This is a genomic window from Arthrobacter sp. B0427-1-12 (assembly GCF_059092905.1).
The window spans coordinates 219081-330055 of the sequence record NZ_JBNHIC010000001.1 but is presented as its reverse complement, the minus strand read 5'-3'; the positions used below and the strand labels follow the sequence as shown (position 1 = coordinate 330055).

At 67.6% G+C, this 110975-nt stretch carries 112 protein-coding genes, 1 tRNA gene, 2 pseudogenes and 1 riboswitch (2 of these 116 cut by a window edge); of the genes and pseudogenes, 49 read left to right on the top strand and 66 right to left on the bottom strand.

The window, feature by feature from the left end:
* Positions 1–196 carry the 5' end (the start) of a phenylacetic acid degradation bifunctional protein PaaZ gene (gene paaZ / locus AC5RWU_RS01705; protein ID WP_494029140.1) on the bottom strand. 1895 nt of this gene lie to the left of the window's left edge, so only the first 196 of its 2091 coding nucleotides appear in the window; the start codon lies at positions 194–196; the stop codon falls past the left edge of the window.
* A 148-nt stretch (positions 197–344) separates the two neighbouring features.
* Here paaZ and AC5RWU_RS01700 point away from each other — a divergent pair, with 148 nt between their 5' ends.
* Positions 345–1289, top strand: coding sequence for an SGNH/GDSL hydrolase family protein (locus tag AC5RWU_RS01700; RefSeq protein WP_494029139.1), 945 nt, complete (start codon positions 345–347; stop codon positions 1287–1289).
* A gap of 9 nt (positions 1290–1298) precedes the next feature.
* Here AC5RWU_RS01700 and AC5RWU_RS01695 read toward each other — a convergent pair whose 3' ends face one another.
* The 6 genes from AC5RWU_RS01695 to AC5RWU_RS01670 all read right to left on the bottom strand — a co-directional run bounded on the left by AC5RWU_RS01695 (position 1299) and on the right by AC5RWU_RS01670 (position 7799).
* On the bottom strand, positions 1299–2024 hold the full coding sequence (locus tag AC5RWU_RS01695; protein WP_494029138.1) for a tyrosine-protein phosphatase: 726 nt from the start codon (positions 2022–2024) through the stop codon (positions 1299–1301).
* A gap of 108 nt (positions 2025–2132) precedes the next feature.
* Positions 2133–3020, bottom strand: a complete 888-nt coding sequence (locus tag AC5RWU_RS01690) for a 3-hydroxyacyl-CoA dehydrogenase family protein (RefSeq protein WP_494029137.1) — start codon at positions 3018–3020, stop codon at positions 2133–2135.
* Complete coding sequence (locus AC5RWU_RS01685) at positions 3017–3763, bottom strand: enoyl-CoA hydratase/isomerase family protein (protein WP_494029136.1); 747 nt, start codon at positions 3761–3763, stop codon at positions 3017–3019. The genes AC5RWU_RS01690 and AC5RWU_RS01685 overlap by 4 nt, the downstream gene beginning before the upstream one ends.
* Positions 3763–4989 carry a thiolase family protein gene (locus AC5RWU_RS01680; protein ID WP_494029135.1) on the bottom strand — a complete coding sequence of 409 codons (1227 nt, stop codon included), beginning with the start codon at positions 4987–4989 and terminating at the stop codon, positions 3763–3765. The genes AC5RWU_RS01685 and AC5RWU_RS01680 overlap by 1 nt, the downstream gene beginning before the upstream one ends.
* Positions 4990–5137: 148 nt before the next feature.
* Complete coding sequence (locus tag AC5RWU_RS01675; RefSeq protein ID WP_494029134.1) at positions 5138–6097, bottom strand: SRPBCC family protein; 960 nt, start codon at positions 6095–6097, stop codon at positions 5138–5140.
* 55 nt (positions 6098–6152) lie between these two features.
* Positions 6153–7799 carry an ABC-F family ATP-binding cassette domain-containing protein gene (locus tag AC5RWU_RS01670; protein ID WP_494029133.1) on the bottom strand — a complete coding sequence of 549 codons (1647 nt, stop codon included), beginning with the start codon at positions 7797–7799 and terminating at the stop codon, positions 6153–6155.
* A 227-nt stretch (positions 7800–8026) separates the two neighbouring features.
* Between AC5RWU_RS01670 and AC5RWU_RS01665 the strand changes: the two genes are divergently transcribed.
* Positions 8027–8464 carry a VOC family protein gene (locus AC5RWU_RS01665; RefSeq protein WP_494029132.1) on the top strand — a complete coding sequence of 146 codons (438 nt, stop codon included), beginning with the start codon at positions 8027–8029 and terminating at the stop codon, positions 8462–8464.
* A 23-nt stretch (positions 8465–8487) separates the two neighbouring features.
* Here the strand turns inward: AC5RWU_RS01665 and AC5RWU_RS01660 are convergent, their stop codons facing one another.
* Complete coding sequence (locus AC5RWU_RS01660; protein ID WP_494029131.1) at positions 8488–8844, bottom strand: DUF952 domain-containing protein; 357 nt, start codon at positions 8842–8844, stop codon at positions 8488–8490.
* An 81-nt stretch (positions 8845–8925) separates the two neighbouring features.
* Between AC5RWU_RS01660 and AC5RWU_RS01655 the strand changes: the two genes are divergently transcribed.
* The 3 genes from AC5RWU_RS01655 to AC5RWU_RS01645 all read left to right on the top strand — a co-directional run bounded on the left by AC5RWU_RS01655 (position 8926) and on the right by AC5RWU_RS01645 (position 12062).
* Complete coding sequence (locus tag AC5RWU_RS01655; RefSeq protein WP_494029130.1) at positions 8926–9879, top strand: 1,4-dihydroxy-2-naphthoyl-CoA synthase; 954 nt, start codon at positions 8926–8928, stop codon at positions 9877–9879.
* A gap of 17 nt (positions 9880–9896) precedes the next feature.
* On the top strand, positions 9897–11081 hold the full coding sequence (locus AC5RWU_RS01650; RefSeq protein WP_494029129.1) for an AMP-binding protein: 1185 nt from the start codon (positions 9897–9899) through the stop codon (positions 11079–11081).
* A gap of 96 nt (positions 11082–11177) precedes the next feature.
* Positions 11178–12062: a 1,4-dihydroxy-2-naphthoate polyprenyltransferase gene (locus tag AC5RWU_RS01645; protein WP_494029128.1), complete on the top strand. Its 885-nt coding sequence runs from the start codon at positions 11178–11180 to the stop codon at positions 12060–12062.
* Here AC5RWU_RS01645 and AC5RWU_RS01640 read toward each other — a convergent pair.
* Entirely contained in the window at positions 12059–12370 is a 312-nt protein-coding gene (locus tag AC5RWU_RS01640; protein WP_494029127.1) for a DUF4229 domain-containing protein, read from the bottom strand. The two genes, AC5RWU_RS01645 and AC5RWU_RS01640, sit on opposite strands and share 4 nt — an antisense overlap.
* 89 nt (positions 12371–12459) lie before the next feature.
* Here AC5RWU_RS01640 and AC5RWU_RS01635 point away from each other — a divergent pair, with 89 nt between their 5' ends.
* Positions 12460–12855 (top strand): PLD nuclease N-terminal domain-containing protein, encoded by a 396-nt coding sequence (locus tag AC5RWU_RS01635; protein ID WP_494029126.1) that lies wholly within the window; start codon positions 12460–12462, stop codon positions 12853–12855.
* A 221-nt stretch (positions 12856–13076) separates the two neighbouring features.
* Here AC5RWU_RS01635 and AC5RWU_RS01630 read toward each other — a convergent pair whose 3' ends face one another.
* Positions 13077–14246 carry an MFS transporter gene (locus AC5RWU_RS01630; RefSeq protein WP_494036878.1) on the bottom strand — a complete coding sequence of 390 codons (1170 nt, stop codon included), beginning with the start codon at positions 14244–14246 and terminating at the stop codon, positions 13077–13079.
* Between the two features lie 137 nt (positions 14247–14383).
* Between AC5RWU_RS01630 and AC5RWU_RS01625 the strand changes: the two genes are divergently transcribed.
* Both AC5RWU_RS01625 and AC5RWU_RS01620 read left to right on the top strand, forming a co-directional pair.
* On the top strand, positions 14384–15178 hold the full coding sequence (locus AC5RWU_RS01625; RefSeq protein ID WP_494029124.1) for an IclR family transcriptional regulator: 795 nt from the start codon (positions 14384–14386) through the stop codon (positions 15176–15178).
* Positions 15179–15219: 41 nt separating this feature from the next.
* The gene (locus tag AC5RWU_RS01620) at positions 15220–15390 is read left to right on the top strand and encodes a hypothetical protein (protein WP_494029123.1); all 171 of its coding nucleotides are present in this window, start codon (positions 15220–15222) and stop codon (positions 15388–15390) included.
* A 96-nt stretch (positions 15391–15486) separates the two neighbouring features.
* Here AC5RWU_RS01620 and ccsB read toward each other — a convergent pair whose 3' ends face one another.
* The 5 genes from ccsB to AC5RWU_RS01595 all read right to left on the bottom strand — a co-directional run bounded on the left by ccsB (position 15487) and on the right by AC5RWU_RS01595 (position 20488).
* Positions 15487–16581 carry a c-type cytochrome biogenesis protein CcsB gene (gene ccsB / locus AC5RWU_RS01615; protein ID WP_494029122.1) on the bottom strand — a complete coding sequence of 365 codons (1095 nt, stop codon included), beginning with the start codon at positions 16579–16581 and terminating at the stop codon, positions 15487–15489.
* Positions 16581–18218, bottom strand: a complete 1638-nt coding sequence (gene resB / locus AC5RWU_RS01610) for a cytochrome c biogenesis protein ResB (protein ID WP_494029155.1) — start codon at positions 18216–18218, stop codon at positions 16581–16583. Before resB ends, ccsB begins: the two co-directional genes overlap by 1 nt.
* Positions 18219–18319: 101 nt before the next feature.
* Positions 18320–19114: a cytochrome c biogenesis CcdA family protein gene (locus tag AC5RWU_RS01605; RefSeq protein ID WP_494029121.1), complete on the bottom strand. Its 795-nt coding sequence runs from the start codon at positions 19112–19114 to the stop codon at positions 18320–18322.
* A gap of 2 nt (positions 19115–19116) precedes the next feature.
* Positions 19117–19743 (bottom strand): TlpA family protein disulfide reductase, encoded by a 627-nt coding sequence (locus tag AC5RWU_RS01600; RefSeq protein ID WP_494029120.1) that lies wholly within the window; start codon positions 19741–19743, stop codon positions 19117–19119.
* An 82-nt stretch (positions 19744–19825) separates the two neighbouring features.
* Positions 19826–20488: a histidine phosphatase family protein gene (locus tag AC5RWU_RS01595; RefSeq protein WP_494029119.1), complete on the bottom strand. Its 663-nt coding sequence runs from the start codon at positions 20486–20488 to the stop codon at positions 19826–19828.
* 170 nt (positions 20489–20658) lie between these two features.
* On the opposite strand from AC5RWU_RS01595, the gene AC5RWU_RS01590 reads away from it, so the two are divergent.
* The 3 genes from AC5RWU_RS01590 (at position 20659) to AC5RWU_RS01580 (ending at position 22697) form a co-directional block, all read left to right on the top strand.
* Positions 20659–21201, top strand: a complete 543-nt coding sequence (locus tag AC5RWU_RS01590; protein ID WP_494029118.1) for a YceI family protein — start codon at positions 20659–20661, stop codon at positions 21199–21201.
* 135 nt (positions 21202–21336) lie between these two features.
* Positions 21337–21840, top strand: coding sequence for a hypothetical protein (locus tag AC5RWU_RS01585; protein WP_494029117.1), 504 nt, complete (start codon positions 21337–21339; stop codon positions 21838–21840).
* A gap of 176 nt (positions 21841–22016) precedes the next feature.
* The gene (locus tag AC5RWU_RS01580; protein WP_494029116.1) at positions 22017–22697 is read left to right on the top strand and encodes a hypothetical protein; all 681 of its coding nucleotides are present in this window, start codon (positions 22017–22019) and stop codon (positions 22695–22697) included.
* 10 nt (positions 22698–22707) lie between these two features.
* On the opposite strand, the gene AC5RWU_RS01575 is transcribed toward AC5RWU_RS01580, so the two are convergent.
* Both AC5RWU_RS01575 and AC5RWU_RS01570 read right to left on the bottom strand, forming a co-directional pair.
* Complete coding sequence (locus tag AC5RWU_RS01575) at positions 22708–23421, bottom strand: redox-sensing transcriptional repressor Rex (protein WP_494029115.1); 714 nt, start codon at positions 23419–23421, stop codon at positions 22708–22710.
* A gap of 157 nt (positions 23422–23578) precedes the next feature.
* A complete protein-coding gene (locus tag AC5RWU_RS01570; RefSeq protein ID WP_494029114.1) occupies positions 23579–23842 on the bottom strand; it encodes a glutaredoxin family protein in 264 nt (87 codons plus the stop codon).
* A 67-nt stretch (positions 23843–23909) separates the two neighbouring features.
* Here AC5RWU_RS01570 and AC5RWU_RS01565 point away from each other — a divergent pair, with 67 nt between their 5' ends.
* On the top strand, positions 23910–24722 hold the full coding sequence (locus tag AC5RWU_RS01565) for an HAD family hydrolase (protein ID WP_494029113.1): 813 nt from the start codon (positions 23910–23912) through the stop codon (positions 24720–24722).
* An 81-nt stretch (positions 24723–24803) separates the two neighbouring features.
* Here AC5RWU_RS01565 and AC5RWU_RS01560 read toward each other — a convergent pair whose 3' ends face one another.
* The 3 genes from AC5RWU_RS01560 to AC5RWU_RS01550 form a co-directional block, all read right to left on the bottom strand.
* Positions 24804–24902, bottom strand: a complete 99-nt coding sequence (locus AC5RWU_RS01560) for a 30S ribosomal protein bS22 (RefSeq protein ID WP_003792170.1) — start codon at positions 24900–24902, stop codon at positions 24804–24806.
* Between the two features lie 209 nt (positions 24903–25111).
* The gene (locus AC5RWU_RS01555) at positions 25112–25321 is read right to left on the bottom strand and encodes a helix-turn-helix domain-containing protein (protein WP_494029112.1); all 210 of its coding nucleotides are present in this window, start codon (positions 25319–25321) and stop codon (positions 25112–25114) included.
* 159 nt (positions 25322–25480) lie between these two features.
* A complete protein-coding gene (locus AC5RWU_RS01550; RefSeq protein ID WP_494029111.1) occupies positions 25481–26632 on the bottom strand; it encodes a 3-deoxy-7-phosphoheptulonate synthase in 1152 nt (383 codons plus the stop codon).
* 238 nt (positions 26633–26870) lie between these two features.
* Here AC5RWU_RS01550 and AC5RWU_RS01545 point away from each other — a divergent pair, with 238 nt between their 5' ends.
* Positions 26871–28106: an alpha-hydroxy acid oxidase gene (locus AC5RWU_RS01545; protein ID WP_494029110.1), complete on the top strand. Its 1236-nt coding sequence runs from the start codon at positions 26871–26873 to the stop codon at positions 28104–28106.
* 76 nt (positions 28107–28182) lie between these two features.
* Here AC5RWU_RS01545 and gdhA read toward each other — a convergent pair whose 3' ends face one another.
* The 3 genes from gdhA to AC5RWU_RS01530 form a co-directional block, all read right to left on the bottom strand.
* Positions 28183–29523 carry an NADP-specific glutamate dehydrogenase gene (gene gdhA / locus AC5RWU_RS01540; RefSeq protein WP_494029109.1) on the bottom strand — a complete coding sequence of 447 codons (1341 nt, stop codon included), beginning with the start codon at positions 29521–29523 and terminating at the stop codon, positions 28183–28185.
* 152 nt (positions 29524–29675) lie between these two features.
* Positions 29676–30242, bottom strand: coding sequence for an ArsR/SmtB family transcription factor (locus tag AC5RWU_RS01535; RefSeq protein WP_494029108.1), 567 nt, complete (start codon positions 30240–30242; stop codon positions 29676–29678).
* Positions 30243–30325: 83 nt separating this feature from the next.
* Positions 30326–31534, bottom strand: coding sequence for an acetoin utilization protein AcuC (locus AC5RWU_RS01530; protein ID WP_494029107.1), 1209 nt, complete (start codon positions 31532–31534; stop codon positions 30326–30328).
* A gap of 146 nt (positions 31535–31680) precedes the next feature.
* On the opposite strand from AC5RWU_RS01530, the gene AC5RWU_RS01525 reads away from it, so the two are divergent.
* Both AC5RWU_RS01525 and AC5RWU_RS01520 read left to right on the top strand, forming a co-directional pair.
* Positions 31681–33093, top strand: coding sequence for a TrkH family potassium uptake protein (locus AC5RWU_RS01525; protein ID WP_494029106.1), 1413 nt, complete (start codon positions 31681–31683; stop codon positions 33091–33093).
* Entirely contained in the window at positions 33086–33769 is a 684-nt protein-coding gene (locus tag AC5RWU_RS01520) for a potassium channel family protein (protein ID WP_494029105.1), read from the top strand. The genes AC5RWU_RS01525 and AC5RWU_RS01520 overlap by 8 nt, the downstream gene beginning before the upstream one ends.
* A 14-nt stretch (positions 33770–33783) precedes the next feature.
* On the opposite strand, the gene proC is transcribed toward AC5RWU_RS01520, so the two are convergent.
* From proC to trhO, 6 genes are all read right to left on the bottom strand, one after another.
* Complete coding sequence (proC, locus tag AC5RWU_RS01515; protein WP_494029104.1) at positions 33784–34635, bottom strand: pyrroline-5-carboxylate reductase; 852 nt, start codon at positions 34633–34635, stop codon at positions 33784–33786.
* A gap of 358 nt (positions 34636–34993) precedes the next feature.
* The gene (locus tag AC5RWU_RS01510) at positions 34994–35812 is read right to left on the bottom strand and encodes a sugar phosphate isomerase/epimerase family protein (RefSeq protein ID WP_494029103.1); all 819 of its coding nucleotides are present in this window, start codon (positions 35810–35812) and stop codon (positions 34994–34996) included.
* Positions 35813–36835, bottom strand: coding sequence for a Ppx/GppA family phosphatase (locus AC5RWU_RS01505; RefSeq protein WP_494029102.1), 1023 nt, complete (start codon positions 36833–36835; stop codon positions 35813–35815).
* Between the two features lie 52 nt (positions 36836–36887).
* A complete protein-coding gene (gene topA / locus AC5RWU_RS01500) occupies positions 36888–39647 on the bottom strand; it encodes a type I DNA topoisomerase (RefSeq protein WP_494029101.1) in 2760 nt (919 codons plus the stop codon).
* A 142-nt stretch (positions 39648–39789) separates the two neighbouring features.
* Positions 39790–41397: a DUF7059 domain-containing protein gene (locus tag AC5RWU_RS01495; protein WP_494029100.1), complete on the bottom strand. Its 1608-nt coding sequence runs from the start codon at positions 41395–41397 to the stop codon at positions 39790–39792.
* 21 nt (positions 41398–41418) lie between these two features.
* Positions 41419–42303, bottom strand: a complete 885-nt coding sequence (gene trhO / locus AC5RWU_RS01490) for an oxygen-dependent tRNA uridine(34) hydroxylase TrhO (RefSeq protein ID WP_494029099.1) — start codon at positions 42301–42303, stop codon at positions 41419–41421.
* 51 nt (positions 42304–42354) lie between these two features.
* Between trhO and AC5RWU_RS01485 the strand changes: the two genes are divergently transcribed.
* Both AC5RWU_RS01485 and AC5RWU_RS01480 read left to right on the top strand, forming a co-directional pair.
* On the top strand, positions 42355–43011 hold the full coding sequence (locus AC5RWU_RS01485) for a GNAT family N-acetyltransferase (RefSeq protein ID WP_494036877.1): 657 nt from the start codon (positions 42355–42357) through the stop codon (positions 43009–43011).
* 47 nt (positions 43012–43058) lie between these two features.
* Positions 43059–45434: a DEAD/DEAH box helicase gene (locus AC5RWU_RS01480; protein WP_494029097.1), complete on the top strand. Its 2376-nt coding sequence runs from the start codon at positions 43059–43061 to the stop codon at positions 45432–45434.
* Here the strand turns inward: AC5RWU_RS01480 and AC5RWU_RS01475 are convergent.
* From AC5RWU_RS01475 to AC5RWU_RS01440, 8 genes and pseudogenes are all read right to left on the bottom strand, one after another.
* Positions 45340–45810 (bottom strand): Rv3654c family TadE-like protein, encoded by a 471-nt coding sequence (locus AC5RWU_RS01475; RefSeq protein WP_494029096.1) that lies wholly within the window; start codon positions 45808–45810, stop codon positions 45340–45342. The genes AC5RWU_RS01480 and AC5RWU_RS01475 overlap by 95 nt on opposite strands.
* Positions 45810–46226: a TadE family type IV pilus minor pilin gene (locus AC5RWU_RS01470; protein ID WP_494029095.1), complete on the bottom strand. Its 417-nt coding sequence runs from the start codon at positions 46224–46226 to the stop codon at positions 45810–45812. Before AC5RWU_RS01470 ends, AC5RWU_RS01475 begins: the two co-directional genes overlap by 1 nt.
* A 9-nt stretch (positions 46227–46235) precedes the next feature.
* Positions 46236–46613 (bottom strand): DUF4244 domain-containing protein, encoded by a 378-nt coding sequence (locus AC5RWU_RS01465; protein ID WP_494029094.1) that lies wholly within the window; start codon positions 46611–46613, stop codon positions 46236–46238.
* Between the two features lie 281 nt (positions 46614–46894).
* On the bottom strand, positions 46895–47530 hold the full coding sequence (locus tag AC5RWU_RS01460) for a type II secretion system F family protein (RefSeq protein ID WP_494029093.1): 636 nt from the start codon (positions 47528–47530) through the stop codon (positions 46895–46897).
* A gap of 131 nt (positions 47531–47661) precedes the next feature.
* A complete protein-coding gene (locus tag AC5RWU_RS01455; protein ID WP_494029092.1) occupies positions 47662–48345 on the bottom strand; it encodes a type II secretion system F family protein in 684 nt (227 codons plus the stop codon).
* Positions 48346–48473: 128 nt separating this feature from the next.
* A pseudogene (locus AC5RWU_RS01450) lies at positions 48474–49606 on the bottom strand (TadA family conjugal transfer-associated ATPase).
* A 149-nt stretch (positions 49607–49755) separates the two neighbouring features.
* Entirely contained in the window at positions 49756–50262 is a 507-nt protein-coding gene (locus AC5RWU_RS01445) for a CpaE-like family protein (RefSeq protein WP_494036883.1), read from the bottom strand.
* Entirely contained in the window at positions 50151–50804 is a 654-nt protein-coding gene (locus AC5RWU_RS01440; protein ID WP_494029090.1) for a hypothetical protein, read from the bottom strand. Before AC5RWU_RS01440 ends, AC5RWU_RS01445 begins: the two co-directional genes overlap by 112 nt.
* Positions 50805–50963: 159 nt before the next feature.
* On the opposite strand from AC5RWU_RS01440, the gene AC5RWU_RS01435 reads away from it, so the two are divergent.
* From AC5RWU_RS01435 to AC5RWU_RS01420, 4 genes and pseudogenes are all read left to right on the top strand, one after another.
* A complete protein-coding gene (locus AC5RWU_RS01435) occupies positions 50964–52736 on the top strand; it encodes a bifunctional 3'-5' exonuclease/DNA polymerase (RefSeq protein WP_494029089.1) in 1773 nt (590 codons plus the stop codon).
* Between the two features lie 94 nt (positions 52737–52830).
* Positions 52831–53256, top strand: coding sequence for a hypothetical protein (locus AC5RWU_RS01430; RefSeq protein ID WP_494029088.1), 426 nt, complete (start codon positions 52831–52833; stop codon positions 53254–53256).
* Positions 53223–53561 (top strand): annotated as a pseudogene (locus AC5RWU_RS01425) (WXG100-like domain-containing protein); the annotation flags it as partial. The gene AC5RWU_RS01430 and the pseudogene AC5RWU_RS01425, both read left to right, overlap by 34 nt.
* Before the next feature lie 298 nt (positions 53562–53859).
* Complete coding sequence (locus AC5RWU_RS01420) at positions 53860–54360, top strand: hypothetical protein (RefSeq protein ID WP_494036876.1); 501 nt, start codon at positions 53860–53862, stop codon at positions 54358–54360.
* Positions 54361–54390: 30 nt separating this feature from the next.
* Here the strand turns inward: AC5RWU_RS01420 and AC5RWU_RS01415 are convergent, their stop codons facing one another.
* The 3 genes from AC5RWU_RS01415 to AC5RWU_RS01405 are packed head-to-tail and all read right to left on the bottom strand — an operon-like array spanning position 54391 to position 57542.
* The gene (locus tag AC5RWU_RS01415) at positions 54391–55074 is read right to left on the bottom strand and encodes an NUDIX hydrolase (RefSeq protein ID WP_494029086.1); all 684 of its coding nucleotides are present in this window, start codon (positions 55072–55074) and stop codon (positions 54391–54393) included.
* Positions 55071–55889, bottom strand: a complete 819-nt coding sequence (nth, locus tag AC5RWU_RS01410) for an endonuclease III (protein WP_494029085.1) — start codon at positions 55887–55889, stop codon at positions 55071–55073. The genes AC5RWU_RS01415 and nth overlap by 4 nt, the downstream gene beginning before the upstream one ends.
* Positions 55890–55916: 27 nt before the next feature.
* Positions 55917–57542 carry a hypothetical protein gene (locus tag AC5RWU_RS01405; RefSeq protein WP_494029084.1) on the bottom strand — a complete coding sequence of 542 codons (1626 nt, stop codon included), beginning with the start codon at positions 57540–57542 and terminating at the stop codon, positions 55917–55919.
* Positions 57543–57890: 348 nt separating this feature from the next.
* On the opposite strand from AC5RWU_RS01405, the gene acs reads away from it, so the two are divergent.
* Positions 57891–59885, top strand: a complete 1995-nt coding sequence (acs, locus tag AC5RWU_RS01400) for an acetate--CoA ligase (RefSeq protein ID WP_494029083.1) — start codon at positions 57891–57893, stop codon at positions 59883–59885.
* 127 nt (positions 59886–60012) lie between these two features.
* Here the strand turns inward: acs and AC5RWU_RS01395 are convergent, their stop codons facing one another.
* On the bottom strand, positions 60013–61197 hold the full coding sequence (locus AC5RWU_RS01395) for a MarP family serine protease (RefSeq protein ID WP_494029082.1): 1185 nt from the start codon (positions 61195–61197) through the stop codon (positions 60013–60015).
* Positions 61198–61469: 272 nt separating this feature from the next.
* On the opposite strand from AC5RWU_RS01395, the gene AC5RWU_RS01390 reads away from it, so the two are divergent.
* Positions 61470–62147, top strand: coding sequence for a Crp/Fnr family transcriptional regulator (locus tag AC5RWU_RS01390; protein WP_494029081.1), 678 nt, complete (start codon positions 61470–61472; stop codon positions 62145–62147).
* 88 nt (positions 62148–62235) lie between these two features.
* Here AC5RWU_RS01390 and AC5RWU_RS01385 read toward each other — a convergent pair whose 3' ends face one another.
* Genes AC5RWU_RS01385 through sp36 form a run of 3 tightly spaced genes read right to left on the bottom strand, consistent with a single transcriptional unit; the run spans position 62236 to position 63777 of the window.
* On the bottom strand, positions 62236–63162 hold the full coding sequence (locus AC5RWU_RS01385) for an NUDIX hydrolase (RefSeq protein WP_494036875.1): 927 nt from the start codon (positions 63160–63162) through the stop codon (positions 62236–62238).
* On the bottom strand, positions 63146–63619 hold the full coding sequence (locus AC5RWU_RS01380; RefSeq protein WP_494029079.1) for a RidA family protein: 474 nt from the start codon (positions 63617–63619) through the stop codon (positions 63146–63148). The genes AC5RWU_RS01385 and AC5RWU_RS01380 overlap by 17 nt, the downstream gene beginning before the upstream one ends.
* Before the next feature lie 2 nt (positions 63620–63621).
* Complete coding sequence (gene sp36 / locus AC5RWU_RS01375; protein WP_494029078.1) at positions 63622–63777, bottom strand: Sp36 family protein; 156 nt, start codon at positions 63775–63777, stop codon at positions 63622–63624.
* 37 nt (positions 63778–63814) lie between these two features.
* On the opposite strand from sp36, the gene AC5RWU_RS01370 reads away from it, so the two are divergent.
* The 5 genes from AC5RWU_RS01370 (at position 63815) to AC5RWU_RS01350 (ending at position 70989) form a co-directional block, all read left to right on the top strand.
* Complete coding sequence (locus tag AC5RWU_RS01370; RefSeq protein ID WP_494029077.1) at positions 63815–66058, top strand: transglycosylase domain-containing protein; 2244 nt, start codon at positions 63815–63817, stop codon at positions 66056–66058.
* A gap of 14 nt (positions 66059–66072) precedes the next feature.
* The gene (locus AC5RWU_RS01365) at positions 66073–67011 is read left to right on the top strand and encodes a metallophosphoesterase (RefSeq protein ID WP_494036874.1); all 939 of its coding nucleotides are present in this window, start codon (positions 66073–66075) and stop codon (positions 67009–67011) included.
* A 75-nt stretch (positions 67012–67086) separates the two neighbouring features.
* On the top strand, positions 67087–68922 hold the full coding sequence (locus AC5RWU_RS01360) for an ABC transporter ATP-binding protein (RefSeq protein ID WP_494029075.1): 1836 nt from the start codon (positions 67087–67089) through the stop codon (positions 68920–68922).
* Positions 68919–70769, top strand: coding sequence for an ABC transporter ATP-binding protein (locus tag AC5RWU_RS01355; protein ID WP_494029074.1), 1851 nt, complete (start codon positions 68919–68921; stop codon positions 70767–70769). The genes AC5RWU_RS01360 and AC5RWU_RS01355 overlap by 4 nt, the downstream gene beginning before the upstream one ends.
* A gap of 143 nt (positions 70770–70912) precedes the next feature.
* Positions 70913–70989: transfer RNA gene (locus AC5RWU_RS01350), tRNA-Pro, on the top strand.
* 88 nt (positions 70990–71077) lie between these two features.
* Here AC5RWU_RS01350 and AC5RWU_RS01345 read toward each other — a convergent pair.
* The 4 genes from AC5RWU_RS01345 to purD all read right to left on the bottom strand — a co-directional run bounded on the left by AC5RWU_RS01345 (position 71078) and on the right by purD (position 74282).
* Complete coding sequence (locus AC5RWU_RS01345; protein WP_494029073.1) at positions 71078–71299, bottom strand: dodecin; 222 nt, start codon at positions 71297–71299, stop codon at positions 71078–71080.
* A 174-nt stretch (positions 71300–71473) separates the two neighbouring features.
* The gene (locus tag AC5RWU_RS01340) at positions 71474–71908 is read right to left on the bottom strand and encodes a DoxX family protein (RefSeq protein WP_494029072.1); all 435 of its coding nucleotides are present in this window, start codon (positions 71906–71908) and stop codon (positions 71474–71476) included.
* A gap of 155 nt (positions 71909–72063) precedes the next feature.
* Positions 72064–72978, bottom strand: coding sequence for a phosphoribosylaminoimidazolesuccinocarboxamide synthase (locus AC5RWU_RS01335; RefSeq protein WP_494029071.1), 915 nt, complete (start codon positions 72976–72978; stop codon positions 72064–72066).
* A 2-nt stretch (positions 72979–72980) separates the two neighbouring features.
* Positions 72981–74282: a phosphoribosylamine--glycine ligase gene (gene purD / locus AC5RWU_RS01330; RefSeq protein ID WP_494029070.1), complete on the bottom strand. Its 1302-nt coding sequence runs from the start codon at positions 74280–74282 to the stop codon at positions 72981–72983.
* Positions 74283–74356: 74 nt separating this feature from the next.
* Here purD and AC5RWU_RS01325 point away from each other — a divergent pair, with 74 nt between their 5' ends.
* The 5 genes from AC5RWU_RS01325 to purM all read left to right on the top strand — a co-directional run bounded on the left by AC5RWU_RS01325 (position 74357) and on the right by purM (position 78877).
* Positions 74357–75361, top strand: a complete 1005-nt coding sequence (locus tag AC5RWU_RS01325; RefSeq protein ID WP_494029069.1) for an asparaginase — start codon at positions 74357–74359, stop codon at positions 75359–75361.
* Positions 75362–75363: 2 nt separating this feature from the next.
* On the top strand, positions 75364–75729 hold the full coding sequence (locus AC5RWU_RS01320; RefSeq protein ID WP_494029068.1) for a sterol carrier family protein: 366 nt from the start codon (positions 75364–75366) through the stop codon (positions 75727–75729).
* Between the two features lie 36 nt (positions 75730–75765).
* Positions 75766–76107, top strand: coding sequence for a hypothetical protein (locus tag AC5RWU_RS01315; protein ID WP_494029067.1), 342 nt, complete (start codon positions 75766–75768; stop codon positions 76105–76107).
* A 77-nt stretch (positions 76108–76184) separates the two neighbouring features.
* Positions 76185–77729, top strand: a complete 1545-nt coding sequence (purF, locus tag AC5RWU_RS01310; protein WP_494029066.1) for an amidophosphoribosyltransferase — start codon at positions 76185–76187, stop codon at positions 77727–77729.
* On the top strand, positions 77726–78877 hold the full coding sequence (gene purM, locus AC5RWU_RS01305; RefSeq protein ID WP_494029065.1) for a phosphoribosylformylglycinamidine cyclo-ligase: 1152 nt from the start codon (positions 77726–77728) through the stop codon (positions 78875–78877). Before purF ends, purM begins: the two co-directional genes overlap by 4 nt.
* Positions 78878–79088: 211 nt before the next feature.
* Here the strand turns inward: purM and AC5RWU_RS01300 are convergent, their stop codons facing one another.
* Complete coding sequence (locus AC5RWU_RS01300) at positions 79089–79322, bottom strand: DUF3073 domain-containing protein (protein WP_494029064.1); 234 nt, start codon at positions 79320–79322, stop codon at positions 79089–79091.
* 278 nt (positions 79323–79600) lie between these two features.
* Between AC5RWU_RS01300 and AC5RWU_RS01295 the strand changes: the two genes are divergently transcribed.
* Positions 79601–80731 (top strand): septum formation family protein, encoded by a 1131-nt coding sequence (locus AC5RWU_RS01295; protein WP_494029063.1) that lies wholly within the window; start codon positions 79601–79603, stop codon positions 80729–80731.
* Between the two features lie 47 nt (positions 80732–80778).
* Here AC5RWU_RS01295 and clpB read toward each other — a convergent pair whose 3' ends face one another.
* Entirely contained in the window at positions 80779–83385 is a 2607-nt protein-coding gene (gene clpB / locus AC5RWU_RS01290) for an ATP-dependent chaperone ClpB (protein WP_494029062.1), read from the bottom strand.
* A 227-nt stretch (positions 83386–83612) separates the two neighbouring features.
* Between clpB and AC5RWU_RS01285 the strand changes: the two genes are divergently transcribed.
* Positions 83613–83735 (top strand): hypothetical protein, encoded by a 123-nt coding sequence (locus tag AC5RWU_RS01285; RefSeq protein ID WP_494036873.1) that lies wholly within the window; start codon positions 83613–83615, stop codon positions 83733–83735.
* A 112-nt stretch (positions 83736–83847) separates the two neighbouring features.
* Here AC5RWU_RS01285 and AC5RWU_RS01280 read toward each other — a convergent pair whose 3' ends face one another.
* Entirely contained in the window at positions 83848–84339 is a 492-nt protein-coding gene (locus tag AC5RWU_RS01280; RefSeq protein WP_494036872.1) for a 2'-5' RNA ligase family protein, read from the bottom strand.
* A 112-nt stretch (positions 84340–84451) separates the two neighbouring features.
* On the opposite strand from AC5RWU_RS01280, the gene AC5RWU_RS01275 reads away from it, so the two are divergent.
* Positions 84452–85255, top strand: a complete 804-nt coding sequence (locus AC5RWU_RS01275) for an SRPBCC family protein (protein ID WP_494029060.1) — start codon at positions 84452–84454, stop codon at positions 85253–85255.
* A gap of 4 nt (positions 85256–85259) precedes the next feature.
* Here the strand turns inward: AC5RWU_RS01275 and AC5RWU_RS01270 are convergent, their stop codons facing one another.
* Positions 85260–85661 carry a YccF domain-containing protein gene (locus tag AC5RWU_RS01270; RefSeq protein ID WP_494029059.1) on the bottom strand — a complete coding sequence of 134 codons (402 nt, stop codon included), beginning with the start codon at positions 85659–85661 and terminating at the stop codon, positions 85260–85262.
* Between the two features lie 120 nt (positions 85662–85781).
* Here AC5RWU_RS01270 and AC5RWU_RS01265 point away from each other — a divergent pair, with 120 nt between their 5' ends.
* Both AC5RWU_RS01265 and AC5RWU_RS01260 read left to right on the top strand, forming a co-directional pair.
* The gene (locus tag AC5RWU_RS01265) at positions 85782–86981 is read left to right on the top strand and encodes a pyridoxal-phosphate dependent enzyme (protein ID WP_494029058.1); all 1200 of its coding nucleotides are present in this window, start codon (positions 85782–85784) and stop codon (positions 86979–86981) included.
* A gap of 48 nt (positions 86982–87029) precedes the next feature.
* Positions 87030–87488, top strand: a complete 459-nt coding sequence (locus AC5RWU_RS01260) for a pyridoxamine 5'-phosphate oxidase family protein (RefSeq protein ID WP_494029057.1) — start codon at positions 87030–87032, stop codon at positions 87486–87488.
* A gap of 28 nt (positions 87489–87516) precedes the next feature.
* On the opposite strand, the gene AC5RWU_RS01255 is transcribed toward AC5RWU_RS01260, so the two are convergent.
* On the bottom strand, positions 87517–89142 hold the full coding sequence (locus AC5RWU_RS01255; protein ID WP_494029056.1) for a DEAD/DEAH box helicase: 1626 nt from the start codon (positions 89140–89142) through the stop codon (positions 87517–87519).
* A 222-nt stretch (positions 89143–89364) separates the two neighbouring features.
* Entirely contained in the window at positions 89365–89853 is a 489-nt protein-coding gene (locus tag AC5RWU_RS01250; protein WP_494029055.1) for a MarR family winged helix-turn-helix transcriptional regulator, read from the bottom strand.
* Between the two features lie 280 nt (positions 89854–90133).
* Between AC5RWU_RS01250 and trmB the strand changes: the two genes are divergently transcribed.
* Together trmB and AC5RWU_RS01240 are read left to right on the top strand one after the other, a co-directional pair.
* Positions 90134–90991, top strand: coding sequence for a tRNA (guanosine(46)-N7)-methyltransferase TrmB (trmB, locus tag AC5RWU_RS01245; protein ID WP_494029054.1), 858 nt, complete (start codon positions 90134–90136; stop codon positions 90989–90991).
* 160 nt (positions 90992–91151) lie between these two features.
* A complete protein-coding gene (locus tag AC5RWU_RS01240) occupies positions 91152–92060 on the top strand; it encodes a hypothetical protein (RefSeq protein WP_494029053.1) in 909 nt (302 codons plus the stop codon).
* 97 nt (positions 92061–92157) lie between these two features.
* On the opposite strand, the gene AC5RWU_RS01235 is transcribed toward AC5RWU_RS01240, so the two are convergent.
* The gene (locus AC5RWU_RS01235; RefSeq protein WP_494029052.1) at positions 92158–93153 is read right to left on the bottom strand and encodes a DMP19 family protein; all 996 of its coding nucleotides are present in this window, start codon (positions 93151–93153) and stop codon (positions 92158–92160) included.
* Positions 93154–93352: 199 nt separating this feature from the next.
* On the opposite strand from AC5RWU_RS01235, the gene AC5RWU_RS01230 reads away from it, so the two are divergent.
* Positions 93353–93643 (top strand): UPF0758 domain-containing protein, encoded by a 291-nt coding sequence (locus tag AC5RWU_RS01230; protein WP_494029154.1) that lies wholly within the window; start codon positions 93353–93355, stop codon positions 93641–93643.
* Here AC5RWU_RS01230 and AC5RWU_RS01225 read toward each other — a convergent pair.
* From AC5RWU_RS01225 to dnaK, 4 genes are all read right to left on the bottom strand, one after another.
* A complete protein-coding gene (locus AC5RWU_RS01225) occupies positions 93570–93998 on the bottom strand; it encodes a heat shock protein transcriptional repressor HspR (RefSeq protein ID WP_494029051.1) in 429 nt (142 codons plus the stop codon). The two genes, AC5RWU_RS01230 and AC5RWU_RS01225, sit on opposite strands and share 74 nt — an antisense overlap.
* Before the next feature lie 120 nt (positions 93999–94118).
* Positions 94119–95096: a DnaJ C-terminal domain-containing protein gene (locus tag AC5RWU_RS01220; RefSeq protein ID WP_494029050.1), complete on the bottom strand. Its 978-nt coding sequence runs from the start codon at positions 95094–95096 to the stop codon at positions 94119–94121.
* A 95-nt stretch (positions 95097–95191) separates the two neighbouring features.
* A complete protein-coding gene (locus tag AC5RWU_RS01215) occupies positions 95192–95794 on the bottom strand; it encodes a nucleotide exchange factor GrpE (RefSeq protein ID WP_494029049.1) in 603 nt (200 codons plus the stop codon).
* Between the two features lie 2 nt (positions 95795–95796).
* A complete protein-coding gene (gene dnaK, locus AC5RWU_RS01210) occupies positions 95797–97656 on the bottom strand; it encodes a molecular chaperone DnaK (RefSeq protein ID WP_494029048.1) in 1860 nt (619 codons plus the stop codon).
* A 335-nt stretch (positions 97657–97991) separates the two neighbouring features.
* On the opposite strand from dnaK, the gene AC5RWU_RS01205 reads away from it, so the two are divergent.
* From AC5RWU_RS01205 to AC5RWU_RS01175, 7 genes are read left to right on the top strand one after another with little or no spacing between them, the layout of a single operon-like run.
* The gene (locus AC5RWU_RS01205; protein WP_494029047.1) at positions 97992–99218 is read left to right on the top strand and encodes a benzoate/H(+) symporter BenE family transporter; all 1227 of its coding nucleotides are present in this window, start codon (positions 97992–97994) and stop codon (positions 99216–99218) included.
* Between the two features lie 54 nt (positions 99219–99272).
* Positions 99273–100088, top strand: coding sequence for a class I SAM-dependent methyltransferase (locus AC5RWU_RS01200; RefSeq protein ID WP_494029046.1), 816 nt, complete (start codon positions 99273–99275; stop codon positions 100086–100088).
* Positions 100089–100132: 44 nt separating this feature from the next.
* A complete protein-coding gene (locus AC5RWU_RS01195) occupies positions 100133–100753 on the top strand; it encodes a LysE family transporter (protein ID WP_494029045.1) in 621 nt (206 codons plus the stop codon).
* Positions 100754–100802: 49 nt separating this feature from the next.
* A complete protein-coding gene (locus AC5RWU_RS01190) occupies positions 100803–101366 on the top strand; it encodes a low molecular weight protein-tyrosine-phosphatase (RefSeq protein ID WP_494029044.1) in 564 nt (187 codons plus the stop codon).
* Complete coding sequence (locus AC5RWU_RS01185) at positions 101356–103542, top strand: chorismate-binding protein (RefSeq protein WP_494029043.1); 2187 nt, start codon at positions 101356–101358, stop codon at positions 103540–103542. The genes AC5RWU_RS01190 and AC5RWU_RS01185 overlap by 11 nt, the downstream gene beginning before the upstream one ends.
* A gap of 37 nt (positions 103543–103579) precedes the next feature.
* The gene (locus AC5RWU_RS01180) at positions 103580–104800 is read left to right on the top strand and encodes an FAD-dependent monooxygenase (protein WP_494029042.1); all 1221 of its coding nucleotides are present in this window, start codon (positions 103580–103582) and stop codon (positions 104798–104800) included.
* 26 nt (positions 104801–104826) lie between these two features.
* Positions 104827–105729, top strand: a complete 903-nt coding sequence (locus tag AC5RWU_RS01175; RefSeq protein ID WP_494029041.1) for an aminodeoxychorismate lyase — start codon at positions 104827–104829, stop codon at positions 105727–105729.
* A gap of 105 nt (positions 105730–105834) precedes the next feature.
* On the opposite strand, the gene AC5RWU_RS01170 is transcribed toward AC5RWU_RS01175, so the two are convergent.
* From AC5RWU_RS01170 to AC5RWU_RS01160, 3 genes are read right to left on the bottom strand one after another with little or no spacing between them, the layout of a single operon-like run.
* Positions 105835–106644: an energy-coupling factor transporter transmembrane component T family protein gene (locus AC5RWU_RS01170; RefSeq protein ID WP_494029040.1), complete on the bottom strand. Its 810-nt coding sequence runs from the start codon at positions 106642–106644 to the stop codon at positions 105835–105837.
* Positions 106641–108254 (bottom strand): ABC transporter ATP-binding protein, encoded by a 1614-nt coding sequence (locus AC5RWU_RS01165; protein ID WP_494029039.1) that lies wholly within the window; start codon positions 108252–108254, stop codon positions 106641–106643. The genes AC5RWU_RS01170 and AC5RWU_RS01165 overlap by 4 nt, the downstream gene beginning before the upstream one ends.
* A gap of 12 nt (positions 108255–108266) precedes the next feature.
* Positions 108267–108878: an ECF transporter S component gene (locus AC5RWU_RS01160; RefSeq protein ID WP_494029038.1), complete on the bottom strand. Its 612-nt coding sequence runs from the start codon at positions 108876–108878 to the stop codon at positions 108267–108269.
* A 51-nt stretch (positions 108879–108929) separates the two neighbouring features.
* Positions 108930–109058: riboswitch (TPP riboswitch) on the bottom strand.
* A 198-nt stretch (positions 109059–109256) separates the two neighbouring features.
* Between AC5RWU_RS01160 and AC5RWU_RS01155 the strand changes: the two genes are divergently transcribed.
* On the top strand, positions 109257–109517 hold the full coding sequence (locus AC5RWU_RS01155) for a DUF4235 domain-containing protein (protein WP_494029037.1): 261 nt from the start codon (positions 109257–109259) through the stop codon (positions 109515–109517).
* A 16-nt stretch (positions 109518–109533) separates the two neighbouring features.
* On the opposite strand, the gene mnhG is transcribed toward AC5RWU_RS01155, so the two are convergent.
* The 4 genes in view from mnhG to AC5RWU_RS01135 are tightly spaced (each overlapping or abutting the next) and all read right to left on the bottom strand, a layout consistent with a single transcriptional unit that may run on beyond the window.
* Positions 109534–109935 carry a monovalent cation/H(+) antiporter subunit G gene (gene mnhG / locus AC5RWU_RS01150; protein WP_494029036.1) on the bottom strand — a complete coding sequence of 134 codons (402 nt, stop codon included), beginning with the start codon at positions 109933–109935 and terminating at the stop codon, positions 109534–109536.
* Positions 109925–110197, bottom strand: a complete 273-nt coding sequence (locus tag AC5RWU_RS01145; RefSeq protein WP_494029035.1) for an MrpF/PhaF family protein — start codon at positions 110195–110197, stop codon at positions 109925–109927. Before AC5RWU_RS01145 ends, mnhG begins: the two co-directional genes overlap by 11 nt.
* Complete coding sequence (locus tag AC5RWU_RS01140) at positions 110194–110805, bottom strand: Na+/H+ antiporter subunit E (protein ID WP_494029034.1); 612 nt, start codon at positions 110803–110805, stop codon at positions 110194–110196. Before AC5RWU_RS01140 ends, AC5RWU_RS01145 begins: the two co-directional genes overlap by 4 nt.
* Positions 110802–110975 carry the end of a Na+/H+ antiporter subunit D gene (locus AC5RWU_RS01135; RefSeq protein ID WP_494029033.1) on the bottom strand. The gene runs 1506 nt beyond the window's last position, so the window shows 174 of its 1680 coding nt (coding positions 1507–1680); its start codon lies beyond the right edge, outside the window; it ends in the stop codon at positions 110802–110804. Before AC5RWU_RS01135 ends, AC5RWU_RS01140 begins: the two co-directional genes overlap by 4 nt.

The window sequence follows — 110975 nt, the reverse complement described above, 5'->3', positions numbered from 1 at the left end:
CGGTCCGGCCGTGATTGACGACGGCGGCCAGGTCCAGGCCCTCGGTGCTGACGATGGCGAGGACTTCGCCGGTACTGGCGTCGCGGACTTCGGCGCCTTGGGCACGTGCGGCGGAATCTTCCGGCGTCCACCATTCGTCGAGGACGAAACTGGGGACGAGCTGTGCAGTTTGTTCGGGGGCAACAGTGGACGTCATCGTCGGTGCAATCCTTTCAACGGGCGAACCGGCAGCGGTTGCTTACCTGACCGATCGTTCGGTAATAAAGATAGCGTACCTGATTGTGCGCCCCTGTACACCCATCTGGGTGGTTACAAGCTGCGGGATCGGGGCGTAGCGTGGATGCATGGGTACGCACACCAGCTCCCGGCAGAGTCTTGCGGCACGCTTCTGCGCGCTGCTCATTGCGATCACGGGGCTTGTGGCCGGCGTCATCGCCGCCCCCGCCTCGGCGGCTCCGCCCATCACACCAGCCCCCGCCATCCAGGCACCCGGCATCCCCGTGTCCAACTACGTAGCACTGGGCGATTCCATTGCCGCCGGCGTCGGTGCGCCCGCGCCACAAAGTCCGCAGTGCGGCACCAGCGCCCAAGGTTACCCGTCGGTCCTGGCCGGGCAGGCAAACATCCGCCTGCTGGGTAACTTCGCCTGCCGCGGGTTCACCACCGCCCACGTCGCCGCCCAGCTGGCGGATCCGACGGTGACTGCGGCCCTGGGCCAGGCCCAGCTGGTCACCCTCACCATCGGCGGCAATGATCTCGGCGTGGAACAGATCGCCCGTTCCTGCGCCAGCGGAACCACTCCCGCCCAATGCCAGGCCGCCATCGCCAACGCCGGCAATGCGGACACGATCCTGAAGATGGCGACCAACTACACTGCCCTGCTCCAAGCCATCCGGGCCAAGGCCCCGAACGCCCGCATCCTCGTGGTCGGCTACCCGATGTACTTCGCCGAGAACTCTGTGAATCCGCTCATCCGGGAAATCAACACGGGCACCATCCGGCTGAACAGCCTGCTGGCCGGCAACCTGCTCGGCTACGCCACCCGCTCCGGCGACGGCAACATCCAGTTTGTCGATGTCGCCCCCGCTTTCACCGGCCACGGTATTGATTCCTTGGCATCCTGGATTAACGGCGCCAACGGCCAGCCCGGCGCGTTCCATCCCAACCCCGCCGGTTACCGCAACGGTTATGCGGCCGTCCTGGCCGGCGTTCTGGCGATGTGGCCGCTTCCGGCAGCCGCTCCGGCTCCGAATGCGCCGCCCGCCGCGGTCCCGGTACCGGTCCACTGAACCCGCTGCTCACTCCAGCAGCCGCGCCCGCACTGCCGCCAGTTCCCCGGCCGCCGCCCCTGCCTCCAGCAGATACCGCTCGACGTCGAATCCGTCCATGGCCTGCAGCAGTTCGGCTCGTGTGTGGTCCACCCACCGCTGCAGCTCTTCCTCGCTGCGCGGCTGTTCCCGCGGCACCGGCTGGGTGCGGTGGTAGTCGTTCATGGCGCGCACGGCCAGTTCATAGTCGTCGGCAACATCCGCAGGCTCCGCGCCCACCAGGCGCAGCAGCAGCATGGCGATGATTCCGGAGCGGTCCCTGCCGGCGGAACAGTGTACGACGACGGCTCCCTCGCCTGCGTGCGCGATGGCACCGATCACCGCGGCAAACTTTTCGGGCCACCGCTGCAGGTTGTACCGGTAGTACTCCGGCGTATTGAGGTACGGGCCGCACAGCGCCATGAATTCCGGATCGCCCTGGTCCTCCGTGGGACGGCATAGTACCGCCATCCTGTCCCGGATGGCCCCGTCAACCACCGGATCCGTTGCACGGCGGGACCGCTCATTAGGGTTCCGCAGGTCCACGAGGGTGCGCACGCCGGCGTCGTACATCTGCTGCCATCCCAGGTCCGTGAGCCTCTCCACGCGCCCGGTGCGGAAGATGCGCCCGAAAGCGGTGCGGCGCCCGCCCGGCAGCGGGATGCCGCCAAGGTCGCGCGCATTGAAGATCCCTTCCCAGGTGACTGCCCGCTCCATACCGACCAGTCAACCACACCGCGAAGCCTCAGTTGTGGCGGGTTTCTGGCGGCAAAACCTGTAACAACTGAGGTTTCGGGGGAGGGGGTGAGGATGGAAGGAACCGGGTCAGTCGTTCCAGGTGTAGAAGCCCTGGCCGGACTTTCGGCCGAGGTCGCCGCGGGCCACCATGTCCCGCATGAGCTGCGGCGGGGCGAACCGCTCCCCCAGCGTCGAGTGCAGGTATTCGGCGATGCCCAGCCGGACATCCAGGCCCACGATGTCCGTCAGTTTCAGCGGCCCCACCGGGAACTTGTACCCGAGTACCATCGCGGCATCGATGTCCTCGGCCGAGGCAACGCCCTCCTCCACCATCCGGATGGCCTCCAGCGCGATCGCCACGCCCAGCCGGGACGAGGCGAAACCGGGGGCGTCATTGACGACGACGGGCGTCTTGCCCAGCGCCTCCACCCAGGTCCGGGACAGTCCGGTCAGTTCCGCCGACGTGGACTTCGCCAGCACCACCTCGACCAGCAGGGAGGCCGGAACCGGGTTGAAGAAGTGCAGCCCGCAGAACCGGTTAGGACGCCGGAGTTTCTCCGCCAGCCCCGTGACGGACAGCGAGGACGTGTTCGTGGCCAACCACGCATCCTTCGCCAACTGCTCCTCCACAGCGGTCAGGGCCGAAACTTTGAGGTCCCAGTCCTCCGGAACGGCCTCGACCACCAGCCCACAGGCGGCGAAGGCGGCATAGTCGGTGGAGACGGAGAAACGCGAGACCAGATCCGCCACGGATTCGGCGGAGGTTCCACGTTCCACGCTCTTGACCAGGGCGCCGGTGACCCGGCCGTAGGCCGCTTCCGCCGCGGCCTCGTCACGCTCGACGACCACCACGGTGGCCCCGGCGGTGCAGAAGGCGTGGGCGATTCCGGCGCCCATCCGGCCGCCGCCCAGGACGCCGACGACGGCGGGAACGGCCCGGGCGGCTGCGGTTGCTTCGGTCTGTGGAACAGTCACTTCTTTCTCCTGTCGAGGAAAGCCTGCATGCGGTCGAACTTGGCCTGGGATTCAAAAAGGATTCCCTGCGCCAGCTGGTCGATCATCGGGTGCGCTTCGGCTGGAGCATGGAACACCGACTTGGTGATGCGCACCGCCAGCGGGTCCTGCTTGCCGATCCGGTCCGCCAGCGCGTGGGCGGCATCCAGCAGCTCTCCGGCCGGGTGGATCTCCGTGATCAGGTGCACGGCCAGGGCCTCGTCGGCGTTCAAAATGCGGCCGGCCAGCAGGATCTCCTTGGCCACGGGCTCCCCGACGAGTTCGCGCAGCCGCCAGGAGGCCCCGGCCGCAGCCAGGATGCCCAGGCCGGTTTCCGGATTGCCGATCTTGAGGGACGGGGTGGCAATGCGGAAGTCGGCCGCGTAGGCCAGCTCCGCTCCGCCGCCCAGGGCGTAGCCGTCGAGCGCGGCGATGACCGGCAGCGGCAGCTTGGCGATGCGCGCGAAGATGCCGGAGTTGATTCCGGCCAGGGCGTCATCACGGCGGCGTTCGCGCAGCTGGGCGATATCGGCGCCGGAGGCGAAGACACCGTCCACGCCGGAGATGATCAGCACCTTCGGCCCGCGTTCCAGCCGGGCGCAGACCTCGTGCAGTTCGTCCACCATGGCCTGGTCGATCGCGTTGCGGACCTCGGGCCGGTTCATCTGGACGTGGACGCGGTCTTCCTGCTCCTTGACCAGGAGCGTGGTGAAGTTCTCCGCCATCAGACGCCTTCCACCAGCAGCGCCGTGCCCTGGCCGACGCCCACGCACATCGTGGCCAGGCCCAGCCTGCGGCCGTTTCCGGACAGTTCGCGCTCCATCCGGCCCAGCAGAGTGATGGCGATGCGGGCGCCGGAGGATCCCAGCGGATGGCCGAGGGCGATAGCGCCGCCGTCCTTGTTCACGATCTCCGGATCCAGGCCGAGCCGGCGCACGCAGGCCAGCGACTGGGTGGCGAAGGCTTCGTTGAGTTCGACCGCGCCCAGGTCGCCGACGCCCAGGCCGCTGCGCTCCAGGATCTTCTGCGTCGCCGGCACCGGGCCGATGCCCATGATCTCCGGCGGCACGCCGGCCGAACCGCCGTCGATGATCCGGGCCCGGGGCTCGAGGCCGAATTTCGCGATCGCCGCCTCGGAGGCGACGACGATCGCAGAGGCGCCGTCATTGAGCGACGAGGCGTTGCCGGCGGTGACAATGCCGTCCTTCTTCACCACCGGGCGCAGGCCGGCGAGCACCTCCATCGTGGTGCCGGGGCGCGGACCCTCGTCCGTGTCCACCATGGTCGTCTGTCCCTTGCGGCCGTGGACCGGGACCGCCACGATTTCCTCCTTGAACCGGCCGCCCTCAATGGCGGCGAGCGCGCGCTCGTGGGAGCGGACGGCGAACGCGTCCGCATCCTCACGGGAGATGTGGTCGACGGCGGCCACCTCCTCCGCGGTTTCCGGCATGGAGTAGGTCATTTTGCCGCCTCGGGCCTGGTCCCCGTGCGTGAAGTGATGATTCACGAAGCGCCAGCCGATGGACGTATCGAAGATTTCGCCCGGCTTCGCGAACGCCTTGGCCGGCTTCTCCTGGACCCACGGGGCCCGGCTCATGGACTCCACGCCGCCGGCGACGACGATGTCCGCGGCGCCGGCCTTGATCATGTGCGAGGCCATGATGATCGCGGACAGCCCGGAGGCGCAGAGCCGGTTGACGGTGATGCCGGGAATGGCGTCAGGCAGTCCCGCCAGCAGCGTGGCCATGCGGGCGACGTTGCGGTTTTCCTCGCCGGCCCCATTGGCGTTGCCGAGGATGACTTCGTCGATGGCGGCGGGATCGACGCCGGCGCGGGCGACGGCTTCCTTGACCGTCAGGGCAGCCAGGTCATCGGGCCTCACGCTCGAGAGGGCTCCGCCATAGCGTCCTACCGGGGTCCGGGCCCCGCCTACCAGAAACGCCTCAGCCATGCTTTTTCCTCAGCTTCCATTCTCGACGCCGGCACACATCTCCCCTGGCCTCGGCACCGGGAAAAGATGATTGGGACGGCTATTACTGACCGACCGTTCTATAAAGAATGTCACCCGGTCCGCGGCGGGTCAACCCGGAGTGCGCGGATTACGCCAGCGACTCGGCCTTGGCTGCAATGTCCGCCAGGTCCTTGGCCAGCGCCTTGCGGGTGATGCTCAGGCCGATCTTCCCGAAGAGGCCCATCATGATCCTGCCGGCTGTCGTCGAATCGACGATCTGCGCGCCGAACGTCATGGTGAGCAGGGTGCCCGGACCGACGGGCGCCAGCGCGAAGACAGTGGTGTAGTCGGCGCCGCCCTGAAGGGCCTTGATTGTCGTGCTGCGCAGCGGGACAACCTCGGATACCCACATTTCCACCGTCTCGGCCTTGCCCATCATGGTGCGGGTTTGACGCCACCGGGTGCCGACCCCGTATGGCCCCTCCGTCAGCATTTCGATCCTGGTCACGCCGGACAGTGTTTCCTGGGAGCCGGGGATGTCGGTCACGACGGCCCAAACGGATTCCACCGGCGCATCGATCTTCCGGACCACCACCGTGCTGTGGCCCGGTTCGGTGCTACGGGCTGCGGGCAGCGGGCGGCCTTCGGCCTTGGCGGCCAATCGGGCCAGGTCCCCGCCGAGGGATCTGCGGACCTGGCGCATGCCGGCCGTTCCGAAGACCGCCACCACGGCCTTGCTGATGGGCGCACCCTTGACCACCTCGGCGGTGAAGGCCGCGGTGAGCAGGGTGCCGTCGGCGTTTTCCGCCAGCGTGAACTCCAAGGCAGTCTCCGCCCCGGCCATGATCGATGCGAAGGTGGTGCTCTTGAACGGGACAGCCTCGGCGACCCAAGCCTCCGTGGTCACCGGAAAGCCCAGGATGGTCCGCGTTTCGCGCCACCGGGTACCGGCTCCGTACGTGCCTTCCGTGAGCGGCTTGACCTCGGCGTCTCCGGCCAGCAGGTCCTCGTACCCGGCGATGTCCGTGAGGACCTTCCAGACCGACTCGGCCGGGGCGTTGATCTGTTTGGCCAAAACCGTGCTGCGGCGTACCGTCCTGTAACCCATAAGCTCCGTCTCCGTGTCTGAAGGCTGCGTGCCTGAAAAGGATTCCCTCCTCGAACTATAGGGCCGCTGGCTCGGCGGGCGACAGCCTGCCCTCAGCCACGGACAGCTCGCGCCCCTCCAGCGTCGAGAACCACTGCCGCAGCGCGCGGTCATGGCTGACCATCACCAGCGTTCCTTGGTACGCCGCGAACAGCTCTTCCAGCTCCCCGACCAGCAGCGGGGCCAGGTGGTTGGTGGGCTCGTCGAAGACCAGGACATCGTAGTTGCCGGTCAGCAGCCGGGCCAGCGCCAGCCGCCGGTACTGTCCCGCCGACAGCGAACCCACCGGCACCTGGAAGTCCGCGGCCCGGAACAGGCCCAGAGCGAGCAGCCGCTCGGCATGCCGTTCCAGGTCGCCGGCGGGACCCGCGTCGCCGAGTCCCGCAGCGAACGCGGGGAGCAGCCGCCGCGCGGGCCTGGCCGGAACGGGCAGCTCCTGCGGCAGGTACCCCAGGCGTCCCCGCCGGATGACGGTTCCGCGCTGGGGCTGGCGGATCCCGGTCAGCACGTCCAGCAGCGTCGTCTTTCCGGCGCCGTTCGGACCCGTGATCAGCAGCTTCTGCCCCGCCGCCACCTCCAAAGCCGGCAGTTCCAGCCTGCCCGGCACCACGACGTCGTACGCTGACAGCACCGTTCCCTGGAGCCGGCGCCCACCCAGCCGCGCACTCAGTGCCAGCGGCTCCGGCGGCCGGTCCACCGGATTCTCCTGGAGCCGGCACAGCCGCTCCTGGGCGTTCCGGACCCGGCTGGCAACGGCGTCCTGGAGCGTACCGCCCTTGTAGTCGAAGGCCATCTTGTCCCCGTCCCTGCGCCGCCCATAGCCCAGGTTCCGGGCCGTCGTCTCCGCCTTGGTCCGCTCGGCCGCCATTGCATCCTGCCACTGTTCATACTGTTGCACCCAGCGGCGCCGCTCCGCCGCCTTCTGGGCCAGGTAGCCGTCGTAGCCGTTGCCGTAGCGCTGCACCGTCCGCCGCTCCGCGTCGACCTCCAGCACCGTGGTGGCGACGCGGCGCAGGAAGGTCCGGTCATGGGACACCGCGACGGCGGCTCCCGGGTGCGCAGCCAGCCTGCGTTCCAGCCACTCGGCGCCATCGGCGTCAAGATGGTTGGTCGGCTCGTCGAGCAGCAGGATCGACGCCGGATCGGCCAGGACGCAGGCCAGGGCCAGCCGCTCCTGCTCGCCACCCGAGAGCGAGCCCAGGGTACGGCCGCGGTTGATCGCGCGCAGCCCCAGGTGGTCCATGGCGGCATCGACGCGGGCGTCCACCTCGTAGCCGCCGCGCAGCTGGAACTCGGTCAGCAGGCGGCCGTATTCGTCGAAGGCGGTTTCGTCGCCGGCCGCCATGGCCGCCTCCAGCTCGTGCAGCCGCGCCTCCATGTCCCGGAATCCGGCCAGGGCTGTATCGATCACGTCACCGACGGCCGCCTCCGGCGGCGCGTCCAGCACCTGGGCCAGGTGCGCCACGCGGCCGTGGACGGAGACAGTGCCCGAGTCCGGCTGCTCGGCACCGGCGATCAGTCGCAGCAGGGTGGACTTGCCGGCGCCGTTCTCCCCGATGATGGCGACGTGCTCTCCTCCGGAGACGACCAGATCGATGCCCTCCAGAAGCAGTCGGTCGCCATAGCCGTGGAACACGCCGGAAAGATGGATGTGGTTGGTCAAAGGAACCTCGCAGGGCGTTGTGGGGGCCGGCGGACCGTCCTGGAAGGGATACCAGGCCTGGAATGCACATCAGGATCCGGTCAACGCGGGCTTTGGACGCGAAAGCGGGTTACAACCTCATGGGTTCAAGGGTGGACGAGGGCACGGACCATGTCAACCGGCGGACGCGGACAGAAGCTGTCCTCGATTCGGTACCGGGCAACGCAACGCCGTCCTAGGCTCAAGCCATGGCTTACAACATCCAGATTTCCATTGACTGCGCCAATGCCCACGACCAGGCGGACTGGTGGGCCCAAACCCTCGGCTGGGTCGTCGAGCCGACGGACCAGGACTTCATTACCTCGATGGTGGAAAAGGGCTTCGCCTCGGAGGAGGACACCATCGTCCATAACGGCGAGCGCGTCTGGAAGGCCGGCGCGGCGATCTGCCCGGCGGAGGAGGTGGAGAGCAAATCCCGGCGCCGCATCCTGTTCCAGCCCGTACCGGAGCCGAAGACCGTCAAGGACCGCATCCACCTGGACGTCCGGCTGGACGGCGATGACAAGGACGAGGTCCGGTCTGCGCTCGAAGCACGCGGCGCAAAGTTCCTCTACGCGGGCCGCCTGGGCCCGGAAACCTGGTACACCATGGCCGATCCCGAAGGCAACGAATTCTGCATCAGCTGACGCGTCCCCCGCACCGGGCGGGGTCAGCGCTCGATCGTGAACCGGCCTTCGGCGTCAAAGCCGGCCGGCAGCGTGGACACCACGTACTGGGGCTTGATCGGCCCGTAGATGTGCGGGTACTGCTGGCCGTTGTCTGCCTCCTCGAACTTCACCTCGACGCCGTCGGCTTCGATCAGGTCTGTCTCCAGTTCCAGCAGAATGAGCGGCTCCGGATCGCCGCCGTAGACCCGCTCAGCAACCTCGGGCAGTTGCTCCGGGGTGGCGGCATGGATGAAGCCGATGGAGTCCAACGTGGCGCCCTTGGTGGACATGTTGTAGTTCCCGGTGGTTTCCAGCGCCGCTTCCCAGGTGCCGGCGTGGGCCAGATGAAGAATCCTCATGAGCCCACCGTACGGCCGCGCATGCGCCTGCGCCAGCGGTGCCGGGCCACTGCCCGCGCCACCCCGCGTAAACTCGGTCAGGTGAGCAACGAACTTCCAGCACAGGTTTCCGATATCTTCGACCCCATGCAATGGCGGGCGGTTTCCGGTTTCGACGACTTCCAGGACATGACGTACCACCGCCAGGTCGAGCGGGACGCCGCCGGCGCCGTAGTCCGGGACCTGCCCACCGTCCGCATCGCCTTCAACCGCCCGGAGGTCCGCAATGCTTTCCGGCCCGGCACCGTCGATGAGCTCTACCGCGCCCTGGACCACGCCCGCATGACGCCCGATGTGGCGACCGTGCTGCTCACCGGCAACGGCCCCTCCCCCAAGGACGGCGGCCATTCCTTCTGCTCGGGCGGCGACCAGCGGATCCGCGGCCGCGAAGGCTACCGCTACGCCTCCGGCGAGACCCAGGAAACCATTGATCCCGCCCGCGCCGGCAGACTGCACATCCTAGAGGTCCAGCGGCTGATGCGGACCATGCCCAAGGTGGTCATCGCCGTCGTCAACGGCTGGGCGGCCGGCGGCGGGCACAGCCTGCACGTGGTGGCGGACCTGACCATCGCCTCCCGCCAGCACGGCAGGTTCAAGCAGACCGACGCCACGGTGGGAAGCTTCGACGCCGGCTACGGCTCGGCGCTGCTGGCCCGCCAGATCGGCCAGAAGTCTGCCCGCGAGATTTTCTTCCTGGCCCGCGAATACTCGGCCGAGGACATGGTCCGCATGGGTGCGGTCAACGAGGCCGTGGACCACGCGGACCTGGAGAAGACGGCCCTGGAGTACGCCGCGGACATCGCCCGCCAGTCCCCGCAGGCCATCCGCATGCTCAAGTTCGCCTTCAATCTGGCTGACGACGGCCTGGCCGGCCAGCAGGTCTTCGCCGGTGAAGCCACCCGCCTGGCCTACATGACGGACGAGGCGGTGGAGGGCAAGGAGGCGTTCCTGCAGAAGCGGGACCCGGACTGGTCCTCCTTCCCGTACTACTTCTAGCCGCCGGAGGGATTCCTGTGGACCTGCTGCCGGTACACACTCCGGAGGGCTTCGCACCGAACCGGCTGCTCCAACCCCTCGCCAACGCACTGGCCGGCGAGGGCCCAGCGGTCATGCCCTACGCGGACCCGGCCCTGGATGTTGCTGCCCTCAGGGGGCTCGCCGCCGCCGAACCGGCCGAAGGCATCGCAGCGGTCATCAGCACCTCCGGTTCCACCGGACTGCCCAAGCAGACCATGCTCTCCGCCGGTGCCCTGGCTGCCTCCGCGGAGGGGACCACGGCGGCGCTGCGCGGCGAGGGCCAGTGGCTGCTGGCCCTGCCCGTGCACTATGTGGCCGGGCTGCAGGTGCTGGCCCGCTCGCTGTTCGCCGGCACCCGGCCGGTGGCGATGGACCCGGCGCAGCGCTTCACCGCGGAAGCCTTCACCGCCGCCGCCGCCCAACTGACCGATCCGTTCCGCATCACTTCCCTGGTGCCGACGCAGCTGCACCGGCTGCTGGCCAATCCCGCGCCGGAAACCATCAAGGTGCTGCGGCGCTTCGACGCCATCCTGGTCGGCGGCGCCCGCACCAGCGACCGGCTGCGCGAGGAGTCCCGCAAGTACGGCCTGAAGGTGGTGCGCACTTACGGGATGAGCGAAACCTGCGGCGGCTGCGTATACGACGGCGTTCCGCTGCCGGGCGCCCAGGTGCGGCTGGAGGACGGCCGGGTCTGGATCGGCGGCAAGGTGCTCGCCTCCGGTTATCTTGGCCGGCCGGACCTGACGGCGGAGCACTTCCCGGAACGGGAGAGCCGCCGCTGGTACCGCACCGGCGATGTGGGTGCAATGGACGACGCCGGCACCCTCACCGTCCTGGGCCGCGCGGACGATGTGATCAATACCGGCGGCGTGAAGATCTCAGCGAACCTCGTCGCCCAGGCGATCGAGGCGGTCCCGGGGGTCGAGGCGGCGGTGGTTGCCGGCGTCGAGCATCCGGAGTGGGGCACCCAGGTGGCGGCCGCCGTCGTCGGACCGGCCGATGCCGGGGCGATCCGCCGCACGGTGCGGGAGCGGCTGGGAGCCGCCGCGGTGCCGAAGATCGTGCTGCCGCTGGCCGAACTGCCGGCCCTGCCCACGGGCAAGCCGGACCGGCTGCGCATCCAGGCGCTGCTGGCCGGGCGGGCCGAGCGGGACCAGCACAGCGAAGGGCATGCCGTCTAGCCGCGTGCGTTTCGCGGACGGGCAGGCGCATGCGGAAGAATGGATAGCTGCCGTCATCCGGCGGAAAGAATCCGACGACAAGATAGGACTGAACCTGTGGCCACAGCCGCTCAATGGTTAGAAGGCGCTCGCCCCCGGACCCTGCCGATGGCGGTTGCGCCGGTAATCGTCGGCAGCGCGGCGGCATTCGAACTGGGCGGCTTCAAGGTCCTTAACGCGGTGCTGGCAGCACTGGTGGCCATCTTCCTGCAGGTCGGCGTCAACTACGCCAATGACTACTCAGACGGCATCCGCGGCACCGACGACGCCCGGGTGGGCCCGCTGCGGCTGACCGGTTCCGGCGCGGCATCCCCCCGGCAGGTGAAGTACGCGGCGTTCGCGTCCTTCCTGCTGGCCATGGTGGCGGGGCTGGTCCTGGTCATCCTGACCCAGACCTGGTTCCTGCTGCTGGTCGGCGTTGGCTGCGTCATCGCAGCCTGGGGCTACACCGGCGGCAGGAACCCGTACGGCTACCTGGGCCTGGGCGACCTGTTCGTCTTTGTATTCTTCGGCCTCGTCGCGACACTGGGCACCACGTACACGCAGGCCTTTGCGCTGAGCTGGCCCGCGGTGCTGGGGGCGGTGAGCACCGGAGTCATCGCCATGGCCCTGCTGATGGCCAACAATGTCCGCGATATCCCCACGGACCGGGAGGCCGGCAAGCGCACCCTCGCCGTCCGGCTGGGCGACGAGCTGGCGCGCGTCAGCTACGTCATGATGCTGGCGGTGGCCCTGCTGCTGCCGCTGGTGCTGGTCAACGGTTATCCGTGGGTGCTGCTGGTGCTGGTGCTGGTGCCGATGTGCCTGATGCCGTCCTGGACCATGCTCAAGGGCAGGAGGCGTGAAAGCCTGATCCCGGTGCTGAAGCAGACCGGCATGCTCAACCTGGCATTCAGCGTGGTCTACGGGCTGGCACTGGTGCTGACCCGCGTCCTGGCCTAGTGGGCCTGGCGGCGCTTCCGGTCCGCGTCAACCGCCACGTCCGGGTGGTTGTCCACCAAGGTGTCCTCCGCGGCGGCGTCTTCCACTTCCGTGGCGGTCCGGATCGGCTTGATCCGGCCGGGGAACCGGTTCTGCATGGCAGCCGAAGCCTCATCGCGCCACCTGCGCAGGAGCAGGTAGCTCAGGCACCAGGAGATAATGACGGCGAAGATGCCGGAGAACACCAGGCCGAGGCCCAGGTACAGGCAGATGACAAAAACAACGGCCAGCAAGCCAAGCCGTGCCAAGGTGTAACGAAAGAAAGCCACCGCTCAAGTTTACCCGCGCTTCCTGGCAGCCGCCTCCAAGGAAGTTGCAGCAGGGGTATGCCCATGGCCATCTCGACTACAATTGATGCATGTCCCGCGTGTACCTTTTTCTGGCAGTAGTGGCAGTAGCGGTCATCATTTACGCGCTGATCGACTGCATCCGCACAGGCCGCCACGAGGTGCGCAGCATTTCCAAACCGTCCTGGATCCTGGCCATCGTGCTGCTGCCGATCATCGGCGCCACCCTCTGGTTCTTCTTCGGCCGCCCCAGCTACGGCCCGCCGTCCGCGGGACCGCAGCGCCAGGCGCCCAAGCACCCGACTGCTCCAGACGATGACCCCGAATTCCTGCGCAATCTCGAGACCCGCCGGCGGCAGCAGGCCAAAGAGACCGAACTGAAGAAGCGTGAAGCCGAACTCAAGGCCCGCGAAGCGCAGCAGAAGGAGCAGCGCAAGGACAAGGACGGGCAGAAAAAGGACGGCTAGCGGGAAGAACAGCCCCAGCCGGAGGAACAGCCCAAGAACCCGGACGCGCGCAGGCCCGGCCCGGCGGCTCGTTTTCAGTACCCGTTGTCCGCGTACAGCCAGTCGGTGTAGTGCGTATCCGCGCCGTTTCGGTTCAGCCGACGGCGGTGGCCAGTCCGCCGATTCCGCCGCCGACAACAAGGGCATCCCGGATGCTGGTTTCTTCAGGCATGCTTCTTCCCCTATTTGGGGACATGGTGTTTTGTCGCGCGGCTGACCCAAGTCAGCATCACTGCTGCCACGGCGGCGCCTCCGGCGAATGCCAGGAAGTTCGAATTGACTCCCAGCCCTGCAGCAAGCAGCAGGCCGCCGGCCTGGGGGGCTGCCACGGCGCCGATGCGGCCGACGCCGAGACCCCAGCCCAGCGCGGTGCCGCGCAGGTAGGACGGATAGTGGTTGGCAATGGCGGCGATGATGAGGATCTGGGTTCCGTGGGTTCCGACGCCGGCCAGCACCAGCATCAGGTAGACCACCGCCACCGGGGGGCCGGTGATGATGACGGCCAGCGCGGCCGCAGCCACCGCTGCGGCAGTGATTCCCGTGCGGGCCGGGCCGAAACGGTCCCCCGCCCAGGCGGTGATCACGGAACCGGCGATGGCCCCTAGATTCAGCGCCAGGGCGAAAGTCAGAGCCGAGCCTAGGTTGTAGCCCGCCAGCTCCATGAGGTTGGGCAACCAGGTTCCCAGCCCGTACCAGGCGAATAGCGTGGCGATCGTGGCCAGCGCGAACAGGATCGTCGGGGTCCGGTAAGGGGCCCGCAGCAGTGTGCCGAAGCCGCCCTTGTCTGCCTGCCGGTGGCTACTGACCAGGGTTTCGGGCAGGTACTTCAGTCCAAGCGGAACGAGGATGATCAGAGCCAAAATGGCCACCAGGAACATCGCCTGCCAGCCGAACGCAGGAATCACCGGAATACCGACCAGCGCCGCAATGCTCCCACCGAGCGGGACGCCGGACATCAGCAGCGTGGCCACGGTGGCGCGCCACCGGGCCGGCACCAGCTCGGCGGCCATGGCATTGGCCGAGGGAACGAGTCCCCCCAGGCCAATGCCGGCCAGCAGGCGGAGGCCGCCGAAGACAAACGCGTTCGGCGCGAAAGCCAGCAACACGGTAAAGACGGAAAAGACGATGGTGCAGGCAAGAATCGTCCGGCGCCGCCCCCAATGGTCCGCCATGCGGCCGGCGAAGAGGGCGCCGATCATCATTCCAAGGAAAGCCAGCGATCCGATGGTCCCCGCCGTCGCCTTGTCGAGTCCCCAGTCCGTGGTATTGATGAGGGTGGACTGGACGGTCCCGTAGACAATCAGGTCGTAACCGTCGAAGACGACGAGCAGCCAGCAAACGATCACGGCCATAAGGGAAGCCCGATTGAACTTCGCCGGCGCGGCGGATCCATCCGGACCGGGAGCGCGAGAGTCACCATCGACTTTGTCAACGTGGGCCATTCCACAAGGATGTCGGTGCGACCCAGCTCGCTCAATATAATTCTGGCATGCGGAAAATCGAGTTGCACAAGAAGCCTCCCTATCCCCTCGCTTCGGTGGACAACGCCCTCCACCTGCTGCAGCTGCTGCGGGATACGGGAAGCCTGCGGTTGAAGGATGCCGCGGTAGAACTGGCGGTGGCGCCATCCACCGCCCATCGGCTGCTGGCCATGCTCATCTACCGCGGCTTCGCCATCCAGGATGAGAATCACCGTTACCTGCCCGGTCCGGCCATAGGCGAAGGCCCTGCCGGCATGGGCAGTACACGGCAGCTGAAGGAGCTGGCGCAGCCCCATCTGGAGCTGCTGGCCAGCCGTATGGGCGAGACCGTCAATCTGATGATCCGCGTGGGAACGAAGGTGCGCTTCCTGACGTCCGTGGAGGGCTCGGGAATCCTTCGCGTCGGCGATCGGCAGGGGGCCGTCCTGCCGGCACACCGGACGTCCGGAGGCAAGGCAATGCTGGCGGAGCTGGATGCCGCAACCCTCGACAAGCTCTTCCGGAGCGAGCTGAACATGGCCCATGACCGGATCCCGGACAGCGACTATCCGGCATTCCTCAGCGAACTGGACCTCATCCGCACCAACGGCTTCGCGGCGAACTTTGAGGGAACGGAGGAAGGTGTCAGCGCCATCGGAGTGGCCGTCCACGATCCGCGCGGTCTGGCCATAGCGGCGCTGTCGGTAGCCACGCCGACCACCCGCTTCGCCGGCCTGGTGAGCAGCGGCTTGGCCCGGGCGGCGCTGAAGGCTGTGCACGAATTCGAGGTCGATATCGCAGCCCACCCTTTCGAAGGGATCTGACCCCCGCCCGCGGGCTGTTCCACAGAACAGAATGAATGTGTGTGGCACTGGTCTCCGGCGAGCGGCAGCCGGAACTCGGCGATCTGGACGCTACGGCCCCGGACCTCATCTCCGGCACCCTGGCGGATATCACCGCCTGGGCCTGCGGACGCGGCACCTTCGGCGTCACCTCCAGCAAGCAGGAAAAGCCGGTGGCACCGCGCTGGATCTGACGGATCAGGACGCGAACCAAGAGCGCCGCCCGTCCCTTCCGGGACGGGCGGCGCTTTTGTGTCCGCGGTCAGGAGGTCTCAACGCAGGCCGGGGCCTTACTGAATCCCGGAGTAGCTGTGGAGGCCGGAGAAGAAGACGTTGACAATGCTGAAGTTGAACACGATGCACAGGTACCCGACGATGGACAGCCAGGCAGCGCGGGTTCCTGTCCAGCCGCGGGTGGCGCGCGCGTGCAGGTAGCCGGCGTAGACCACCCAGATGACGAAGGTCCAGACTTCCTTGGTGTCCCAGCCCCAGTACCGGCCCCAGGCCGCCTCGGCCCAGATGGCTCCGGCCATCAGGGTGAAGGTCCAGAGCACGAACGCCACTGCGTTGATGCGATAGGAGAAGTTCTCCAGGCTGAGGGACGAAGGCACCCGGGCCAGGAACGCGCCCCCGAAGCTGCGGCCGGCGGCCACTGCGGCCTCCCGGCGGGCCTGCACCAACTGCAGCACCGAGGTGGCGAAGGTCAGCGTGAAGAGGGCGGAGGCCAGGACGGCGACGGAGACGTGGATGACCAGCCAGTAGCTCTGGAGCGCGGGCACCAGGTGCGCCACCGGCGTCGGGAAGCCGACGGTTGCCGCGCCCAGCATGACGATGACCAGACCCAGCACAAAGCTGCCCATGAACCGCAGGTCGCGCCGGATCAGCGCCAGCAGGTAGACACCGACCACCACCATCGCACCGGTGGTGCAGAATTCGTACATGTTGCCCCACGGCACCCGGGCCGCGGCAATGCCGCGGCTGACGACGGCCGCAGCGTGGATGAGGAAACCCAGGACGGTGAGGGCGACGGCTACGCGGGCGAACACCCGGCGTTCCGTGGTGTACTTCATGTCCTCGCCGGGAACGATGCCGGCCCCCGCACCGGAGCGGCCCGTGCTGGCTACGCGGTCCTTCGGGCCCGCCAGTCCCTCGTGGGACACCGTCGCTGTGCCGGCTGCCGCGCGGGCCGCCTGGCCGGCCCCCGCCATCGCCGGCGCCTTGGTCTCCGCGCCCGCATGGCCTGCGGCTTTGGCGTCCACGGCGGCGAAGGTCCTGCCGGTCCTGGCCATGTCCCAGAGGAACGCCAGGAAGGCCACCACGTACGTGGACACTGCCATGATGGTGAACAGCTGGCTGTACTCGCCCAGCGTTTCATTGATGGTCATTACAGATCCTTCTCTGCGTTTTTGGGGATGTCGGCTGGTTCCGCCAGCCATGCCCGTTCCAGGTGCGTGCGGATGGCCTCTGCTTCGCCGGCCAGGCGGTAATCCTCACCGCGGGCCAGCAGGCCGTATTCAACCATCGTGCGGCCGTCCTCATGGACACCCGCCCGGACCCAGACACGCCGGCGTGCAATGAACAGCGAGCCTATCAACCCCAGCAGCGCCAGCGAGGAGAAGACCAGCGCTCCCATCTCCCCCGGATCATAGGCGATGTCCAGGGCGGCGTAGCGCTTGAGTCCGTCAAAGCTGATGGAGCCCTGGCCGTCCGGCAGCTCATACGTCTGGTAGGCGCCCAGCACGATGCCGCCGGCGTCCTGGCTGCGGCTGTTGATCTCGGTCAGGTTGGTGGTGTCCAGGGTGTAGACGTTCCGCGGTTCTCCGTCGTCCAGCCCCAGGTCCCCGGTGTAGGCGTTGAGGTTCAGCTGCGGGTTGAACGGATCCGGGTCGCTGCCGAAGGCAACGCCGGCTTCATCCACGACGGCGGTGGGCAGGAAGAACCCGACGAATCCGAGCTGGTTGGGCTTCGCGTCCGGAGCCTTGATGACCAGCAGCGAAGTGTACGCACCATCGGTGGGAACGGAAACCACCGGCCCTTGATAGGCGATGTTGCCCTCGCCGTCGCGGACTGTGACCATGGGCGCGTAGCCGTTGCCCACCAGATACACATTGGTGCCGCCAATGCTCAGCGGATGGTTCACCTTGAGCTGCTGGGTGGCCGGTTCGGCGTCCGGGGCATCCTTGGTGGTCAGGGTGGCGGTAAAGTCCAGCGGTTGGCCGTAGTGCGTCTTCGATTCGCGGTCGAAGACCACCTCAAACTTATCCAGAGTCATGGAATACGGGGACAGCCAGTCCTCGGAGAAGTTCGTCCCCGGGCTGAAGGAGTCATAGCCGACCAGCGTATTAACGAAGGTCTCCCCTTCCACGATGATCTTCTGTCCCCTGTAGCCGAACATGCCGCCGATGGCCACGGACACCAGCACGCCGATCAGCGCAGTATGGAACAGCAGGTTGCCGATCTCCTTGGCGAAGCCCCGCTCGGCGCCCACGGACGGGCGGTCGCCATCGGCATCCCGCACCTGGACGCGGTAGCCGCGGCGCTTGAGCATGCGCGCTGCGTCCTCCACGGCGCGGGCCGCGGTCAGGCCGGACGACGCCGCCACCTCCGCCGGAATGACCAAGGTCCCGTATTCGGGCAGCCGGGACAGCCGGCGCGGGGTCCGCGGCGGCTGGGCGCGCATCGCCTTGGCATGCTGGCGGGCGCGCGGAATGATGCAGCCGACCAGCGAAACGAACAGCAGGATGTAGATGGCGGAGAACCAGACGGAGGAATACACGTCGAAGAACTGCAGCTTGTCCAGCCACGGCCCCGTCGTCGGATTGTCGTCGATGTACTGCGTCACGGTGGACGGATTGGCCGGCCGCTGCGGGAACAGCGAGCCGGGCACGGCGGCTACGGCCAGCAGCAGCAGCAGGAAGAGCGCGGTGCGCATACTGGTCAGCTGGGTCCAGGCCCAGCGCAGCATGCCGACGACGCCCAGCGCCGGCAGCGCCACATCGTCGTCCTGCCGGCGCTTCTTCATGCCCTTCTTCGTGGTCCGGTCTTGATCCGTGCTCAGGTCAGTCACGTTGTCCTTGGTCACGCTTTCTTCGGTTGCGCTTTGGTCGGTCAAGCGGTCGCGCATCAGATGGGGAGCCTTACTTCATTGGCGAACCAGAACTGCAGCTCGTTGACCCAGGTGCCCCACAACCCGGAGACCATCAGCAGGCCCAGCACGATCAGCAGGCCGCCGCCGAACCGCTGGATCGCCAGCCGGTGCTTCCGGAAAAAGGCCATGGCCCCCATCCCGCGGCGGAAGCCCAGGGCAATCAGCAGGAACGGAATGCCCAGCCCCAGGCAGTACACGAAGGCCAGCGCCGCACCTTTGACGGCATCCGTGCCGCCGGAGAACGCCAGTGTCTGGACCGCGGCATAGGTGGGGCCGATGCACGGCGCCCAGCCAAGGCCGAAGGTGATGCCGAGCACCGGCGCCCCCCACAGTCCCGCCGGCGGCTTGGCATGGACCTTGCGGTCCGCCTGGAACCAGGACAGGCCGCCCATGAAAACGAATCCCAGCAGGATGACGACGGCGCCGAGCAGCTGCGTCACCCAGGCCTGCTCTGAGCCCTGCAGCCAGGCGCCGAGCTGTCCGAAGACTGCCCCGATCGCCACGAAGACGGCGGAGAATCCAAGGACGAAGAGCCCGATGCCCGCGAACATGCGCCCGCGCCGCTGCTTCTCCAGGTCGACGCCGGTCAGTCCGGTCACGTAGCCCAGGTACCCGGGCACCAGCGGCAGCACGCACGGGGACAGGAAGGACACCAGCCCGGCCAGCAGGGCCACCGGCACAGCCAGCAGCATGGAGCCGTTCAGCACGGTCTCCGCGAAGGGATTGCTGGCGGCGGGAACCAGCAGGGCAGTAAGCCTGGGGGACGTCATGGCTAGGCGGCCAGGACGTCGGAGATGAGTGCCCTGAGCGTGCCCTTGTCCGCCAGGCCCAGGATGCGGGAGGAAACGCGCCCTTCCCGGTCAAGCACCAGCGTGGTCGGCACCGCCTGCGGCGGGACGTACTGGGTCATGGCCAGCAGTACGCCGCCGTCCTTGTCCTTGATGCTCGGGTAACTGATGTTGAAGTTGCGGTCGAACGCCGCGGCCGTGGCCTCTTCGTCGCGGATGTTGACACCGTAGAACTGCGCGCCCTGCGGCCCGAATTCCTGCCAGAGCGCTTCAAGGTCGGGAGCCTCCACCCGGCACGGGGCGCAGGCGGCGTACCAGAAATTCAGGACCGTGACCTGGCCGGCGAAGTCCTTCGAATCCACGGTGGTCCCGTCGAACAGCTGGGCCGTCAGCTGCACGGGTTCGCCGCGCTGCTCCGGTGCATACTCGGTAACGGAGCCGTCGCCCGCGATGTAGTTCTTGTTGTCCCCGGCCCGGGCCTGCTGGGCCAGGGGATCTTCGGCCGTGCAGGCGGCCAGCGGGAGGGCAAGGACCACGCCCGCGCCAAGCTTCAGGAAGGACCGGCGTTCCAGCGACGCGCGCGATGCAGCGTTTGATACAGACTTCTTCACAGCTTCTTTCAGAGGTTTTCCGCTGGCAGTGCAGCAGGGCCCGGTGGAGCGGATGCCACTTCTACAACGTGTAGTACTTCCATTATGCTCCCGGAATATTCGCGGCGCCCGGGAGCAGGTCCGCACAGGGCTCGGCGTAGCGCACCCCGGCCAGCCTGTCGCCGTCGAACTCCAGGGAAGTCACCGAGGTCAGCGTGCACTCCCGGCGCCGCGGATCGTGCCACAGCCTTTTGTTTTCCGCCGCCAGGCGGGTGACCCAGATGGGCAGCTGATGGCTGACCAAAATGGCTTCAGCGCCCTCGCCCCCGGCCTCAAGGGCGTGCTGCCGGGCGTCCTGCACAGCTTCCATGACGCGCGCGACCTGCAGCCGGTACGGCTCGCCCCAGGACGGGCGCATCGGATTGACCAGGTACGGCCAGTGCCGGGGATTGCGCAGCTGGGAGCTAATCCTGGACAGCCCTTCGAAACGGTTGGCGGCCTCGATGATCCGGGGATCGGTGACGATCGGCAGGCCCAGGGCCTTCGACGTCGGCTCTGCGGTTTCCTGTGCCCGTGTCAGCGGTGAGGCCACCAGGTAAACGATCCTGGCGCCGTCGTTCACACGCTGTTCAAAGTACACAGCTAGCCTCTGGGCCATCTGCCTGCCCAGTTCCGAGAGGTGGAACTCCGGCAGGCGTCCGTAAAGGACGCGGTCGGGGTTGAAGACCTCACCGTGGCGCAGCAGGTGGACAGTGGCTCGGGACATGTCAATAAGTTTCTCAAATTTGGACCTGTTGACTAAATCGGGGCTGCTGGCGAAGAATTTGGGCCGCGGGGCCTCAATCATGCATTTGCATTTTCTGCCCGCGAGGGCGGCCGGGCCAGACCGGGTTCCGCGCTCACTGCACGTCGTGATCAGACATAAGGAGCAGCATTATGACCATCCCCACCGGACTCACTACCGGCACCTGGACCCTCGACGGCTCGCACAGCGAAATCGGCTTCACCGTCCGCCATGCCGGCATCAGCAAGGTCCGCGGCAGCTTCGACAAGGTCGACGCCAAGCTTGAAGTCGGCGAGCACCTGGACGACTCCAAGGTCATCGCCGCCGTGGAAACCGGAAGCTTCAACTCGAATGAGCCGAACCGCGACGCCCACGTCAAGGGCGAGGATTTCTTCGATGCCGAAAAGTTCCCGGAGATGACGTTTGCCTCCACCAAGATCGAGGGCAACGGCGAAACCTTCAAGCTCACCGGTGCCCTGACCATCAAGGGCATCACCAAAGAAGTTGTCCTCGAGACCGAGTTCAACGGTGTCGCCGTCGATCCCTTCGGTGCCACCCGCGCGGGCTTCTCCGGCCAGACCACCATCAGCCGCAAGGAATTCGGCCTGACCTGGAATGCCGCCCTCGAGGCCGGCGGCGTGCTGGTCGGGGACAAGGTCACCATCAACGTCGACGCTGCGTTCGTCGCTCCATAGCACCGGCCATCCGGCGGGAGTGTTCCGAAGGGCCGCCTCCACAGCAGTGACTGTGGAGGCGGCCCTTCACCGTTTCCGCCGGCGGCGGGTTCCGGTCCCCTTTCGAGGCGAAGCCCGCAGGGCTACCGTGGTGCCATGGGCAGCAACAGCCGGAGCGAACCGGCGCCACGGTACGACGTCGTCAGGCGGCCGGCGTCGATCCTGGCCGCCGTCGGGTGCTGGCTTCTCTATGCCGCGGCGATCCTCGTTTCCACCGTCTGGCTCGCTGCCTCCATGGCGGCCGTGCACGGCGCCGGCGTGCTGTGGGACATTCTGCACTTCGTGGTGGTGCTAACCGGATTCGGCATCACACTGACATTCTGCGCCGTATGTTTCCACCACGGACGGCCCTGGGCCAGAGGCATGCTGACCGGCCTGGCCGGCGCGGGCATTGCGGTGTTCCTGGTGCTGTCGCTCCCCGACTGGCTGAGCGGCCCGTTCCACCCGGAGCCGCACTCCCCCGATCCGCCGGAAGCCCCGGGGGAATTCATTATCCGGCTGGCTGCCGGCCTCGTGCTCTTCGTGATCCTGCCCACGGTGGCCCTGGCCCTGACCTGGCGCCGCTCTGCCAGCCTGTGGAGCAGGAGCGTCTCTGCCTGATGGCAGCCGCGCGGCTGCCGACTGCCCGGCCGTCCGCACTCATCCTTGAGGCTGACCGCCGCCGCCGGCAAGCGAGGGTAGGGTTGACTTAGGCCCGCCGCGGAGTGTCAGGTGCTGGCGGGAGGTCCAGTCAGCAGCAGCGCAAATCAGCAGCGCACAGATGAAAAGGATGGGCGATGAGCACACCTGAGAACGACCCGAACCGGCCAGCAAATCCGAGCCCGGCCGGCGAACCGGAAAACCAGCCCAAGTACGGCCAGCAGGCGCCGCAGTACGGCCAGCAGGCCCCGGGCGCGGCGCCGCAGTACGGGCAGAACCAGCCCCAGTACGGGCAGAGCCCCTATGGCCAGCCGGCGCAGTCTCCGTACGGCTACCAGCAAGGCCAGGCCGCCGGCTACAACTATCCCAGCCAGGCCAGCGCCGGTGCCCCACGCACCGCGCCCAAGGAAGTGGTCATCGCCTTCTGGCTGATCCTCGCGGCCGGAGCCCTCTACCTGCTCGCTGCGATCCTGGGCGCCATCAATCCTGAAGCCCAACTGCTGCCCGGCCAGATGGACCAGCTGATGGAGCTCTCCGGCGGCGCGATGGACCGCGAAACGTTCCTGGCCATGTACGGCACATCGGTACTCATTACGGGCATCATCGTCACCGGCCTGTACGTGCTGATGGCCTTCCTGGTGAAGAAAGGCAAGAACTGGGCCCGGATCACGGCCACGGTCTTCGCGGTCCTGTCCCTCTTCGGGATCTTCGGCGGCCTGCTTCCGGCGCTGTACGTCCTGCTGGGCGTCGTCGCCGTCGTCATGCTGTGGCTCAAGCCATCCAGCGAATACTTCAAGCCGCAGCCGCGGGGCTTCTGACGGCTGCCGCCTATTGGGCGGCGCGGGCGCCGGGTTCGGACTGCAGGTCCGGATCCTGCGCCCGCTGTGCGTGGTAGGCAAGAATCTGCAGCTCGGTGGCCATGTCTACCTTGCGTACCTGGACGTGCTCCGGAACCTGCAGCACGATCGGCGCGAAACTGAGAATGCTGCTGATACCCGCGGCCACCAAGCGGTCGCAGAGCGCCTGGGCTACCTTGGCCGGCACCGCGAGGACCGCCATGTTGGCGCGGGTCCGCTCCAGCACCGGTTCCAAATCCTCGACAGGGCTGACACGCAGCCATCCGACTTCCTGACCGATCACCAGCTGGTCAGAGTCGAACAGTGCCACGACTTCGAAGCCGCGGGATACGAACCCGGAATAACCGGCCAGGGCCCGCCCCAGGTTACCGGCACCGACGATGGCCACGCGCCAGTCCAGCGTCAGGCCAAGCGCTGCGGAAATCTGCCGGCTGAGGTACTGGACGTCGTAGCCGACGCCGCGGGTTCCGTACGACCCAAGATAGGACAGGTCCTTGCGCAGGGTCGGCGAACTGACTCCGACTGCTTCGGCCAGCGCCTCCGAGGAAATCCGCTCCAGGCCATCGCCGAGCAAGGCATTCAGTGCGCGCAGGTAGATCGTGAGCCGTTTGAGCGAGGCAGGCGGAATCTCGCGCCCGGAAGGCCCGACGGCGCGGCGCGGCACTGGGGGGATATCCGACGTCATTGCTACCTGTCCAGCTCCATCGTTCAGGCACGCTGCGGCGTGCCAAGCCACACTGCCCCGGAACAGACTGCCCCTGAACAGACAATGTTGGGTATCTCTACACTCTAAGTGCCCTTGGCACCGGCTCAAAGTCCGGCTCCGTGAGCTTGCCCTCAAATTACCCGGCCAGCAGGCGCCGGAGCCGCTGCTCATCGATGTGCCAGAAATCGCGCTGGACACCGTCGACCATCACCACCGGGATTTCCTCGGCGAAGCGTTCCATCAGCTCCGGGTTCCCGGTAATCGACTGCTCCCGCCACTCGATGCCCAGTTCCCCGGCTACGCGGGCGACCACGGTCCTGGCCTCCGCGCAGAGATGGCACTGCGGTTTGGTCAAGAGCACCAGGTCGTGGGAACGAGGGGCAGGGTTGGTATTGCTCATAGCAAACACGGTAGCGCGAACGGCAGGCAGCGACGCACCGGACACCGGATATAGCTAGACTCAAACCATGCCCTTAGCCCCCTCCAGGAACGCGAAGGACGCCGCTGTCCCCTCCCGGCCGCTGAAGGAAGCAGCATTCTTCGACGTGGACAACACACTGATGCGGGGGGCCAGCCTGTTCCACGTTGCACGCAAGCTCTATGAGCGGCGCGCTTTCACCCTGCGGGATGTCGCCGGCTTCACCTGGAAGCAGCTGCAGTTCAGCCTGCGCGGCGAGAACATCAATGACATCCACTCCATCCGTGATGCCGCTCTGGCCTTCGCTATCGGAATCGCCGAAGACGACGTCCTGGCCATGGGTGAGGAAGTCTATGACGAGATGATCGACTCGAAGATCTGGCCCGGCACCCGGGCGCTGACCGAGCAGCACCTGAGGGCAGGCCGCCAGGTGTGGCTGGTGACCGCCACGCCGGTGGAAGTAGCCAATGTGATCGCCTCCCGGCTGGGCCTGACCGGCGCGCTCGGCACGGTCGGCGAGATCGCGGACGGTCTCTACACCGGCCAGCTGGTAGGCGAGATCCTCCACGGTGCCGCGAAGGCCACGGCCGTCGCCGAGCTCGCCCGGGAACAGGGCCTCAACCTGGACAGATGCTGGGGCTACAGTGATTCCTTCAATGACGTGCCGCTGCTCACCCTGGTCGGCCATCCGGTGGCCATCAATCCGGATGCCCGGCTCCGGCGCCACGCCAAGGAGCACAACTGGGCTGTCTACGATTTCCGCAGCGGCCGCAGAGCCGCCACCTTCGGGCTCAAAGCGGCAACGATGGGCGGGGCTGTCTATGGAATCTGGAAAGGCTTCGCCCGGATCCGGCGCCGCTAGGGCACTGCTGCTGGAAGCCGGCGCTGTTAACGGCCGCGGCCCGCCACCCTTGCGGGCAGCGGGCCGAGCGGACCGAAGATCCTACTTCTTGTTGCGGCGCTGGTGGCGGGTCTTGCGAAGCAGCTTGCGGTGCTTCTTCTTGGCCATACGCTTGCGGCGCTTCTTAATTACTGAACCCACTTAAGTCCTCACAAACTCTTGTTGATTGCCTGCGTCGACATGCCTGGACCTAATGCCGCCGGGCATATTTCAACTGACAGATTCTTACGATGACGTAAAACGTTCCTTAACAGGGTACCGCCTCGCAGCGGGTGCCCTTGACCGCGCACGCCCTCAGCGGCCGCCACAGCCATGCGCCTCTACGGCGGAAGCCATTGCACCGGCAACGGTTACGCGGTTTCGTGCTTCCCGCCGATGATGCCGCGCAGATATTGCTCTACGGCAGCTTCAGGCACACGGTAGGAGCGGCCGAACTGGACTGCCGGCAGTTCGCCGGCATGGATCATTCTGTAGACAGTCATCCGGGAAACCCGCATAACCTCTGCGACTTCTGACACCGTCAGAAAATGTACGTCCGGGAAGGTCCCCTCGTCGGCCATTTCGTCACTTTCCTTCACTTGGCGGAGATCAACGGCGTGCCGACTGGACACACCCAGCGATTACCGTCCACTCCTCCACTCTAGTGTCTGGTGTGACTCCTGTGAAAGCCACCCGTCACGTATCAGCGCGGCGATTCGATGGCATCCGGTTCCCGCTGGTCAGAGCGTGGCTGCGGCCGCGGAAGCCTGGCGACGGCGGCCGACGCTCAGCGCCAACTGGTCCAGCACGCCGGCGGTAACATCCCACTCCATGCAGGCATCCGTCACGCTCTGCCCATACACCAGCACCGTCCCGCCGGCCCGTTCGGCCGGATCCAGTTTCTGGGCTCCCCCGACGAGGAAACTTTCCAGCATGATGCCGGCGATGGCACCGGCGGCGGGGCCGGTCTGCCCCGCACCCGCGGCCCGTTCCGGGCTTTCCACCTGTGCAGCCAGTTCCAGTGCGACTTCCGCCTGCCGGAGATGGCTCTTGCCGCTGTTGGCGTGGCTGGCATCGACGATCACGCGCGGATTGAGACCGGCCCGCCGGAGCCTGGCCGAGGCCGCAGCGACGTCCCCGGCGGAGTAGTTCGGCCCCGCGCTGCCGCCCCTCAGGATCAGGTGCGTATCCGGGTTGCCGTCGGTGCTGACCAGCGCCGCCCGTCCCTCGCCGTCGATCCCCAGGAAGGACTGCGCCGCTGCGGAGGCGGCGCAGGCATCCAGTGCAACCTGCAGGCCGCCGTCGGTACCGTTCTTGAAGCCGATCGGCATGGACAGCCCGGAAGCCAACTGGCGGTGGATCTGGCTTTCGGTGGTGCGGGCGCCGATGGCACCCCAGCTCACCAGGTCCGCCATGTACTGGGGGCTGATGGGTTCCAGGAATTCCGTGGCCGTGGGCAGCCCGAGGTCCGCCACCTCCAGCAGGAATCGGCGGGCCAGGCGCAGGCCGGCGGGAACGTCGTGCGAACCGTCCAGGAACGGATCGTTGATCAGGCCCTTCCAGCCCACTGTCGTCCGCGGCTTCTCGAAGTAGGTGCGCATGACGACCAGCAGTTCCCCACGGTGCCGTTCAGCCTGCACGGCAAGCCGGCGCGCGTACTCGAGGCCGGCTTCCGGATCGTGGATGGAGCAGGGGCCGGCAATGACCAGCAGGCGGTCATCGACCCCGTCCAGCACTGCCCGCACCTCATCCCGCCCGCGGGCGACGACGCCGGCAAGCCGGTCCGTGAGCGGCAGTTCTGCCAGCAGTTCCTGCGGGGTAGGCAGCGGCTGGAAGCGGCTGACGCGCAGGTTGGAAGTGCTGGTGGCATGGGCCGCGGTGATTGTGGTCATGGTCTGTCCCGTCCTGTGGAGGCGGGAGCTGTCCGGGCCTCTTGGCCCTCCAGAACCCGCCGGAGAAATGGCGAAGGGCAGAGATTGCTCTCTGCCCTGTTGGCTCTGAAGGTACGTTGGAAGCGTTACTTAGACGCAGGCCCCTCCAGAGCCAACGAAAAATACGCATACCAACGACGAGTCATAGTGACACCCTATGGTGAAACCTCCCTGGAGCGCAAACCGGTATCGTGACCGTATGAACCAGACCACACCAGCTGCCCTGCGGCGCCGGGTTCCCAAGGCCAGGGACCTGGCCCCGCTGCTGCAGTTCCGACGACCGGGCATCGGTGCCGCCGCACGGCTGAAGAAAGCCAACACCATCGGGGACCTGCGCGCCATCGCCAGACGCCGCACCCCCAGGGCACCCTTCGACTACACCGACGGCGCCGCGGAGGCGGAGATCACGCTGGCCCGGGCGCGGCAGGCCTTCCTTGACCTGGAGTTCCAGCCGGGCATCCTGCGCAATGTGGCGCATGTGGACCTGCGCACCGACATCCTGGGCGCCACCGCCAGCATGCCCTTCGGCATCGCTCCCACCGGCTTCACCCGCATGATGCAGTCCGAGGGTGAGTACGCCGGATCCATGGCCGCGGCTGCCGCCGGCATCCCCTACACCCTCTCCACCATGGGCACCGCATCGGTCGAGGACGTCGCCGCCGCCGCACCGACCGGACGGAACTGGTTCCAACTGTACCTCTGGACGGACCGCGACCGCTCCCTCGAACTCGTGGACCGGGCCGCACGGGCGGGCATGGACACCCTGCTGGTCACCGTCGACACCCCCATCGGCGGGGCGCGCCTGCGGGACGTCCGCAACGGCATGACCATTCCCCCGGCCCTGACCCTGCGGACCGTGCTGGACGCCTCCTACCGGCCGGGGTGGTGGTTCAACTTCCTCACCCACGAACCCCTGGCATTTGCCTCGCTCTCCCGCTTCCCGGGGACGGTCAGCGAACTTATCGACTCCATGTTCGACCCGACCATCACCTTCAACGATCTGGCCTGGCTGCGCGGGACCTGGAAGGGCAAGCTCGTGGTCAAGGGCATCCAGACCGTCGAGGACGCCAAGCGGGTGGTGGACCACGGCGCGGACGGCATCGTGCTGTCCAACCACGGCGGCCGCCAGCTGGACCGGGCACCCGTGCCGCTGCACGTGCTCCCGGACATCGCCGCCGCCCTGAAGGGAAAGACCGCCATCATGCTGGACACCGGCATCATGAGCGGTGGGGACATCGTGGCCGCCCTGGCCCTGGGCGCGGACTTCACCCTGATCGGCCGGGCCTACCTCTACGGCCTGATGGCCGGCGGCCGCGCCGGCGTCGACCGGGCCATCGGGATCCTGCGCGGGGAGATCTCCCGTACCATGCGCCTGCTCGGCGTCAACCGGGTAGCGGACCTGAACCCGGACCACGTCCGCCTGCTGAACCGCTGAAAAACGGACGACGGCGGTGCCCACCTGAGGTGGGCACCGCCGTCGTTTGCCGTATGAGGCTGAAAGGCGCGACTCGCTAAATAACGCCCAGGGCCAGCATCGCTTCCGCGACCTTGACGAAGCCGCTGACGTTCGCGCCGACCACATAGTTGCCCGGCGCGCCGTATTCCTCGGCGGTCTCGGCGCAGCGGTTGTGGATGCCGACCATGATGTCGGTCAGCCGCTCTTCGGTGTATTCGAACGTCCAGATGTCCCGGCTGGCATTCTGCTGCATTTCCAGTGCGGAGGTAGCCACGCCGCCGGCATTGGCCGCCTTGCCCGGACCGAACAGGACGCCGGCGTCGTGAAAGATCGAGGTGGCCTCGCTGGTGCAGGGCATGTTCGCGCCTTCGGCCACGGCCACCAGGCCGCCTTCGACCAGCCGCGCCGCTGCCTTGTCATCCAGCTCGTTCTGCGTGGCGCACGGCAGGGCAACCGTTCCGGTCACGTCCCACACATTGCCGTCGGCCACGTACTTGACGGAAGTGCCGCGGCGCTCGGCGTACTCGGCGATGCGTCCGCGCTCGACTTCCTTAATCTGGCGCAGCAGCTCGATGTCGATGCCGGCCTCGTCCACCACGTAGCCGGAGGAATCCGAGGCCGTAATGACCGTCGCACCGAAGGACTGCGCCTTGGCGATCGCATTGATGGCCACGTTGCCGGAACCGGAGACCACCACCCGCTGGCCGTCGAAGCTCTGGCCCTTGGTCTTCAGCATTTCCTGGGCAAAGAGGACGGCACCGTAGCCGGTGGCCTCCGGGCGGACCAGCGATCCACCCCAGCTGATGCCCTTGCCGGTGAGGACACCGGACTCGTACCGGTTGGTGATGCGCTTGTACTGGCCGAACAGGTAGCCGATCTCGCGCCCGCCCACGCCGATGTCGCCGGCCGGGACGTCCGTGTACTCGCCGATGTGGCGGTACAACTCGGTCATGAAGGACTGGCAGAAGCGCATGACCTCGCCGTCGCTCTTGCCGCGGGGGTCGAAGTCCGAACCGCCCTTGCCGCCGCCGATCGGCATTCCCGTCAGCGCGTTCTTGAAGATCTGCTCAAAGCCCAGGAACTTGACGATGCCCAAGTAGACGGAGGGGTGGAAGCGCAGTCCACCTTTGTACGGGCCCAGCGCGGAGTTGAATTCGACGCGGAAGCCGCGGTTGATCTGCACGGCACCGCTGTCATCGACCCACGGGACCCGGAAGATGATCTGCCGTTCCGGCTCGCAGATGCGCTGCAGAATCGCAGCTTCGGCGAATTCCGGGTGCTTGTCCAGGACCGGGGCAAGACTTTCGAAGACTTCCACCACAGCCTGGTGGAATTCCGTTTCGCCTGGATTGCGCGCGAATACCTGATCGCGGACGGCATGCAGCCTTGAATCCAAAGGTGAACTCCTTTTCAAACGTTCGGGGCCAGCCGCCACACGGCGCCGATGTCAATACGACAACCCGGCCGACACTGTATTTTTCCATATATGACGCGCGCCGAACGAACAGGCTTGTGAGACGCCTGAAATACAGGCGTAATGCACCCGTGTCAGGACTCCCGCCTGCGGCGCAGTTTCGGAAGATGTGCTATAAGGTCCGCGGCCCGGCCCGCAGCACGGCCCACCGTCCGGCCGATCTGCTGCTGGACTTTGTCATCCGCCGGCACTTCTACCGCCCCCGCCATAGTTGCGGGAGCGGTCACGGCCGGCGGCAGGGACGACGGCGGCACAGGCGCCGGTTCGGCTGTCGTATACGCCGCTGCAGGAGCGGGCGCCGGGGTTTGGACCGCGGCCGGGGCCGGGACCGCAGTCTGGGTCCGGGCTGGGGCCGGAGCCTGTGCCGGAACCGCGGCCGGGGCCAGGTTGAACCCGGACAACCAGTCAGCCACCCGGTCCAGCGGCGCGGTCTCGAGGGAGTAGAAGCGCTTCTGCCCCTGCGCGCGCATGGATACCAGCCCCGCCTCGCGCAGGACCTTCAGGTGCTTGGAGACTGTCGGCTGGCTAACCGCCAACTCTTCCACCAGTTCACCTACCGCCTTGTCCCCGGAGCGCAGCGATCCGAGAATTTCCCGACGTGTGCCCTCAGCGATGACGGCGAATACATCATCGATCACCATTCCATAACCCTATCCGCATATACCGAGGCTGATTTCCTGTGCGGCAGCCAGCCGGGCGGCCATCTCAGGCAAACGCCGCCATCTTAGTCAAACCATGGATCCAGCCCGTACAAGGGGAAAATCTCCTTGCGTGTAGCCATCACGGTCCGGTCGACGGCATCGTTCGGGTCGTAGCCCACTTCCCACGACCGCCACCACAGATCCACGCCGTCGCCCATCAACTGCGGTGCCTTCGCGCCGTACTTTTCCCGCACGTAGTGCCGCCACTGCTCCGGAACCGGGGCGCTGACCGGCACCGGTGAACCCGCGGCCACCGCTATCAGGTGGCTCCAGGAGCGGGGCACGACGCTGGTGAAGTTGTAGCCCCCGCCGCCGGTGGCGATCCACCTGCCCTCGCAGTGCCGCTCGGCCAGTTCGCAGATGCTGACCGCCGCCTGGCGGTGCCCGTCCACCGTGGTGTCGAGGTTGCTCAGCGGATCTTCGCGGTGGCTGTCGCAGCCGTGCTGGCTGACAATGACCTCCGGCTCGAATGCCGCCGCCAGCTGCGGCACGATTGCATGGAAGGCACGCAGCCAGGCCGCATCCGTCACATGCGAGGGCAGCGCGACGTTCACGGCCGTTCCTTCGGCCCCGGGGCCGCCGATCTCATTGGCGAAGCCCGTCCCGGGAAACAGCCGCAGGCCCGTTTCATGCAGCGAGATGGTCATGACGCGCGGATCGTCCCAGAAGATATTCTGTGTGCCGTCGCCGTGGTGCGCGTCGACGTCGATATAGAGCACCCTGGAGGTGCCGCCGTCGAGCAGGAGCTGGATAGCGGCTGCGGCATCGTTGTAAATGCAGAAGCCGCTGGCGTAGCCGCGGGCCGCGTGGTGCATGCCGCCGGAGAAATTCACCGCGTGCATGGCAGCACCTGACAGCACGGCTTCGGCTGCGGCCAGCGATGCACCGAAGAGCCGCGCGCTGGCCTCGTGCATGCCGGCGAACGCCGGATCATCCTCGGTCCCGAGTCCGCGATCGGGATCAAGCGAGTCCGGATCGGCACTGACCCGGTGGACGGCGTCGATATAGTCCTGGTCGTGGACCCGGGCCAGCTGTGCGTCCGTTGCCACGAACGGCGGCGCGACCGTTACCGCCGGCAGGTCGAAAAGGCCCAGATCCCGGGCCAGCCGCGCCGTCAGCTCCAGGCGGTCCGGGCGCATCGGATGGTGCGCGCCAAAATCGTAGGCCAGCAGGGATTCATGCCAGACAACGTGCGTGGGCGGGGCCGATCCGGGGCCGGGAAGGGTAGACATCATGCTCAGGCTACGCGATCGGCGCAGACCCCTGCCACGTGCACCCGCATAAAGTGGTTTACTACGAAGGACGCGAGCGCCGCAGGCAGAATTTCAGTCAGAACTTCCGGCAGAATGTTGGGCAGAACGGAGCAGTTAAGACAAGCATGGCAAGGAACCAGCCGGTGTGGCTGCCAGAGCGGGAGAGGCCCCGGCTCGGAGCCCTGCGCTCCATCCGGGACTTCATCGACAGCGTCGCCAACAGCTCGCCCGCCCGCCTTGCCCTCATAGCCTTCGCCAGCGTCATCCTGGTCTTCACGGGGCTCCTGTCCCTGCCCTTCGCCGCGGCGGACGGCGCGGCCACCCCCCTGCACGATGCGATGTTCACCGCTGTCTCGGCCGTCTGCGTCACCGGGCTCACAGTCGTGTCCACGGCGGTCCACTGGTCCTTCTTCGGACAGTTCGTCATCCTGCTGGGCATCTTCATCGGCGGCCTGGGTACCCTGACCCTGGCCTCGGTGCTGGCGCTCATGGTCAGTAAGCGCCTGGGTGTCCGCGGAAAGCTGATCGCGCAGGAAGCAATGAACGCCGGCGGACGGCTGGGGGAGGTCGGCACGCTGCTGCGGATCGTCATCACCACCTCGGTCCTGATCGAACTGGCACTGGCGCTCATGCTGATCCCCCGCTTCATGGTGCTCGGCGAGCCCTTCTGGCAGGCCGTCTGGCACGGCATCTTCTATTCGATCTCCGCGTTCAACAATGCCGGGTTCACCCCTCACACGGACGGCCTGGTCCCCTACGAAACGGACATGTTCATCCTGGCGCCGCTCATGATCGGGGTATTCCTGGGGAGCCTGGGCTTCCCGGTGATCATGGTGTTGCTGCAGAGCGGCTGGCGGTTCCGGAAGTGGAACCTGCACACCAAGCTCACCATCCAGGTCACCCTTCTCCTGGTAGTCCTGGGAACCATCGCCTGGGGCGCCATGGAGGCCAACAATCCGGAGACGATTGGCGGCCTGCCTCTGGGCGACCGCATTATCCACGCCCTCTTTGCCTCCGTCATGACCCGCTCGGGCGGTTTCAACCTGGTGGACCAGAACGCGATGGAGGGCTCCACAATGCTGCTGACGGATGCCCTGATGTTTGCCGGCGGCGGTTCGGCGTCGACGGCGGGCGGCATCAAGGTGACCACCATCGCCGTCATGTTCCTGGCCATCATCGCAGAAGCCCGCGGCGACCGTGACGTCAAGATCTACGGACGGACGATCCCCGAGGGGACCATGCGCGTGGCCATCTCCGTGATCGCCGCAGGCGCCACCTGGGTGGCACTGGCCGCCGGCCTGCTCCTGGCCATGACAGGTGAAAGCCTGGACCGGGTCCTCTTCGAGGTCATCTCCGCCTTTGCGACGGTGGGGCTCAGCACCAACCTGAGCGCCGAACTCCCGCCCGAAGGAAAATACGTGCTGTCGGCATTGATGTTCGCCGGCCGCATGGGTACCATAACCCTCGCTTCCGCTCTGTCCCTCCGCCAGCGCCGCCAGCTTTACCACTACCCGGAAGAAAGGCCGATCATTGGCTGACAGAACCTCTCCAGGCCGGCCGCCCCACAACGCGCCGGTCCTTGTCATCGGGCTCGGCCGCTTCGGCGCGGCGACGGCCGAACAGCTGGTCAAGCAGGGCCGCGAGGTCCTGGCGATCGAACGGGACCCGGCCCTGGTCCAGAAATTCGCCGGCACGCTCACCCACGTGGTGGAAGCAGACGCCACCAACATCGACGCTCTCCGCCAGCTCGGGGCACAGGAGTTCAACGCCGCCGTCGTCGGTGTCGGCACGTCCATCGAATCCAGCGTGCTGATCACCGTGAACCTCGTGGACCTGGGGATCGAGCATCTCTGGGTCAAGGCCATCACACCCTCGCACGGCAAGATCCTGACCCGCATCGGCGCCAACCACGTAATCTACCCGGAGGCTGCCGCCGGCATCCGGGCCGCCCACCTGGTGTCAGGGCGGATGCTGGACTTCATCGAATTCGACGACGGGTTCGCCATCGTGAAGATGTACCCGCCGAAGGAAACCCAAGGATTCACCCTCGGCGAGTCCCAGATCCGCAGCAAATACGGGGTCACAGTGGTGGGCGTGAAATCCCCAGGCGAGGACTTCACCTATGCCCAGCCCGGCACCAAGGTGTCCAGCCGGGACACACTGATCGTATCCGGCCATGTGGATCTGCTCGAGCGCTTCGCGGCCCGGCCCTGAGGCTGCCCCGGAGGCTACCCCTGGGACTTGAGTTCAGCCGTGATCTGCGCAGCCCGTTCCGCCGCGGCTCGTGCGCCGGCGGCGATAATGCCGGGCATACCAGAGGTGTCGAAGGTCTGGATTGCCCGTTCGGTGGTGCCGTTGGGGCTGGTCACCGCCTTTCGGAGCGCAGCAGCATCGGCGCCCGGCTCGCTCAGGAGGACGCCTGCTCCCGCTACCGTCTCGCGCGCCAGCAGTGCCGCCAGCTGCGGATCGAGCCCCAGTTCGGCACCGGCAGCCGCCATGGCCTCAGCCAGGTAGAAGGCATAGGCGGGACCGGAGCCGCTGATGCCGGAGAGCGCATCCACCTGGCTTTCGGGAATTTCGACGACGGTGCCCGCGGCCGCGAGGAGATCCTTGGCCTGTGTTATCTGCTCAGGCGTGCAGTGGGTTCCGGCCGAAACCGAGATGACTCCCCTGCCCACCCGGGCCGGGGTGTTGGGCATGGTGCGGATGACCGGCTGTCCCTGCGGCAGCGCACCTTCCAGCAGCTCGATCGAAACCGCCGCCGCGACGCTGATGACCAGCGCCTCCGGCTTCAGGCCAGGCGAAATTTCGCGGGCCAGGTCCAGGATGCCGACGGGCTTCACGCCCAGGATGACCACGTCCGCAGTCCGGACCGCGTCCAGGTTCGCCTGCTGGTTCTCACTGCCGGCCAGCGCTGTGATGCCATGCCGTTCCGCCAGTTCGCGGGCCCGCTCCGGTCTGCGGACGGTGGCCGTGACCTGCGCGGGGTCCAATCCTCCGGCCAGCAGTCCGCCGAGGATGGCCTCATTCATGGAGCCGCAGCCGAGGAATGCGATGCGTGGTGAGGTAGCTGTAGTCATGGACAACATCCTGCCATGCCGCCCGCCCAGCCCGGACTCCCCGTCCACCAGGACTCACAGGATATTCACAGCTATTTCAGGGTGTTATCCCAAGAAGGGTCGCTACATTGATCCGTACCTCATATGGTGCGAGTGATTGCGGACCGGACTTGTTCAAGGCGGATTTGTTCAAACCGACTTACCCAAGCCTGCTTCTTCAAGTCTGTATAGTCCGGTCCGGCGCCGGCGGGCATTCGAGCGTCTCCCCCAGCGCTCCATAGGCCCGCCGGCGTTTCTCGTTTAATCCGCACGTTTCTCGCTGAATCCGCGACTGAACCGCAGTCCGGCACAGCGCCGGCCCGCCGCCGTCGTACTTCCCTTACGGTTCCCGGGCGGGAACCGCGGCGAGGTGTTCACGCGCGAAGGCGAGCGTCCGGGCCAGCCATTCCTCGCGCTCCCCGGTACCGCGCGCCTTGCGCGTGCTGACCTCCACCGCGATGACGCCGTCCCAGCTCGTCCGGCCCAGGTGCTGCAGCGCTTCGGCGCAGCGCTGCGTACCCTCGCCCGGCATCAGGTGCTCGTCCTTGCCGTTGAAGGTGCCGTCGGTCAGGTGCACGTGGCGCAGCCGCGATCCCAGGTTCCGGATCTCCTCATAGGAATCCATGCCCGCGATGGCCGCATGGGAAAAGTCCCAGGTCAGCGCCTCATAGTCCAGAGGCACCGGGTTCCAGTGCGGCAGGTAGGCCTTCGCCTCGCGTCCGCGCACTCGCCACGGATACATGTTTTCCACCGCGATGGTGATGCCGGTGTCCTCGGCGATGTCCCGGACACCCTGGGCGAAGTTCTCGGCATAACCGGACTGCCAGCGGAACGGAGGATGCACTACCACGACGTCGGCACCGACTTCGTGCGCCATGGCCGCGGACATCTGGATCTTGTTCCAGGCCTTACCCCAAACCTGCTGGGTCAGCAGGAGGGTCGGCGCGTGGATGGCCATGATGGGCTGCCCGTAGCGTTCGCTGAGCGTCCGCAGCGTGTGCGGATTCTGGCTGGTTTGGTTGTTGGTCACCATGACTTCCACCCCGTCATACCCCAGGTCGTGGGCTACAGCGAACGCGTCATGGACCGAAAGCGGGTAAACCGAGGCGCTGGACAGCGCCACCGGTATCTCAGCGCGGGCCTCATTGTTGGTCGTCATCTATTCCGGCCTTCCGTCCATAGCTGCTAGCTGGTATTCACGGGAACGCAGGTCCACGTGACCGACTCCCACCGTGCGGAAGGAACGCATGCCCTCGCTTTGCAGGTAGTCCAGGCGCTGCAGGATGAGTCCCTCGCGCAGGGCCCAGGGGCAGATCTGAAGGGTCCGGATGCTGAACAGGTCCATCGCCGCCTCGGCGACCATGGCACCGGCCAGCAGCTGCGGGGCGCGGATTTCGGAAACGCCCGGCAGGTTGACCCGGTCGGCGACGGTCATGGCGGCAATCCGGGGAATCCACAGCGCCAGATCATCGTGGCGCAGCTCGCGCCGGATATAGGGCCCTGCCGTGGACGGCGCCGCACCGGTGATCCGGGCGAGCGAACGGAACGTCTTGGAGGTGCCCACCACGAGGTCCGGGACGGCGCGGGCAGCGAACTCCTTCACCACCGGCTTCAGCGTGGACCGGATGTACTTGCGCAGGTCCTTTACGCTCTTGGCCGTCGGCGGGTCACCCTCCAGCCAGTCGCGGGTCAGGCGGCCGGCACCGAGCGGAACGGACTGCGCGAAGTCCGGCAGAGCATCCTGGCCCAGGGCCATTTCGAAGGAGCCGCCGCCGATGTCGAGGTCCAGGATGGTCCCCGCGCTCCAGCCGTGCCAGCGCCGGGCGGCGCGGAACGTCATGGCAGCTTCCTGTGCTCCGGACAGTTCCATCAGCGAAACCGTGGTTTCGCTCTTCACCCGGTCCAGGACTGCTTCGCCGTTGCCCGCCTCGCGGATGGCGGACGTACAGAATGCCAGCAGATCCTCGGCCTCGTGCCGTTCGGCGAATTCGCGGGCCTCGCGCACGAAGGCGACCAGCTCGTGCTGGCCCTCCTCCTTGATGTTCCCGGCCTCGTCCAGATAGGCCACCAGCTGCAGCGGACGCTTGTGCGAGGCGAAGGGCACCGGGCGTGCCCCGGGGTGCGCGTCAACCAGTAGCAGGTGAACGGTGTTGGAACCGATGTCGAGGACCCCTAGGCGCATGTGTTTATTATGTCGCTTCCCCGGTTGCCGACTGCAACTGTTGCAGGCCCGCCTACTTCTTGGCTGCCGCTGTTTTGCGCGGTGCGGCAGTCTTGCGGGCCGCCGGCCGCTTGACCGGCCCCTTGGCCCGCTTCTCCGCCAGCAGCTCGATGGCCTTCTCGCGGGTGAGCTCCTCCAGCGACGTATCCCGCGGCACGGTGATGTTGGTGACACCGTCCGTGATGTACGGACCGAAGCGGCCCTCCTTGACCACAATCTTCTTTTCGGACACGGGGTCCATGCCGAACTCGGCCAGCGGCGGCACGGCGGCCCGCGCGCCGCGCTGCTTGGGCTGGGCGTAGATCTCCAGCGCCTGCTCCAGCGTGATGGTGAAGATCTCCTCCTCCGAGCCGATGGAGCGCGAGTCCGTCCCCTTCTTCAGGTACGGGCCGAACCGGCCGTTCTGCACGGTGATCTCGTTGCCTTCGGCGTCGGTCCCCAGCACGCGGGGCAGGGACATCAGCTTGAGTGCGTCCTCCAGCGTCACGGTGTCCACGCTCATTGACTTGAACAGCGAACCCGTGCGCGGCTTGACCTTCACCGGTTTCTTCGGCGGCTTGGGCTTGCCGTTCTTGTAGTATTCGACCGGCTGGTTGGCCAGTTCCTCCGCGCTGGGCTCCGGGATGATCTCCGTGACGTAGGCGCCGTAGCGGCCCTCCTTGGCCACGACTGTCCGGCCGGTCTCCGGGTCCTGGCCAAGCACCCGCTCCTCCGGGCCCTGGGTGTTCATCAGCTCGACGGCCTTTTCCGCCGTCAGCTCGTCCGGTGCCAGCTCCTCTGGCACATTGGCCCGCTGCGGCTCGGTTCCTTCGGGCGCATCCTCGGGCAGGAGCTTCTCCAGGTACGGTCCGAACTTGCCTACCCGCAGCGTGATGCCGTCGGCGATCGGGACCGAGTTGATCTGCCGGGCGTCGATTTCACCCAGATCCTCCACGATCGTGTGCAGCCCGGTGTCCTGCCGGTCGCCGTAGTAGAAGCGGTCCAGCCAGTCCACCCGGCCGGCTTCGCCGCGGGCAATCCGGTCCAGGTCCTCCTCCAGTTCGGCAGTGAAATCGTAGTCCACATAGTCGCTGAAGTGCTCCTCGAGCAGCCGCACCACGGAAAACGCGATCCAGCTGGGCACCAGGGCCGAGCCGCGCGTCTTGACATAGCCGCGGTCCATGATGGTGGAGATCGTGGCGGCGTACGTGGAGGGCCGGCCGATCCCGCGCTCCTCCAAGGTCTTCACCAGTGAGGCTTCCGTGTAGCGCGGCGGCGGCGAGGTTTCATGCCCGACGGCGTTGACTTCCTGGGCGGTCAGCGCATCCTTCGCGCTGAGGTTGGGCAGGCGCGTCTCCTTGGCTTCCGCCGCCTCGCCGTTCTCGTTGCGGACCTCGTCCTTGCCCTCCTCATAGGCAGCGAGGAAGCCGCGGAAGGTGATGACGGTGCCGGAGGCGGCGAACTCGGCGTCCCGCCCGTCTGCGGCAATGGCACCCAGGCGGACCGACGCCGTCGAACCCTTGGCGTCCGCCATCTGGGAGGCCACGGTGCGCTTCCAGATCAGCTCGTAGAGCCTGAACTCATCGCCCCTCAGCTGCTGGGCCACCTGCGCCGGGGTCCGAAAGGAGTCCCCGGCGGGCCGGATGGCCTCGTGGGCTTCCTGCGCGTTCTTGGCCTTGCCGGTATAGATGCGGCGGGATTCAGGCACATATTCCGGCCCGTAGAGCTCGGAGGCCTGGCGGCGGGCGGCGTTGATGGCCTGGTCACTCAGCGCCGGCGAGTCCGTACGCATGTAGGTGATGTAGCCGTTTTCGTACAGCCGCTGCGCCACCTGCATGGTCACGCGGGCGGAGAAGCGCAGTTTGCGCGCGGCCTCCTGCTGCAGCGTGGAGGTGGTGAACGGAGCCGCCGGGCGGCGGGTGTAGGGCTTGTTCTCGACCGAGCGGACCTCGAACGCCGCAGCCTGCAGGCCTTCGGCAAGCGCGACGGCGGCCGCCTCGTCCAGGTGCGCGACATTCCGGCCGGTGAGCTGGCCGGCGTCGTTGAAGTCCTTGCCGCCGGCGACCTTGACTCCGTCCAGGGCGACGAGCTTGGCCCGGAACTTCTCCGCCGCCTCGGTGGCGAAGATGCCCTGCAGGTCCCAGTAGGACGCGGCCCGGAACGCCATCCGCTCGCGCTCGCGCTCCACGACCAGGCGAGTGGCGACGGACTGCACGCGGCCGGCGGACAGGCCGCGCTTGATCTTCCGCCACAGCACCGGGGAGATCTCGTAGCCGTAGAGCCGGTCCAGGATGCGGCGGGTTTCCTGGGCGTCCACCAGAGCGATGTCGACGTCGCGCATCTCCTGCAGCGCCCGCTGGATGGCTTCCTTGGTGATTTCCGGGAAGGTGAGGCGGTGGACCGGGACCTTGGGCTTGAGCACCTCGAGCAGGTGCCACGCGATGGCTTCGCCTTCGCGGTCACCGTCAGTGGCCAGGTAGAGTTCGTCGGCGTCCTTGAGCGCGGCTTTGAGCTCGGCCACCTTCTTCTTCTTGTCCGGGGAGACGACGTAGTACGGCTCGAAACCCTTTTCCACGTCCACCGCGAACTTGCCCACGGACGTCTTCTTGAGCTCGTCCGGCAGTTCCGAGGGCTGCGGCAGGTCGCGGATATGCCCCATGGAGGCTTCAACCTCGAAGCCCTCGCCGAGGTACCCGGCGATGGTTTTCCCCTTGGCGGGAGACTCGACGATGACGAGTTTCTTGCCGGTTCCCTGCGGGGATTTTGCCTTGGCGGCAGCGGCCTTTGTGGGCACGGTACTCCTACTAACTGATTGCCTGGCTAACTATGTGGCCTGGTTGTGCGGCGCCCTGTCCAGACGTGGATCCAACCTGTCGGGCCCGAGGACGTGGGCATGCCTAGTTCACCATACTTTCGCAAATTCCGGCGGCCGCTGCCTAATCCAACGTCGCATTGGCCGGAAGGAGGAAGCCGTCCAGCACCAGGTTGCGGACCTCCGCCGCCAGCTGCCTGCGGAACGCCTCATCGTCGCGTTCCAGCAGCGCGGCGAGGGCGCCGATGATCTGTCCGGCGGTCAGTTCACCGTCGCTGGCGGAGACGAAGCCTGCCAGTTCGCTGCTCATCAGGTTGGTCCGCCGCAGGCCGGCGCCCTGCCGCAGCAGAATAACGCCGGGATGCTCGGCACCGGGACGCTGGTGCCGCTCCTCCGTCACATCGGGCGCCACGGCCAGGTGCTGGTCCGCGAAGTCTCCTTCGTGGCCGGCCAGCCAGTCGAAGCGTTCGACGGCGGCGGCAAGGTGCGGTCCGATCGGTTGCTCGATGGGGTAGGTGATTTCCTCGAACCGCCGCAGCAGGCTGCGGCCTGCGGCCGGGGCGGCCTTGCGCAGCAGGATCATGCCGAAGCCAACGGTTTCCACATGCCGCGAGGCGAAGTCGTCCAGGTAGGCCGCATAGGAGCGTTCGAACTGCTCACGGTCGCGGTTCTCCGAGGCATCGCGCAGCCAGGTCTCCGCATAGTGTGACGGCGTGAGCTGCTCGCGCTGGATCACCCATGCCTCGGCATCGTCCGGCAGCCAAGATTCCAGCCGTGCCTGCCATGAATCCACCCCGGCGGGGATCTCCCAGTTGCCCAGCATGACCGCCAGGCCGCCGGGAGTGAGCACCCCCGGGATGCCTGCCACCAGCAGGGAGACGATCTGGTCCCCCGGCAGCCCCGCGTCCCGGTAGGTGAACTGGTCTTGAGATGTTTCGCCTTGGACACGAGGGGTTATGACGAAGGGCGGATTGGACACGACCAGGTCGAACGACTCCCCCGCCACCGGCTCCAGCAGGCTGCCCAGCCGCAGCGAGACACGCTCCCCGGGACGTTCGGGGTCAATCCCAAGCGCCGGCGCGTTCAGCAGCAGGTTGAACCGGGTGAAGGCCAAGGCGCGGGCGGAGATGTCCGTGGCGGTGACGTGGCGGGCATGGCGCAGCAGGTGGAAGGTCTGGATGCCGCAGCCGGTGCCCAGGTCCAGCGCCCTGCCCACCTCCGGGCGGACGGTGATCTGGGCCAGCGTCAGCGAGGCCTGGCCGATGCCGAGCACGTGGTCCCGGCGCAGGACACCCGGCCGCTGGTGCGCACCGAGGTCGCTGGCCACCCACAGGTCTGCGCCGGCATCGTCGGCCGCATGCGGCCGCAGGTCGACCGCCGCCCGGCAGGTACCGCCGTCGGACTCCACCAGTCCCAGCGCCAGCAGCCCGTCCAGGCCGGTATGCGGAAAGGCCGCAGCGGCCAGGTCCACGCCCAGGTCCTGGCCCAGCAACCACACCTGGACGACGGCGGCCAGCGGGCTGGGGTCCGGAGCCTCCAGCGCGCGCCGGACAACCAGCAGCGCGGGAACCAGTTGGTCCCGGTTCAGCGCGGCGTAGGCTTCCTCGCCGAGCAGCGCGGCCACACCGTCGACCGTGTAGCCGGCGGCGGCCAGGTCTGCGGCGAGCGCCTTCAGTAAGTCAAGATCGTGGCTCTGCGGCGCGTCGGGAACGGAAGCGGTGAAGTCAGTCACGCAAGCCAGTCTAGGCCCGGTTCAGGCGGCGCAGCCCTCCGGGCAGGTCCGGTTCTCCGGAACCGCGGCGCAGGCGGCGCAGTAGAGGCGCAGGTTCCGGCAGCTGGGGTTGGAGCAGTTCTCGAACTTGTTCGTGGGCGCTTCGCAGCGCACGCAGCTGCCGATGGTTCTGGCGTCCTCGCTGAATTCCAGATGCATGCGCTTGTCGAAGACGTAAAGCGAACCTTCCCACAGTCCCTGGTCCTTGTAGGCCTCGCCATAGCGGACGATGCCGCCGTCGAGCTGGTAAACCTCCCGGAAGCCGCGGTTGACCATCAGGCTCGAGAGCACCTCGCAGCGGATGCCGCCGGTGCAGTACGTGACCACAGGCTTGTCCTTGAGGTCGTCGTACTTGCCGGAGTCCAGCTCGTTGATGAAGTCATGGGTGGTGGCGGTGTCCGGGACCACGGCGTTCCGGAACCGGCCGATCTGCGCCTCGAAAGCGTTGCGGCCGTCGAAGAACACCACGTCGTCGCCCCTGGCCTCGATCAGTTCGTGCAGTTCATGCGGCTTGAGGTGGACGCCCCCGCCGACGACACCGTTTTCGTCCACCTTCAGTTCGCCGGGTGCCCCGAAACTGACGATCTCGTCCCGGACCTTCACGCTTAACCGCGGGAAATCCGCCGCCGAGCCTTCGGACCATTTGACATCGATGTTCCTGAAGGCTTGATATTCGCGGGTGGTCTTGACGTATTGCTTGACCGCGTTGAGTTCGCCCCCCACCGTAGCGTTGATGCCGTCCTTGGAAATCAGGATCCTGCCGGTCAGTCCGAGTTTCTCGCACAGCGCGCGCTGCCAGAGCCGGATCGCGTCGGGATCGGGGATGGGGGTGAAGCCGTAATAGAGCACAATTCGGTGAAGAGCCACGCATTTAAGGGTACGTGGTGACCGGTGCGTGTCATTCTTCGGTATGTTCAAATGGTGAACAATTCGTTTTCCCTGAGCCAGCTGATGGACTATTGGGTGGAAGGCTACGCCGGGATCAAGGGCCTGCCCCTTGAGCACCAGTCGGATGCCGTGCGCATCAAGAGCCCCAAAGAGGACCTGAAGTGGGAGTTCTTTGCCGCCGAGCCGGAGGATGCAGTCCTGGACCGGCTCATCGATGTCGTCGCCGGCCATCCGGAGCGGATGCTGACCATCGTCACCTCCCGGCTGGACAGCTACCGCCGCCGCACCCTGGAGCAGTTGGTCGTCGCCTCCGACAACCGGAAGTTCATGCGCTTCCCCGTGGTGGCGGACAAGGGCGTGGAGCTGCCGGAAGGCTTCAGGTTCAGGGTTGAATCCAAAGGTCCGGTCCACACTGTCATCATCACCACCGAGGAGGGCGAACCGGCGGCCCGCGGCATGGTCCATGTCAACGGCGCGATCGCGGTGTCCGAGCATGTGGGCACGCTGGAACAGTACCGGAGGCAGGGCCTGGGCTTCGCCGTCACGGCCCTGCTGAACAACGTGGCCTACGACGCCGGTGCCCGCGAGCACCTGCTGGTCGCCTCCGAACAGGGGCAGATGCTGTATGAACGGATCGGCTGGGAGGCGCTCGGCTCCGTCCTGGAACTGCGGGCCAAGGCAGCCTGACCGCGCGCACGGCAGCATTGTCCCTGCCGGGTGGCACAATGTCTGGCGTGGCACTTCATGATTCCCTGATTCCGCTGCTGGGCCGGGGCCCGGCGCCGGAGCAGCTCATGCACGTGCGCGAAATTCCGGCCCGCGAGGCCGTCCACGCTCCCTGGCCCGGTTGGGTGCACCCGGATCTCCTGACTGCTTACAGCATGCTGGGCGTGCACGAGCCGTGGCTGCACCAGGTCGAAGCCGCAGAGGCAGCGCACGCCGGATCGCACGTGATCATTGCCACCGGCACCGCGTCCGGAAAGTCCCTGGCCTACCAGCTGCCGGCCCTGGACGAGATCCACCGCACTGCCCTGGACGGGACAGTCTCGCTGGAACCGACCGGCTCCGTCGCGTTGTACCTGGCACCGACAAAGGCGCTGGCCGCCGATCAGCTGGCGGCGGTCAAGTCCCTGAAACTGCCCACGGTGCGAGCGGAAACCTATGACGGCGACACCGACCCGGGTGCCCGCCGCTGGATCCGCGACCATGCCAACTTCGTGCTGGCGAACCCGGACATGCTGCACTTCGGCATCCTGCCCAACCACGCCTGGTGGGCCCGGTTCTTCCGGCGACTCAAGTACGTCATCATCGATGAAGCCCACAGCTACCGGGGTGTCTTCGGCTCGCACGTGGCCAACCTCATGCGCCGGCTGCGCCGCGTCTGTGCTTACTACGGGGCCTCCCCCGTGTTCATCGGCGCTTCGGCGACCTCCTCGGAGCCGGGCCGGTCCTTTGGCCGACTGATCGGCGCCGAGGTCACCGAGGTCACGCGGGACTGCTCGCCGCACGGATCGACAACCGTAGCCTTCTGGGAACCGTCCCTTACCGAGCTCAAAGGGGAGAACGGGGCCCGGGAGCGACGCACCGTCGTCGCCGAAACGGCGGACCTGCTCACCAACCTGGTCTCGGCGCAGGTACGGACCATTGCCTTCATCAAATCCCGCCGCGGCGCGGAGAGCATCGCCTCCATATCGCGGCGCCAGCTGGACGAGGTCCACCCCAGCCTGCCGCAGCGCGTGGCCGCGTACCGGTCCGGCTACCTTCCCGAGGAACGGCGGGCGCTCGAGGCCCAGCTGCGTTCCGGGCGGCTGCTGGGCATCGCCAGCACCTCGGCGCTGGAACTCGGCATCGATATCTCCGGACTTGATGCCGTCTTGGTGGCCGGCTGGCCCGGTACCCGTGCGTCCCTCTTCCAGCAGATCGGCAGGGCCGGACGTGGCGGCCAGGATGCACTGGCCGCCTTCGTGGCCAGCGATGATCCGCTGGACACCTTCCTGGTCCATCATCCGGAAGCCATCTTTGATGTCTCGGTGGAAGCCACTGTCTTCGATCCTTCCAATCCCTATGTCCTGGGCCCGCACCTGTGCGCTGCCGCCGCGGAACTGCCGCTGGCTCCGGCCGAAACCGAGCTGTTCGGCCCGTCCGCGCCCGGCCTGCTCGAGCGGCTGACGGCTGAGGGATACCTGCGCCGGCGCCCGTCCGGCTGGTACTGGACCCACCCGGAAAGCGCGGCCGCAATGGTCAGTCTCCGCGCGGACGGCGGCGGGCCCATCAGCATCGTGGAGAGCGATACCGGTTCCCTGCTCGGCACCATGGATGCGCCGCAGGCCCACTACCAGGCCCATACCGGGGCCATCTATGTCCATCAGGGCGAGACCTTCGTTGTGGACGACCTCAACGAGCAGGACCATTGCGCGATGGTGTCGCGGGTCAATCCGGACTATTACACCCAGGCCCGCGACATCACGCAGATCGAAGTGCTGGAGACCCAACTGGCCTCGGACTGGGGTGATGTGCAGGTCTGCTTCGGCGACGTGAAGGTCACCACGCAGGTGGTTTCCTTCCAGCGCAAAGCGTTCATCTCCAATGAAATCCTGGGCGAGGAGCCGCTGAACCTTGAAGCCCGCGAACTCTTCACGAAGGCCGTCTGGTTCGCCATCCCGGAACGGACGCTCACCGCGGCCGGCCTGCTGACTGCCCAGTTCCCCGGCTCCCTGCACGCGGCCGAACATGCCGCGATCGGACTGCTGCCCCTGGTTGCCTCCAGCGACCGCTGGGACATCGGCGGAGTCTCCACAGCACTGCACGCGGACACGGAGAAGCCGACGATCTTTGTCTACGACGGCCACCCGGGAGGGGCGGGGTTTGCAGAAAGAGGCTACGATGCCGCACCGACCTGGCTGCGGGCCACCCGCGACGCCATCGCGGCCTGCGAGTGCGAGACCGGCTGCCCCTCCTGCGTGCAGTCGCCGAAGTGCGGCAACAAGAACAACCCCCTGGACAAGACCGGAGCCATCACGCTGATCGACACTCTCCTGGCCCAGTCGGCACGCGGCGCCGGGCCCGCCCAGGCGCGGCGGGACCTGCAGGGCGGAACCGGCGTTCGTTGACCCGCGGTCCGCTGGCCACCTCATGGTGGAGGACCCGCACGCGATCTGCCTGCAGCGGAACCCAGGGAGCCGGCAGGTCCACCGCCGTCGCGATGTCGACGATTTCTCCGCTGCCTCCCGATTGCCTGCAGGAGACCAGTAAGGCCCCGTGGCTGGCCGTCACCTCGCCGGCGATGGAGCAGGGATCTCCTGCGGTGATGCCGCGGGCGGCATCGGCTGCGGCCAGCGCGGCGAGGTCCGCAGCAGTGGCGGCCTGGCTGGCCCCCACTGCTGCCTGGACCACCAGCACCATTCCGACGAGGAGCAGTAACAGCACCATGGCCAGGCCAGCTCCCAGAACCGTTCCTGCCCCGGCTTCCCGGTCGGTGTCCGCCATCAGCTGCCACCGGTCCGGGGGCTTCCCGGGGAGAGTTCGCTCCGCGCCACCGCCTGGGCCGTCAGCGGCCAGTCCACCCAGGACCCGAGAGGGCCCTGGACGGCTGCGCTGACCTGCACGACAGCCCAGTCCCCTTCACCGGAAACAGTCATCGACGCACCGGCACCGGCGATGCGCTGCACCGTGGCGGCGGCCGCGTCCGAGCTCTCCCCGCGGGCCAGCTCACGGGCTCCGGCCCGGGCTGCCTCCTCGAGCCGGAGCTGAGTGGTGCCCGCCGCGGCTCCAGCGGGGAGGACCGCCAGGATAACCAGCACGGCCGGCAGGACCACTGCCAGCTCCGCCGTCACGGTCCCGGCCTCGGGGGATCCGGGCCGGCTCCGGTTCTGGCTCCGGCTGCCTCCCACGATGCGGCGCATGGCTGCCTCCTAGCCGAACGACAGGGCGCGTTCGATGATGGACATGAGCATCCCGCGGACCTCCCCGCTCTGCAGGACAGCCACGAGCAGAGCCGCAAATCCGACTGCAGCGAGTGTTGCGATGGCGTACTCGGCAGTGGCCATTCCGGCCTCGGAGCCGACCAGCTGCGACCAGCGCCGCCTGCTGAAGGGCGGCTCCTCATCATGGTCGTACTCGTCATCGTCGTACTGGTCCCCATCGTCCTCAACAGGCGGACGCAGCGGAATGACCTGGGCGAGGACCTCGTGCACGGCCGCCCCGGTCAGGTCCAGGCCAGCGGTGGATTCCGGCTCGCCGGGTGCCGCAGCTGCCGGCTCCGGCCAGGGAAGGCGGTTCGTCTCGGACATTTCTGCTCCTTTGTTCGATTCTTCTGTTCGGTTCTTCCGATGCTTCGGTGGTTCGGCTCTCCGGTGTTCCAGAGTTCCGGTGCTCTGGGCTCCGGTGTTCCGGATGGCCGAACGAACCGAGCTCCGGGCCGCGGTTTGCGGCTACTTCGACCATGCCGCCGGACGGTGGCCGCCCCAAGGGCCTTGCGGTCCGATCTGCATAAGTCCGGCATCCACCGGGCCTGTAGAGGTCCAGTCCGGCCGGGCCCGTGAGCCAGCCACTCGCGACCCAGCCCCACGTATCAGGCCAGCGTGGGCAGCAGCGAGAGCAGAACGGGCACGACGCCCAGGCAAACGAAGGCAGGCAGAGCACAGGCGCCGAGCGGTATGACGAGCCTGACGCCGAGCGCGGCCGCCCGCTTTTCCGCCTCCCGGTTCCGGCGGCGGCGCAACTGCATCGCGCGGGCGTAAAGGATCGAGGACGAGGGCGCACCGGTGGTTCCGGCAAAGGTCAGGGCGTCCCGCAGCAGTACCAGCGTCTGCCCCTCGTTGCCGGTGTCGGCGGGGATGGCCAAGTGCCACGCCGCGGCCCACGGCAACCCCAACGACAATGCACCGGTTACGGCAGTGAGCCGTCCGGCGGTTTGCGGATCAGTTGTTTCGGCGAGGATCGCGACGGCTTGCTCAAGGGAAGCACCCGCGTCGAGCATCGCGCCGATCAGGTCCAACAGCAGCGCCGGGTCCGGGGCCTTTGCCTGGCCGTTGTCCGGTCCAGCACTTGAAGCCCCAGGGTCAGGCCCGGATGTGGCATTCCGGGCCCCGGAAATGCCCGGCACCCCGGTGCGGTTGCGGGAGAGCAGCTCCAGGGTCCGCGTCCGGCCTCCGGCCAGCAGGACCCAGGATCCGGCTGCCAGCAGGATCATCATTAATACGGTCATATCTGCTCCTTTAACCATGGGCTGTCCAGCGCCGGCGAGCGCAGGCGGTCGCTTCCGCTGCCGTGGCTGTGGTCCCGCCTGTCCGGCGGCCGGCCCGAAGGATCGGCCGCGCAGGATCGGCCCCCGCAGGATCAGTCCCGGCCGGCGGCAGAGGCGACCATCTTTGAGGACCACCAGCGTCCGGCCAGCATCAGCACCACACCCGCTGCCAGTGCGGCCCAGCCCACTGGTGTTCCGAACAGGACAGTCAGCGGATCAACCCCCATGAGGATGCCCAGGCCCAGACCGAACACCGGCAGCCAGGTAAGCAGTCGGACCGTGGCCTGTGGACCGGCAAGCGCCGTATCCCGGGCAGCCTGCGCATCAAGTCCCGCTTCCAGCTGCAGGGCATAGCGGGCCAGCAGGTCCGCAAGCGGCGCTCCGCTTTGTTCCGCGACTTCCCAGCACAGCGCGACGTCGAGCCACATGCGGCGCAATTGCTTTGCCTCCTCGCCGGCGCCAGCGGTCTGCCCCTGAGCGGCCCGTATCGCTCCGGCGACGCTGTAGCCCAGGTCCGCTGCCCGCCGGGCCGCCTTGAGCACCGGAATGATCCGCTCGGCGAATTCCCGTCCGGTCCCGGCTGCCGTCTGCTCCGTTTCGTCCCGGGGGCGGTAAGCCTCCAGGGCGTCCTGCCACAGCTGCTGCGGGGAACGTCCCGCGCGCAGCAGCGCCGTGAGCTGGTGGACCAGGAGCGGCATCTCGTGAAAATCCGCGGCTTCGCGTCGCCCGAACAACCGAGGCGGGGGCAACCGGCGCGGGGACGATCCGGGTTCCACGCGCCGTTCCTCCGTCCCGGCCCGCGGTGCTGCTGCCTTCCGCATCAGCGGCAGCAGCCGGCTCCGGCTCCCTCCGGCGAAAAGCAGCCAGCAGGCCGAAAAGGCCAGTGCGGCAACCAGCGCCGAGCTCACCGCGCCGCCCCGTCGAGCAGCTGCCGCAGCGACGCCCAGCCAGCCCTGCTGCTGCTCCCAGCGGTCTCCCTGACCAGCGCCGGCACAGCCCGCAGCGAGCCGTCCGCGGCGGTTTCCAGCACGGTTATTTCCTGTACCTGCCGGCCGGCGGGCGTACGTTCAAGATGGATCACGACATCCAGTGCGCTGGAGGCCTGCAGGTTGAGCGCTTCGCTGCCCAGTCCGGCCAGCGCCCCGAGCGCCGCCAGCCGCGCAGGCACGGCTGCGGCCGAATTGGCATGGATGGTGCCGCCGGCACCCGCATGCCCGGTATTCATGGCAGCCAACAGCTCGCGGACTTCGGCGCCGCGGCATTCCCCCACGATCAGCCGGTCCGGCCGCATGCGCAGTGCCTGCCGGACCAGTTCGGCAAGGTCAACGGTGCCGGTTCCTTCAACATTGCCGTGCCGGCTCTGCAGGCCGACGACATGGGGATGGAGCGGATTGAGCTCGGCCGCGTCCTCCACCATGACCAACCGCTCCGCTGGGTTGCTCAGGCCCAGCATGGTGGACAGCAGCGTGGTCTTTCCCGAACCCGTCGATCCGCTGATCAGAAAGTTCAGCCGCTGCCTGACGATCGCAGCCAGGACGTCGGCGGTGCGGTCATCCACTGCGCCGGCAGCGGCCAGTTCCTCAAGAGTGAAGACCTGCGGCCGGCGGATGCGGATCGACAGCAAGGTGCCCGCCGTCGAGACCGGCGGAAGCACGGCATGGACCCGGAACCCGTCCAGGCGCACATCCACGCAGGGGTTGCTGTCGTCGAGCCGACGGCCTCCGGCCGCTATCAGGCGGGCTGCCAGGGCGCGCACCTGTCCGTCGTCCGAAAGACGCAGCTGCGTGCGTTCGAGACCGCGTCCGCCGTCGATCCAGACCGCTCCTGCCCCGTTGACGAGTATGTCCGTAACTGAAGGATCGCGGGTGAACGGCTGCAGAGGTCCGAGCCCCTGCAGCTCGGCCGGACCCGGTCAACCGCCTCCAGGGTCCCGGCGGCGCCGAGCAGCCGGCCGCTGGACTGCACCGCCGCCGCCACCCTTGCACCGGTCACCGGTGCCGATTCCGCCAGCACCGCTTCGCGGATGCTGTTGAGCATTTGGTGGTCCACCGGGGCCACGGCTGGTTCCGGTACGCCGGCCAGCGGGGTACGGCCGCCGCCTGCCTCCGGTACTGGCCCGGATACCGGCGGATGCGCCGCCCCGCCGGCACGGTGCCGCCGCCGGCACTGGGAGAGTTCCTCGGCCGTCATGCCGCATCCCGTTCGTCTACTCCCAGCAGGCCGGTGAGGATGGCACGGGTCAGCGGGCGGACGGGTCGCCGCCGGCTCTGGCCCAGGAGCCGGCCGGAGTCGGCAGCGGCACGTACTCCCCGCAGCTGCGGCAGGCGGCCCGCCAGCGGCAGCCCGAGCGCATCGGCCACCACACGCTCATCTGTGTCCGCCGCGAAGGGGCCCCGGACGACAACGGAAAGCGGCAACGAACTGAGCGCGGCGGTCAGCTGGCGGCCGGCCATGATGGCCCGCAGCTGGGCGGGGACGACGAGCACCAGGCTGTCGCAGCAGGACAGCAGGGTCGGGTCGGCCAGCCAGGCCCTGCCAAGATCAACGACGGTCAGCCGGTGCGCGCGGCTGCCCGCCTCCATCACTGCCCGGGCTGCGGCGCTCGACTGGGCGGGCAGTCCTTCCGGCGGCGCTTCCGCCGTCGGAGCCCAGGACAGCAGCGCGAAGCCGTCCACGGCGGGAAGTGAACCCACGTCCTGCCACCGCACCCCCGGGACCTGTTCAGCCCCGACGGCCAGCTCCAGTCCGCCGCCCCAGGGATCACCGTCGACCAGCAGCCCGGATGCCCCAGTTCTCCGGCCGCATGTGCCAGCCAGCAGCTCAGCGTGGACGTCCCTGCCCCGCCCGCCCCGCCAACCATTCCCACAACGCTTCCCCGTACGCTGCGGCTGGCGGACCGGCTCAGGTGTTCCGCCAGCCAGCCGGCCGCCTCCGGCAGGACCGCAACCCGCTCTGCGCCCATCCGGGCCGCCAGCTCCCAGAGGCGTTCCCCGTCCTCCGCCGTGCCCATCAGGATCACCGGCCCTGGCCGGACGCCGGCTGCGGCCTGGTCACTGCCGACCAGCAGGATCCGCCCGTCAGCCAGGTGGGCGTCCTGCAGCCTCGGCAGCATCGTCAAAGGGACCGCCGCTGCGGCGGCGATGCGGGCGACCTCATCCTTGAGATAGTCCGATCCCGTGATGAGCACTGCTCCGCCGGGTTCGGTCTGCGGTAGCCAGGAATGTGATTCTGCCATGTCCCCAGCGTGGTGCCGGACCGACGGGAGTGACAACGCCGGACAGCTGCATGTGGACACATCCCTGAGGCATCCCGCCTGTGGAGGACAAGTCCGCTGCCCGGGTGCCCGTCCAGATGCCCCGCCCAGATGCCACGCCCGGCAGCGGGAGCAGGGAGAATGAAGGACATGTTCCTGGTCGTCGCCGCTTCAGCCAAGGCCGCCTCCTCAGCCGCCCCGTCGCCGGAAGCAGCGGCCAAGGCCGGGGCCGGCGAGGAGGCACCCGCTGCCTATCTGCAGCCCACGGACGCCGCCGGGGCGCCCACCGGGCCGGTCGCCGTCGTACCTGCCGGCCGCTTGCCCGAAACCGCCGCCCGCTATGAGGCCGAAGCCCGCGAGCGCAGGCAACCGCTTCGCTGGGTGTGGGAAAACACCCGGGACTGGTATCCGCAGCTGCTGCGCCGGAACGTAACGGTCGAGCGCTGCCACGACGTGGTCCTGGTCCGTGCCATCCTTGCCTGTTCCGTCTATGCCGCGCCCACTTCCTACATCTCCGGCCTGCACGCCGCGCCGGCTGAGGAACCGGACGAACTGCTGCCCCGCCAGCTGCCGCCGCTGCCGCCGGCGCCGGACCAGTACGCGTTGTTCGATGATGTGGCCCCGCCGCGCGGCATGCCGCTGGAGGAACTGGTGCGGGAATTCGCGGCGCAGCAGGAAGCCGTCTCCCGGTCCGTCCGCCGCAGTCCGCTGGCGCTGCTGCTTGCGGCGGAATCCGCGGGGGCACTGATCGCGGCGGAAATGCAGCACACCGGCTTGCCCTGGCGGGCCGACATCCACGACCGGATCCTGACCGGCTTGCTGGGTCCGCGCCCGCGGGACGGCCTGCGGCCGGAGAAGCTTGAGCGGCTGGCCGCCGAATTGCGGACCCTGCTGAACAATCCGGCGCTGAATCCGGATTCGCCGCAGGAAGTGCTGCGGGCGCTGCACCGCGCCGGCATCGAAGTCAGGACGACCCGGACCTGGGAACTCCGGGAGCAGAACCATCCGGCCATTGCCCCGCTGCTGGTATACAAAAAGCTCTCCCGCTTGCTGGCCGCCAATGGCTGGGCGTGGCTGGACGCCTGGGTCGAGGACGGGAGGTTCCGGCCCGAATACGTCGTGGGCGGGGTGGTTTCCGGCCGCTGGGCGACCCGCGGCGGCGGCGCGCTGCAGATTCCCAAGCTGATCCGCGACGCCGTCCGCCCGGATCCCGGGCATCGGCTGGTCGTTGCGGACGCGGCCCAGCTGGAGCCGCGGGTGCTGGCCGCGCTGGCGCAGGACTCGCAGCTCGCGCAGGCCGCGCAAGGCAGGGATCTGTATGCCGGCATCGCCGCCCAGGGTTTCGGCGGCGACCGGGCCAAGGCCAAGGTAGCGATGCTTGGCGCCATGTACGGTGCGACCACGGGCGAATCCGGCCGGCTGATGCCACAGTTAGCGCGCACCTATCCCAAAGCGATCGACGCCGTCGAACGCGCCGCCCGCGCTGGCGCGGCGGGACAGGTGGTGAGCAGCCATCTGGGGCGCAGCTGTCCGCCGCCTTCGGACAGCTGGCGCCGGTCGCAGCACAGCACGACCGCCCAGGAACAGCAGCGGGCCGAGGCCATGGCCCGCTCCCGCGGCCGCTTCACCCGCAACTTCGTGGTCCAGGCCAGCGCCGCCGAATGGGCCCTGTGCTGGCTGGGCGAATTACGACGCCGGCTCCGCGCCTCGGCGGCGGACGGCACCGCCACAGGCGAATTGGTTTTCTTCCTCCACGACGAGGTCATGCTGCATGTGCCTGCCGACCGCGTTGACGAAGCATGCCGCCATGTCACCGAGGCGGCGGCCACAGCCACGCGGCTGATGTTCGGCCGGATACCCATTGAATTTGCCGTCAATGTTTCCGTCGTGGACTCCTACGCGGATGCCAAGTAGCCCGGTTATCCACAATTGCGCCCACGGGCATGGCGCCTGCCTGCCGCGCGTCCTAGGTTCGAGATGACCAGGGAATCGAGCAGAAGGGGCAACGTTGGCAATCCTGACCATCGACACCGAGCGGTACATGGATTCGGCCCGGCATGTCGCGCACGGGCACGGGACAGTCAAAAGCGCGGTGGAAACGGCGCTCGGCTGCCTGGCAGGTTCGGCCAGCATGTCCGGCTGGGATTCCGTAGGTGTGGCCTGGGCACAGGACTACGATCCTGCAGCAGGCGACGTCATCCGGGTCCTGACGGACCTGACCTTGGCCGCGGGATCAACGGTCGGGGTCATGAATGCCGCCGCCGGGAACTACCTCCACACCGAACATGCCGTTTCCCAGGGCACCAGTTCGTTGTTCCAGTCCGCTGTGGCCGTTCCGGCCGAAACCTGCCTGCCCACACCGCCGAGCGCCAACGGCGGATTGCCGGCGATCCGCCGTGGATGTGGGATGTCATCGCCAACGCCGCGGGGCTAGTCTGGCCCACTGCCGACACCGAGCGGTTGCGAACGACGGCGGCCGGCTGGACCGCGCTGGCGGATGCCCTGGACGCTGCGGTCTCCGGGTCCCTGTCTGCTGCCTCCGTCGCCCTTGAGGGTCTTCGGGCCGCGGACATCGACCTGGTGCGTGAACGGCATACCGGAACCGCGGACGCTGCCGGACAGTTGGCTGGCGCGTGCCGGGAACTGGCGGAGGCCTGCAGCGCCTACGCCGGTGAGGTTGATGACGCCCGGGCACAGCTGGGCTGGGAAATTGCCCAGTTCGCTGCCCTTGCCGCCGTTCACGCCGTCGTCGGAGCCGTTGCCACCGCGGCCACCGGCGGCCTCGCCGCGGCGCTGGCGGCCGCCGGACTCGGGGCGCAGATCGCCCGTGTGGCCGCTGTCGCCGGGTCCATTCTGGCGCGGCTGGCCGGTGCCGCTGCTGCGGCAGCTGCCCGGCTCCAGCCACTGCGCGGCCTCACTGCGCGGCCTCACGGCCGGCGTGTCGGCCCGGCTGGGCGGACTGCCGGCGCTGAAGCCGGCCGCCCTGGTCATCGCCTCCGCGGGCAAGGTGCAACCGCTCGTCCACAAGGCCAGGGCCGTGAAGGACAGTCCCGCGGTCCAGCGGCTCGCTCCGGCCGTGACCGTTGCGGACGGATTCCTGAAGGGCACCAGCTTCAAATTCCTGGTGGACGGCCCCACCAAGATGCTCGGGGAAGCGGTCGTGAAGGCCGGCATCAAGCGTCTTCCGGGCAGGTTCGCGGTGTCGGACAAATTCAACATTGTGGGCCAGTCCGCCTATCTGGTCAGGAATGTCGCGGACAGCGAGAGCCGGGTGGGACGCGTCGTCAATCTGGCCGGCGAAGGGTACGACCGGATCGAGAAAGTGGTCACTGCGGCCAATGTACCCTCAACCTACTGGGCACAGTCCGCACCGGCGAAGACCGGCGCCGGCCGTGCCGACACCGCCAAGCCGGCCGGCGCAGCCGGGATCCGGCCACCCGCGGTCCTGCCCGCCGCCCGGGAGACGGCAGCAGCACCGGCGGCGGCGGCGGCAGGGCCCGCACGGACAGCATCGAACCACGGCGCAGCGCGGGAGTAGGCTCCAGCTCGGACCCCGTGAGAGGACCCGTTAGACGGGAGCGGGAATTTCCACTGTGTCATCCCAGGGAATGGTCCAGCCCAGCTGGTCGAAAAGCTGGTCCAGAACCATTCCGGTGAACCCCCAGACGACGATGCCGTTGACCAGGAAGGCGGCGCTGCGGCTGGTACGTCCGAACCGATGGATGACTGCGGTCCGCCGGTTCGCGGGGTTCAGCAGGTCCGCAACGGCGACGCGGAAAACCTGGGCTGACTCGGCATAGTCGACAACGTCCACAGGCGACGGCGAAGCCCACCACGCCAGCACGGGTGTCACCATGAAGTTGCTGACCGGAAGTCCGATTTCCGGCAGCGGCCCCAGAATGTCGACCCCCGTGGGGTCCAGGCCGGTCTCCTCCACCGCTTCCCGGAGCGCGGCAGCCACCGGGCCCTCGTCCTCCGGGTCGATACCGCCGCCGGGAAACGCGATCTGGCCGGGATGGGCGTTCAGGGTACTTGCCCGTTCCACCAGGAGCAGATCCAGATCGTCCGGCACAGCCTCGGCGTGGTACTCAGCGGGCATGTCGTCAAGGGTGCCGAAGAGCATCAGGACCGCGGCTTTCCGCGCCGTGGCGGGATCGATTTTGAACAGCTGCCAGCGTTCATCGGCCCTGACCGGAGTCCCGCCAAGTGCAGCCCCGTCCGCCAGCCGCTGCAGGTCCGCCCGGGCCGTCATGCTCCCAACCCGAAGCCCGCGGCCCGCAGTTGACTCCGCGTCTCCCCTGCCCGCATCCTGGCCAGAAGGTCTTCACGGCCCGGGGCCAGTTCGTACTTGAGCAGTTTCTTTGCCTTGTCCGGGTCAGTCTCGCCCTCTCCGTAGGAGGGACACCACGGAGCCACGGCGCAGGCTCCGCAGGCCGGCTTCCTGGCGTGGCATACCCGCCTTCCATGAAAGATCACCCGGTGGGAAACCATCGTCCAGTCCTTGGGCTCGAACAGCTCCGCCACGTCCATTTCGATCTTCACGGGATCCGTGGAGCTGGTCCAGCCGAATCGTTTGGCCAGGCGGGCGAAATGCGTGTCCACGCTGATGCCGGGGATACCAAAAGCATTGCCCAGCACGACGTTGGCGGTCTTGCGGCCAACGCCGGGCAGGGTCACCAGATCCTTGAGCGTGCCCGGCACCTGGCCGTCGAACTCGTCGACGATGCGGTTGGCCAGGGCCAGCAGGCTGCGCGACTTGGCGCGGAAGAACCCGGTGGGTTTGATCATCTCCTGCAGCTCGGCCTCGTCCGCCTCCGCCAGGGCCCGGGCATCCGGATACTTGGCGAACAGCGCGGGCGTGGTCAAGTTGACCCGCACGTCCGTGGTCTGCGCGGACAGCACGGTGGCCACCAGCAGTTCGAAGGGATTGCTGAAATCCAGCTCCGCCACAGCATACGGATAAAGCTCGGCCAGTTCGCGGTTGATGCGGCGGGCCCGGCGCTTGAGCGCCAGCGGCGAGGCGTCCGCCTTGCCGCTGGCGGATGGTTTCACGGGTCCTGCGGACACAGTTGCTGCCTTTCGGAACGGCGGCGGCTAACCGCGCTCCAGGTTGGTGATATTCCGCATGACGCCGATGCCGGTGCCGGTCCCGTCGATGGGCTGCCCGGTGGCCGGATCGATAGCGTCCTGTTCCTTCACCAGGTATTCGTCCCCGCGGTCCTGCAGCACGAGCAGCCAGCGGCCCGGCTCCGCGGTGAAGATCACCGCGCCGGTCCGCTCGTCGATCACCGGACGCGGTTCCGGCACGGCGACCCAGAACGCCTCGTAAACGGGCTCCTCTTCGGCGGCTTCCATGGTGGCGCTGAATGATTCAGAGGCCTGCTGTTCGACGCGCGGAAGATCGACGGCGGTGGCATCGGCCACCGTGCCGCGCCCGGCGCCCTCCGACGGGCGCTGTTCCCGGCTTTCCGCCGGCAGCGGCCGGGCTTCCTGATCCGTTGCCGGCGCGGCTCCGCCGGAAACCGCACCTGGTACCGGTGCGGACGCACCGGATCCGGCCGGGGCTGCTGTCCCGGCGGCCCGCTCGTCCGCAGCAGCCGCCGTGCCGGCCGCGGTTCCTGCCGGGCGGAAATGTGCCTCCTCGGGGCCGAAGTCCTCTTCGGCCGAATACGGCAGCGGCGCGCTGGAGTCGGTGGCCGGCGTGCCGCGCTGGTCGGAGAAGATTCCGGCTTCGTGCTCCCGGTGGAAGGCCTGGCCGTCCTGCTGCTGGCGCTCGCCCCCGTGGGCATGCGCGTCCGGATGCCCGGCGCCCTTCTGGCCGGCGTCCTTGTGGCTGGCGTCGGCTGCGCCTGCGGCTCCAGCAACTGCAGCTCCGGCGGCTGTGGCCCCTGCGGCTGTACCGGACCCCGCGCCTCGTTTGTCCTGCCCGCGGACACCGTGGGCATGGTGTTCGTGGGGATGGCGCACCTGGTATTCATCGACCGGGATGCTGCCCTGCTGGGAGGGGGACGGATGGGGCTGGACCGGGCGGTCGTGCTTGACGAATTCGTGGTGATGCCCGTGCGGCGCCTTGGCCGCCGCACCCGTCTTAGCCGCCGCACCTGCCCGGGGCTGTCCCGGCTTCGGCTGCGCCGGAACTGCGTCCCGGGCGACCACATGGGCCGGGATTTCCTGCCGGCCGGCGAAATCCGCGGCGAACCGCGGCAGGTGCGGTGCCGCCGTCGTACTGCCCAGCAGTCCAAAGGATCCAACCAGCGCAACCAGCGCACCGACGCTGTAGCTGGACACTGTCTGCAGGAAGAAGAAGGCGAAGGCCAGGACCGCAACCACGGAAGCGAACTGGTCAACAGACAGGGAACCAACGCGCAGTCTCGACGCCGGGCGCAGCCGGCGGAAGGCGAACAGCGCGACGACCACCAGCGGCAGCAGGATACCGATGCCCAGGAAGAACAGGGAAACAGAGTTCCAGAGATTGCCGACGAATCCGCGCACGATGAAGAACGGAAGCACGGAACCGACAAGCATCACGAACACCGAGGCAAAGACCGCAATGTCGCGCACCGTGAAGGGGCCTGTGACCGCTTCGCTGTGGCCGGGGGAAGCGGTCCGGCCACCGGTCCGGCCGTCGCCGTCCACGCTGGACGCCCCCGGCCCGGATGAAGCCTGCTGGAACGGACCCGGACGCGGATCGGCCTGGTCCTTTGAATACGGCTCGGTCATCTCAAGTCTCCGTTCGTCGCCCCCCCCGTGCCTGTGCAGCGGTTGCGGCTCCACCGCGCCGACTGTGCAGCCGGCCGCCGGGGCGCCGGGGGTCTGGTACTTAGTTGCTCTGCCTCCACACTAGTAAACGCCGCAGACGTTCGACAGCACAGGCGCCTCTGCCATGGGGTCCCGCCGACCGTTCGCCGCATAAATACGTCCTTTCACGGCTGGCCGCGTGATTCCGGACACACCCCATTGTCCGTGCGGGGCTAATGTGATGTAGAACATAAAAGTGCGGGCCGACGGACCCACCGGCGCCGGACCGTGCGATGGAACAGCCGCAACCAAGCTAGTGAAGGGTCAGATATGTCTGAGAACAACGCCTCGACGGCGACACACGGCGACGCGCTCGAAAACCTCCTGCACGAGAACCGTAAGTTCGCACCGTCCGAGGAGTTCGCGGCCAACGCCGTTGCCACGGCCGCCACCTACCAGGAAGCCGACGCCGACCGCGTTGCCTTCTGGGCCGCACAGGCCCGTAAGCTGCTGACCTGGGACACGGACTTCACGCAGACTCTCGACTGGTCGAACCCGCCCTTCGCGAAATGGTTCGTCGGCGGCACCATCAACGCCGCTTACAACGCCCTGGACCGCCACGTCGAGGCCGGCCACGGCGACCGGGTGGCCATTTACTTCGAGGGCGAGCCAGGCGATACCCGCACCTACACCTACGCCCAATTGGCCGAAGAAGTCAGGAAAGCCGCCAACGCCTTCGAATCCCTCGGCGTGCACAAGGGCGACCGGGTAGCCGTCTACCTCCCGATGATTCCGGAGGCCGTCATCACCATGCTGGCCTGCGCGCGCATCGGCGCGGTGCACTCCGTCGTATTCGGCGGCTTCTCGGCGGACGCGCTGCGCAGCCGCATCAACGACGCCGAGGCCAAGCTCGTGGTCACCTCCGACGGCACCTGGCGCCGCGGCAAGCCCAGCCCGCTCAAGCCGGCGGTCGACGAGGCACTGTCCGCTGGCCTGCACACGGTAACCAACGTCGTCGTGGTCAAGCGCAACGGCGAACCCGTGGACTGGACCGAGGACCGCGACCTGTGGTGGGACGACGTCGTCGAAACCGCCAGCGCGGAGCACACCGCCGTCGGCCACGATTCCGAGCACCCGCTGTTCATCCTGTATACCTCCGGCACGACCGGCAAGCCCAAGGGCATCCTGCACACCACCGGCGGCTTCCTGACGCAGACCGCGTTCACGCACCTGAACACCTTCGACCTGAAGCCGGAGACGGATGTCTTTTGGTGCACGGCGGACATCGGCTGGGTCACCGGCCACAGCTACGTGGCCTATGCCCCGCTGATCAACGGTGCCACCCAGGTGATGTACGAGGGCACGCCGGATTCCCCGCACCAGGGCCGCTGGTGGGAGATCGTGGAGAAGTACAAGGTCTCCATCCTCTACACCGCCCCCACCGCCATCCGCACCATGATGAAGTGGGGCGAGGACATCCCGGGCAAGTACGACCTGTCATCCATCCGCGTGCTGGGTTCGGTCGGCGAACCCATCAATCCCGAAGCCTGGATGTGGTACCGCCGGGTAATCGGCGCCAACAGCGGCCGCAAGTCCGAGCCGGCCCCGATCGTGGATACCTGGTGGCAAACTGAAACCGGAGCGCACATGATCGCACCGATGCCCGGCGTGACCGAGACCAAGCCCGGCTCCGCCCAGGTTGCGGTGCCCGGTATCGCCGTGGACGTAGTCGACGAGATGGGCCAGCCGGTGCCCAACGGCTCCGGCGGTTACCTGGTGGTCAGTGAGCCCTGGCCGGCCATGCTGCGCGGCATCTGGGGCGACCCGCAGCGGTTCAAGGAGACCTACTGGTCCCGCTTCGAGAACATGTATTTCGCCGGCGACGGCGCCAAGAAGGACGAGGACGGCGACATCTGGCTGCTCGGCCGGGTCGACGACGTCATGAACGTCTCCGGCCACCGCCTCTCGACCACGGAGATCGAGTCCGCCCTGGTGAGCCATCCCTCGGTGGCGGAGGCCGCCGTCGTCGGCGCCAGCGACGAGACCACCGGCGAAGCGGTGGTCGCCTTCGTCATCCTGCGCGGTGACGCCGTCGATTCCGGTGAGGAAATCGTTCAGGAACTGCGCAGCCATGTGGGCAAGGAAATCGGCCCGATCGCCAAGCCGCGCCACATCCTGGTGGTTCCCGAACTGCCGAAGACCCGTTCCGGCAAGATCATGCGCCGCCTGCTCAAGGACGTGGCCGAAGGCCGCGAGATCGGCGATGCCTCCACGCTGGCGGACACGACCGTCATGCAGCAGATCGCCGCGAACATGCGCAAGTAGCGCCCCGCCCGACAGGGCGGAAGCGAAGCAGGCGGAAGGGCTGCAGGGCAACAGCTGCCGCAAGGCCCCCGGACATTGTTCCGGGGCCTTGCTGCTGTCCGGCCCTGCTCTCCGGCCCTGCTGTCCGCTACCCCCGGATGCACTGCCCGGCGGACACCGTTTCGCTCAGCGCGGGTGCCTGGACCGCGACTGGCGCCAGTTCGGCCAGCGACAGCGCATAGCCCACCTGGCTGTTTTCAGTGGCCCGGGCGAAAATGACCCCGGCCACGCGGCCCTGCTGGTCCAGCAGCGGGCCGCCGGAGTTGCCCTGCTGGACGTCCGCCGCCAGCGTATAGATTTCCAGAGCGCTGGGCTCCGCTCCATAGATGTTCTGCACGAAGACATCGGACATTCCCTGGACGCTGGCGGCGTCCAGCTGCAGCGGACCGCCGGCGGGGTAGCCCGCGAATGCGGCGGGGGAGCCGGCCGGCAGCGGTTGCCCCAGGGGCAGCGGCCTGGCCTCCAGCCCGTCGACGGCCAGCACCGCCAGGTCGCTGACAGCGTCGAAGTACACCACGCGGGCGGGCAGCGCTGCACCGCGGGGCACCTCCACCACCGGCTCGTTGACCCCTGCCACCACGTGGGCGTTGGTGATCACGCGTTCCGGGGCTGCGACGAACCCGGATCCTGTCTGGTTCTGGCCGCACTGGAACGCGGTGCCGGCGATGCGCAGCACCGACTCCGCAGCCTGGTTCAGCGCGGGCGTGTCGACGTTCGCATCGGGGATGGTGACCGGCTCAGCCGGGGCGACGCCCTCGATAACCTTGGGAATTCCGTCCTGGACGACGATGGACCGCAGCTGCGCCAGCCAGGCCTTGACCGGATCCGGCGTTGCCGCGTCGATGCCCGTAATCACCCGGGACGCGGCGATCTGCTGGGAAATGAATGGGACACCGAGGCTGCCGACGCTGAACGCGAGCATCGAGAGCACCAGCGCGGCCACGACGACGTTCATGGCACCGCCCAGCAGCCGGTCCATCAGGCGCAGCGGCGGGAAGTCCATCCAGCGCCGGATCGCTCCCCCGAATCCCGCGCCCAGTGCCTGTCCCACGATGATGAGCACGACGGCGGTCGCGATGATCGCGGTCAGCCGCCAGCCGTCGCCGGGAACCAGGGTGCTGACCAGCGGGATCGCGAAGAAGGCCGCGACAGCGCCGGCCGCGAAGCCCACGATGCCGCCGAGCGTGACCAGGAAGCCGTTCCGCAGCCCGGCAATCAAGTACCCCAGCAGGAGCAGGAGCAGCAGGATATCCAGGACGGTGAACTCAAACACGAAGCATGCTCCCAACGGTTTTCACGGGCCGCCGGCCGGGCTCCCACGGCGTTTGGGCAGGCGATCACTGGGCTCTGAGTCTAATGCCCTAAGCTGAAAGGCGGACGAAAGCGGCTCGCAACGTATCAGGACAGATTTCCGCCAAGGAATAAATCATCTAATACACGCGTTGATTGAGCGGATAAGTGAGTGGCAAATGCCACAAATCGGCAGTTGTACGGCAAAATGGGGGTAGAGCCGACAGCCGAGCAAGTAGAGGACCAGGAGAATTCATGGATATTGAGATACTGCGCCGGGCGCCGTTGTTCGCTTCGCTCGGAGACGAGGTGTTCGCCGCCCTGACGGATGAGCTGACCGAAGTTGATCTGTCCCGCGGCGCGTCTGTCTTCCGGGAAGGCGACCAGGGCGACCAGCTGTATTTCATCGTGTCCGGAAAGATCAAGCTGGGCCGCACCTCCCCTGATGGCCGCGAAAACCTCGTCGCCATCCTCGGCCCCGGTGAACTGTTCGGCGAGATGGCTCTGTTCGATCCGAGCCCGCGCAACGCCACCGCGACGGCCGTATCGGAAACCCGCCTGGCCGGTCTGCGGCACGAGAACCTGCGCAAGGTCATCGAGACCAGCCCCGAGGTCTCCGTCCAGCTGCTCCAGGCCTTGGCCCGCCGCCTGCGCCGGACCAACGAGTCCCTGGCTGATCTGGTCTTCTCCGACGTACCCGGCCGTGTCGCCAAGGCGCTGCTGGACCTGGCGGACCGCTTTGGCCGCCCGGCCACGGACGGCATCCTGGTGGCCCACGAGCTTACCCAGGAGGAGCTCGCCCAGCTGGTAGGCGCCTCCCGCGAAACCGTGAACAAGGCCCTGGCCGAGTTCGTCCAGCGCGGCTGGCTCCGCCTCGAAGCCCGCGCCGTGGTGATCCTGGACATCCAGCGGCTGCGCCAGCGCTCGCGGTAACGCCACACCCGGCCTGACAACAACGGCACGACGCCGGTGCTCCCGCAAGGAGGGCGCCGGCGTCGTTCCTTAACTTCGGTCGGTTCCGTCAGCGGCCGCGTTGGACGGAACCGCCTTCCGTGAGTGTCGAAGCTTCGACCTCGAGGTAGTACTTTCCATCCCGGACCACCAGGTCCGGCTGGAAAGTCCTGATCGGACGCTTATGCGACAGATAGGCGATGCAGCCGCGGGCGGAGCCGATCTTCTCCAGCATGATTTCCACGGCAGGCACCGTCAGTTCGCTCAGCGTCCGGCCGACGGTATCCGGTTGGCCGATCAGGTCCCCCAGCGCCGTGGTGCTGCGGTCGGCAATCACCTGCGCGGCGCAGCACCATTGCGCCCAGACGCCCTTGCCGGCCAGCAGGCTGGTCTGCTGGTTCACCGGCTGCACGGCGGCGAAGTAGCGGGTGTTGAAGCGGCGGTGGGCGAAGTCCGGCGTGATCCAGTGGGACAGCGGCTTGAGCAGGTCGGTACGCACGCCCAGACCGCGGCGCTTGAGCATCTCGGCGAAGGTACTCTCCTGGACCGCGATGGCCTCGCGGACCGGCATCCACTCATCCCGCTGCCTGCCCTCGATCATCGTCGCCGAATCCGGCCCGGCCAGCAGGATGCCGGTTTCCTCGAACAGCTCGCGGATGGCCGCCAGGACGTACCGGCGGGCTTCCAGATGATCCTCGATGCCCAGGCTCCTGGCCCACACGGCGGGCGGCGGACCGAACCAGGGGATGTCGTCGTCATCCGATTCCTCCAGGCTGCCGCCCGGAAAGGCGACGGTCCCCAGCGGGGACCGGCCGGTGCGGTATCCAAGGTAGGTTTCGACGCCGGCCGGCGCGTCCCGGAGCAGGACCACCGAAGCTGCCGGCCGGGCCTTCAGGGGGGTGCGCTCGCCGTGCTCGATCCAGCTTTCCGCCGCCCCGGACTGGTCCGCGGACAGCGGAAAGAGCCGCCGGTTCACGGAGCTATTGGAACTCGGCAATCAGTTCCACCTCTACGGGGGCGTCCAGCGGCAGCACAGCCACACCGACGGCGGAACGTGCGTGCGCGCCGGCCTCGCCCATGACCTTGCCCAGCAGTTCGGAGGCGCCGTTGACCACGCCGGGCTGTCCGGTGAAGGACGGATCCGATGCCACGAAGCCGACTACCTTGACGATCCGGGTGATGCGGTCCAGGTCTCCGATCTGCGCCTTGACAGCGGCCAGGGCATTGACGGCGCAGGCGGCGGCCAGATTCTTGGCATCCTCGGGCGAAACGCCGGCGCCGACCTTGCCCGAAGCTGGGAGTTCGCCATTAATGAACGGCAGCTGGCCCGAGGTGTATACATAGCTTCCGCTGACCACTGCAGGCACGTACGCGGCCACGGGAGCGGCGACCTCGGGAAGGCTCAGGCCCAGTTCCTCCAGACGCTGTTCTACGGCTGAAATCGGTGCTCCCACGGCTAGTTCTTCTCCCTCTTAAGATAGGCAACCAGGCCCGAACCGTCCGGGCCGGGAACGACCTGGACGAGCTCCCAGCCGTCCTCTCCCCACTGGTCCAGAATCTGCTTCGTTGCGTGGATGATGAGCGGAATTGTGGCGTACTCCCATTTGGTCATGAATCAAAGCCTAGCCGCTGCCGCTAAACTGGAGCGCATGGCGGCACGTAAATCACCCATTTTTGACACTGCTACCACCGTGGGCAAAATCTTCGGCTTCCTCGGCGTCAGCGCTCTCAGCGGCGTCCTGGTGGCCGGGCTGCTGGTCCCTGGTGCGGCAGCGGCAGGCACGGGCGCGACAGCGTCGATCGATTTCTTCGAACAGCTCCCCGCGGAGCTGGAACTCGGCGCGCTCTCGCAGCCGTCCGAAGTCCTGGCCAAGGACGGGTCGCTGATTGCCACCATCTATGCCGAGAACCGGGAGCCGGTTCCGCTGGCGGAAGTATCCCAGACGATGCAGGATGCCATCCTGGCCATCGAGGATTCCCGTTTCTATGAACACGGCGGCGTCGACCTGCAGGGCATCACGAGTGCGCTGGTGGGCTACGCCCGGTCCGGCACCCTGCGCGGCGCCTCCACGATCACCCAGCAGTATGTCAACAATGTCCTGATCGACTCGAGCCTGCGCTCAGGCGAAACCGACAACCTGACCATCAGCGGCACCAAGGACATGGGTGACAAGCTGCGCGAGGCGAAGCTGGCCATCGCTGTGGAGAAGAAGCTGAGCAAGGAGGAGATCCTTGCCGGCTACCTGAACATCGTTCCCTTCAGCGGCACCACCTTCGGCATCGAGGCCGCGGCCAAGTACTTCTTCGGCATCCCCGCCAGCCAGCTCAACATTCCGCAGTCCGCCCTGCTGGCCGGCCTGGTCAACGGCCCTAGCCTCTACAGCCCCACCGGCAACCCCGAATTGGCGCTGGAACGCCGCAACGTGGTGCTCGCTGCCATGCTCCGGACGGGCAGCATCACGCAGGATGAACACGACGCCGCCGCAGCCACCGATCTGGGACTGAACCTGACGCCGGTGCTGAACGGCTGCGTTGCCGCCGGCAGTGCTGCCTACTTCTGCGACTATGTGCAGAACCTCATCCTGGCGGACCCGGCCTTCGGTGAAACCCGGGAAGACCGCCAGAAGCTGCTGTACCGCGGCGGCCTCACGATCAAGACGACGCTGGACCCCCGCCTGCAGTCCGCTGCGCAGGAGGCCATCAACGCCACCGCCGACGTCAACACCAGCGCTCCCGAGGTTGGCCACTCCATGGTCACCGTGGAACCGGGCACCGGCAAGATCCTGGTGATGGCGCAGAACACCAACTACAACCCGACGCAGGCCCACGGCAACACCACGGTCAACTACAACGTGGACCAGTACTTCAATGGGGATCCGAGCAAGCCGCTCTCCGGCGCCGGCGGCTTCCAGCCGGGCTCCACGTACAAGGCGTTCACCTTGGCTGCGTGGCTGGATGCCGGCAAGCCGCTGAACGCCAGCGTCAACGGCACGGTGCGCAGCTACCCGGCCGGCACCCAGTGGCAGGCCAGCTGCATTCCCGGCGGAACCCTCACCCAGGGCACGCCGTACAGCTTCCAGAACTACAACAACGAGAACTACCGGCACGACACCGTCCTCAACGGCATCACCAACTCGCTGAACACGATCACCTTCGCCAGCGCCAAGCAGTTGGACCTGTGCCGGATCCACGGACTCGCCAACGACATCGGGGTGCACCAGGGCAAATGGGGCGTTCCCGGTGCGAACGGTGAACCGACGGAGGAAATGGTCGATCCGACCATCCTGGCTAACCTGCTGGGCGCCACCGACGTTGCCCCGCTGGCCATGGCCAGTTCCTTCGCGGCCTTCGCGGCCAACGGCAAGTACTGTGCCCCGAACGCGCTGACCGAAGTCACCGACTTCACCGGCAAGAGCTATCCGGTTCCCGGCGTGAACTGTGAGCAGGCGATCAAGCCGGAGGTTGCCCAGGGCGTGAACATGGGTCTGGAGTCGGTCATGGAGCGCGGCTCCGGCTGGCAGCTGGGCATTGGTGCACCGGCTGCCGGCAAGACCGGTACCAATGACTTCCGCTCGCAAACCTGGTTCGTGGGCTACACCACCGGGCTGGCGACCGCTTCCTGGCTGGGCAACCACGTCTCCGGTGTGGAGCCCCTGGACGACAAGCAGATCGGCGGCCGCACCTACGATGAGATCGACGGCTCGCTGATCGCCGGCCCGTCCTGGCAGCGCTATATGCAGAAGGTCGTCGGCCTCTACCCGGCGGCGGAATTCCAGGAACCGCCCGCCAGCGTGGTCAATGGGGGCTCGAACAACAACAACAACAATCGGGCACCGTCGCAGTCGAATAACGGCAACAACTCCGGCCGCGGCAACTCCGGCGGCAACGACTAATGCCCGCCGGTGCCGTGCGCAGCGCAAGCCTGCCTTCCTCCACGGTGGCGGTCATCGGCCGCGCCGCCGGCTTCACGTTGGCGGCGGGCGCGGTGGCGGCAGCCTACGGGGCCGTTGTCGAACGCAACTGGTTCGGCCTTCGGGAGGAGACCCTGGCCATCCTGCCGTCCGGCCGGGGTCCGCTGAAGGTCCTGCACCTGTCCGACATCCACATGATCCCCGGCCAGAAGCGCAAGGCCCGGTGGCTGCGCGGGCTGGCGGAACTTGAGCCGGACCTCGTCGTCAACACCGGGGACAACCTCAGCCATCCCAAAGCCGTCGGCCCGGTGCTGGACGCGCTGGCGCCGCTGCTGAACGTCCCGGGAGTCTTCGTTCCCGGATCGAATGACTACTACGCGCCGCGGCTGAAGAACCCTGCAGCCTATCTGCTGGGCCCGTCCCGGCTGCCCAAGGAGGAACCCCGGGAGCTGCCGTGGCGGGAAATGCACCGGGCCTTCGGTGAGGCCGGCTGGATCGACCTGTCCAACCGGCACCAGTCCCTGGTCGTGGACCGGCTGCGCCTGGACTTCACCGGGGTCGACGATCCGCACCTGGACCGTGACCGCTACACGGGCTACCCGAACGGTTCAACCACCTCGGATGCGGCGCCGAACGTCCGCATCGCCGTGGCGCACGCGCCTTACCAACGGGTGCTGGACTATTTCACCGACGACGGGGCCGACCTGATCCTGGCCGGGCACACCCACGGCGGCCAGCTCTGCATCCCGGGCTACGGCGCGCTGGTCAGCAACTGCGATCTGCCCACGTGGCGCGCCCGGGGACTGACCGACTGGGAGAACGGCGGGCGCACGGTCCCGCTGAATGTCTCCGCCGGCATCGGTACATCCCGCTTTGCCCCGGTGCGCTTCGCCTGCCGCCCGGAGGCGGTCCTGCTCACGCTCACGCCCCGGTAGGAGTTGCCGGTGCTCGCCTAGGATGGTTGCTACGGCGTATTCGCCACCATGGTCAGCACCCTTGAAGAAGATCGCATGCCGCAGCAAACCTCCGTCCGGACGTCCATCGGCCGCCTGCGCCCGCATGTGGGCCCGCTACTGCCCCGCTGGACCCTGGGCCTGGTCAGTGCGCTGGGTGCCAGCATCGTGGCACTGGCTATTCCGCAGGTGCTGCGGGACCTGGTCAATACCTCGCTGCATCCGGCGGGCGAACCGGCCCGGCTGTGGACGGCCGTCGCAATCATCACCGGACTGGGCGTGCTGGAAGCCGCGCTCGTGTCGCTGCGGCGAGTGTTCGTGATTTCGCCGGCAACCGACGTCGAATTCCGGATGCGGACCTCCTTCTACCGGCACCTGCAGCAGCTGCCCGTCGCCTTCCACGACCGCTGGGGTTCGGGGCAGCTGCTCTCCCGCGCGATGGCGGACCTGGGGCTGATCCGCCGCTGGCTGGCCTTCGGCGCGCTGATGCTGGTGGTCTGTGCTGTGACCGTCATTATCGGCACGGCGGTCATGTTCTCGATCGACTGGATGCTGGGGCTGGTGTTCCTGGCCGCTGCCGTCCCCATTGTCTACTTCGGCTTCAAGTTCCGCACCGCCTACGGAGCCGCCTCCCGGCTCAGCCAGGACCAGGCCGGCGATCTGGCCACCACGGTGGAGGAATCCGTCCACGGCATCCGCGTGCTCAAGGCCTTTGGGCGAGGCCGCCACGCGCTGGAGAATTTCCGCGGCCAGGCGGAGCTGCTGCGCACCACGGAGATCCGGAAGGCCGCCACACTCTCCCGCTTCCTGGCCGCGATCCTGTCGATCCCCGAACTGGCGCTCGGCGCCGCGCTGGTCATCGGCATCGTGGCCGTCGCCGACGGCCGGCTCACCGTGGGCGCGCTGGTCGCCTTCTTTGCGACGACGGCGGTCGTCGCCGGGCCGGTGGAATCCCTGGGTCCGCTGCTGGGCATGACGCTGACTGCGAAGACAGCGATCGACCGGCACTACGAGGTCATGGATACGCCCAACCATCTGGCTGACCCGGTCCGGCCCAGGGATGCCAGCGGTGTCCGCGGCGCCGTGGGCTTCCACGATGTCACCTTCAGCTACCCGGAGGCACGCCCCGGCTCGCCCCCGGTGCTCGACGGCGTGACGCTGCAGCTGCTGCCCGGGGAGACCATGGCCCTGGTGGGGGTCACCGGATCCGGCAAGAGCACCCTGCTGCAGCTGGTCCCCCGGCTCTATGATGTGAGCTCCGGCAGGATCACCATCGACGAAGCCGACACTCGGGACTACTCCGTGGAGTCGCTGCGCCGGGTGGTCGCAGTGGCGTTCGAGGACGCCACGCTCTTCTCCACCTCAGTGCGGGAGAACGTACTGCTCGGCGCCCGGCTGCAGCCCGGCGAAAGTCCCGAAACCGTTCTGGCCGAGGCGCTGGAGACCGCGCAGGCGCAGTTCGCGTACCGGCTGCCGGAGGGCGTCGATACGCGGATCGGCGAGGAAGGCCTGAGTCTGTCCGGCGGGCAGCGCCAGCGCATCGCCCTGGCCCGGGCGATCGCAGCCCGGCCGCAGGTGCTGCTCCTGGATGATCCGCTCTCCGCCCTGGACGTCCGCACGGAGGAACAGGTCACGGCCCGGCTGCGGGAAGTGCTGGCGGATACGACCACCCTGATCGTCGCGCACCGGCCCTCCACCGTGGCACTGGCGGACCGGGTGGCACTGCTCGAATCCGGACGGATCAGTGCTGTCGGAACGCATTCGCAGCTGCTGGCCTCCAGCGAACACTACCGCCATGTCATCGCCAGCCTCGAGGAGGAGCCGCTGCTCGAGGAACTCGGAGCCCTGAAGGAGCCCGGGGCCCTCAAGGAGCCCGGGGAGGAAAGCCCATGAGCACCGTCACCGGTGTCGTCGGCGAAGACAACGTCCACCTGGACCGGACGGCCAGCCGTGCCGTCCGCGCCAGGTCCCTGCGCCTGCTGGCAGCGCTGATCCGCCCGGTACGCGGCACGTTCATCCTGACCATCGCCCTGGTGGCGCTCGCCCAGGCCGCGCGCGTGGCAGGGCCGGCGCTGATCGCCGTCGGAATCGACCACGCGCTCCCGGCGCTGGTGGCCGGGGACCGCCTGCCGCTCATCCTCACCGGCGGCGCCTACCTGGCTGCCGCCGTCGCCACCGGCACCCTGATGGCCTTCTATGTGTACTCCACCGCGCGGCTCAGCCAGGCGATGCTGCTGGACCTGCGGCTGCGCGTCTTCCGCCACACCCAGCGGCTGAGCCTTCAGTTCCACGAAAAATACACCTCGGGGCGGATCATCTCCCGGCAGACCTCGGACCTGGAAGCGCTGCGCGAACTGCTGGACAACGGCGTCACGCAACTGGTCTCCGGGACGCTCTTCATGGCCTTCACGGCCATAACGATCGCCGCCATGGACTGGCGGTCCGGCCTGCTGATCCTGGTGGCCGCGGTGCCGATCGCCGTGGTGGCCCGCTGGTACCAGAAGCGGTCGCAGGTGGCGTTCCGGGCCTCCCGGGTGGTCTCGGCCCGGCTGATTGTGCATTTCGTGGAGACCATGACCGGAATCCGTGCCGTCAAGGCCTTCCGCCGTGAACGGGACAACGCGCAACGCTACACCGAACTGGCCGAGGACTACCGCACGGCGACGCGGCGCAGCATCAACCTGATGGGCGTCCTGCAGCCCTCGCTGGTGCTGGTAGGAAACCTGACCGTGGGACTGCTGCTGCTGGTGGGCGGCTTCCGCGTGCTCGGCGGTGGCCTGGATGTCGGCGTGCTGGTGGCCCTCCTGCTCTATGCCAAGCGCATCTTCCAGCCCGTGGAACAGATAGCAATGTTCTACAGCGCCTTTCAGTCCGCCGCCGCGGCGCTGGAGAAGGTCTCCGGGCTGCTGGAGGAGGTGCCCACGGTGCTGCCGCCGCGGCACCCCGTGCCCCTGCCGCGGGCCACCGGGCGGATTGAATTCCGCAACGTCGAATTCGCCTACGCCGGCGGGCCTGTGGTGCTGCCGGCGCTCAACCTGACGATTCCCGAGGGCCAGACGGTCGCCGTCGTCGGCCAGACCGGCGCCGGCAAGTCCACCCTGGCCAAACTGATCGCGCGGTTCTACGACGTCACCTCCGGTTCGCTGACGCTGGACGGGGTGGAACTGCGCGAGCTGTCCAACCAGGACCTGCGCCGGGCCGTGGTGATGGTGACGCAGGAGGCCTTCCTCTTCAGCGGCACGGTGGCGGAGAACATCGCGCTGGGCAATCCGGCCGCCACCCGGGAACAGGTAGTGGCTGCGGCGCGGGCGGTGGGTGCACACGAGTTCATCGAGTCCCTGCCGGAGGGCTACGACACGGATGTGAACAAACGCGGCGGACGCGTCTCGGCCGGGCAGCGGCAGCTGATCTCCTTCGCCCGGGCCTTCCTCGCCGACCCGGCGGTGCTGATCCTGGACGAGGCCACCTCCTCGCTGGACCTGCCCAGCGAGCGACTGGTCCAGGAGGGGCTGCGGAGGCTGCTGCAGGGCGCCGCCTGTGAAGGCCACGACGGCGGCGACGGCGGCAGGCGCCGCACCGCGCTGATCATCGCCCACCGCCTGTCCACGGTCGAGATCGCCGACCGCGTGCTGGTGGTGGATGACGGCCGCGTCGTCGAGGACGGCACCCCCGCCGAGCTGATCGCCGCCGACGGACGCTTTTCCAAGCTGCACGCGGCCTGGAAGGATTCACTGGTGTAAGCCTCGCCGCTGCAGGACCCCCGGGCCCTGCGATGAGCGTCACAGCCGTCCCGATTTCCCTTGCAGGCCCCGCATCCGCTATTCTTGAAAAGTTGCTTTTCCAGTGCGGCTCAGGCCGGAGGGAAACGGCAGCAAGCACCAATCGGGGTGTGGCGCAGCTTGGTAGCGCGCGTCGTTCGGGACGACGAGGTCGCAGGTTCAAATCCTGTCACCCCGACCAAGAGGAAGGGCCCTCCGGCCGGCGGAAACGCCGGCCGGAGGGCCCTTCCTCTTGGCCTATTGGCAGGCCTGTCAGCTTTGCCGGCCGCTCAGTCCCTGTCCGGTTCATTGAGCCGGAAGCCAACCTTGAGATGGGCCTGGTAATGCTCGATCGACCCGTTGGCTATGTGCCCCCGGACCTCCACGATCTCGAACCAGTCGAGGTTTTCCATGGTTTCATTGGCCCGGCTGATGGCATTGGCGATCGCCTGGTCGGTGCCGGCCGTCGATGTTCCCACAACCTCAATGACGCGATAGGTGTTGTCAGTCATGGTCAACTCCTCGAATCGGTACTGCTGGAATCGGACAGTGTTCAGGCTACGTGGCCGTATTCGGTTCCAACAGGGTGGGTCTCCTGGGGAGGCGGGGAATGCAATGAGGCGCGGACTTCCCCTATGGAGGGAAGACCGCGCCTCATTCTGCCGGCGGCCGGGTGGCGGACCGCCTTAGGCCAGCACGCTCAGCTTGGAGTTGCTGCGGGCAAACAGTGCGTTGTCGACCGAAACCCGGCCCGGTCCGACCAGCGCAATCGCCAGCGCGGCGGCAGCGAGGACCAGCACCAGCTCGTAGCCGCCGTTGGCGGCGTAGATTCCGGCGGGCAGGTGCACCATGAACATAGCGCCGAGGGTCACGACGGCCAGCAGGACAGCGAAGGGACGGGCGAGGACGCCCAGGATCAGGGCAGCGCCGCCCACGAGTTCAAGCACGGCCACGATCGGAGCAACAGCTTCGGCCGCAGGGACACCCATCTGGCCAAAGGCGGCCTGGGTGCCGGCGATCGTGAATTCGTTGAACTTCTGCCAGCCGTGGGCAACGAAGATAAAGCCGACGACGACGCGCAGCATGGTTCGGGCAGTTGTGGTCAGGGTGGAGTTGTTCATGGGATTTCACCGTTTCGGAGGTCATGGGACAGGCCGCCAGGAACCAGCGACAAGCACTTTAAGTTGATGCTTCAACTAAATGCTTGCAAGAAAACACTTGAAGTGTCAACTATCCATGCATATGCATGCACCGCAGCCGGCAGGGCCGGTTCAACTCACGCGAAGGTGCGCCCGGTGAGGCGTTCGAAGGCCTCCACGTACCGGGCACGGGTCCGTTCCACGACCTCCGCCGGCAGCGCGGGCGGCGGCGCGTCCGAGTCCTTGTCCCACCCGGATTCGGCCGAGGTCAGCCAGTCCCGCACGAACTGCTTGTCGAAGGACGGCTGCGCCTTCCCCGGCTCATAGGCCGCGGCATCCCAGAAGCGTGAGGAGTCCGGCGTCAGCACCTCGTCACCCAGGGTGATGGCACCGGTGGCCGGATCCACGCCGAATTCAACCTTGGTATCGGCCAGGATGATGCCCCTTTCCCGCGCCATTTCCTCAGCCCTGCGGTAGATGTCCAGGGTCAGTTCGCACAGCCGGGCGGCGGCGTCGTCGCCCACCAGTCCGGTGACATCCTCGTAGGTGATGTTCTCGTCGTGTTCGCCGACCTCGGCCTTGGCCGAGGGCGTGAAGATGGGCTCCCTGAGCCGGGAGCCGTCCACCAGCCCCTCCGGCAGCCCAATCCCGCAGACCGTCCGCGACCGGCGGTACTCGGCCAGCCCGGAACCGGTGAGGTAGCCGCGGGCGATGCACTCCACGGGGTACATCTCAAGCCGTTTGCAGATCATCGCCCGGCCCTCAACCTCGGCCGGAACTCCGTCCGCCACCGTGGACGCGAGGACATGGTTGGGCACGCCTTCAAGCTGCTCGAACCACCACAGGCTCAGCTGCGTCAGGATGCGGCCCTTGTCCGGAATCTCGCTGGAGAGGATGTGGTCATAGGCACTGATGCGGTCGCTGGCCACCACCAGCACCCGGTCCTCCGAACCGTCCGCCGGTGCATAGAGCTCGCGGACCTTGCCGGAGTAGACATGCTTCCAGCCGGACAGTTCCAGCGGCGTGCGGTCGGCGGTGGTTTCGGCTGCCATGGCTATTTTCCTCCGTTGTATGCGGCTGTACCGGGGACGGAGGTCTGTCCCTTCGACGCCTTGAGGGCAATGTCGGTGCGGTGCTGCGAGCCGTCGAGCTCGATCAGCCCCACGCCCGCGTAGGCGCGCTCGCGCGCCTGCACCAGATCCTCGCCCATGCCGACCACGGCGAGGACGCGCCCGCCGGAGGAGACGACCCTGCCGCCGTCGTCCGCCTTGGTGCCGGCGTGCAGCACGTGCACGCCGTCCAGCGCGCCGGCCTTCGTCAGGCCGCGGATACGGTCACCGGTGCGGGGCGTGTCCGGGTAGTTGGCGGAGGCCACAACGACGGCGACAGCCGACTCGGGTGCCCAGCGCAGCTTTTCAGCGTCATCCAGTTCGCCCTTCGCGGCGGCCAGCAGCAGGCAGCCCAGCGGGGTCTTCAGGCGCGCCAGCACCGCCTGGGTTTCCGGATCGCCGAAGCGGGCATTGAACTCGATCACGCGGACGCCGCGGGAGGTCAGCGCCAGCCCGCAGTAGAGCACGCCCACGAAAGGAGTGCCGCGGCCGGCCATCTCATCGATGGTCGGCTGGGCGATCCGGGAGACGACTTCCGCCACCAGGCCGGCCGGTACCCATTCCAGCGGCGAGTAGGCCCCCATGCCGCCGGTGTTGGGGCCTTCGTCGTTGTCGAAGATGCGCTTGAAGTCCTGCGCCGGCGCCAGCGGAACCACCCGGCGGCCGTCGGAGATGACGAAGAGGGAGACCTCCGGGCCGTCCAGGAATTCCTCGATGACCACGGTGCCGCCGGCATCGAAGCAGCTCTGCGCGTGGGCCAGGGCCGCGTCCCGGTCCGACGTGACGACGACACCCTTGCCCGCGGCCAGGCCGTCGTCCTTGACCACGTACGGGGCGCCGAAGGTGTCCAGGGCCTCGGCGGCCTCCTCGGCAGTGGCCGCGACCCGGGCCATCGCCGTCGGAACATTCGCAGCAGCCATGACCTGCTTGGCGAATGCCTTGGAGGCTTCCAGCTGCGCAGCCTCCTTGCTGGGACCGAAGACCGGGATTCCAGCCTCCCGGACCGCGTCCGCCACACCGGCGGCCAGCGGGGCCTCCGGACCGATCACCACCAGGTCCGAGCCCAGCGAGCGGGCCAGTTCGGTGACCGCAGCCGGGTCATTGGCGTCGATCGGGTGGGTGGGTACATCCTGCGCAATGCCCGCGTTTCCGGGGGCTGCGTGGACCTCGGTGACGTACGGATCCACCAGCAGGGAACGGACAATGGCGTGTTCGCGGCCGCCGGGGCCAATCACAAGAACCTTCACAACACCTAAGCTTAACGGACACGCTAACCCCCACAGCCCCTCCCCTCCCCGCAGTACCAGCAGAAAGCACACCCATGCCAGAGACTTTCACCTCCATCAACGCCGTTGAACTGGCCGTCGTGGAGCGCAACGGCTTCATCGAATCCCGGCACATCGGGTCCGCAGTCGTCATGGCCGGGGACGGCAGCGTCGTGACCGAGCTGGGGGACATCGACAGCCCGGTCTTCCCGCGCTCCACGCTCAAACCGATCCAGGCCATCGCTGCCATGCAGTCCGGCGTACCGCTGCGGGGACCCCAGGTAGCACTGGCGGCAGCCAGCCATTCCGGGTCCCGTGAGCACACCGAGGTTGTCCGGTCGATGCTTTCCGCCGCAGGCGTCACGGAGGCCGAACTCCGGTGCCCGGCGGAATGGCCGCGGGACGAGCAGGCACGTCATTTGCTGGTCCGCAGCGACCAGGGCCGGCAGCGGGTAGCCAGCAACTGCTCCGGCAAACATGCCGCCTTCCTGTGGGCCTGCACGGAGAACGGCTGGAATACGGACTCCTACCTGGCCCCGAACCACCCCCTGCAGCAGCGCGTGCGCACTGTGGTGGAGGAGTACACCGGGGAGAAAATCCAGCACCTGGGCGTCGACGGCTGCGGGGCTCCGCTGCCGGCGGTGTCGCTGCGCGGCCTGGCCCGCAGCATCAGCAAGCTGGCCAAGGCGCCGTCGAACAAGTACGCGGACGCCCGCGCCGCGACGGTGGCAACAGCCATGCTGGACTACCCATGGGCTGTCCAGGGCCACGGGCTGTCCAACACCGTCGTGATGGAGGACCTCGAAGTCATCGCCAAGGGCGGCGCGGAGGGCATGATGGTGATGGGCACGCCGCAGGGTGCTTCGGTAGCCCTCAAGATGCTGGACGGCAACGGACGCGCTTCCTCGCTGGTGGCCCTGAGCCTGCTGGCCGCAGCCGGTGCGGTGGACCCGGATCGGGTGGCCGCCGTGCTGGAGAAGATCATGCGGCCCGTGCTCGGCGGCGGACAGTCGGTCGGGCAGCTACGGCTGGCCGGCCCGGTCTCGGCGTTGCTGGACTAGCCGTGGCACGGCGCCGCATTGCCACCGAGGACGGTTCGGCAGCCATCGCCGCGTGGCTGGAGGGGGTGCGTTCCGGCGTCCCCGCCGGCCGCAGCACCGTGGCCACCGCCGTCCGGTACTCGCTCGAAGAGCTGGCCCGGAAGGCTCCGGGCAACAGCGTCGAGGTACGCGTGCCGCCCTTCGGCGTCGCCCAGTGCGTGGCCGGCCCCCGCCACACACGCGGCACTCCCCCGAACGTTATCGAGACCGACGCCGGCACTTGGCTGTCGCTGGTGACCGGCAGGACCGGGTGGGCGGACGCCGTCGGGTCCGGCCAGGTAGCTGCCTCCGGGCTGCGTGCCGACCTCGCGGCCTACCTGCCGCTTTAGCTGCCGGCAGGCCGGCAGGCCGGTAGGCTTAGGGGCATGAGTTCTGAGCAGCCGGCATCCGACGCCTCCAACGGGTACGACGGCGGCGCCCCCGAGCGCCGCGAGATCACCATCCGCCGGGCGCCCAAATTCGTCCCGTTCCTGGTCGCCGGTGGCCTGCTCGGACTGATCGCGGCCTTCATCATCACCTTCGCGGTGCCGGAGAACCCGGATTTCACCCGCGGCTCCGTCCTCGGTTTCTTTGCCGTCCTGCTGGCGCTGCCGGGCGTGCTGATCGGGGCGCTGGCCGCACTGCTCTTCGATTACTTCAGCGTCCGCCGGGCCAAGCGGGCCACGGTCGAGAGCGCCGGCGATGACGCCGACGGCGTGGCCCCGTAACCGCACGTGCACCAGATCACGGCCGCAGCGGTTCCCGGAGTTGATGCGCGCCGTTGCTCTCGTGAGACAATGGCGTAATGGCGCGCGGCGACGGAATGCTTTCCCATGATCTACTTCCCGGCGAAAAGGGACCCCAGGATGCTTGTGGCGTCTTCGGTGTCTGGGCACCGGGCGAAGAAGTAGCAAAACTGACCTACTACGGCCTGTACGCTCTGCAGCACCGCGGACAGGAGTCCGCCGGTATTGCCACCAGCGACGGCAACCGGATCAATGTCTACAAGGACATGGGGCTGGTTTCCCAGGTCTTCAACGAGACCATCCTCAACACGCTGACCGGCCACATCGCCGTCGGCCACTGCCGGTACTCGACCACCGGTGGGTCCACCTGGGCCAATGCCCAGCCGACCCTTGGCGCCACGGCCAGCGGCACCGTGGCCCTGGCCCACAACGGCAACCTGATCAACTCCGCCGAACTCTACGATGTGCTGCTGGAGCGTTACGGGAAGCCCCGCAGCGGCGAAATCGCACAGGGCAACACCACGGACACCGCCCTGGTCACGGCCCTGATGGCCGGGCACCCGGGCCAATCCCTGGAACAGACCGCGCTGGAGATCCTGCCCAAGCTGCGCGGCGCCTTCTGTTTCACCTTCATGGATGAAACCACGCTGTATGCGGCCCGGGATGAATCCGGCGTCCGCCCGCTGGTACTGGGCCGCCTGGAACGCGGCTGGGTCGTGGCCTCGGAAACGGCCGGCCTGGACATCGTCGGCGCGTCCTTTGTCCGCGAGATCGAACCGGGTGAATTCATCGCCATCGATGAGAACGGCCTGCGCTCCCAGCGCTTCGCGGAAAAGAAGCCGGCCGGCTGCGTCTTCGAGTATGTCTACCTGGCCCGCCCGGACACCTCCATCAACGGCCGGAGCGTCCACGCCGCCCGCGTGGAGATGGGCCGCCGGCTCGCCCAGGAGCATCCGGTGGAGGCGGACCTGGTCATTCCGACGCCGGAATCCGGCACCCCCGCGGCCATCGGCTACGCCAAAGAATCCGGCATCCCCTACGGCCAGGGCCTGGTCAAGAACGCCTATGTGGGCCGCACCTTCATCCAGCCCAGCCAGACCATCCGCCAGCTGGGCATCCGGCTGAAGCTCAACCCGCTCAAGGACGTGGTCCGCGGCAAGCGCCTGGTGGTCATCGACGATTCGATCGTGCGCGGCAACACCCAACGGGCGCTGGTGCGGATGCTGCGCGAAGCCGGCGCACAGGAGGTCCACGTGCGGATCTCCTCCCCGCCCATCAAGTGGCCGTGCTTCTACGGCATCGACTTCGCCACCCGCGCGGAATTGATCGCCAACGGCATCGGCGTCGACGACATCCGGGCCTCCCTGGGCGCGGATTCCCTCGGCTACATCTCCGAAGACGGCATGATCGATGCCACCGAGCAGCCGCGCGAGCGCCTGTGCACCGCATGCTTCACCGGCAGGTATCCGATCGAACTGCCCTCGGCGGACCGCCTGGGCAAGAACCTGCTGGAGCAGGAACGCCGGACCGGCTCCTGCGACCCGGGGCCCGACAGTGAACTCGAGCCCATGCTGACCGACGCGCAGAAGAAAGAGACCGTATGACCGCCTCCGAACGCAACGCCGCTGCCCAGGCGAACGGCATCACCTACGCCTCCGCCGGCGTCGACGTCGAAGCCGGGGACCGCGCCGTCGAACTCATGAAGGAAGCCCTCAAGGCGACCCACAACGCTCAGGTGATCGGCGGCGTCGGAGGCTTCGCAGGCCTCTACGATGTGTCGAAGCTGCTGACCTACAAGCGGCCGCTGCTGGCCACCTCCACCGACGGCGTCGGTACCAAGGTGGCGATCGCCCAGGCCATGGACATCCATGACACGATCGGGTTCGACCTGGTCGGCATGGTGGTGGACGACATCGTGGTGGTCGGCGCCGAACCGCTGTTCATGACGGACTACATCGCGTGCGGCAAGGTGGTTCCGGAGCGGATCGCGGACATCGTGCGCGGGATTGCCGCCGCCTGCAAGGTAGCCGGCACCGCCCTGGTGGGCGGCGAGACCGCCGAGCACCCCGGCCTGCTGAAGGAAGACGAGTACGACGTCGCCGGTGCCGCCACCGGTGTGGTGGAGGCGGACAGCCTGCTGGGCCCGGATCGGGTCAAGGTGGGCGACGTGGTCATCGGCATGGCTTCCTCCGGCATCCACTCCAACGGCTACTCCCTGGTGCGCCGCGTCATCAACCACGCCGGGTGGGCACTGGACCGCCAGGTCTCCGAACTGGGCAGGACGCTGGGCGAGGAGCTGCTGGAGCCGACCCGCGTGTATGCCGCGGACTGCCTGGACCTGGTCCGCACCCTCAACGTTTCCGGTGCAGCGCCGCTGCACGCCTTCAGCCACGTCACCGGCGGCGGCCTGGCCGCCAACCTTGCCCGTGTGCTGCCGTCGGGCCTCGAGGCCACGGTGGACCGCTCCACCTGGGAACTGCCCGCCGTCTTCAAGCTGGTGGCCGAGCTGGGCAATGTGCCGCAACCGGACCTGGAGCGCACGCTCAACCTGGGCGTGGGCATGGTCGCCGTGGTGTCCGCCGACGCCGCGGATGCCGCCGTTGCCCGCCTGGCCGAGCGCGGTACGCCCGCCTGGGTGATGGGCCAGGTCGGTGCGGCAACAGGTCCTGACGGGGCCGGCGACCTCGACTACGTACAGGGAGCCAAGGGGGTCGACGGCGGCGCCGTCCGCCTGGTGGGAGCCTACGCCTAGCCGCTTCCCGCCCCTGCTGCTGGAATCAGGCGCCGTCCCGTGAACGGGGCGGCGCCTTTCCGCTGCGCCGGCACTGTTGCGGCGCGCGTCGGGCAGCGCCGGCGGTTAAATACCACCAGCGGTGCGGCCCAATGGGCGCACCGCTGGCGGTTGGTTCACTTGATTGGACGACGGCGGCAATCCGCGAAGGCGGACGGCTTACGGAAGGCGGTCAGCCGATCCTGCGACTGTGTTCGTCGTCGTCCTCGTCATCAAACTGATCCGCGTACTTGTCCTCATACTCCGAATAGTCCGCCTCATACGGATCCTCGGAGTACCGGCTCGAGGCATGGCTGTTTGAAGCACCAAGCTCCCGTTGAAGTGCCGTATAGTCCGTAGCCGGGCTGAAGTACTTCATGTCCCGAGCCTGCTTAGTCGCTTTTGCCTTTTGACGGCCGCGCCCCATGGCGTGACCCCCTTTGTACGTCGATCCGGAGGTGGTCGCTTGGGCAAGTCTGCGAGGCCCCGGAATATTTGATCAATTCTGTCGTAACAACAGGGTACATGGTTTCTGTTCCCCATGTGTGCGCCTACGCCCGTGGCTGAACGTTTCCTGATCGTTCGCTGCGGCGCTTTACCGGTGCGGACGGTGCGCATATAGGCAGAGAATTAGCTAGAGTCGGTGTGCACTACGTCAATTGGCCGGCCCGGCAGGCCGCTGCAGGGAAGGTGAAGAGCTTCGCTATGAGCGATCAGGACAGCAAACCGGACGCACGGCTGCCATCCGGCCGGGACGAGGCCGCAGGCGAACCGCCGGCGGCCGCTGCTGCCCCCGCACCGGAACTGGAATCCGAACCGGAACTGGAATCCGAACCGGAACTGACGACCCCGACCGACGAGTTGACACTTGGGGAGCCGGTGCTCGGCGAGGCCAGGATCAGCAACGACGTTGCGGCCGCGGCATCCGTGGACGAAGCCGCCGCGGAAGCCGCCTCCGTGGAGCAGGCGGCCGTCGCCGCGGGCATCATGGTCGGCGGACCGGTTGAACCCGAGGTCGCCAAGGCCACGAAGGACACCGGGGCCGCGGCAGACACCGCGGAAACGGCACTGCCGGACCTCGGTGCCGCCGGCGACACACCGGAATGGCTGGACCAGGCCAATGACGCCAGTCGCTGGGAGAACATTTTCGCGGCCATGGCAGCCACGGCCGCGCCTGCTGAAGAACCGCAGGAAAAGCCACAGGACGAACCGCAGGACGAGAACCACGCCGAGAATACGCCACAGGAGACCCCGGCAGGGCAGACGCCGGCGGAAAAGCCGCCGGCCGCCCAGTTCCGGCCGCGGAACAACGGCAACGGCAACGGCACCAAGGGTCCGCTCTCACCGCTGATGCTGTTCATCATCGCGGCAGCCATCGGGGCCGTCATCCTGGTCGTGGTCGTCGCCAGCCTGCTGAGAGGCAATGGATCGGGTCCCGAGGGAGCACCAGCGGACCGGCCGGCCGCAGGGACTGAGGGGGTCATTGCGCAGGGCGTCCAGCCGGTGGACCTGCAGCAGGCCGACTGCATGCGGGACTTCGTGGATGCCAACCAGGCTGTGACCGTCGTGTCCTGCGGATTGCCGCACAATGCCCAGCTGGTTGCCACTTTCACCTACCCCGAGGAAGATGACTTCCCGGGACGCGAGGCGCTGGCAGCCAGGGGCCAGGAACTCTGCGGGTCGGTGGATTTCAGCGCGACGGTGGACCGGTTCCAGCCGCTGAGCCTGACCCAGGCCCGTCCTACCGAGGAATCCTGGCAGGAAGGCGACCGGCGCGTGGACTGCATCGTCTTCTCCGAAGAAGGCAATGTGATCACCGAATCGCTGATCGGCTAGCAGTCCCCGCGCCGGCCCTGCGTGGACCGGTCCTGCCTTGACCGGCCCTACTTGGCCCGCACCACCAGTCCGCCGGGTGTGTTGGCGTCCTCCACCGTGATCTCCGGCAGATCCACGAGCACGGTGTCGCCGTCGTTGATCTCCCCGGCCAGGATCCCGCGGGCCAGCCGGTCGCCGATTTCCCGCTGCACCAGCCGGCGCAGTGGCCGTGCGCCGTAAGCAGGATCGAAACCGTTCAAGGCGAGCCACTGCCGGACAGGTTCGGTGACTTCAAGCGTCAGGCGCCGTTCGTGCAGGCGTGCGGCCAGCGCCTGGACCTGCAGGTCGACGATGCGGGACAGCTCGTCGAGGGTGAGGGCGTCGAACATGACGACGTCATCCAGCCGGTTCAGGAACTCCGGCTTGAAGGAGGCATGGACGATGTTCATTACGGCTGTGCGCTTGGCCTCGTCGTCCAGTGAGGGATCGACCAGGAACTGGGAGCCAAGGTTGGAAGTCAGGACCAGGATGACGTTACGGAAGTCCACGGTGCGCCCCTGTCCATCGGTCAGACGTCCGTCGTCGAGCACCTGGAGCAGGATGTCGAACACTTCGGGGTGTGCCTTCTCCACCTCGTCGAGCAGCACCACGGAGTACGGCCGGCGGCGGACCGCCTCCGTCAACTGGCCGCCCTCCTCGTAGCCAACGTAGCCCGGGGGGGCACCGACCAGCCGGGAGACGGAGTGTTTCTCCGAGTACTCGGACATGTCGATCCGGACCATGGCGCGCTCGTCGTCGAACAGGAAGTCCGCCAGCGCCTTGGCCAGTTCGGTCTTGCCGACGCCGGTAGGGCCCAGGAAGAGGAAGGAACCAGTCGGCCGGTCCGGATCGGAGATGCCCGCCCGTGCCCGTCGGACGGCGTCCGAAACGGCGCCCACGGCCTTGGTCTGGCCGATCAGCCGGGCCCCGATGACCTGCTCCATCTGCAGCAGCTTCTGGGTCTCCCCCTGCAGCATCCGGCCGGCGGGTATGCCGGTCCAGGCTGAGATGACCTCCGCAATGTCGTCGGCGGTGACTTCCTCCGCGACCATCAGTTCCGGCTTGTCCGGCTGCTCCTCGGCGGCCTGCGCGGCGTCCAGTTCCCGCTGCAAGGTGGGAATCTCGCCGTAAAGGATGCGGGAGGCGTTCTCCAGGTCGCCCTCCCGCTGGTACTTGTCCGCCTGCGAGCGCAGCTCATCCAGCTGGGCCTTCAGCTCGCCCACGCGGTTCAGGCCGGCCTTCTCCGCCTCCCAGCGGGCGTTCAGCGCCGCCAACTGCTCCTTCTTGTCCGCCATGTCGGCGCGCAGGGCGGCCAGCCGCTCCACGGAAGCCTCGTCCGTCTCGCCCTCCAGGGCCAGCTCCTCCATGGTCAGGCGGTCCACGGCGCGGCGCAGCTGGTCGATCTCTTCCGGTGCGGAGTCGATTTCCATGCGCAGCCGGGACGCGGCCTCGTCCACCAGGTCGATGGCCTTATCCGGCAGCTGCCGGCCGGAGATGTACCGGTTGGACAGCGTCGCCGCCGCGACCAGTGCGGAGTCGGCAATGGAGACCTTGTGGTGCGCCTCGTAGCGCTCCTTCAGGCCGCGGAGGATGCCGATCGTATCCTCCACGCTCGGCTCCCCGACGTAGACCTGCTGGAAGCGGCGCTCCAGTGCCGGGTCCTTCTCGATCCGTTCCCGATACTCGTCCAGTGTGGTGGCGCCGATCATCCGCAGTTCGCCCCGGGCCAGCATCGGTTTGAGCATGTTGCCGGCATCCATGGCTCCTTCGGAGGCGCCGGCGCCGACCACGGTGTGCAGCTCGTCGATAAAGGTGATGATCTGGCCGCCGGAGTTCTTGATCTCCTCAAGGACTGCCTTGAGCCGTTCCTCGAATTCGCCGCGGTATTTGGCCCCGGCCACCATGGCTCCGAGGTCCAGCGAGATGAGCGTCTTGCCCCGCAGAGATTCGGGCACGTCGCCGGCCACGATGCGCTGGGCCAGGCCTTCGACGACGGCGGTCTTGCCGACGCCCGGTTCGCCGATCAGCACCGGGTTGTTCTTGGTGCGGCGGCTGAGCACCTGGATCACCCGGCGGATTTCGGAGTCCCGGCCGATCACCGGGTCCAGCTTGCCCGCCCGGGCCACTGCTGTCATGTCCACGCCGAACTTTTCCAGCGCCTGGAAGGTGTTCTCCGGGTCCGGACCGGTGACCTTGCGGTCACCGCGGACACTCGGCAGCGTCGCTGCCAGTGCTTCATGCGTGGCACCCGCGCCACGAAGGAGCTGGCCGGTGGCACCGGCGTCGGAAGCCAGGCCCAGCAGCAGGTGTTCAGTGGAGACGTAGTCGTCCCCGAGCTTTTCGGCTTCCTGCTGCGCCGCCTGGATTACCTGCAGGCCGGCACGCCCCAGCTGCGCCTGGGCCACGGAGGCACCGGACGACGACGGCAGGGACTTGATCTGCTGGCTCGCCTTCGGCGAGATGACGTCCGGTTCGACGCCCACGGCGCGCAGCAGCGCGACGGCGACACCTTCCCGCTGGTCCAGCAGCGCCTTCAGCAGGTGGGCGGGTTCGATCTGGGGATTGCCGGCCGTCGATGCGTTCATGGCGGCGGCGGAAAGAGCCTCCTGGCTCTTGGTGGTGAACTTGGCGTCCAAAGCGAGCTCCTTCCGAGCACTCTGTGGTCAGAATCAGGGTGAGCCCCGGGCAGCGACACTGCCTCACGAAGCTCCGCGCAACTAAGTTGAGTCTAACTCACTCAACTTAAGCTGTAAAGTTTTCCACAGCGTCCGACCGCCTGCAGCCGGGGCCGAATTGCCTTTCCTGCGGAACCACGTATGGTCAACCGGTAACGGGGCCCATCGCCGCCCCGTGGAAAGGGAACATGATGTCTGAAAAGTCTCAAAAGCCCGGCGCAAAGAAAGCCGCCAGCCGGTCGCTGAAGGAAAAGCGCGCCGAGAAGAAGGCCAAGGTGATGGAAACGGAAGTCAAGGCCCGGAAGCGCTAACGCCACCCGGCTGAGCTGCCATCGAGGACCGCGTCCCCGCAGCGGGGCGCGGTCCGCAGACGGCCACCGGCCCGGCCCACGAAAACCCGCCGGAAAACCACGGCCCGTCATGCTACGGCTCCCACAGCGCCACGACCTTGCGCATCCTTGAGTCCCCGTCAGGCTGCATGTCCACCAGGGCATACTGACCCAGCCGGACCTCGTCGCCCTCGTGGACCCGGCGTTTCCCCTTGACGGACACATGCGGCCGGTAATGTGCGTAAGCGTGCTGGGGACTCTTGATGTGCGCATTTCCCGCCACCGCCGCCCGGGCGAGCCTTTCGTGGAGCTCCTGCAGGCCGGGATGCGGTTCCACCAGGGACACCCGGACGGATCCCCGGTATCCGAACCGCGCGTCCGCGCCAATGCGGACTGTCACGGCCTCCGCTGCCGCCATGACCTCATCCACCGCCGACACGGCGGCCGCTGCATCGAAGTCCGCCTGGAACAGCACCAGCGTCACGTGCAGCGGCCAGGCATCCTTGCCGAATGCCATTCCGTCGTACAGGGGCTCCACGCCCGCCACCATCACGTACCGCTTGGTCCCGGCTGGCTGCTCCGCCATAGCACTCATATCCCGAGGCTATGCCCAATGCCTAGCCTGCGCGCAAGACGCGGGGCGGAAAAATTGCGAGACTGTACGCAGATACCAGCTCCTGACAAAGGAAAGTGATCGCATGGACAGCATCGAAAGCGGCATCGACACTGCCAACGGCGGCTATCTGGCCCGCGTGGCGACTGAGGTTGACGGATCCCCCGAGGACGTCTGGCGGGCCGTAGCGACGGGGGCCGGCACGGAAGCCTGGTTCGTCCCGGCCGAGATCGAGGAGCGGGTGGGCGGACGGATCATCACCCACCACGGCGAACACGGGGACAGCATCGGGGAAGTCTCCGTCTGGGAACCGCCGCGACGCTTTGAATACGTCGAACGGGACTGGCTGGGTCCGGACGAACCCGTTCCGGACTGGGTCACCGTAATCACGGTGGAGCCGGCCGCCGAGGGCCGGTGCAGGGTGACTCTGACGTCGGGCTTCCCCCGAAACGCCCAGGCCCATGCGGCGGATGTAGACGGAACCTTGGCAGGCTGGGAGCAGATGTTCTTCAACCTCCGCTTCTACCTGGCCAACTACCGCAATCAGCCGGCCGCGACCCTGCTCGCGTCAAAGCAGACGACCGGGCCCGAGGATGCGGTCTGGAACCGGCTCGAGGACGCCCTGAAGCTCGACGGCGGCGCACCCGGCAGCGCCGTCAGCTCACCGGAAGACGCGCCGGCCTTTGCCGGAACGATCCTCCAGACCGGGCCCAGGATGGTCGCGGTCCACCTGACCAGCCCGCATGCCGGCATCCTGGAGCTGGCCGCCCACTCCTTCCACGACGAGACATGGATCAGCATGCACGCCTATCTCTATGGGTCCGGTGCGGCCGCGGCCGCCCGGCGGGAGCAGCCGGTCTGGGACGAATGGCTGCAGCGGCACCAGTAGCGTCCTACCGGTACTGCGGGATGAAGGGGCGGTCCGTGGGAACGATTTCCTTGCCCAGCGGCATCAGGGATACGGGGATCATCTTGATGTTGGCGATGCCCAGCGGAATTCCAATGATGCTCAGGAACATCGGAATGGCCGTCAGGACGTGGCCGATGGCGATCCAGATCCCCGCGAAGACCAGCCAGATGATGTTGCCGAGGGTGGACATGAAATAGGTCCTGCCTCCGCGGTCCACCACGGTGCGGCCGAAGGGCCACAGCGCGTAGCCCGCGATCCGGAAGGAGGCGATCCCGAAGGGTATGGTGACAATCAGGACGCAGCAGATAATGCCGGCCAGGACGTAGCCCAGTGCCAGCCAGATGCCGCCGAAAAGCAGCCAGATAATATTCAGAAGGGCCTTCATGAAGCCCATTCTTCCCGCTGCGGCCCCGCGCCGCCATGGGGGAAGCCCCTGACAGCCCACCCACTCCGCTTGCTGGAGGCGGGCCTATCTTTCGCCCGCCGCGGCGGCAACAATGAAGGCATGGATCCCGCGGACTGGTTCGCCAACCCCCAGGCGCGAAGCTATGTGGCGCAGCCGGTCCCGGGCGAAGTCTTCTCCTTCCATCAGCGGCTGGCCGGGTACGGCGCTACGGCGCTCAGGGAACTGCCGGAACTCGCAGCGGAAATGGGCGTGGGCCGCGTCTTCGCCAAGGAGGAGCCCCTGCGGCTGGGACTGCCGGCCTTCAGGATCATGGGGGCGTCCTGGGCCGTGTGCCGGGCCCTCGCCGAGCATGCGGGCGAAACCCGCCTCCCCCGCTCGCTCGAGGACATCAGTCCGTTCCTCGCCGGCGTTGGTGAATTGTCGCTGGTTGCGGCCACCGACGGGAACCATGGCCGGGCCGTGGCACGCATGGCCCGGATGCTGGGGCTTGGGGCGGAGATTTTCGTGCCGGCGGAGATCAGCCGGCGGGCCAAGGACGGGATCGCCGGCGAGGGCGCCGTGGTCACCGAACTGGACGCCCCGTACGACGACGTCGTCCGAGCCGCCGCGGCCAGGGTCGCCGAAGGGACGGTCGCCGCTGCAGAGTATGCGCTCGATCCCTCGACGGCGGATCTTACCGCCCTGCTCATCCAGGACAGGGCGTGGCCCGGATATGAGCGGGTCCCCACCTGGATCGTGGAGGGGTATTCCACCATCTTCCGGGAGATCGACCTGCAGTTGGCCGAAGCCGGTGTGCGGCGGGTCGATGCCGTGGCGACGCCGGTTGGTGCCGGATCGCTGGCGCAGGCTGCCGTGCAGCATTACCGGCGCCAGCACCGCGGACAGCGCGGCTGGCACCGGAGGCGCGCCTTCGGGGATGCAGGCCCGTCGCTGCTGAGCGTGGAACCGCGGGGCGCCGCCTGCCTGCTGGAATCCCTGAAGGCCGGCAGGCGGACGTCGGTGGAAACCGGCCGTACCATGCTTGCCGGCCTGGATTGTGGCACCGTTTCGCTCACGGCCTGGCCTGATCTGCGCGGCGGAACAGACGCCGCCGTGGCCATTGCAGATGAGCAGGCGGCCCGGGCCATGGCCGACCTGGGCCGCCTGAAGGTGGACTCGGGTCCGTGCGGCGCAACCTCGCTGGCGGGCATGCGCAGGGCGCTTGGCGAGCCAGCCCTGAGGGAAGCCATGGGCGTCACCGGACAGGCTGCCATCGTACTTTTGTGCACGGAGGACACAGCGGCGAGTCCAACGGGCTGACCGCAGCGGGCCCTACACTCCGCCATGGCCAGCGCCTAGACTGAGCCTATGGACGCCAATGATGCAGTTCACGGAATCCGCGACCTCTCTGCCAATGAGTGCTGGCAGGCCATCCGCACTGCTGAGATCGCCCGTTTGGCGGTCATCATCCGGGACCATCCGGACATCTTCCCGATCACCTACGTGGTGGACCACGGCACGGTCGTCTTCCGCACCGCGCAGGGCAGCAAACTGGACGGCGTACTGTCCGGCCACCCCGTGGCCTTCGAGGTGGACGGCTACGATGCGGGCAGCAACCATGCCTGGAGCGCTGTGATCAAGGGCCGGGCCGAGCGGCTGCAGAACATCGAGGACATCCTGGCCTCCGCCATGCTCCCGCTGTTCCCCTGGCAGGAAGGCGAGAAGAACAACTTCATCCGGATCGTCCCCACGGAGATCACCGGACGCCGCTTCCGGATAGCACCGGGCGCGCGGCAACAGTCCATCAGCGAACGGGCGGTCGAATAGCCACCGGATGTCCCGAGGCCGCAGCCGATCAGCGGCTGCGGCGCCGCTCCTGTGTTGCCGGTACGGAGGCACGGCGCGAACCGCGCGGGGCGGCCGGCCGCTGGCCCGTGGCAGGACGCTGAGCGGACCGCTGGGCCGAGGAGGACCGCTGGCCACCCTCGTTCCCGTTCATTCCACCGTCGCGGGCGCTTCCGGCGGCGCTGCTGTGGGCGCCATGGCTGCGGGGAGCGACGTCCTGGCGCGCACCGCGCCGGCCGGCGTCGCCGGTGCGGGGCTGCGGCTGGCCCGAAGCCTTCCCGCGGCCGCCGCGGCCCTCACCGCCTGCGGAACGCTGCGCGCGCTTGCGCTGGGCGTTGGCGCCGGTGGATTTGCCGCCGCCCTGCTGCGGCAGCTTCTGTGCCAGCAGCATGGCCCGGGTGCGCGGATCGACCTTTTCAGCCATCTCGCCCACCAGCTTTTCCACCAGCGGTGAGGTTGCGGTGACACGCTCGAACGCGACATCGACACCGGCGGCCTTCATCAGCTTTCGGACGTCGGACTGCTGCTCGGGCAGGGTCACGGTGACCACCGTGCCGTCGGAACCGGCACGGGCGGTGCGTCCGGAGCGGTGCAGGTAGGCCTTGTGTTCCGTGGGCGGGTCGACATGGATGACCAGTTCGACGTCGTCCACGTGCACTCCGCGGGCGGCGACGTCGGTGGCCACCAGGACGCGGACATCACCGGCGGCGAACTCGGCCAGGTTGCGGTCGCGGGCGTTCTGGGAGAGGTTGCCGTGCAGATCGACGGCGGGGATGCCAACATCGGTCAGCTGCTTCGCCAGCTTCCGGGCGTGGTGCTTGGTGCGCATGAACAGCACGCGGCGGCCCGTACCGGCTGCCAGCTGCACGATCAGCTGCTTCTTGACGGTCTGGTCATTGACCACCAGCACGTGGTGCTCCATGGTGGTGACCGCGGCCTGCGGGTCGTCCACCGAATGCGTCAGCGGATTGGACAGGTAGCGCTTGACCAGCTTGTCCACGCCGTTGTCCAACGTGGCGGAGAACAGCAGGCGCTGGCCGCGCTCGGGCGTGGCGTCCAGCAGACGCTTGACCACGGGCAGGAAGCCAAGGTCCGCCATATGGTCCGCCTCATCCAGCACCGTGATTTCCACCGCCTCCAGGGTGACGATGCGCTGCTTCATCAGGTCCTCGAGGCGGCCCGGGCAGGCGATGACGATGTCGATGCCGGCGCGCAGCGCCTTTTCCTGGCGCTGCTGGGAGACACCGCCGTAGATCACGGTAGTGTTCAGGCCCAGCTCGGCCGCCAGCGGTTCGATCGTGTTGTTGAGCTGGGTGGCCAGTTCGCGGGTCGGCGCGAGCACCAGGCCCAGGGGACGGCCGGGACGACGGCGGTGTGCGGCTTCGCGCTCGGCAAGCCGGGAGACGAGCGGCAGGGCGAAGGCCAGTGTCTTGCCCGAACCCGTGCGGCCGCGCCCAAGTACGTCACGGCCGGCAAGAGTGTCCGGCAGGGTCTGGACCTGGATCGGGAACGGCGCCGTGATGCCCTGGGCGGCCAGGGCGTTGGCCAGGGCCCGGGGCACGCCCAGAGCGGAAAAACGCGGGGTGGAATCGGCCGGAATGGCTGAAATCGGGCGCGAGGCAACAGAAGTAGTCATGGATGTACAGGTACTTTCGGTCAGTGTCCCCGCCGCGGGTCCGCGAGGGGTTCGCCGAAGAAAAGTCAGACAGTGTCAACCGCTCAGGGGCTGGCCTGCCGGAACACACGTGGTGACCGGGGCCGGTGGCTGATGGAACAGCGGGACAGAATGTAAGCGTTCAACGACGCAGGCTGCACCGAAGCGCAGCAACTTCCTCAAGTCTACCAGCAGCAGGCTGGGTCAGGATCCGCCCAGCTTGTCCGCCGCCTCCTGGATGGCCCGGCAGAGCTTCCGCAGGAAATCGGTGGTGCCCTCCGGAATCCGGATCTGCTCCTGGAAGGAGCCCACGATGGCTGCCTCGTACTGTTCACCCACCCACTTCATGGCGTGCCGGCCGGCCGGGGTCAAGTCCAGCAGCAGGCTGCGGCGGTCACTGGGATGGGGTCGGCGGGCCACGAAACCGGCGTTCTCCAGGCGGTCGATCATCGCCGTGGCTGATCCGGTGGTGATGCTGAGCATCCGGGCGAGGTCCTTCGGAGTCATCCGGCCGGCATCGAGCAGATGGACAAGAGCGTTCAACTCGTTCAGGCCAAGGCCCAGTTCACCGGCAAAATGTATGCGCAGGCGCAGGGTATTGGCATTCAGGACCCGAAGGATGTCCACCAAAGCGCGGACATCCTGCTTCGGAACAGGATCCCCGATCGTGTCACTGCTGGGTGCTGTCGGCATCTTTTCCCCCTCTGCCGCAGAGTCTACCAAGTTACTCGGTAGCCGAGTGATTGGCTCAAACTCCGGAAACCCGCGGCAACTCGAGGAGAGTTCTAGGGTCAGCCGGGCAATAAGGCCGTCTTTACTTGATTATCAAGCTACTTCATGGAACGCTCGGATCCAAGGGAAACACCAGTTGGGGGTAGATGCCCGCAGGACCGGCGTTGGTCCTGCGGGCATCTATTTGCTCCCGGCGGCCGGCCAACCGGCACCAGCGTCCCAGCGGCTATCCTTTACTGCGATGAACAACCAGCCGCACTCCCCCGACCAGCCCGATACCCCAGCCGCCGGCGCCTACCGCAGCCAGCCGGTCTCCTTCGTCCGCCGCGGTTCCCGACTGCAGGGCCGCAGGCAGCAGGCCTGGGAAGACTATGCCGCCCGATTCGTGGTGGACGTGCCCCGCCGGCAGGCCGATACCTCGGTGCATCCCGGCTTCGTTTTCGATGCCGCGGCCGCCTTTGGGCGCAAGGCGCCTCTGGTCGTCGAGATCGGTTCGGGGCTGGGCGAGGCTGTCGTCAATGCCGCCGAACAGTATCCGGACAGGAACTTCCTGGCGGTCGAGGTTTACCGCCCGGGACTGGCGCAGACACTCCTGCGCATCGGCCAGCGGGGCCTGACCAACGTGCGCGTGGTCCAGGCCAATGCGCCGGAGGTACTGAGCACCATGCTTCCCGAGGACTCGGTCAGCGAAGTCTGGGTGTTCTTCCCGGATCCGTGGCACAAGACCAGGCACATCAAACGGCGGCTGGTCAAGGACAGCTTCGCTCCGCTGGTGGCCCGCGTCCTCGAAGCCGGCGGCCTCTGGCGACTGGCCACCGACTGGTCCGACTACGCGGTTCAAATGCGGGAAGTGCTGGACAGGGCAGCGGATTTCCAGAATGTGCATGCGGGTGAACGCAGCGGCGCCGACAGCCCGCTGACTCGGGTGTGGGCCAGCGGCGCCGAGGGCCGGGTCCCATCCGCCGACCTGGATGACAAGGGCGGCTGGGCGCCGCGCTTCGAGGGCCGGATCGTGACCAGCTTCGAGAACAAAGCGCACCGCGCCGGCCGGGAGATCTTCGACCTCACTTACCGGCGCACGGCGCGCGCTTCAGCCTGACGGCGCCAGGCTTGCCGGCCGCCGTCGTAATTTTCAGCCCGAAACTTGTGCATGTGATTTGAACCTCATCCCGTCGCGTCTCGTCTTCACTGTCAGAGGCGCGCTCTGACCGCCTCCCTTCATCCCGAGCCCTGCCCGGATAATCAGGAGGTACCAAACCATGAACCACAAGCTGCGCGGCGTCATCGCTGCGATGGCGCTGAGCCTGCTGGCCTTGACGGCCTGCGGGCAGCAGGGGGGGACGGAACAGACCGAATCCCCCGCCGAAACGACGGCGGCGGGTGACGTCGACCTGATGACCGCCGATTCCCCGCTGGGCGAGATTGTCGTCGACAGCGACGGTATGACGTTGTACTACTTCACCCGCGACACCGCCAACTCCGGTGTGAGTGCGTGCGAAGGCCAGTGCCTCATCGACTGGCCGCCCATGCTGACGGACAACGAAACCCCCGTGGTTGAAGGCGTCACGGGCGAGGTCGGCACCATTGAGGGCCCGGACGGCCCCGACGGCCAGCGCTGGGTCACCCTCAACGGCATGCCGCTGTACTACTGGATCCGGGACAACCAGCCGGGCGATGTGACCGGCCAGGACGTGGGCCAGGTCTGGTACGTCGTGGCACCGGACGGCACGATGATCACTGATCCGCTTCCCGCCACCGAATCCCCGTCTCCGACTGAAGGAACCACCGAGGGAACCGGCGGCGCCGCGGGCGAAGGTGCTGCAGACCTGGCAGTCGCGGAAAGCGAAGCGGGCCAGATCGTCGTCAACGGCGAAGGCCTGAGCGTCTACTACTACACGCGGGACACCGCGAATTCGGGCGTGAGCGCCTGCACCGGCGGTTGCCTCCAGGCCTGGCCGCCGGTAACCACCGAGAGCGATTCGCCATCCGTTGAGGGAGTGACCGGCGAAATCGGAACCATCGATACGCCGGACGGCCAGAAGCAGATCACCATCAACGGCATGCCGATCTATCTTTACGCAGAGGATCAGGCACCTGGTGACATCATTGGTCAGGGCGTCGGCGATGTGTGGTACCTCGTGGCTCCCGATGGAACCATGATGCAGTAAGCAGGGCTGTGCAACAGCATTGCCAGGGGCCGGGCGGGGCCGGACACGTCAAGCGTCCCGCCCCGCTGCCGTGCCGGCGATCTCTTCGGCAGAGCTCCTAGCGCAGCGGACTGGCCTGGGTGGCGGATGCCTGCTCTTCGTCGTCGGCGTCCTCGTCGTCGAATTCCACTGAGGCGACAATCTCGCGGGTATCGCCGTCGATCATCAGTGCCTCATTTTCCCGCTCGATCATCAGGTACTCACCCTGGTCGGTGGTGAAGTGCCAGGCAAAAGCGGTTTCGCCCTGCCACTTGAACTGCGGGTCGCCGAGGGTGATCGCCTCGAGTTCCTGGCCGGCCACCTCGGTGAGAACCCGGATAATGCGCTCGGACTCCGGCATATTCTCCGCCAGGTAGCGGGCCGCGGCTTCCTTCCGTTCCGCCAGATCCGGAATCTCCGCGACACGACGGCCCACATAGTCCTCCAGTCCGTCCCGGGGAATGACCTGCAACTCCGGCAGGGAACGCAGCCAGGCGGCGTTCCTGGCCACCAGATCGTCCGAATCGTTCAGCGCGTAGAAGTCCTCGTCGATATCGTCGAAAATGTCCTCTTCGTCTTCGTCGTAGTCTTCTTCCGGGTCAGGCATGGATTCGCTGTTCCGGGCGGAGCCGTCGTCGTCCAGGTCTTCGTCCGGGTCTTCGTCCCAGTCGCCCTCCAGATCGTCCTCGTCCAGGTCATCGAAAAACGCATCGCTGAGGAAGAAGTCCTTTTCCTCCTCGTCCAGTTCTTCGAACGCGGCCACGGCCTTCTCGAACAGCCGGGCATGGGCATCCGCGCCCATGAGGTTCAGGCCCTCGAGGACGCGTTCGTTGAGTTCCGCCTTCCAGCCGGAATTGAAGATGTACTGGGCGAATCCGCCGTTGAGCACCTGCGTGAGGTAGAAATCGACGTAGTAGCTGCGCAGCGCATTGATGGCGATCTCGTCTTCGGTGAGCAGCTCAGTCAGCAAGGCGTTGACCAGGGTGACGTTGGACGAAACGACGGCGTCGTCGCCCTCCTGGACGCTTTCGGCGGAAACGACGACGTTGAGCTGTGCTGCGGCTGGTGCGCTCATGGTGGGTCCTCATTCATCGTGGGACGTATTGACCCTTCGAACGTAGCCGCCGGTACCAGCCCGGGCGATGTTCTGCAGTTGAACTTCAGGCGAATCTTGGCCGACCGCCTCCCGGCACTGCTCCTCCACCGCCGGGACACCCGGAACAGTTGCCCACAGCGAAGCCGGCCGGCCTCGGGAACGCCTGCGTCGGGTGTGACTGTCCCGGCTGCGGGACGCGGAGGTCCTGGCTCTGGTGATTGGGTCCGGCACCCGCGGGCTGAGCAGCCTGGAACTGGCCGGCCTGGTGTTGACGGAGTTCGGCGGGCCGGCCGGGCTCCAGTCTGTTTCCGTTGAGCGGCTCCAGGACATCGGCGGGGTGGGGCCGGCACTGGCCATACGGCTCGCCGGAGCGATGGAACTGGCCCGGCGCTCGGCTAATGACCCTGCGGCCGCCAAACCACCAGGGCCTGCGAACGTGGCCGCGGACGCTGCCCCCGCGCCAGGCTGACGACATCACCGGCCAGTCCTGCGGCGAAGATCCGCCGGGCCTCGGCGCTGCCGCGGGCCTGGGCGTCCGCAAGCTCCTCGCTCAGTTCCCGTACACGCGCCTCCAGCAGCGCCACCTGGGTCTCCAGTTCGAGGATCCGTTTGATCCCCTCGAGCGACACCCCTTCCTGGGAAAGGCGCTGCACTTCGCGCAATGTCTCGATGTCCCGCTGTGAATAACGGCGGGCCCGGCCAGGCGCACGGCTGGGTGACACAAGGCCCAGGCGGTCGTACTGCCGCAGGGTCTGGGGGTGCATCTCCGCCAGCTCCGCCGCCACGGAGATCACAAATATGGGCGCATTGCTGTCAATGCCCACTGTTCTCCTTTCACCAAGTCATCGGCCATGCCGGGCAGCGCGGGCGCCGTTCCCGCCGCGGCCGGAGCCGCGGCGGGAACCGCAGCCTGGCCGCGGCACAGGCCGGCTGCTACGTTCAACCTACAGCCGCGCTTTGTCGCCCAGGTGGGCCCTGGGGCCGCCGTCGGCCGTGGCCGCCGCGAAGGCCTTCACCGCGTCCTCGGCTTCCTTGCTCAGCTTCTGCGGAACGACGACGTCGATGGTCACCAGCAGGTCACCGGTCGCCTTCGAGGTCGACACACCGCGCCCTTTGACGCGCAGCGTCCTCCCCGACGGGGTTCCCGGCGGAATCCGCAGCTTAACCGTCTCCCCTGTCAGCGTCGGTACCTGGATCTGCGCGCCGAGCGCTGCCTCGGGGAAGGTTACGGGAACATGGATCCGGATATTGTCGCCCTCACGCGTGAAGAACTCGTGGGGCTTGACGTTGACCGTCACCAGCAGGTCGCCGTTGCCCGCCGGACCCGGCTGTCCCTTGCCGCGAACCCTGACCTTCTGGCCGTCCTTGATGCCGGCGGGGATACGGACGTCAATGACCTCGCCGGATGGTTCCCGCAGGCCGATGCTGGTTCCTTTGATCGACCCGGCAAAGGAAATGCTGGTGGTCGCGGTCCGGTCCGCACCCTTCTGCGGTGCCTGCCGGTATCCCCCGTAGCCGCCGGCCCCACCGAAGAGATCGGCGAATTCCGGCGGCAGGCCCGAAGCCGTGAAGCCGCCTGCCTGCCGTCCTCGGCCATGGCCGCCGGCGCCGAACAGTCCGCCGAAAATATCCTCGAAGCCGCTGCCGCCCGGCTGGCCGGCACCGTGCGCACTGAACCGCGCGCCACCGCCCATGGCCCGGATCGCATCGTACTGCTGGCGTTCCTCCGGATCCGACAGCACGGAGTAGGCCTCGCTCACGTCCTTGAACGTCTTTTCCGCCGCGGGATCGTTCTGGTTCTGGTCCGGGTGGAACTGGCGCGCGAGCTTGCGGTATGCCTTCTTGATGTCAGCGTCGCTGGCATCCTTGGGAACGCCCAGGATCTTATAGAAGTCCTTGTCGATCCAGTCCTGGCTGGCCATGGCACCTCCTTTCTTCTCAATGTAGAACAGTTACGGCCGAAAGCGGCGAGGGCCAGAGCGGCCTTCGGGAAAGGCGGCTCTGGCCCCTACGGACGCTATTCAGGTACCGCGACGATTACCTGGGCCGGCCGGAGGGTCCGGTCGTTGCTCTTGTAACCGAAGCGGAGGACCTGGCTCACGGTATCCGTCTCGACATCAGCGCTGGACTGCTGCATGAGCGCCTCGTGGATGTTCGGGTCGAACGCGACACCGCTTTCCTCGATGCGGACCAGACCGTAGCCGGCCAGCACGTTCTCCAGCTTGACGGCGATCGCAGCGAACGGCCCGCTTTCCAGGTCGCCGGCCTGCCGTGCGGCATCGATGTCATCCAGCACCGGCAGCAGCGAATTCAGCATGCTGATCACCGCTGCGTCCCGGGCGACATCCCGGTCACGCTCCACCCGCTTACGGTAGTTGACATACTCCGCCTGCAGCCGCTTGAGGTCAGCAAGCCGCTCGGCCGCGAGATCCGTCTCGACGGTTTCGCCGGTTTCCGTTTCCGGACCGGCTCCGTCCCCGGCTTCCGCCTCGAGGCCGGCCTCCTTGAGGATCGCCTCGGCCTGCGCTAGAGCGTCCCCCTCCGGAGCCGTGTCGTGGGCCTCGTCGACCGGCGTCAGATCCTCGTGCTCGTGCTCTGATTCATCACCGTGGTGGGGCATGGTTACTTCTTCTCGTCTTCGTCTACGATTTCGGCGTCGACGATGTCCTCATCGGACTTGCCTGCGCCCGGGTTGCCGGCGCTGTCACCGGCCGCTGCGCCTTCGGCCGGCTGGGCCTGCGAGTAGATGGCCTCGCCCAGCTTGCTCTGGGAAGCCTGCAGCTTCTCGAAGGCGGACTTCACGGCGTCGTCATCGGTTCCGGCCAGCGCGGTCTTGAGGGCGTCGACGTCGGCCTTGACCTCGGTCTTGACGTTCTCCGGCAGCTTGTCAGCGTTGTCGGCCAGCAGCTTGTCCACCGAGTAGGCGGTCTGCTCCGCGGTGTTGCGGACGTCAGCGGCCTCGCGGCGCTTCTTGTCCTCCGCGGCGTGCTCCTCGGCATCCCGGACCATGCGGTCGATGTCATCCTTGGACAGTGCGGTGCCGCCCGTGATGGTCATGGACTGCTCGGCGCCCGTGCCCTTGTCCTTGGCGGACACGTGGACGATACCGTTGGCGTCGATGTCGAAGGTGACCTCGATCTGGGGAACGCCGCGCGGCGCCGGGGCAATCCCGGTCAGCTCGAACGTGCCCAGCGGCTTGTTGTCGCGGGTGAATTCACGCTCACCCTGGAAGACCTGGATGGCCACGGACGGCTGGTTGTCATCGGCGGTGGTAAAGGTCTCCGAACGCTTGGTCGGGATCGCGGTGTTGCGCTCGATCAGCTTGGTCATCACGCCACCCTTGGTTTCGATGCCCAGGGACAGCGGGGTGACGTCAATAAGCAGGACGTCCTTGCGCTCGCCCTTCAGGACGCCGGCCTGCAGTGCAGCGCCAACCGCCACGACCTCATCCGGGTTCACGCCCTTGTTCGGTTCCTTGCCGCCCGCCATCTGCTTGACCAGCTCGGACACTGCCGGCATACGGGTCGAACCGCCCACCAGGATGATGTGGTTGATGTCCGAAACCTTGATGCCGGCTTCGGCAATCACGTCGTGGAACGGCTTCTTCGTGCGGTCCAGCAGGTCCGTCGTCAGTTCCTGGAACTTGGCCCGGGTCAGGTGCTCATCCAGGTGGACCGGACCGTCCGGGGTCACGGACAGGTACTGCAGGGAGATGTTGGTGCTCGACGCGGAGGACAGTTCCTTCTTCGCCTGCTCTGCGGCCTCGCGCAGGCGCTGCAGGGCGATCTTGTCCTTGGAGAGGTCGATGCCCTTGGTCTGCAGCTGCTTGAGCAGGTAGTCCACGACGCGCTGGTCCCAGTCGTCGCCGCCGAGGCGGTTGTCACCCGCGGTCGCGCGGACCTGGATGGTGGAGAACTGGTCCTCGTCCTTGCCGACTTCCAGCAGGGACACGTCGAACGTGCCGCCGCCGAGGTCGAAGACCAGGATGAGCTCGTCCTCCTTGCCCTTGTCCAGGCCGTAGGCCAAGGCCGCCGCGGTGGGCTCGTTGACGATGCGCAGCACGTTCAGGCCGGCAATCTCGCCGGCTTCCTTGGTGGCCTGGCGCTCGGCGTCGTTGAAGTACGCCGGAACGGTGATCACCGCATCGGTGACCTTCTCGCCCAGGTAGCTCTCGGCGTCGTGCTTGAGCTTCTGCAGGATGCGCGCGGAGATTTCCTGCGGCGTGTAGTTCTTACCATCGATGTCCTTCTTCCAGTCCGTGCCCATGTGGCGCTTGACGGAGGAAATGGTGCGCTCGATGTTGTTGACGGCCTGGCGCTTGGCGATTTCGCCGACCAGGACTTCGCCGGCCTTGGAGAAGGCAACCACCGACGGAGTGGTGCGGCCACCCTCGGCGTTGGCGATTACGGTGGGTTCGCCACCTTCCAGTACGGAAACCACCGAGTTGGTGGTTCCAAGGTCGATACCTACGGCACGTGACATTAGCTGTCTCCTTCTTGTCCTGACGATGCCCTCAACCCACAGGCCCGGAACGGAGCAGGCAGATTGAGCGTTCTGCACTCAAGTCTAGGAAACGGCCCAAATGAAGTCAAGTTAAGTTGAGTCGCCTCGACTCAACTTTGCCAATCGTCCTCCCGCGAAACCTCAGTTTTTGCCGGAATCCCTCCTGAGAATCAACATAAATTGAGGTTTCGGCGGGACCGGGGCGGGCGGGACAGGGCTCCGGGGCCGGGATTGATATCCGAAGGCCCGCAACTCATATCCGGTAAAACCGCTACAGTGGCCTGCGGCAGTGAAGCCGATCACAGGGAGTGCCAATGTCCCGCACCATCGCCACCGCGCCCGGTCCAGGCCTGGGCCAGGCCTTTTCCCTCTCCACCGTGACCGCCGGGTTCGTCGCCGTCGCCATTTCCTATGCCGGCCCGATGTTGGTGGTCCTGCAGGCGGCCCAGGGTGCCGGACTCAGTGCTGAGCAGACCACGTCCTGGGTCTGGTCCATCGCCGTCGCCAGCGGCCTGACCTGCATCGCGCTGAGCCTCTTCACCCGGCAGCCGATTGTCGTTGCCTGGTCCGTGCCGGGCGCTGCGCTGCTGCTGACCGCGCTCGGCGACTACGCATACAGCGATGCCATCGGCGCTTACGTGGTGGCCGCGCTGCTGGCGCTGGTGCTGGGCGTGACCGGGCTCTTCGGCAAGCTGCTGTCGATTGTGCCCAAGCCCATCATGGCGGCCGTGCTGGCCGGAGTACTGCTGCCGTTCGTGCTCGAGGCCGCTGCCGCCGTCGTGGCTTCCCCGCTGATGGCCGGCGGCCTGGCAGCCGTATACCTTGCCGGGCGCCGCTTCATCCCGCGCTACGCCGTGCTGGCTGCGCTGGTTGCCGGCGCAGCGCTGAGCATACTGGCAGGCCAGGCGAAGGCGCCGGAACTGACGCTGGACCTCAGCGGGCCGATCTGGACCACGCCGACCTTCGACGCCCAGGCAATCATGGGCATCGCCATCCCCCTCATGATCGTCACCATGGCCGGGCAGAACGGGCCCGGCCTGACGATGATGCATTCGACCGGCTACGACGTCAATGACAGGCTCCTGCTGGGTGGGGCGTCCGCGGCCTGGCTGGTGTCCGCGCCGTTCGGCTCCCACGGCATCAACCTTGCCGCCATCACCGCCGGCATCTGCGCGGGCCGGGAAGCGCACGAGGACATGCGCCGCCGATACATGGCTGGGATCTTCTGCGGCATTTTCTATATCCTCTTCGGCCTGGTCAGCAACAGCGCCGTGGCGCTGTTCGCCGCCGTCCCGCCGGAGATGATGACGGCACTGGCCGGCGTCGCGCTATTGGGGGCCCTGCAGGGGTCCTTCATTGACGCGATTTCCGACGTCCGCGCCAATCCGATCGCCGTCGAGGCCGCGGTCATCACCCTGGCGGTCACGACTTCCGGCATTGCACCGTGGGGCATCGTGTCCCCGTTCTGGGGACTGCTGGCCGGCAGCGCGGCCTACCTGCTGCTGCGGCGGTACGGCCGGAGCACAGGCAGCCAACGTTAGTCACGCAGGGTCACCTGCATCGCCGTGGGTGGGCCGGGATAGTAATGTCCTGCTATGAGCAGCCCCAGCGAAGACGACGTCTACTCCCACGGCCACCACCAGAGCGTGGTCAGCGCCCACGCCGCCCGCACCGCCGTGGATTCCGCCGGCTACCTCCTGCCCCATCTCATGCAGGGGCTCACGGTGCTCGATGTCGGCTGCGGACCGGGCAGCATCACCGTGGATTTCGCCGAGTTGGTGGCGCCCGGCCAGGTCACCGGCCTGGACCGTTCCGAGGAGGTACTGGCCCAGGGACGGCAACTGGCGGCCGGGCGCCGGCTCGGCAACGTGGAGTTCCGGGCCGGAAATGTCTACGACCTGGACTTCCCCGACGGGACGTTTGACGTCGTCCACGCGCACCAGGTGCTGCAGCACCTGACCGAGCCCGTGGCCGCGCTGCGCGAAATGCGACGCGTGGCCAAGCCCGGCGGCATCGTCGCCGTGCGGGACGCGGACTTCCACGGCATGAGCTGGTATCCGGAAATCCCCGAACTGGACGAGTGGATGGCCACTTACCAGCAGATCGCCCGCGGCAACAAGGCAGAGCCCGACGCCGGCCGGCACCTGATCTCCTGGGCATTGGAGGCCGGGTTCACGGACATCCGGCCATCCTCCGCCAACTGGCTGTATGCCACACAGGAACGCCGGACCTGGCAGTCGGAGACCTGGGCCACCCGCGTGCTGCATTCCGCCTTCGCGGAGCAGGCACTGGAGCGCGGGCTGGCCGACCAAGAGAAGCTGGAACGCATCGCCGCCGGCTGGCGCCGCTGGGGCGCCGCCCCGGACGGGATCTTCCTGATTCCGAATGTGGAGCTGATCGCGCGGGCCTGAGTTGCGGGCGCCGGAGCCGCCCGCACCCGCATAGAATTTCGAAGGTGAGCTTTTCCCTGTGGCTGGCCCTGGCCGGCGCCGGTACCGTTGTCAGCTTCACTCCGGGCGCCGGGGCCATCAATACGATGAACAATGCCCTCAACTCGGGGTTCCGGCGGTCCATCTGGGGAATCCTGGGACAGCAGCTGGCCCTGGTCATCCACATCCTCATCGTCGCGGCGGGCGTGGGACTGCTGGTTGCCGGTTCACCGCTCGCGTTCAATGTGATCCGGTATGCCGGCGCAGCCTACCTGGTGTACCTGGGGATCCGCCAGTTCCTCGCCAAACCGGACTTCGCCGAGCATGCGGCGGCGTCCCCGCGCTCCGAGCCTGCGTTCGCCATGTTCCGGCGCGGTGTGTGGGTGAATCTGCTCAACCCCAAGGCGATCGTGTTTTTCCTGGCGTTCATGCCGCAGTTCATCCGCCCGCAGGAGCCGCTGCTGCTGCAGTACGCCGTGCTGGCGGCCACCGTTGTCCTGATCGACATCCTGGTGATGTGGTTCTTCTTCGCGGCGGCGGCGCGGCAGTTCCGGCGGCTGACGCGCAGCGAACGCGGCCAGCGGCTGCTGAACCGGACCTTCGGCATCCTGTTCGTCGCGGTGGGCATCATGCTCGCGGTGCTCTGAACCGGCGCAGGACCTGCCCCAAATGTCCCGGCGCCCGTACACTAAATCCATGTCATCACCATTCCGGATCATCACCGTCTGCACGGGCAACATCTGCCGGTCCCCCATGGCCGAACTTTTGCTCACCCATGCGTTCAACGACGCCGGGCTGGCGGACGACGTCGTCGTGGACTCCGCGGGCACCACCAGCTGGGAAGTGGGCCGGCCGATCGACGAACGGGCTGCCAACAAACTCGGCCTCCACGGCATCACCAGCACGAACCACCGGGCCCGGCAGTTCGAGCCCGGCTGGTACCGCGAGCGCGACCTGATCCTCGCCCTGGATCTGGACCACTACGAACAGCTGCGCCGGGACGCTCCGGACCCGGACGCCCGCAGCAAGGTCCATCTGCTGCGCGAGTTCGATCCGGCCTCCGCCGGCCGGCCTGTCGAAGAGCTGGGCATCTATGACCCCTGGTTCGGCGATGCCGCGGATTTCAATGCCAGCTGGGAGCTGATGCACCCGGCCGTGGACGGCATTGTTGCCTACGTGCGCCAGCAGCTGGACAGCCGGCTCCGGGAACGGAAAGAGAACGGAACCGACGGCGCGGATACGGCTTCGGGTGACCGCTAGGGCGGAATCGGCAGGCCAGCGCGGGCCGGCCATCATCGCCGTCGACGGACGGTCGGGCGCCGGCAAGACGACGCTGGCGGTGGAACTGGCAACCCTGCTGCGCGCGCACCACAGCGTGAGCCTGTTCCACCTGGAGGAGATCTACCCGGGCTGGGAAGGCCTGGTCGCCGGCCAGCAGCGCTACGTGGAAACGGTGCTCGAACCGCTGCGCGAGGGGCGGCCCGCCGACTGGACCGCGTGGGACTGGATCCACCAAACGGACGGTGGCAAGCGTACGACGGAACCGGCGGAGATCGTCGTTGTAGAAGGCGTCGGTGCGGCCTGCGCTGCAGCGCGCGGACTGCTCGACGTCGTCGTCTGGGTGGAGGCCGCCGAGGATCAGCGGCGGATGCGCGCACTGGAACGCGACGGCGACACCTACCTGCCCTACTGGGGACTGTGGGCCGGGCAGGAAGCCGCGTGGCTGGCGGACGACGACGTCGCCGCCGCCGCCGACATCCTGGTCGACGGACACCAGGGGCCGGCTGCGCCCGCCGGTGTGCTGCACGCGCTGACCACGCTCCCGGTGCTCGATTCTTTGCTCGCCGCCGAACGGCACCGCAACCGGGCGCTGGTTCCGGTGATTGAGCGGGTGGACGTCTGCCCGGATCCGGAGGTCCTGTTCGAGGCCCTCTACGCGAACTCGCCCCGTGCGGTCTGGCTGGACAGTTCCAGTGCGGGGGCCGGGGCGCCGGACCGGAACCGATTCAGTATCATGGCGGACGACGGCGGCAGCTACAGCCGGCTGGCAGTGCACCGCACGGGTAAAACGGAGGTCCGCTGCGGCAGCGTCACCGCACGCATCCGGACCCCCTTCTTCCGCTGGCTGGACTCCGCCTGGGAGCAAGAGACGGCGCCGGCCCCCGGTCCCGGACCATGCGAATTCATCCCCGGCTGGATCGGCTACCTGGGGTATGAACTCAAGCGGGAAACCGGTGGCAGCGACATCCAATCCGCGTATCCCGATGCCATCCTCCTGCACCCGGGCCGCTGCGTCATCGTCGACCATCGGCAGCGGTGCCTCTACCTGATAGCCCTGGCCCGGGCCGCGGACGGCCCGGCTCCTGGGAACGCGGCGGCCGACAACGAGGCTGCGGAGTGGCTCCGCCGGACCAGGCGGACCGTGCTTGAACTTGGGCCGGCAGCTCCGCAGCCGCCGGCCGCCCCCGGCACGGCGGTGCCGGTATTCGCCAGCCGAGACGACGAACCGGCCTACAAGCGCAAGATCCGCCAGGCCCAGGAGCAGATCCGCGACGGCAACTCCTACGAAATCTGCCTGACCACTACGCTCGAGGCCGCCGTCCCCGCGCCCTTGGATCCCCTGGGCACCTACCTGGCCCTCCGGCGTCGTAATCCTGCGCCGTTTGCCTCCTATCTGAGGTTCGACGGCCTGGCCGTGGCCAGCACGTCGCCGGAGCGTCTGCTGCGGATCAACGCCGCGGGAGCCATGCGGGCCGAACCGATCAAGGGAACGCGGCGGCGGGAAGCGGATCCGCGGTTGGACGAAGCGCTGCGGCAGGACCTGGAGACCTCGCCCAAGGACCGGGCGGAGAACATCATGATCGTGGACCTGCTGCGCAACGACCTCTCCCACGCGGCCGTGCCGGGTTCGGTGACCGTTAGCCGGCTGTGCGCAATCGAAAGCTATGCCACCGTGCACCAGATGGTCAGCACCATCGATGCCCGGCTCCGGCCGGACGCCTCCCGCGCGGAGGCGGTGGCGGCGGCTTTCCCGGCCGGTTCCATGACCGGCGCCCCCAAGATCAGCAGCATGAACATCCTGGACCGGCTCGAGGCGGGACCCCGCGGAGTGTATTCGGGCGCCATCGGCTACTTCTCCCGCACCGGGGCGACCGACCTGTCAGTGGCCATCCGTACGCTGGTGCTGGACTCCGGCTCCGGTCCGCATTGCCCGGGGCACGCGGCCGGCCAGAACCTTGCCCTGGGGATCGGCGGGGCCATCACGTCGGACTCGGTCCCGGACGAGGAGTGGGACGAAATCCGGACGAAGGCCTTCGGCGTGCTTTCGGCACTGGGCGCTGTCTTTCCGGAGCCGGCCGTCCGGTCCGCGGAGGCCGTCCTGCCCGCGGAGGCCGTCCTGCCCCCGGAGGCCGTCCTGCGCAGCAACCGGGCGTAGCACTAAGGCAAGCAGCACTAAGGGAAAGGAGCGGGGCATGCACGCCATCATCAGCGGCGCCGGAATCGCCGGGCTCTCGGCCGCCAGGTTCCTGACCGAGCGCGGCTGGGATGCCACCGTCGTCGAGCGCACAGCCGGCCCCCGCCCCGAGGGGTACATGATCGATTTCTTCGGTCCGGGCTGGGAGGCGGCGCGGGCGATGGGCATCCTTCCGCGGCTGCAGGAGGTGGGCTACCACGTGCCGGAGGCCCGGTACGTTGATGCCGCCGGGCGCACCCGGGCGCGGCTGGACCTGGCGGATTTTCCCACTGCCGCCAACGGGGAGTTCGTCAGCCTGCTGCGTCCGGATCTGAAATCGGCGATCCGGGACATGCTGCCGGACTCGGTGCCGATCCACTTCTCCTCCACCGTCACCGCCGTCGAGGATGCCGACGACGGCGTGACCGTCCGGCTCAGCCGCCGCAGGAGGCTTGACGACGGCCGGACCGTGACGGACCGGTCCACAATGACCGCGGACCTGCTGATCGGTGCCGACGGAATCAACTCCGGGCTGCGTGCCCTGGTGTTCGACCCGGAGCAGGACTATTTCCGCTATCTGGGCTACCACATCGCCGCCTGGTCCTACCGGGACGCGGCCGCGCTGCGCGAACTGGGCTCCGGTTACGCCCTGACGGACACGCTGGGCGAAGCACTGGGTTTCTACGGCCTGCGGGACGGCCGGGTGGCGCTGTTCGCCGTGCACCGCACGGAGGATCCGGCATGTCCGCCGGATCCCTGCGTGACGCTGCGGACTCGCTACGGGCGGTTCGGCTGGCTGGCGCCGCGGGCACTGCAGCACTGCGGACATGACCTTTACTACGACCAAGTGGCGCAGATCGTCATGCCCCAGTGGCACCGTGGCCGGGTCGTCCTGCTGGGCGATGCTGCCGGAGCGGTTTCCCTGCTGGCCGGCCAGGGGGCATCGCTGGCGATGGCCGGAGCGTACGTGCTGGCGGAGGAACTGGACCGGGCACGGCCCGTCGCCGACAGCCGGCCCGCCGGCGTCGACATCCCGTCCGCCCTCGCGGCGTTCGAGGCGCGGTGGCGCCCGCGCGTGGAATCCCACCAGGCGGCCGGGCGCCGGGCCGCGCAGTGGTTCGTGCCGCAGACACCGTGGCAGGGCCTCCTTCGCCGCACGGCCATCCGCGCCATGAGGATTCCGGGCCTCAACCGCTTCCTGGGCTCGGGCATCGTGGGCAAACAGGGTTCGCCGGTCTGACCTGCCGGCCGCACTAAGCTGATGGCATGACAGTTTTGGTTTTCCTCGATCCGGCGTTCGACGGCGGCCGCCTCGCAGACGCCGGCCAGCCCCAGCTGATGGCCACGGACCAGGGCGTCACCCGCGGCGACGGTGTCTTCGAATCCATGCTGGCGATCGACGGCGAACCGCTGAAGCTGCAGGCGCACCTGAACCGTCTCCATTCCTCCGCCATGGCGCTGGACCTGAAGCTGCCGGCCGAGGATGCCTGGCGGCGGGCCATTGCGACGGCGGTCACCGAGTTCCGCACGCACGACCAGCCGGGTGCCCCGGAGGCCGTGGTCAAGCTGATTGCCACCCGCGGCGACGAGGGCGGCCAGCCGACCGCCTGGGTGCAGGTCTCGCTGCCGGCGGCCTCAAGCAGGCAGCAGCGCGAGAACGGCGTCGATGCAATCTTCCTGGACCGCGGCTATGACAGCACGCTGGCGGACCGTGCGCCCTGGCTGCTGCTGGGCGCCAAGACCCTCTCCTATGCGGTCAACATGGCGGCGCTGCGCTACGCCAGGCTGCACGGCGCCGAGGAAGTGATCTTCACCAGCTCCGACGGCAAGGTCCTCGAAGGACCGACCTCCACGGTCCTCATGGCCACGGTCCGCGACGGGGTCAAGACGCTGGTCACCCCGCTGCTGCAGAGCGGTATCCTGCCCGGAACTTCCCAGGGCGCGCTGTTCGCCGCCGCGGAGAAGGCCGGCTGGCAGCTGGGCTACGGCCCGCTGGAACCGCACGACCTGCTCGAGGCGGACGGGGTGTGGCTGATTTCGAGCATCCGCATGCTGGCTCCGGTCAACCACATCGACGGGCAGCGGATCGGAAAGTCGCCGGAACTGTTCCGGCAGCTGACTGCGGAGCTGGCCGAACTCTACGCCCAGGGTTCACGCAACGGCGGCTGACGCCCCCCCTGCCCCTTTACCCCGGTTCACTCTCGCAGTTCACGCACGAATACGCGCGTATTCGTGCGCGTACAGCGGAGCCAGCGCCTGGGCGGCGGCGGGCCGCTATTGCCAGATGGGATTCCAGGTACCGGCCGCCATCGCGGCACCGACGGATCCCACAGCAATGACGACGCCGGCCAGGTATACCCAGGCGTCGATGCCGGAGTAGATGCTCGGCCGCGCCCAGGTCCGGTGGCGGCCGCCGAAGCCGCGGGCCTCCATGGTGACGGCCAGACGGGTGGCGCGCCGGATCGCCTGCACCAGCAGCGCCAGCCCCTGCCCCAGCTGGGCCAGGAACCGTCCCCACCGTCCGCCGTGCGAGCCGGCGCCGCGGGCCCGGCGCGCCATGCCGAGGGTCCGCCATTCCTCCATCAGCAGCCCCACCAGCCGCATCGCAGCCAGCGCGCCGAGGACAAAGCGGTGCGGAAGCTTCAGTTTCTGTGCCAGGCCGTCCGCCAGGTCGGTGGGATCGGTGCAGGCCAGCACCATGACCCCGGGCAGCGCGATCGCCAGGCCGCGCAGCATGATCGCCAGGCCGGAGGCCAGCGAGCCTTCACTGAAAACGGCGAAGCCCAGGTCCAGCACGGTGGCCCCGCTGTCCTCGGCCAGCAGCGCCGTGCTGTAGCCACCCAGCAGCGCCGCCGCGAGGATCGGCCAGCCGCGGCGCAGCAGCCGGCCGTAGGTCAGTCCCGTCAGCGGCAGAATGGCCAGCTCCGCAACCAGCGCGACGCCGGCGGAGACCCAGTCCACCGTCAGCACCATGGCGATGGTGATGGCGAAAGCCGCAGCCAGCTTGGCCACGGGATTGGCCCGGGCGAGCACCGCGCCGCCGCGCTTGACTGTGGAAGCGTAGGGTTCCGCGGCGGTGCTCATGGCCGTCCTCCATTGGGCTGTCCTCCAGTGGGCCGGCCCCCATTGGCGGGTGCCGCCTGCGCGGGTCCCAGCCGCAGCCGGTTCCCGCCCAGCGCCGCGGTGAATTCGGCGTCGTGGGTGACGGAGACGACGGCGGTGCCCGCGTCCAGCAGCTCGGACAGCAACGATGCCAGTTCCGCCCAGGTATTCGCATCCTGGCCGAAGGTCGGCTCGTCCAGCACCAGCACTGCCGGGCTCGCAGCCAGCACCGTGGCCACGGACAGCCGGCGTTTTTCCCCGCCGGAGAGCGTGAACGGATTGGCGTCGGCCAGCTGGCTCAGCCGCAGCCGCTCGAGCAGCTCGTCGATGCGGGTCTCCACGTATCCGTCCCCGGCCGGCTGCTCCTTCGGCCGCCGAGGCCTGGCCGACTGCCGCGCCCTGGCCAGCTGCCGCGGGCCGAAGGCGAGCTCGTCGCGGACCCGGTGGGTGACGAACTGGTGTTCCGGTTCCTGGAACACCGTGCCGATCCGGCGAATCAGCTCGGCCGAGCTCCATTCGAACGGGTCCGGGCCCACGCCCATATCCCGGCGTAGAACCTCCCCCGCTGCTACGGTCCCTTCGTGGACGGCCAGCAGACCGCCCAGTGTGAGCGCGAAGGTGGATTTGCCGGCCCCGTTCGGACCGGTCACGCTCAGCACCTCGCCCTGCCTGACGTCCACGTCGATGCCGGACGCGGTCAGCCTGGCCGGGTGCCGCCGTCGTACCGGTTCCCGGGACACGCCCAGGTCCCGTGCGGACAGCAAGACCGGCGGGTGCGCCGGGACCGCGGCCCGCGGCCGCACTGCGGGAACGTAGCCCGGCACCCACACGCCGGCGGCGGTCAGCATGCTGCGCGCCCGGGTAAGCACTTCCTGCGGCGCACCGTCCGCCAGCACCCCGCCGCCGGGGGCGAGCACCACAACGCGGTCCACGACGTCGGCCCACACCGCCACCCGGTGCTCCACCACCACCAGCGTGGCACCGGTGGCATCGAGGGTGCGCACAACGGCGTCACGCACTTCCAGCACGCCGGCCGGGTCCAGGTTCGCCGTCGGCTCGTCCAGCAGCAGGGCGCCCGGCCGCATGGCCAGGATCCCGGCCAGCGCCAGGCGCTGCTTCTGCCCGCCGGACAGGGACGACGTCGGGTGGTCCAGCGGCAGGTCCAGGCCCACCGCCTCGAGCGACTCGCCCACGCGGCGCCAGATCTCATCCCGCGGCACGGACAGGTTCTCCGCGCCGAAGGCGACGTCGTCGCCGATCCGGGACAGCACCACCTGGGTTTCCGGGTCCTGCTGCATCAGCCCCACACGGCCACGCTGCCCTGCGGCCGGCGCACCGTCGACCAGCAGCCGGCCGGATTCGGTGCTGTCCTCGTCCTCGCCCAGCACGCCCGCAATGCCGTGCAGGAGGGTGGATTTTCCCGCCCCTGACGGGCCGAGGAGCAGCACGCGTTCGCCGGGTTCGATACTCAGGTCCAGGTCATGGACGGCACGCGTACCGCGGCCGGCATGCTGCCAGCCCCAGCCGGAGGCTGTGATGGCAGCCGGCCGGACGCCGGCCGCTGCGGCCCGCTGCAGTCGGCCCGCTGTCACTGTGTACGCCAATTAGAGGACCGGTTCGGACGCGGCCTTGCGGGAGGCCAGGCCGGAGAGCACACCGGTCCGGCCCAGTGCCCGCACCGCGAGCCAGGACAGCAGCCCGGCGATAACCGCACCGGAGATGGTCGTGAAGACCACGTAGACCAGCTTCCACTGCGCCGCCCATTCCACGTTGTACAGCAGGTTTTCGGTGGTGCCCATGACGACGCCGGCCAGGGCGCCGGCCAGCAGGGCCGCCGGCAGGGTCCAGCGGCGGTAGCGGAAGGCCGCGAACACCAGTTCGGCCGCCATGCCCTGGACCAGGCCCGAGATGACGACGGTCCAGCCGAAGTGGGTGCCAAGGAAGCCCTCGATGATGGCCGCCAGCAGTTCGCAGTACAGGGCGGCGCCCGGCTTGCGGATGATCAGGCCGCCGATGACGCCGGCGATCAGCCAGCCGCCCCCGTACAGTCCCCCGAGGGGCGGGAAGGCGATGGTGACCGCGGAGATCCCGGCGTAACCGGTGGACCAGCCCCAGAAAATGACGCCGACGGCGACGGCCACAACGGAGGCCACGACGATATCGGCCACGCGCCACGTGTAGACGGGCTTCTTGCTGACTGCGTTCGCAGTGCTCATAGGATTATCCTCCTGAGGTTCAGGAGGGGAAGGTGTCCGGCGCACGCCGGCACCTGAGAGAACTCGACTCCCTTCGCCGGTACTAACCGGAGCAGGTTCGAGGGTCTGCGGTGGTCCGCACTCTCAGCGCCCACTTCGATGCCATCAGGCATCCGAGGCGGCGCTCCCCTGTCGTTGGTAATGCGTTCTCCATCCTACACTGCGGCGCCCGGCCACCCACCCGTCAGCCGACCGCTACCAACGTGATGGCCAGGCACAGCTAGCGCCGACGCGCCCTCCCACCACTCGCTGCACCCGGGGCGGGTCCCTCGGGCGCTAGGCTTGGACAGACGGCCGAAGGCGGGAATGCCGCTGGACCAACGACCGAGGGGAGCCACAATGAACGTGATCATCAAGCTATTGGGGACAGGGATCAGCATGGGTGCCGCCTTCCTTGCCAACAAGGCCATTTCGAAGGCGTGGGAAAAGAAGACAGGGCACAAGCCCCCAAAGTCCACGGACGATCTGGAACACACGTGGAAGCAGGCCATGTTGTGGGCCATGCTGACTACCTTCGTCGCCACCGTGATTCAGCTGATTGCCGGCCGGACGGCGCAGCGCGCGATCGCGAAGTACACGCATACGCGCGACGAGGTTTAGGCCGCCGGGCGGCGCGCTACCGTCGTTCTCCGCGTGCCCTGGCGTCCGCTTCCTGCTGGCGCGCCGCCCGCTCCACGACTTCCTCCAGCTCATCGATGCTGAGGGTTTCCTTGCGCAGATGCTTGGTGCGGTAGCCCGCACGGCCCACCATATGCGCCGAGACCGGAACCGTGAGGAGCTGGAAGAGCCAGGCCAGAATGAGCACAGGCACCAGTGCCCAGCTTCGCATCTGGACCGCGATAGCCAGCAGAAGCAGCAGCAGGCCCACCACCTGGGGCTTGGTCGCTGCATGCATTCGGCTGAGCAAGTCGGGGAAGCGCCACAGGCCGATCGCCGCCGCCAGCGACAGGAGGGTGCCGCAGACCAGCAGCACCGCCGTCACGGCGTCGATCACGAACTCGATGGTCTCAGTGTTCATGGGTCCGCCTGTCCCTGACAAAGCGGGCCACCGCGACGGAACCGATGAATCCGACGAAGCTCAGCGCCACCAGCAGATACAGATTGTCCAGATGCCGTCGGACAGCCATGTCCACGGCCAGGGAGGCAACGACGATGGACAGCAGCACATCAACGGCCACCACCCGGTCCAGCAGGGACGGTCCCTTGGCGATCCGGAAAATGGTGCCGACGGCCGCCAGGGAAAGTATGACCGTGACCACGATCAGGACGATGCCCATCATGCGTTGTGCCTCTTCCTTCCGGGCTTTCCGGTTCCGGGTCTCCCGGCGGGGGTCAGTTGCCGGTCCAGGTTCTCCTCGGTTTTCAGCAGTTCCAGTTCCTCCCTGGTGCCCATCACCCGGATGAGCCGGGCTTCCGATGCCCGTATCTCGGCACGGATATCCGCCGCATCCTGGGCGCTGGAGACATTGAGGGCGTGGACATAGAGCGTTGACGTAGACCTGTCGACATCCACCACCAGTGAGCCGGGAATCAGCGACAGGGTATGTCCGACGGCGGTGACGATCAGGTCCGAACGTGTCCTCAGTTGGACTGCCACCACCGCGTTCCTGATTTCCGGGCCGCGGCGTACCGCCAGCCACAACACCTCGATACTGGCCTGGACCAACTGGAACAGGAAGTACCCGGCAAAGCGGACCGCGTGGAAGATATTGAACCGACCGCTCAGGTCCACCGGCGGCAGGTAGAACAGATTCACCACGCCCAGGGCGATCAGCGCGCCGAAGATCAGGTTGCCCGCGCTGAAGTCGCGCCACAGAGCCCCCCAGACCACCACCAGCCAGACGATCAGCGGCAGTTCCTTCTTCAGCGTCGTCCGGCGCCGGCTCATGGTCCTACCTCCGGCTGTGCCAGGGCCGGCACCGCCGTGCCCTCCGCCGCACCCACACCCAGGACCGCCTCGATGTAAGGCGTCTGCGCCAGCATCTCCTCGGCGGCCATTTCGCTGAGCCGGAAGAGCGGGCCGGCAAAGACCGTCAGCGCGACGCCGAACACAACCAG

Excerpts from the sequence above, each read along its gene's own strand:
- AC5RWU_RS01685 (WP_494029136.1), bottom strand. The coding sequence starts at position 3,763 with ATGGCGGAGAACTTCACCACGCTCCTGGTCAAGGAGCAGGAAGACCGC.
- AC5RWU_RS01675 (WP_494029134.1), bottom strand. The coding sequence starts at position 6,097 with ATGGGTTACAGGACGGTACGCCGCAGCACGGTTTTGGCCAAACAGATC.
- AC5RWU_RS01190 (WP_494029044.1), top strand. The coding sequence starts at position 100,803 with ATGTCATCACCATTCCGGATCATCACCGTCTGCACGGGCAACATCTGC.
- AC5RWU_RS01140 (WP_494029034.1), bottom strand. The coding sequence starts at position 110,805 with ATGAGCCGGCGCCGGACGACGCTGAAGAAGGAACTGCCGCTGATCGTC.
- AC5RWU_RS01545 (WP_494029110.1), top strand. The coding sequence starts at position 26,871 with ATGAACCAGACCACACCAGCTGCCCTGCGGCGCCGGGTTCCCAAGGCC.
- AC5RWU_RS01295 (WP_494029063.1), top strand. The coding sequence starts at position 79,601 with ATGAGCGATCAGGACAGCAAACCGGACGCACGGCTGCCATCCGGCCGG.
- resB (WP_494029155.1), bottom strand. The coding sequence starts at position 18,218 with ATGAAGAAGCGCCGGCAGGACGACGATGTGGCGCTGCCGGCGCTGGGC.
- AC5RWU_RS01300 (WP_494029064.1), bottom strand. The coding sequence starts at position 79,322 with ATGGGGCGCGGCCGTCAAAAGGCAAAAGCGACTAAGCAGGCTCGGGAC.
- AC5RWU_RS01315 (WP_494029067.1), top strand. The coding sequence starts at position 75,766 with ATGAGTTCTGAGCAGCCGGCATCCGACGCCTCCAACGGGTACGACGGC.
- AC5RWU_RS01360 (WP_494029075.1), top strand. The coding sequence starts at position 67,087 with ATGCCGCAGCAAACCTCCGTCCGGACGTCCATCGGCCGCCTGCGCCCG.
- AC5RWU_RS01340 (WP_494029072.1), bottom strand. The coding sequence starts at position 71,908 with ATGAACAACTCCACCCTGACCACAACTGCCCGAACCATGCTGCGCGTC.
- purF (WP_494029066.1), top strand. The coding sequence starts at position 76,185 with ATGGCGCGCGGCGACGGAATGCTTTCCCATGATCTACTTCCCGGCGAA.
- AC5RWU_RS01680 (WP_494029135.1), bottom strand. The coding sequence starts at position 4,989 with ATGGCTGAGGCGTTTCTGGTAGGCGGGGCCCGGACCCCGGTAGGACGC.
- AC5RWU_RS01530 (WP_494029107.1), bottom strand. The coding sequence starts at position 31,534 with ATGTCTACCCTTCCCGGCCCCGGATCGGCCCCGCCCACGCACGTTGTC.
- AC5RWU_RS01605 (WP_494029121.1), bottom strand. The coding sequence starts at position 19,114 with ATGACGTCCCCCAGGCTTACTGCCCTGCTGGTTCCCGCCGCCAGCAAT.
- AC5RWU_RS01700 (WP_494029139.1), top strand. The coding sequence starts at position 345 with ATGGGTACGCACACCAGCTCCCGGCAGAGTCTTGCGGCACGCTTCTGC.
- AC5RWU_RS01270 (WP_494029059.1), bottom strand. The coding sequence starts at position 85,661 with ATGAAGGCCCTTCTGAATATTATCTGGCTGCTTTTCGGCGGCATCTGG.
- AC5RWU_RS01475 (WP_494029096.1), bottom strand. The coding sequence starts at position 45,810 with ATGGCGGACACCGACCGGGAAGCCGGGGCAGGAACGGTTCTGGGAGCT.
- AC5RWU_RS01285 (WP_494036873.1), top strand. The coding sequence starts at position 83,613 with ATGATGTCTGAAAAGTCTCAAAAGCCCGGCGCAAAGAAAGCCGCCAGC.
- purM (WP_494029065.1), top strand. The coding sequence starts at position 77,726 with ATGACCGCCTCCGAACGCAACGCCGCTGCCCAGGCGAACGGCATCACC.
- AC5RWU_RS01160 (WP_494029038.1), bottom strand. The coding sequence starts at position 108,878 with ATGAGCACTGCGAACGCAGTCAGCAAGAAGCCCGTCTACACGTGGCGC.
- AC5RWU_RS01665 (WP_494029132.1), top strand. The coding sequence starts at position 8,027 with ATGGCTTACAACATCCAGATTTCCATTGACTGCGCCAATGCCCACGAC.
- AC5RWU_RS01590 (WP_494029118.1), top strand. The coding sequence starts at position 20,659 with ATGACCATCCCCACCGGACTCACTACCGGCACCTGGACCCTCGACGGC.
- AC5RWU_RS01170 (WP_494029040.1), bottom strand. The coding sequence starts at position 106,644 with ATGAGCACCGCCGCGGAACCCTACGCTTCCACAGTCAAGCGCGGCGGC.
- AC5RWU_RS01180 (WP_494029042.1), top strand. The coding sequence starts at position 103,580 with ATGCACGCCATCATCAGCGGCGCCGGAATCGCCGGGCTCTCGGCCGCC.
- AC5RWU_RS01485 (WP_494036877.1), top strand. The coding sequence starts at position 42,355 with ATGGTGAACAATTCGTTTTCCCTGAGCCAGCTGATGGACTATTGGGTG.
- AC5RWU_RS01405 (WP_494029084.1), bottom strand. The coding sequence starts at position 57,542 with ATGACCGAGCCGTATTCAAAGGACCAGGCCGATCCGCGTCCGGGTCCG.
- dnaK (WP_494029048.1), bottom strand. The coding sequence starts at position 97,656 with ATGTCACGTGCCGTAGGTATCGACCTTGGAACCACCAACTCGGTGGTT.
- AC5RWU_RS01200 (WP_494029046.1), top strand. The coding sequence starts at position 99,273 with ATGAGCAGCCCCAGCGAAGACGACGTCTACTCCCACGGCCACCACCAG.
- AC5RWU_RS01260 (WP_494029057.1), top strand. The coding sequence starts at position 87,030 with ATGGACGCCAATGATGCAGTTCACGGAATCCGCGACCTCTCTGCCAAT.
- AC5RWU_RS01555 (WP_494029112.1), bottom strand. The coding sequence starts at position 25,321 with ATGGCCGACGAGGGGACCTTCCCGGACGTACATTTTCTGACGGTGTCA.
- AC5RWU_RS01465 (WP_494029094.1), bottom strand. The coding sequence starts at position 46,613 with ATGTCCGAGACGAACCGCCTTCCCTGGCCGGAGCCGGCAGCTGCGGCA.
- AC5RWU_RS01535 (WP_494029108.1), bottom strand. The coding sequence starts at position 30,242 with ATGGTGATCGATGATGTATTCGCCGTCATCGCTGAGGGCACACGTCGG.
- AC5RWU_RS01570 (WP_494029114.1), bottom strand. The coding sequence starts at position 23,842 with ATGAGCAATACCAACCCTGCCCCTCGTTCCCACGACCTGGTGCTCTTG.
- AC5RWU_RS01335 (WP_494029071.1), bottom strand. The coding sequence starts at position 72,978 with ATGGCAGCCGAAACCACCGCCGACCGCACGCCGCTGGAACTGTCCGGC.
- trmB (WP_494029054.1), top strand. The coding sequence starts at position 90,134 with ATGAACAACCAGCCGCACTCCCCCGACCAGCCCGATACCCCAGCCGCC.
- AC5RWU_RS01155 (WP_494029037.1), top strand. The coding sequence starts at position 109,257 with ATGAACGTGATCATCAAGCTATTGGGGACAGGGATCAGCATGGGTGCC.
- AC5RWU_RS01630 (WP_494036878.1), bottom strand. The coding sequence starts at position 14,246 with ATGGCCGTGATCGTTTGCTGGCTGCTCGTCGTCTTCGACGGTTACGAC.
- AC5RWU_RS01565 (WP_494029113.1), top strand. The coding sequence starts at position 23,910 with ATGCCCTTAGCCCCCTCCAGGAACGCGAAGGACGCCGCTGTCCCCTCC.
- sp36 (WP_494029078.1), bottom strand. The coding sequence starts at position 63,777 with ATGACCAAATGGGAGTACGCCACAATTCCGCTCATCATCCACGCAACG.
- AC5RWU_RS01585 (WP_494029117.1), top strand. The coding sequence starts at position 21,337 with ATGGGCAGCAACAGCCGGAGCGAACCGGCGCCACGGTACGACGTCGTC.
- AC5RWU_RS01660 (WP_494029131.1), bottom strand. The coding sequence starts at position 8,844 with ATGAGGATTCTTCATCTGGCCCACGCCGGCACCTGGGAAGCGGCGCTG.
- AC5RWU_RS01280 (WP_494036872.1), bottom strand. The coding sequence starts at position 84,339 with ATGGCGGAGCAGCCAGCCGGGACCAAGCGGTACGTGATGGTGGCGGGC.
- AC5RWU_RS01460 (WP_494029093.1), bottom strand. The coding sequence starts at position 47,530 with ATGACCGTATTAATGATGATCCTGCTGGCAGCCGGATCCTGGGTCCTG.
- AC5RWU_RS01470 (WP_494029095.1), bottom strand. The coding sequence starts at position 46,226 with ATGCGCCGCATCGTGGGAGGCAGCCGGAGCCAGAACCGGAGCCGGCCC.
- AC5RWU_RS01415 (WP_494029086.1), bottom strand. The coding sequence starts at position 55,074 with ATGACGGCCCGGGCGGACCTGCAGCGGCTGGCGGACGGGGCTGCACTT.
- AC5RWU_RS01175 (WP_494029041.1), top strand. The coding sequence starts at position 104,827 with ATGACAGTTTTGGTTTTCCTCGATCCGGCGTTCGACGGCGGCCGCCTC.
- AC5RWU_RS01275 (WP_494029060.1), top strand. The coding sequence starts at position 84,452 with ATGGACAGCATCGAAAGCGGCATCGACACTGCCAACGGCGGCTATCTG.
- AC5RWU_RS01525 (WP_494029106.1), top strand. The coding sequence starts at position 31,681 with ATGGCAAGGAACCAGCCGGTGTGGCTGCCAGAGCGGGAGAGGCCCCGG.
- AC5RWU_RS01625 (WP_494029124.1), top strand. The coding sequence starts at position 14,384 with ATGCGGAAAATCGAGTTGCACAAGAAGCCTCCCTATCCCCTCGCTTCG.
- AC5RWU_RS01595 (WP_494029119.1), bottom strand. The coding sequence starts at position 20,488 with ATGTCCCGAGCCACTGTCCACCTGCTGCGCCACGGTGAGGTCTTCAAC.
- AC5RWU_RS01370 (WP_494029077.1), top strand. The coding sequence starts at position 63,815 with ATGGCGGCACGTAAATCACCCATTTTTGACACTGCTACCACCGTGGGC.
- AC5RWU_RS01435 (WP_494029089.1), top strand. The coding sequence starts at position 50,964 with ATGAAGGACATGTTCCTGGTCGTCGCCGCTTCAGCCAAGGCCGCCTCC.
- proC (WP_494029104.1), bottom strand. The coding sequence starts at position 34,635 with ATGACTACAGCTACCTCACCACGCATCGCATTCCTCGGCTGCGGCTCC.
- acs (WP_494029083.1), top strand. The coding sequence starts at position 57,891 with ATGTCTGAGAACAACGCCTCGACGGCGACACACGGCGACGCGCTCGAA.
- AC5RWU_RS01250 (WP_494029055.1), bottom strand. The coding sequence starts at position 89,853 with ATGCCGACAGCACCCAGCAGTGACACGATCGGGGATCCTGTTCCGAAG.
- AC5RWU_RS01240 (WP_494029053.1), top strand. The coding sequence starts at position 91,152 with ATGAACCACAAGCTGCGCGGCGTCATCGCTGCGATGGCGCTGAGCCTG.
- AC5RWU_RS01505 (WP_494029102.1), bottom strand. The coding sequence starts at position 36,835 with ATGCGCCTAGGGGTCCTCGACATCGGTTCCAACACCGTTCACCTGCTA.
- AC5RWU_RS01235 (WP_494029052.1), bottom strand. The coding sequence starts at position 93,153 with ATGAGCGCACCAGCCGCAGCACAGCTCAACGTCGTCGTTTCCGCCGAA.
- AC5RWU_RS01145 (WP_494029035.1), bottom strand. The coding sequence starts at position 110,197 with ATGATGGGCATCGTCCTGATCGTGGTCACGGTCATACTTTCCCTGGCG.
- AC5RWU_RS01205 (WP_494029047.1), top strand. The coding sequence starts at position 97,992 with ATGTCCCGCACCATCGCCACCGCGCCCGGTCCAGGCCTGGGCCAGGCC.
- AC5RWU_RS01510 (WP_494029103.1), bottom strand. The coding sequence starts at position 35,812 with ATGACGACCAACAATGAGGCCCGCGCTGAGATACCGGTGGCGCTGTCC.
- AC5RWU_RS01695 (WP_494029138.1), bottom strand. The coding sequence starts at position 2,024 with ATGGAGCGGGCAGTCACCTGGGAAGGGATCTTCAATGCGCGCGACCTT.
- AC5RWU_RS01325 (WP_494029069.1), top strand. The coding sequence starts at position 74,357 with ATGCCAGAGACTTTCACCTCCATCAACGCCGTTGAACTGGCCGTCGTG.
- AC5RWU_RS01345 (WP_494029073.1), bottom strand. The coding sequence starts at position 71,299 with ATGACTGACAACACCTATCGCGTCATTGAGGTTGTGGGAACATCGACG.
- AC5RWU_RS01390 (WP_494029081.1), top strand. The coding sequence starts at position 61,470 with ATGGATATTGAGATACTGCGCCGGGCGCCGTTGTTCGCTTCGCTCGGA.
- AC5RWU_RS01355 (WP_494029074.1), top strand. The coding sequence starts at position 68,919 with ATGAGCACCGTCACCGGTGTCGTCGGCGAAGACAACGTCCACCTGGAC.
- mnhG (WP_494029036.1), bottom strand. The coding sequence starts at position 109,935 with ATGAACACTGAGACCATCGAGTTCGTGATCGACGCCGTGACGGCGGTG.
- AC5RWU_RS01550 (WP_494029111.1), bottom strand. The coding sequence starts at position 26,632 with ATGACCACAATCACCGCGGCCCATGCCACCAGCACTTCCAACCTGCGC.
- AC5RWU_RS01220 (WP_494029050.1), bottom strand. The coding sequence starts at position 95,096 with ATGGCCAGCCAGGACTGGATCGACAAGGACTTCTATAAGATCCTGGGC.
- AC5RWU_RS01575 (WP_494029115.1), bottom strand. The coding sequence starts at position 23,421 with ATGACGTCGGATATCCCCCCAGTGCCGCGCCGCGCCGTCGGGCCTTCC.
- AC5RWU_RS01580 (WP_494029116.1), top strand. The coding sequence starts at position 22,017 with ATGAGCACACCTGAGAACGACCCGAACCGGCCAGCAAATCCGAGCCCG.
- ccsB (WP_494029122.1), bottom strand. The coding sequence starts at position 16,581 with ATGACCATCAATGAAACGCTGGGCGAGTACAGCCAGCTGTTCACCATC.
- AC5RWU_RS01440 (WP_494029090.1), bottom strand. The coding sequence starts at position 50,804 with ATGGCAGAATCACATTCCTGGCTACCGCAGACCGAACCCGGCGGAGCA.
- AC5RWU_RS01255 (WP_494029056.1), bottom strand. The coding sequence starts at position 89,142 with ATGACTACTTCTGTTGCCTCGCGCCCGATTTCAGCCATTCCGGCCGAT.
- AC5RWU_RS01265 (WP_494029058.1), top strand. The coding sequence starts at position 85,782 with ATGGATCCCGCGGACTGGTTCGCCAACCCCCAGGCGCGAAGCTATGTG.
- AC5RWU_RS01215 (WP_494029049.1), bottom strand. The coding sequence starts at position 95,794 with ATGCCCCACCACGGTGATGAATCAGAGCACGAGCACGAGGATCTGACG.
- AC5RWU_RS01635 (WP_494029126.1), top strand. The coding sequence starts at position 12,460 with ATGTCCCGCGTGTACCTTTTTCTGGCAGTAGTGGCAGTAGCGGTCATC.